At 59.1% G+C, this 114,511-nt stretch carries 114 protein-coding genes (2 of these 114 only partly in view); 34 read left to right on the top strand and 80 right to left on the bottom strand.

The window, feature by feature from the left end:
- Both EI982_RS00840 and EI982_RS00835 read left to right on the top strand, forming a co-directional pair.
- A protein-coding gene (locus EI982_RS00840) for a Piwi domain-containing protein (RefSeq protein WP_157687702.1) crosses the window boundary here: on the top strand, positions 1-65 show its final stretch. 1,246 nt of this gene lie to the left of the window's left edge; the window shows 65 of its 1,311 coding nt (coding positions 1,247-1,311); its start codon lies off the left edge, out of view; it ends in the stop codon at positions 63-65.
- Positions 53-1,369 (top strand): hypothetical protein, encoded by a 1,317-nt coding sequence (locus EI982_RS00835; protein WP_157687701.1) that lies wholly within the window; start codon positions 53-55, stop codon positions 1,367-1,369. The genes EI982_RS00840 and EI982_RS00835 overlap by 13 nt, the downstream gene beginning before the upstream one ends.
- A 238-nt stretch (positions 1,370-1,607) precedes the next feature.
- Here the strand turns inward: EI982_RS00835 and EI982_RS00825 are convergent, their stop codons facing one another.
- From EI982_RS00825 to EI982_RS00795, 8 genes are all read right to left on the bottom strand, one after another.
- Positions 1,608-2,609 (bottom strand): DUF6610 family protein, encoded by a 1,002-nt coding sequence (locus EI982_RS00825; protein WP_157687700.1) that lies wholly within the window; start codon positions 2,607-2,609, stop codon positions 1,608-1,610.
- Between the two features lie 107 nt (positions 2,610-2,716).
- Positions 2,717-2,941, bottom strand: coding sequence for a DUF8129 domain-containing protein (locus EI982_RS00820; RefSeq protein WP_157687699.1), 225 nt, complete (start codon positions 2,939-2,941; stop codon positions 2,717-2,719).
- A gap of 65 nt (positions 2,942-3,006) precedes the next feature.
- Positions 3,007-4,167: a hypothetical protein gene (locus tag EI982_RS00815; protein ID WP_233255197.1), complete on the bottom strand. Its 1,161-nt coding sequence runs from the start codon at positions 4,165-4,167 to the stop codon at positions 3,007-3,009.
- Positions 4,168-4,333: 166 nt separating this feature from the next.
- Complete coding sequence (locus tag EI982_RS00810; protein ID WP_157687698.1) at positions 4,334-4,888, bottom strand: hypothetical protein; 555 nt, start codon at positions 4,886-4,888, stop codon at positions 4,334-4,336.
- A complete protein-coding gene (locus EI982_RS00805; RefSeq protein ID WP_157687697.1) occupies positions 4,876-5,541 on the bottom strand; it encodes a hypothetical protein in 666 nt (221 codons plus the stop codon). Before EI982_RS00805 ends, EI982_RS00810 begins: the two co-directional genes overlap by 13 nt.
- A complete protein-coding gene (locus EI982_RS18880) occupies positions 5,538-5,669 on the bottom strand; it encodes a hypothetical protein (protein ID WP_269846456.1) in 132 nt (43 codons plus the stop codon). Before EI982_RS18880 ends, EI982_RS00805 begins: the two co-directional genes overlap by 4 nt.
- Positions 5,669-6,355: a DUF6166 domain-containing protein gene (locus tag EI982_RS00800; RefSeq protein ID WP_157687696.1), complete on the bottom strand. Its 687-nt coding sequence runs from the start codon at positions 6,353-6,355 to the stop codon at positions 5,669-5,671. Before EI982_RS00800 ends, EI982_RS18880 begins: the two co-directional genes overlap by 1 nt.
- Before the next feature lie 78 nt (positions 6,356-6,433).
- Positions 6,434-6,988 carry a DUF6166 domain-containing protein gene (locus EI982_RS00795; RefSeq protein WP_157687695.1) on the bottom strand — a complete coding sequence of 185 codons (555 nt, stop codon included), beginning with the start codon at positions 6,986-6,988 and terminating at the stop codon, positions 6,434-6,436.
- Positions 6,989-7,179: 191 nt separating this feature from the next.
- Here EI982_RS00795 and EI982_RS00790 point away from each other — a divergent pair, with 191 nt between their 5' ends.
- Positions 7,180-7,437: a hypothetical protein gene (locus tag EI982_RS00790; RefSeq protein ID WP_157687694.1), complete on the top strand. Its 258-nt coding sequence runs from the start codon at positions 7,180-7,182 to the stop codon at positions 7,435-7,437.
- A 130-nt stretch (positions 7,438-7,567) separates the two neighbouring features.
- Positions 7,568-8,932, top strand: a complete 1,365-nt coding sequence (locus EI982_RS00785; protein WP_157687693.1) for a restriction endonuclease — start codon at positions 7,568-7,570, stop codon at positions 8,930-8,932.
- 13 nt (positions 8,933-8,945) lie between these two features.
- Here EI982_RS00785 and EI982_RS00780 read toward each other — a convergent pair whose 3' ends face one another.
- Entirely contained in the window at positions 8,946-9,518 is a 573-nt protein-coding gene (locus tag EI982_RS00780) for a hypothetical protein (protein WP_157687692.1), read from the bottom strand.
- Between the two features lie 126 nt (positions 9,519-9,644).
- Here EI982_RS00780 and EI982_RS00775 point away from each other — a divergent pair, with 126 nt between their 5' ends.
- The gene (locus EI982_RS00775) at positions 9,645-10,412 is read left to right on the top strand and encodes a hypothetical protein (protein ID WP_157687691.1); all 768 of its coding nucleotides are present in this window, start codon (positions 9,645-9,647) and stop codon (positions 10,410-10,412) included.
- A 23-nt stretch (positions 10,413-10,435) separates the two neighbouring features.
- On the opposite strand, the gene EI982_RS00770 is transcribed toward EI982_RS00775, so the two are convergent.
- From EI982_RS00770 to EI982_RS18595, 12 genes are all read right to left on the bottom strand, one after another.
- Positions 10,436-10,849 (bottom strand): DUF7567 family protein, encoded by a 414-nt coding sequence (locus tag EI982_RS00770; RefSeq protein WP_157687690.1) that lies wholly within the window; start codon positions 10,847-10,849, stop codon positions 10,436-10,438.
- Positions 10,839-11,204, bottom strand: a complete 366-nt coding sequence (locus tag EI982_RS00765) for a DUF7568 family protein (RefSeq protein ID WP_157687689.1) — start codon at positions 11,202-11,204, stop codon at positions 10,839-10,841. Before EI982_RS00765 ends, EI982_RS00770 begins: the two co-directional genes overlap by 11 nt.
- A gap of 6 nt (positions 11,205-11,210) precedes the next feature.
- On the bottom strand, positions 11,211-11,711 hold the full coding sequence (locus EI982_RS00760) for a DUF7995 family protein (protein ID WP_157687688.1): 501 nt from the start codon (positions 11,709-11,711) through the stop codon (positions 11,211-11,213).
- Positions 11,712-11,819: 108 nt separating this feature from the next.
- Positions 11,820-12,242 (bottom strand): DUF8025 family protein, encoded by a 423-nt coding sequence (locus tag EI982_RS00755; RefSeq protein ID WP_157687687.1) that lies wholly within the window; start codon positions 12,240-12,242, stop codon positions 11,820-11,822.
- Positions 12,243-12,317: 75 nt separating this feature from the next.
- Positions 12,318-12,980: a DUF6735 family protein gene (locus EI982_RS00750; protein WP_157687686.1), complete on the bottom strand. Its 663-nt coding sequence runs from the start codon at positions 12,978-12,980 to the stop codon at positions 12,318-12,320.
- Positions 12,981-13,048: 68 nt separating this feature from the next.
- Complete coding sequence (locus EI982_RS00745) at positions 13,049-13,429, bottom strand: hypothetical protein (protein ID WP_157687685.1); 381 nt, start codon at positions 13,427-13,429, stop codon at positions 13,049-13,051.
- 116 nt (positions 13,430-13,545) lie between these two features.
- Positions 13,546-14,427, bottom strand: coding sequence for a biosurfactant protein 1 (locus tag EI982_RS00740; RefSeq protein ID WP_157687684.1), 882 nt, complete (start codon positions 14,425-14,427; stop codon positions 13,546-13,548).
- A 90-nt stretch (positions 14,428-14,517) separates the two neighbouring features.
- Positions 14,518-15,444 carry a transcription initiation factor IIB gene (locus tag EI982_RS00735; protein WP_157687683.1) on the bottom strand — a complete coding sequence of 309 codons (927 nt, stop codon included), beginning with the start codon at positions 15,442-15,444 and terminating at the stop codon, positions 14,518-14,520.
- A 164-nt stretch (positions 15,445-15,608) separates the two neighbouring features.
- Complete coding sequence (locus EI982_RS00730; RefSeq protein ID WP_157687682.1) at positions 15,609-17,732, bottom strand: AAA family ATPase; 2,124 nt, start codon at positions 17,730-17,732, stop codon at positions 15,609-15,611.
- A complete protein-coding gene (locus EI982_RS00725) occupies positions 17,725-18,639 on the bottom strand; it encodes a hypothetical protein (RefSeq protein ID WP_157687681.1) in 915 nt (304 codons plus the stop codon). Before EI982_RS00725 ends, EI982_RS00730 begins: the two co-directional genes overlap by 8 nt.
- On the bottom strand, positions 18,636-19,199 hold the full coding sequence (locus EI982_RS00720) for a hypothetical protein (RefSeq protein WP_157687680.1): 564 nt from the start codon (positions 19,197-19,199) through the stop codon (positions 18,636-18,638). The genes EI982_RS00725 and EI982_RS00720 overlap by 4 nt, the downstream gene beginning before the upstream one ends.
- 2 nt (positions 19,200-19,201) lie before the next feature.
- Positions 19,202-19,996, bottom strand: coding sequence for a hypothetical protein (locus EI982_RS18595; RefSeq protein WP_233255196.1), 795 nt, complete (start codon positions 19,994-19,996; stop codon positions 19,202-19,204).
- Between the two features lie 479 nt (positions 19,997-20,475).
- On the opposite strand from EI982_RS18595, the gene EI982_RS00715 reads away from it, so the two are divergent.
- Entirely contained in the window at positions 20,476-21,720 is a 1,245-nt protein-coding gene (locus EI982_RS00715; RefSeq protein ID WP_157687679.1) for a DUF7964 domain-containing protein, read from the top strand.
- A gap of 530 nt (positions 21,721-22,250) precedes the next feature.
- On the opposite strand, the gene EI982_RS00710 is transcribed toward EI982_RS00715, so the two are convergent.
- From EI982_RS00710 to EI982_RS00645, 13 genes are all read right to left on the bottom strand, one after another.
- Positions 22,251-23,111: a DNA-binding protein gene (locus EI982_RS00710; RefSeq protein ID WP_157687678.1), complete on the bottom strand. Its 861-nt coding sequence runs from the start codon at positions 23,109-23,111 to the stop codon at positions 22,251-22,253.
- A 620-nt stretch (positions 23,112-23,731) separates the two neighbouring features.
- Positions 23,732-23,992, bottom strand: coding sequence for a HalOD1 output domain-containing protein (locus EI982_RS00700; RefSeq protein ID WP_157687677.1), 261 nt, complete (start codon positions 23,990-23,992; stop codon positions 23,732-23,734).
- A 97-nt stretch (positions 23,993-24,089) separates the two neighbouring features.
- Positions 24,090-24,425: a DUF7558 family protein gene (locus EI982_RS00695; protein WP_157687676.1), complete on the bottom strand. Its 336-nt coding sequence runs from the start codon at positions 24,423-24,425 to the stop codon at positions 24,090-24,092.
- Complete coding sequence (locus EI982_RS00690; protein ID WP_157687675.1) at positions 24,422-24,712, bottom strand: DUF8069 family protein; 291 nt, start codon at positions 24,710-24,712, stop codon at positions 24,422-24,424. Before EI982_RS00690 ends, EI982_RS00695 begins: the two co-directional genes overlap by 4 nt.
- Positions 24,713-25,539: 827 nt before the next feature.
- Positions 25,540-27,489 carry a hypothetical protein gene (locus tag EI982_RS00685; RefSeq protein WP_157687674.1) on the bottom strand — a complete coding sequence of 650 codons (1,950 nt, stop codon included), beginning with the start codon at positions 27,487-27,489 and terminating at the stop codon, positions 25,540-25,542.
- Between the two features lie 93 nt (positions 27,490-27,582).
- Positions 27,583-29,595: a hypothetical protein gene (locus EI982_RS00680; RefSeq protein WP_157687673.1), complete on the bottom strand. Its 2,013-nt coding sequence runs from the start codon at positions 29,593-29,595 to the stop codon at positions 27,583-27,585.
- A gap of 39 nt (positions 29,596-29,634) precedes the next feature.
- Positions 29,635-33,996: a type IV secretory system conjugative DNA transfer family protein gene (locus EI982_RS00675; protein WP_157687672.1), complete on the bottom strand. Its 4,362-nt coding sequence runs from the start codon at positions 33,994-33,996 to the stop codon at positions 29,635-29,637.
- Positions 33,989-36,076 (bottom strand): VirB4 family type IV secretion system protein, encoded by a 2,088-nt coding sequence (locus EI982_RS00670; protein WP_157687671.1) that lies wholly within the window; start codon positions 36,074-36,076, stop codon positions 33,989-33,991. The genes EI982_RS00675 and EI982_RS00670 overlap by 8 nt, the downstream gene beginning before the upstream one ends.
- Positions 36,073-37,086 (bottom strand): TraC-like domain-containing protein, encoded by a 1,014-nt coding sequence (locus EI982_RS00665; RefSeq protein ID WP_157687670.1) that lies wholly within the window; start codon positions 37,084-37,086, stop codon positions 36,073-36,075. Before EI982_RS00665 ends, EI982_RS00670 begins: the two co-directional genes overlap by 4 nt.
- 3 nt (positions 37,087-37,089) lie before the next feature.
- Positions 37,090-38,421: a TrbL/VirB6 family protein gene (locus EI982_RS00660; RefSeq protein WP_233255213.1), complete on the bottom strand. Its 1,332-nt coding sequence runs from the start codon at positions 38,419-38,421 to the stop codon at positions 37,090-37,092.
- Between the two features lie 25 nt (positions 38,422-38,446).
- Complete coding sequence (locus tag EI982_RS00655; RefSeq protein WP_233255212.1) at positions 38,447-39,355, bottom strand: hypothetical protein; 909 nt, start codon at positions 39,353-39,355, stop codon at positions 38,447-38,449.
- On the bottom strand, positions 39,340-40,995 hold the full coding sequence (locus EI982_RS00650; protein ID WP_157687668.1) for a DUF8186 domain-containing protein: 1,656 nt from the start codon (positions 40,993-40,995) through the stop codon (positions 39,340-39,342). Before EI982_RS00650 ends, EI982_RS00655 begins: the two co-directional genes overlap by 16 nt.
- Before the next feature lie 25 nt (positions 40,996-41,020).
- Positions 41,021-41,443, bottom strand: coding sequence for a hypothetical protein (locus tag EI982_RS00645; protein ID WP_157687667.1), 423 nt, complete (start codon positions 41,441-41,443; stop codon positions 41,021-41,023).
- A 139-nt stretch (positions 41,444-41,582) separates the two neighbouring features.
- On the opposite strand from EI982_RS00645, the gene EI982_RS00640 reads away from it, so the two are divergent.
- Positions 41,583-41,789 (top strand): hypothetical protein, encoded by a 207-nt coding sequence (locus EI982_RS00640; protein WP_092663511.1) that lies wholly within the window; start codon positions 41,583-41,585, stop codon positions 41,787-41,789.
- A gap of 17 nt (positions 41,790-41,806) precedes the next feature.
- Here the strand turns inward: EI982_RS00640 and EI982_RS00635 are convergent, their stop codons facing one another.
- The 4 genes from EI982_RS00635 to EI982_RS00620 all read right to left on the bottom strand — a co-directional run bounded on the left by EI982_RS00635 (position 41,807) and on the right by EI982_RS00620 (position 44,219).
- Positions 41,807-42,031, bottom strand: a complete 225-nt coding sequence (locus EI982_RS00635; protein WP_233255211.1) for a hypothetical protein — start codon at positions 42,029-42,031, stop codon at positions 41,807-41,809.
- Positions 42,032-42,740: 709 nt separating this feature from the next.
- Positions 42,741-42,923, bottom strand: coding sequence for an exodeoxyribonuclease VII small subunit (gene xseB, locus EI982_RS00630; protein ID WP_089649913.1), 183 nt, complete (start codon positions 42,921-42,923; stop codon positions 42,741-42,743).
- Between the two features lies 1 nt (position 42,924).
- On the bottom strand, positions 42,925-43,977 hold the full coding sequence (gene xseA / locus EI982_RS00625; RefSeq protein WP_157687666.1) for an exodeoxyribonuclease VII large subunit: 1,053 nt from the start codon (positions 43,975-43,977) through the stop codon (positions 42,925-42,927).
- A 74-nt stretch (positions 43,978-44,051) separates the two neighbouring features.
- Complete coding sequence (locus tag EI982_RS00620; protein ID WP_157687665.1) at positions 44,052-44,219, bottom strand: DUF1931 domain-containing protein; 168 nt, start codon at positions 44,217-44,219, stop codon at positions 44,052-44,054.
- Positions 44,220-44,353: 134 nt separating this feature from the next.
- Between EI982_RS00620 and EI982_RS00615 the strand changes: the two genes are divergently transcribed.
- Positions 44,354-44,647 (top strand): PadR family transcriptional regulator, encoded by a 294-nt coding sequence (locus EI982_RS00615; RefSeq protein WP_157687664.1) that lies wholly within the window; start codon positions 44,354-44,356, stop codon positions 44,645-44,647.
- Between the two features lie 68 nt (positions 44,648-44,715).
- On the opposite strand, the gene EI982_RS00610 is transcribed toward EI982_RS00615, so the two are convergent.
- Entirely contained in the window at positions 44,716-46,998 is a 2,283-nt protein-coding gene (locus EI982_RS00610; protein WP_157687663.1) for a copper-translocating P-type ATPase, read from the bottom strand.
- A 148-nt stretch (positions 46,999-47,146) separates the two neighbouring features.
- Positions 47,147-47,344, bottom strand: coding sequence for a heavy-metal-associated domain-containing protein (locus EI982_RS00605; protein ID WP_157687662.1), 198 nt, complete (start codon positions 47,342-47,344; stop codon positions 47,147-47,149).
- A gap of 131 nt (positions 47,345-47,475) precedes the next feature.
- Here EI982_RS00605 and EI982_RS00600 point away from each other — a divergent pair, with 131 nt between their 5' ends.
- A complete protein-coding gene (locus EI982_RS00600) occupies positions 47,476-48,075 on the top strand; it encodes an AsnC family transcriptional regulator (protein ID WP_157687661.1) in 600 nt (199 codons plus the stop codon).
- Positions 48,076-48,132: 57 nt separating this feature from the next.
- On the opposite strand, the gene EI982_RS00595 is transcribed toward EI982_RS00600, so the two are convergent.
- The 3 genes from EI982_RS00595 to EI982_RS00585 are packed head-to-tail and all read right to left on the bottom strand — an operon-like array spanning position 48,133 to position 50,548.
- Positions 48,133-48,867, bottom strand: a complete 735-nt coding sequence (locus EI982_RS00595; RefSeq protein ID WP_157687660.1) for a hypothetical protein — start codon at positions 48,865-48,867, stop codon at positions 48,133-48,135.
- Positions 48,867-49,613: a hypothetical protein gene (locus EI982_RS00590; protein WP_157687659.1), complete on the bottom strand. Its 747-nt coding sequence runs from the start codon at positions 49,611-49,613 to the stop codon at positions 48,867-48,869. Before EI982_RS00590 ends, EI982_RS00595 begins: the two co-directional genes overlap by 1 nt.
- Positions 49,610-50,548 (bottom strand): ABC transporter ATP-binding protein, encoded by a 939-nt coding sequence (locus EI982_RS00585; RefSeq protein ID WP_233255210.1) that lies wholly within the window; start codon positions 50,546-50,548, stop codon positions 49,610-49,612. Before EI982_RS00585 ends, EI982_RS00590 begins: the two co-directional genes overlap by 4 nt.
- Positions 50,549-50,803: 255 nt before the next feature.
- On the opposite strand from EI982_RS00585, the gene EI982_RS00580 reads away from it, so the two are divergent.
- Positions 50,804-52,138, top strand: coding sequence for a permease (locus tag EI982_RS00580; protein ID WP_157687658.1), 1,335 nt, complete (start codon positions 50,804-50,806; stop codon positions 52,136-52,138).
- A 30-nt stretch (positions 52,139-52,168) separates the two neighbouring features.
- Here EI982_RS00580 and EI982_RS00575 read toward each other — a convergent pair whose 3' ends face one another.
- The 8 genes from EI982_RS00575 to EI982_RS00540 all read right to left on the bottom strand — a co-directional run bounded on the left by EI982_RS00575 (position 52,169) and on the right by EI982_RS00540 (position 55,950).
- Entirely contained in the window at positions 52,169-52,564 is a 396-nt protein-coding gene (locus EI982_RS00575) for a hypothetical protein (RefSeq protein ID WP_157687657.1), read from the bottom strand.
- 139 nt (positions 52,565-52,703) lie between these two features.
- Positions 52,704-53,057: an SHOCT domain-containing protein gene (locus EI982_RS00570; RefSeq protein WP_092565384.1), complete on the bottom strand. Its 354-nt coding sequence runs from the start codon at positions 53,055-53,057 to the stop codon at positions 52,704-52,706.
- Positions 53,058-53,063: 6 nt separating this feature from the next.
- Positions 53,064-53,480, bottom strand: a complete 417-nt coding sequence (locus EI982_RS00565) for a DUF302 domain-containing protein (RefSeq protein WP_157687656.1) — start codon at positions 53,478-53,480, stop codon at positions 53,064-53,066.
- Positions 53,481-53,575: 95 nt separating this feature from the next.
- Positions 53,576-53,932 (bottom strand): SHOCT domain-containing protein, encoded by a 357-nt coding sequence (locus EI982_RS00560; protein ID WP_157687655.1) that lies wholly within the window; start codon positions 53,930-53,932, stop codon positions 53,576-53,578.
- Between the two features lie 58 nt (positions 53,933-53,990).
- Positions 53,991-54,287, bottom strand: a complete 297-nt coding sequence (locus EI982_RS00555; RefSeq protein WP_157687654.1) for a hypothetical protein — start codon at positions 54,285-54,287, stop codon at positions 53,991-53,993.
- A 195-nt stretch (positions 54,288-54,482) separates the two neighbouring features.
- The gene (locus tag EI982_RS00550; protein ID WP_157687653.1) at positions 54,483-54,773 is read right to left on the bottom strand and encodes a hypothetical protein; all 291 of its coding nucleotides are present in this window, start codon (positions 54,771-54,773) and stop codon (positions 54,483-54,485) included.
- 7 nt (positions 54,774-54,780) lie between these two features.
- Entirely contained in the window at positions 54,781-55,302 is a 522-nt protein-coding gene (locus EI982_RS00545) for a DoxX family membrane protein (RefSeq protein ID WP_157687652.1), read from the bottom strand.
- A 78-nt stretch (positions 55,303-55,380) separates the two neighbouring features.
- Positions 55,381-55,950 carry a plastocyanin/azurin family copper-binding protein gene (locus tag EI982_RS00540; RefSeq protein ID WP_332908343.1) on the bottom strand — a complete coding sequence of 190 codons (570 nt, stop codon included), beginning with the start codon at positions 55,948-55,950 and terminating at the stop codon, positions 55,381-55,383.
- Positions 55,951-56,276: 326 nt separating this feature from the next.
- Between EI982_RS00540 and EI982_RS00535 the strand changes: the two genes are divergently transcribed.
- The 3 genes from EI982_RS00535 to EI982_RS00525 are packed head-to-tail and all read left to right on the top strand — an operon-like array spanning position 56,277 to position 57,206.
- Entirely contained in the window at positions 56,277-56,627 is a 351-nt protein-coding gene (locus EI982_RS00535) for an ArsR/SmtB family transcription factor (protein WP_157687650.1), read from the top strand.
- Between the two features lie 7 nt (positions 56,628-56,634).
- The gene (locus tag EI982_RS00530; protein WP_157687649.1) at positions 56,635-56,934 is read left to right on the top strand and encodes a DUF7521 family protein; all 300 of its coding nucleotides are present in this window, start codon (positions 56,635-56,637) and stop codon (positions 56,932-56,934) included.
- A complete protein-coding gene (locus tag EI982_RS00525) occupies positions 56,931-57,206 on the top strand; it encodes a DUF7521 family protein (protein ID WP_157687648.1) in 276 nt (91 codons plus the stop codon). Before EI982_RS00530 ends, EI982_RS00525 begins: the two co-directional genes overlap by 4 nt.
- 50 nt (positions 57,207-57,256) lie before the next feature.
- On the opposite strand, the gene EI982_RS00520 is transcribed toward EI982_RS00525, so the two are convergent.
- Positions 57,257-57,850, bottom strand: coding sequence for a helix-turn-helix transcriptional regulator (locus tag EI982_RS00520; protein ID WP_157687749.1), 594 nt, complete (start codon positions 57,848-57,850; stop codon positions 57,257-57,259).
- 131 nt (positions 57,851-57,981) lie between these two features.
- Complete coding sequence (locus EI982_RS00515; RefSeq protein WP_157687647.1) at positions 57,982-59,376, bottom strand: permease; 1,395 nt, start codon at positions 59,374-59,376, stop codon at positions 57,982-57,984.
- Between the two features lie 182 nt (positions 59,377-59,558).
- On the opposite strand from EI982_RS00515, the gene EI982_RS00510 reads away from it, so the two are divergent.
- Positions 59,559-59,930 carry an SHOCT domain-containing protein gene (locus tag EI982_RS00510; protein WP_157687646.1) on the top strand — a complete coding sequence of 124 codons (372 nt, stop codon included), beginning with the start codon at positions 59,559-59,561 and terminating at the stop codon, positions 59,928-59,930.
- 26 nt (positions 59,931-59,956) lie between these two features.
- The gene (locus EI982_RS00505) at positions 59,957-60,613 is read left to right on the top strand and encodes a hypothetical protein (protein ID WP_157687645.1); all 657 of its coding nucleotides are present in this window, start codon (positions 59,957-59,959) and stop codon (positions 60,611-60,613) included.
- Between the two features lie 20 nt (positions 60,614-60,633).
- Here the strand turns inward: EI982_RS00505 and EI982_RS00500 are convergent, their stop codons facing one another.
- Positions 60,634-61,158: an ArsR/SmtB family transcription factor gene (locus tag EI982_RS00500; protein WP_157687644.1), complete on the bottom strand. Its 525-nt coding sequence runs from the start codon at positions 61,156-61,158 to the stop codon at positions 60,634-60,636.
- A 182-nt stretch (positions 61,159-61,340) separates the two neighbouring features.
- Between EI982_RS00500 and EI982_RS00495 the strand changes: the two genes are divergently transcribed.
- The 3 genes from EI982_RS00495 to EI982_RS00485 are packed head-to-tail and all read left to right on the top strand — an operon-like array spanning position 61,341 to position 64,162.
- On the top strand, positions 61,341-61,556 hold the full coding sequence (locus tag EI982_RS00495; RefSeq protein WP_157687643.1) for a heavy-metal-associated domain-containing protein: 216 nt from the start codon (positions 61,341-61,343) through the stop codon (positions 61,554-61,556).
- Positions 61,557-61,560: 4 nt separating this feature from the next.
- Positions 61,561-63,480, top strand: coding sequence for a heavy metal translocating P-type ATPase (locus tag EI982_RS00490; RefSeq protein ID WP_157687642.1), 1,920 nt, complete (start codon positions 61,561-61,563; stop codon positions 63,478-63,480).
- Between the two features lie 28 nt (positions 63,481-63,508).
- Positions 63,509-64,162: an FmdE family protein gene (locus EI982_RS00485; protein WP_157687641.1), complete on the top strand. Its 654-nt coding sequence runs from the start codon at positions 63,509-63,511 to the stop codon at positions 64,160-64,162.
- A gap of 33 nt (positions 64,163-64,195) precedes the next feature.
- On the opposite strand, the gene EI982_RS00480 is transcribed toward EI982_RS00485, so the two are convergent.
- The 6 genes from EI982_RS00480 to EI982_RS00455 form a co-directional block, all read right to left on the bottom strand.
- Positions 64,196-65,443 carry a site-specific integrase gene (locus tag EI982_RS00480; RefSeq protein ID WP_157687640.1) on the bottom strand — a complete coding sequence of 416 codons (1,248 nt, stop codon included), beginning with the start codon at positions 65,441-65,443 and terminating at the stop codon, positions 64,196-64,198.
- On the bottom strand, positions 65,440-65,796 hold the full coding sequence (locus EI982_RS00475) for a type II toxin-antitoxin system PemK/MazF family toxin (protein ID WP_233255209.1): 357 nt from the start codon (positions 65,794-65,796) through the stop codon (positions 65,440-65,442). The genes EI982_RS00480 and EI982_RS00475 overlap by 4 nt, the downstream gene beginning before the upstream one ends.
- Positions 65,797-65,802: 6 nt before the next feature.
- Entirely contained in the window at positions 65,803-66,198 is a 396-nt protein-coding gene (locus tag EI982_RS18590; protein ID WP_233255208.1) for a helix-turn-helix domain-containing protein, read from the bottom strand.
- A gap of 484 nt (positions 66,199-66,682) precedes the next feature.
- The gene (locus EI982_RS00465; protein ID WP_123124701.1) at positions 66,683-68,359 is read right to left on the bottom strand and encodes a transposase; all 1,677 of its coding nucleotides are present in this window, start codon (positions 68,357-68,359) and stop codon (positions 66,683-66,685) included.
- Between the two features lie 170 nt (positions 68,360-68,529).
- Complete coding sequence (locus tag EI982_RS00460) at positions 68,530-69,591, bottom strand: enolase-like domain-containing protein (RefSeq protein ID WP_089767361.1); 1,062 nt, start codon at positions 69,589-69,591, stop codon at positions 68,530-68,532.
- Positions 69,592-69,704: 113 nt separating this feature from the next.
- Complete coding sequence (locus tag EI982_RS00455) at positions 69,705-70,997, bottom strand: hypothetical protein (protein ID WP_089767360.1); 1,293 nt, start codon at positions 70,995-70,997, stop codon at positions 69,705-69,707.
- Positions 70,998-71,465: 468 nt separating this feature from the next.
- On the opposite strand from EI982_RS00455, the gene EI982_RS00450 reads away from it, so the two are divergent.
- Positions 71,466-71,852 carry a DUF7475 family protein gene (locus tag EI982_RS00450; protein WP_089767471.1) on the top strand — a complete coding sequence of 129 codons (387 nt, stop codon included), beginning with the start codon at positions 71,466-71,468 and terminating at the stop codon, positions 71,850-71,852.
- Positions 71,853-71,928: 76 nt separating this feature from the next.
- On the opposite strand, the gene EI982_RS00445 is transcribed toward EI982_RS00450, so the two are convergent.
- Together EI982_RS00445 and EI982_RS00440 are read right to left on the bottom strand one after the other, a co-directional pair.
- Positions 71,929-72,384, bottom strand: a complete 456-nt coding sequence (locus EI982_RS00445) for a ferritin-like domain-containing protein (protein WP_058984753.1) — start codon at positions 72,382-72,384, stop codon at positions 71,929-71,931.
- Positions 72,385-72,727: 343 nt separating this feature from the next.
- Positions 72,728-76,039 carry an efflux RND transporter permease subunit gene (locus EI982_RS00440; RefSeq protein WP_217635363.1) on the bottom strand — a complete coding sequence of 1,104 codons (3,312 nt, stop codon included), beginning with the start codon at positions 76,037-76,039 and terminating at the stop codon, positions 72,728-72,730.
- Positions 76,040-76,284: 245 nt separating this feature from the next.
- Between EI982_RS00440 and EI982_RS00435 the strand changes: the two genes are divergently transcribed.
- Positions 76,285-76,956, top strand: a complete 672-nt coding sequence (locus EI982_RS00435) for a helix-turn-helix domain-containing protein (protein WP_199710322.1) — start codon at positions 76,285-76,287, stop codon at positions 76,954-76,956.
- 52 nt (positions 76,957-77,008) lie between these two features.
- Here the strand turns inward: EI982_RS00435 and EI982_RS00430 are convergent, their stop codons facing one another.
- Genes EI982_RS00430 through EI982_RS00420 form a run of 3 tightly spaced genes read right to left on the bottom strand, consistent with a single transcriptional unit; the run spans position 77,009 to position 79,836 of the window.
- Entirely contained in the window at positions 77,009-77,662 is a 654-nt protein-coding gene (locus EI982_RS00430) for a hypothetical protein (protein WP_123124703.1), read from the bottom strand.
- Positions 77,663-77,689: 27 nt separating this feature from the next.
- Positions 77,690-79,609 (bottom strand): heavy metal translocating P-type ATPase, encoded by a 1,920-nt coding sequence (locus EI982_RS00425; RefSeq protein WP_123124704.1) that lies wholly within the window; start codon positions 79,607-79,609, stop codon positions 77,690-77,692.
- Between the two features lie 11 nt (positions 79,610-79,620).
- A complete protein-coding gene (locus EI982_RS00420; protein ID WP_123124705.1) occupies positions 79,621-79,836 on the bottom strand; it encodes a heavy-metal-associated domain-containing protein in 216 nt (71 codons plus the stop codon).
- 185 nt (positions 79,837-80,021) lie between these two features.
- Between EI982_RS00420 and EI982_RS00415 the strand changes: the two genes are divergently transcribed.
- Entirely contained in the window at positions 80,022-80,543 is a 522-nt protein-coding gene (locus tag EI982_RS00415) for an ArsR/SmtB family transcription factor (protein WP_123124706.1), read from the top strand.
- 59 nt (positions 80,544-80,602) lie between these two features.
- Here the strand turns inward: EI982_RS00415 and EI982_RS18585 are convergent, their stop codons facing one another.
- From EI982_RS18585 to EI982_RS00400, 3 genes are all read right to left on the bottom strand, one after another.
- Positions 80,603-80,752, bottom strand: coding sequence for a DUF2270 domain-containing protein (locus EI982_RS18585; protein ID WP_233255214.1), 150 nt, complete (start codon positions 80,750-80,752; stop codon positions 80,603-80,605).
- 556 nt (positions 80,753-81,308) lie between these two features.
- Positions 81,309-81,716, bottom strand: a complete 408-nt coding sequence (locus EI982_RS00405) for a DUF8160 family protein (RefSeq protein ID WP_157687639.1) — start codon at positions 81,714-81,716, stop codon at positions 81,309-81,311.
- The gene (locus EI982_RS00400; RefSeq protein ID WP_095637937.1) at positions 81,713-82,531 is read right to left on the bottom strand and encodes a ParA family protein; all 819 of its coding nucleotides are present in this window, start codon (positions 82,529-82,531) and stop codon (positions 81,713-81,715) included. The genes EI982_RS00405 and EI982_RS00400 overlap by 4 nt, the downstream gene beginning before the upstream one ends.
- 422 nt (positions 82,532-82,953) lie before the next feature.
- Between EI982_RS00400 and EI982_RS00395 the strand changes: the two genes are divergently transcribed.
- The gene (locus tag EI982_RS00395) at positions 82,954-83,628 is read left to right on the top strand and encodes a helix-turn-helix domain-containing protein (RefSeq protein ID WP_157687638.1); all 675 of its coding nucleotides are present in this window, start codon (positions 82,954-82,956) and stop codon (positions 83,626-83,628) included.
- On the top strand, positions 83,625-84,320 hold the full coding sequence (locus EI982_RS00390; protein ID WP_157687637.1) for a nucleotidyltransferase domain-containing protein: 696 nt from the start codon (positions 83,625-83,627) through the stop codon (positions 84,318-84,320). Before EI982_RS00395 ends, EI982_RS00390 begins: the two co-directional genes overlap by 4 nt.
- A gap of 83 nt (positions 84,321-84,403) precedes the next feature.
- Here EI982_RS00390 and EI982_RS00385 read toward each other — a convergent pair whose 3' ends face one another.
- The 5 genes from EI982_RS00385 to EI982_RS00365 form a co-directional block, all read right to left on the bottom strand.
- A complete protein-coding gene (locus EI982_RS00385) occupies positions 84,404-84,676 on the bottom strand; it encodes a hypothetical protein (protein WP_157687636.1) in 273 nt (90 codons plus the stop codon).
- A gap of 157 nt (positions 84,677-84,833) precedes the next feature.
- Positions 84,834-85,268 carry a TRAM domain-containing protein gene (locus tag EI982_RS00380; RefSeq protein WP_157687635.1) on the bottom strand — a complete coding sequence of 145 codons (435 nt, stop codon included), beginning with the start codon at positions 85,266-85,268 and terminating at the stop codon, positions 84,834-84,836.
- A gap of 58 nt (positions 85,269-85,326) precedes the next feature.
- Positions 85,327-85,893 carry a hypothetical protein gene (locus EI982_RS00375; RefSeq protein WP_233255207.1) on the bottom strand — a complete coding sequence of 189 codons (567 nt, stop codon included), beginning with the start codon at positions 85,891-85,893 and terminating at the stop codon, positions 85,327-85,329.
- 91 nt (positions 85,894-85,984) lie between these two features.
- On the bottom strand, positions 85,985-86,617 hold the full coding sequence (locus EI982_RS00370; protein ID WP_233255206.1) for a hypothetical protein: 633 nt from the start codon (positions 86,615-86,617) through the stop codon (positions 85,985-85,987).
- Positions 86,618-86,778: 161 nt separating this feature from the next.
- Complete coding sequence (locus tag EI982_RS00365) at positions 86,779-87,627, bottom strand: hypothetical protein (RefSeq protein ID WP_157687632.1); 849 nt, start codon at positions 87,625-87,627, stop codon at positions 86,779-86,781.
- A 112-nt stretch (positions 87,628-87,739) separates the two neighbouring features.
- Between EI982_RS00365 and EI982_RS00360 the strand changes: the two genes are divergently transcribed.
- Positions 87,740-89,164 carry a hypothetical protein gene (locus tag EI982_RS00360; protein WP_157687631.1) on the top strand — a complete coding sequence of 475 codons (1,425 nt, stop codon included), beginning with the start codon at positions 87,740-87,742 and terminating at the stop codon, positions 89,162-89,164.
- A complete protein-coding gene (locus tag EI982_RS00355) occupies positions 89,161-90,579 on the top strand; it encodes an argonaute/piwi family protein (RefSeq protein WP_233255205.1) in 1,419 nt (472 codons plus the stop codon). Before EI982_RS00360 ends, EI982_RS00355 begins: the two co-directional genes overlap by 4 nt.
- A gap of 17 nt (positions 90,580-90,596) precedes the next feature.
- Here EI982_RS00355 and EI982_RS00350 read toward each other — a convergent pair whose 3' ends face one another.
- The 6 genes from EI982_RS00350 to EI982_RS00325 form a co-directional block, all read right to left on the bottom strand.
- Positions 90,597-91,160 (bottom strand): hypothetical protein, encoded by a 564-nt coding sequence (locus tag EI982_RS00350; protein ID WP_157687630.1) that lies wholly within the window; start codon positions 91,158-91,160, stop codon positions 90,597-90,599.
- Between the two features lie 260 nt (positions 91,161-91,420).
- Positions 91,421-95,371: a helicase-related protein gene (locus EI982_RS00345; RefSeq protein ID WP_157687629.1), complete on the bottom strand. Its 3,951-nt coding sequence runs from the start codon at positions 95,369-95,371 to the stop codon at positions 91,421-91,423.
- A 17-nt stretch (positions 95,372-95,388) separates the two neighbouring features.
- Positions 95,389-98,283, bottom strand: coding sequence for a DUF1156 domain-containing protein (locus tag EI982_RS00340; protein WP_157687628.1), 2,895 nt, complete (start codon positions 98,281-98,283; stop codon positions 95,389-95,391).
- A gap of 7 nt (positions 98,284-98,290) precedes the next feature.
- Positions 98,291-98,932 carry a DUF7680 family protein gene (locus tag EI982_RS00335; RefSeq protein ID WP_004594464.1) on the bottom strand — a complete coding sequence of 214 codons (642 nt, stop codon included), beginning with the start codon at positions 98,930-98,932 and terminating at the stop codon, positions 98,291-98,293.
- Positions 98,932-102,231: an ATP-binding protein gene (locus EI982_RS00330; RefSeq protein WP_199243581.1), complete on the bottom strand. Its 3,300-nt coding sequence runs from the start codon at positions 102,229-102,231 to the stop codon at positions 98,932-98,934. The genes EI982_RS00335 and EI982_RS00330 overlap by 1 nt, the downstream gene beginning before the upstream one ends.
- Positions 102,224-102,451, bottom strand: coding sequence for a hypothetical protein (locus tag EI982_RS00325; protein WP_004594467.1), 228 nt, complete (start codon positions 102,449-102,451; stop codon positions 102,224-102,226). Before EI982_RS00325 ends, EI982_RS00330 begins: the two co-directional genes overlap by 8 nt.
- Positions 102,452-102,660: 209 nt before the next feature.
- Between EI982_RS00325 and EI982_RS00320 the strand changes: the two genes are divergently transcribed.
- The 4 genes from EI982_RS00320 (at position 102,661) to EI982_RS00305 (ending at position 105,749) form a co-directional block, all read left to right on the top strand.
- Entirely contained in the window at positions 102,661-103,569 is a 909-nt protein-coding gene (locus EI982_RS00320; RefSeq protein ID WP_233255204.1) for a hypothetical protein, read from the top strand.
- 132 nt (positions 103,570-103,701) lie between these two features.
- Positions 103,702-104,157 carry a hypothetical protein gene (locus tag EI982_RS00315; RefSeq protein WP_233255203.1) on the top strand — a complete coding sequence of 152 codons (456 nt, stop codon included), beginning with the start codon at positions 103,702-103,704 and terminating at the stop codon, positions 104,155-104,157.
- A gap of 45 nt (positions 104,158-104,202) precedes the next feature.
- Positions 104,203-104,562 carry a hypothetical protein gene (locus EI982_RS00310; RefSeq protein ID WP_157687626.1) on the top strand — a complete coding sequence of 120 codons (360 nt, stop codon included), beginning with the start codon at positions 104,203-104,205 and terminating at the stop codon, positions 104,560-104,562.
- Between the two features lie 158 nt (positions 104,563-104,720).
- Positions 104,721-105,749: a Cdc6/Cdc18 family protein gene (locus tag EI982_RS00305; RefSeq protein ID WP_157687625.1), complete on the top strand. Its 1,029-nt coding sequence runs from the start codon at positions 104,721-104,723 to the stop codon at positions 105,747-105,749.
- 18 nt (positions 105,750-105,767) lie between these two features.
- On the opposite strand, the gene EI982_RS00300 is transcribed toward EI982_RS00305, so the two are convergent.
- Positions 105,768-106,454 (bottom strand): SOS response-associated peptidase, encoded by a 687-nt coding sequence (locus EI982_RS00300; RefSeq protein WP_157687624.1) that lies wholly within the window; start codon positions 106,452-106,454, stop codon positions 105,768-105,770.
- A 301-nt stretch (positions 106,455-106,755) separates the two neighbouring features.
- Between EI982_RS00300 and EI982_RS00295 the strand changes: the two genes are divergently transcribed.
- The 5 genes from EI982_RS00295 to EI982_RS00275 form a co-directional block, all read left to right on the top strand.
- Complete coding sequence (locus EI982_RS00295) at positions 106,756-108,669, top strand: DUF262 domain-containing protein (protein WP_095637925.1); 1,914 nt, start codon at positions 106,756-106,758, stop codon at positions 108,667-108,669.
- Positions 108,670-109,053: 384 nt separating this feature from the next.
- A complete protein-coding gene (locus EI982_RS00290; RefSeq protein ID WP_157687745.1) occupies positions 109,054-109,893 on the top strand; it encodes a hypothetical protein in 840 nt (279 codons plus the stop codon).
- 2 nt (positions 109,894-109,895) lie between these two features.
- Positions 109,896-110,201, top strand: coding sequence for a DUF8156 family protein (locus tag EI982_RS00285; RefSeq protein WP_014053335.1), 306 nt, complete (start codon positions 109,896-109,898; stop codon positions 110,199-110,201).
- Between the two features lie 2 nt (positions 110,202-110,203).
- A complete protein-coding gene (locus tag EI982_RS00280; protein WP_199243579.1) occupies positions 110,204-112,354 on the top strand; it encodes a type B DNA-directed DNA polymerase in 2,151 nt (716 codons plus the stop codon).
- Positions 112,355-113,235: 881 nt separating this feature from the next.
- On the top strand, positions 113,236-114,511 hold the 5' portion of the coding sequence (locus EI982_RS00275) for a Cdc6/Cdc18 family protein (RefSeq protein ID WP_233255202.1). It continues 224 nt past the right edge of the window; 1,276 of the gene's 1,500 nt are visible here — the first part of the coding sequence; it begins with the start codon at positions 113,236-113,238; the stop codon falls past the right edge of the window.

Raw genomic sequence — 114,511 nt, 5'->3', positions numbered from 1 at the left:
TGATAAGTGTTGACATAGATCGGTTGGTGCACCCACGGCTCCGGGATATCCCATGGTTCCTGTAACCACAGCGGGCGAAACCACGCCAGATGATCAGTCACAGCCGGATTTCAAGCTCGTTATCCACCGGACAGTTCACCAGCTGCTCGAACGCGAGGAGGAGCGCCCCGGCTGGTACGGCGACCCGTTGAGCACGGCTTGGGTCGGCCTGTCGTTGCAGGTGCACGATGGCCGGCAGGACGACGTGGCAGATATCGCGGCGGAACTCGAGGACTGGTACGAGGATGTCAGCGTGGATCACGAGTTCGAGGTCGCCGCACTCGCGTTGATGGGCAAGTTCTTCAAGGAGTACGACCGCGGCCGTCCGATTTACGAGGACATCGAGGACCAGTTCTTCGCGAAGTTGGATGAGGAACGCGACCGGCGAGAGGCGTCTGACGGGCCGGACGCGCCGCAGTTCCAGTTTTTCGAGTCCTATGTCTACTTGTACTGCGCGTTGGTCGGGATCACGGCGTACGACCGGTTGGACGAGTACCGCGAGTTTCTGGATAGCGAGGTTGCAGGGCAGCGGCAGTCCACGTGGACCGAGTATGACCGGATGGCGTTCGTGGAGACGGTCGCGCTCGAGGTCGCCGAGTACGCTCCGGACACGTGCCGCTCCGTGTTGAGCAAGATGCGGAAGGTGGATGTGGAGGAGTTGAACGAGTACGAGTTCATCCCGTTGGTCTGGTTCTTCCAGGAACAGCAGGATGCGATGCGGGCGGCGTTGTCGGACGAGTCGTTCGCGCAGGAGATGGTGGACGAGATCCGGCAGAACCTGTGGCAACGGTTGTACGAGGAACTCCCGTTCGAGCTGTACCTGTCGGACGATATCGAGTACGAGTTCACGCCGGATGTCCGGCAATTGGCATTACTGGATCGGTTGCTTGGCCGGCTGGAGAACCAGATCGTCGTGTTCTCCGAGGAGCAGCTGGCTGAGCACGATGCCGAGGTGGCGGAGGAGAAGGATGAGGATATTCGTGTAAACCGGCATCGGAAGCTGGCCGGGTACGTGACGGTTTCGTTCTTGCTGGGGTTCATTGCGATTGATTACGTGATTACGAACCCGCCACCAGCATCGACCGTTGGCTCCCCGCTTTTAGTCCAAGGGATTGCGGTGTTGCTGATGATGCATCTGGAGTGGCGACTGGAGGATATCAGCCGGAATCTCCCGGTGCTTGAAGAGAACCGGTTAGTGCAGGATATCGTCGATACGGTTGAGGATCGGAACTGGCCGGCGTGGATCCTCCGGTTAGCGTTCGGGTTGCTCGGGTGGGTGATCGTCGGCTACAACTGGGCGGCCATTCAGTCCTTCTTCACGGCGTTCTAACGTCAATTCGTGGCCCCATACCCGTGGTAGTCGTGGTCGGGGACGGCGCAGCCGGGGAAATTGAAGTAAATCCGGAACTTGCCCTAGTTCTGCGAGACGTCCGTTTGCGGCGTCGTGTGGATGCGAGAGTGGGTCTGTGCGGAAGGCGACTCGTCGATTACCCCGTGTAGTCGCTTACCCGCTAAATGGGTTCTGCACTCCGACTTTTGACTTCACACTGAGTGGTGGGTTGTGTCTCTCACGCCGGCGGCAAGTAGACACTCTGCTCGCCGGCGATCTCCTCGAGGTTGTTCCGGTGACGGTGGCTGAAGTAGCACTCGTAGCTGCAGTAGCCACAGATTGCGCCGGTATCGTATTCGGCGACATAGGGACCGCGGCGGGTTTGCCAGACGTTCGTTCCGCACTCGGTACAGGCCGCTTGCTCGAGGTCGGCAGGCCGCGGCCCTTCGTACTCGACCCCCAACCCGTTGTCTTGGGATGTCGATTCAGGCCAGACCCCGTGGGTCTCCCAGAACTCGCGGATACGGGCGAGGCTGTGGCGCACGGTCTTTCGGACGGTGACGTGATCGGCGTCGCGACCGCTGTCGTCCCAGCCGTCGGCCGTCCAGAACTCGCCGAACTGTGCGCCACGATGTAGCCCGTTCCAGTCGACGCCGACGATGTCGGCCGGTGGGTCGTCCGTGAGTGTCGGCCGGGTCAGCTGTCGAATGACGTCGAGCTGCTTGGGCGGACTCCCACCGAGAATATGGACGCGTTGCCCTCTCCAATCAGCCGGGTCGGTGAACTCGTGGGCGAGGCGGTCGGCGTACCCGCGTGAATAGCCGAGGACGATATCATCTGGAATTGCGTCGATCACTGCCTGGGATTTCGGGACGATGATGAGCTCGACATCGGGAAAGCTGCCCTGAATCTCGCGAGCGGCAGCAACGTGGTCGGCGGCGTCGGCGGGTTCGTAGACGTCGCCGATCACTCCGACCTGAGGCTCGTACTCGAAGAAGCGATCGACGAATCGTTCCAGATCGGGGTTCCGGAAATCGTTGTCCAACATTCCGACCGAGAGGGTGAGGTCCTGATACTGGTCTGCCTGATACCCGCAGTCTTCCCGGAAACCAGGGAGATACCCGAGTCTGCAAGCGTCAAGCGCGAACGGGAGCCGATGGAGGAAGGCCACGAACTCTACCTGACGGGCAGCGGCAATTCGGCTGGCCGTGGGACTACTGTGGCTCTTGAGAATGGACATGAATGCGAGCCCGCGGGCTCGGCACCCCGCACCCTTCTAGGGGTGACTGACAAACCTCAGATTAACCAACACTCTCGGGAACCGGTGAGTACTGTTGGTTAACCGAGTTACTCCTCCTCTGTCTCCCGGAGTTCAGTTGCCTTGCGCTCGAGTTGCTTCAGGATCGGCGTTCGGTTCTGGTGTGCGTTCTCGTACGCGACGCATTCCCGGAGCGTTTCCATATCGGGGATCGTCGCGATCCCGGCCTCGATCAGACGATGATTCGGCGCTTCGAGGCGTTTCTCAGGCGGGAACCCGTCATCGCCTTCGTCGGAATCCGTAGACCGAGCCATCTCTGTTGGCCTCCATCCTTCGAGGGCGAGAGAAACAGACCGCCGACTACAGCTTCGTCGCGACGTCAGCTCATCGCGTCTTGGAACCGCTCACGGAGCGCGTCCTCACGCTCCTCGAACTGGTCGACCTTCTCCTGTAGATCGTCGCTGACGCGCTCGATGCTCGCGAGTGCCCGCTCGCCGGCGAGCGACGCCTGCGACCCGTCGTCGCCGTCCGACTCCAGTTGCTCCTCGTAGGCTCGCTCGACGCGCTCGATGGTACCCTCCGGGTTGAACAGGATGTCGTTGGCCGTGCGAACGTAGCCGTCCAGCGACGCACCCTCCTTGCCCTGGAAGAAGTGGGTCAGCGCGTACGTCGCGCCGGAATGTAGCGTCCACATATCGATCTCGACGGGAGAGGCCGCGTTGGCCTCCGCATCGCTCGCGGCGCGCTCGGCCAGGTAGTCCGGGAAGCCCAGCAGGCTATAGAACTCCGTGACCGTGAACGGGAGCTCCGAGAAGTCGAGGTCGATGTCCTGGGCGTCACGGATGAACTCGAAGAGGTTGTCGGCGACGAGTTCGACCTGTGCGAGGATCTCCTCCCACCAGGTCCGGAAGTTCCGCACGTCGCCGACGTGCTTGATGACCTCCTTGTCGGTGAGCGAGCGCATTGTATTCGAACAGTACCCGTCCTGGGCGAATCCCTCCACGTAGACGGCGTGCTCGCCGAAGAAGTCGTAGCCCGACGTGACGCCCATCGTGATCGGATCCGACCGGCCGGGGAGGCGCACCTCGAGGCCGTCGAACATGATGTCCATATGGACCTCGCCGCCGCCCCGGTAGCGACGAATCTCGCCGAACATCACGTCACCCAGCGGCGTTCCGTCGATAGTCTCCTCCCGAAGGACCTCCTCCAGAGGGCCGTAGACGTCGACCGGGTTGATGATCGAGTACGAGTCGGTCGGAATATGGAACAAGGAATCCGTCTCGGCGTCCTCCTCACGGGCCTGCTCTCGAGCGCGACTCGGTTCGACGAGCGCGTTGAACCGCTCCGTTTCGACCCATTCGTCGGTGTACGGATTCTTGTAGGCCACGGTCGACTCGACGGCCTGCGGGAGGTCGCGGATCGCCTCAGCGAAGCTCACGGTGTCTTTGCCGCCGTGACGCTGACGATACCACTCGGGTAGTTCGGTGTCGGTACGTCCATCGACGCGAGCGAAGATGGTTCTCGACTCTGGGTCTTTCATCGTAGTCACCTCGACGCAGGAACGCTCATCGACGGCTGCATGCATCGTCTCGCGCCCTGCGCCCCTCTGCCGGGCGCAACAACAACACCACGTTAACCAACACTGACCTAGGAAGGGGCTGTTTGTTGGTTAATCGACCCACCGTCGGGAAACTGTCGCACTATCGTTACTCGGTGCTGGAGCGGCGTAGCCGAACCTGCTCCGGGTTCGGAACCCAGGGATGATCCTCCCAGCAGTGAAGGGCGTGAGCACGGGGCGACTCGAACTCGGCTCCGCAGGATCCACACTCGTAGACATCGTCGGGCCAGGGCTCACTGAGGTACATCGCCGTCACCGTCGTTCCAACCGGCTCGGGAGCTCCGCTTCGCTGAACGTACCGGTAGCCGCGAACGGTCCGCTGACGGATCGCTGTCCGGGCGATCTCGGCGGGTTTGCCGTCGGGGAGATACACCCAGCGAACGAAGTCGTCGACCGACTCCTTGGCCGAGGGCTGTAGGATGAACCACCGCTCGTGGGCATCCCGGAATAGGTAGCGTTCAGTTCCCCTGTTTTGGAGGTACACCGGGTCACCTTGACCAGGGATGAGTCGCAGCCCGAGCGCCGGTGATATCGGGTTCAACAGTCGCTCGACCACTGATGGATCGCGCTCCGGCTGGTTGTCCGAAGCCACCTCCTCTGCTGCGAACTCATCAAGACGAGCATTCGTAGTCACGGGGTCCACCGTCCGAGTGAGGTCTGTTCCCGCTCGGACTCGGCAGGAACTTCACAGAGAAACCGCCACTTCGGCCGCTCTCGGATCTGCTTGTCGGGTCGGTTACCTGCCTGTCCGGTCTCCGTTTTTCCGGCGCAGTGCCAGCCCTTGTCTCTGAGCGCTTTGATCATCGAGCCGTCGAAGTCAGCTCGCACGAACGTCAGCAGAAGGCGAACGCCTCGCCGCCGGCCGTGCCGGCGCACGAACCGTTCCATCGACCGGGCGAGCGCGGCAGAGGCGAGGTTCGGGAAGTCGACGCCGATGCAGATCCGTGCTGCCTCAACGATCTCATCACCCTCGTATCGCGTCCCGTCGTACTCCAGCGAGCGAATCAGTGGATAGCGCCACGTAATCGCACCCAGTAGCTGGTCCTGGTAACAGAGTCCGTGATGGACGAGGTTCGTCCGCGGGACACTGTCCATATAGGAGTGATGGGCTTCGTAGATCGCGCCGGCGACGTGCCGCGGGATCGATTCGACATGGACGCGCTCCGCGAACCGCAAGCCGAGCGGCGCCGTGACTGGCTGGCCGTCGCGGTGTATGGGACACGAGCACCCCTCGGGAGTGCGCGTGTACTGGAATCCGGTACTCGCCCGCTGGCCGGGAGAACGTGTCTGCGTCACGGGTCGCTACCGTCAGTCTGCTCTTGCCGGTCGTTGTACCGTTCCAGTTCGCGACCGATTTTCTCGAGCGCCTCGACCCCGCGTTCGATGAGCTGGTGGGTGGCTCGCGACAATCGAAGCGTCTCCATCAGCACTCCCCCTCCGGTGGCTCGATGAGGTCGTTGCTCTCGTTGACGAGAGCACGGATGGCCTGCTTGACATCGGCATCGTCCGAAACCGTCCGGCTTGCCAGGGGTGCCGGGTAGGCGCGGTCTCCCTGACTGCAGAGGACGGCCAGCCAGCCGTCGGTTCCCTCCCCGAGTACGATGTAGTGGTCGCGATCAGCACGCTGGAAGACTCGCCGGTCGGGGCGAGTGACCGTTCGCCAGTTCTCGGGGAGTGGCGGTGACGGCCCCCCGCCGTCGGGAAGGGCGACGACGTCGTCGGTGATCGTCGCCATCGCCGCGTCGATCTCTTCGCCGGTGAGGTGCCAGCACGCCGCCGGACCGTCACACTCGAGCTGGCTGATCACGCGATTCCGGAACGCGATGTAGTGTTCTCGGGCGACCTGGGCGTCATTGTAGTAGTCGAGGAGGAGCCCACAGGCGAGCTGTGCGGGCCCGCTTCCAGCGTATCCCCACTCGAAGCCGGTCGGACTGTGGTTGACCAGATCGAGACTTCGATCCGGAGTGAGACGCTGGTGTTCGGAGAGATTCAGAACGACGGCGTGGCCGTCGACGCGAAAGCCGACGTATTCGACGGGATCGTCGCGACGGTGAGCGAGCGCTTCTGTCTGGATTCCGCTTGACGTGGGACGTCGTGCGTTCCCGTTCATCGGTACGTCGCGGGAGTGGTAACCCCCGCACCCCTCTCGGGGGTTCTACAAACAGATCCGGAAACGCCCTCGCCGTCCCTACTGGCTAGCTGCGGGGAACTCGAACCCGCCGGTGTCGGTCTCTGACGCCTCCGAGTCGGTAGTTTCTGATTGGACTGCCTGGCGGGCCTCTTCCAGTTCCTCGCGGCGGTTGTCGACGCTCTGGTGGATGCTGATGTCGTGTTGCTCGCAGAGCGCCCGCTCGACCGCGAAGGTCATTTCGTCGAAATCGACCGCAGTGATGTCGACGTCTCCCGGTGAGGGCGTCTCATCAGCGACGTTGATGTCCCGCGACCAGGTATCGGCCGAAATGTCGCTGGTCGGGAGTCGCCACTCGTCGCCCTCGAGCTCTTCACGCAGGTACTCAGCGAACTCTTTGTAGTGGTCGAGCGCGATGTTCTTCGTCGCTGAATCGGCCAGCAGCGCGATGGCGAGCTGATCGATGCGGGCCTCGTCGGCCTCCGGTCCCCAGTCGAATCCACCAGGGGCGCGGCGCAGAACGTGGAGGTGCTTGTCCAGCACGTCGCCATCGGGCGTGTACACCAGCTGTCCACCCATACAGCGTTCGCCGCGGTATGCTCGGCTGCCGGTCATCGAAACTCACCCTCCCGGTGGCCCATGCCTCGTGGTCGCGTCGGGGGCTGGCTGGGCCGGGAATCCGACGGTCGACGGGCAGTATCTGGACTGCGTCCGCTTCGCCGAGTGCTCGCACTCGCGGTCCCGGCTGGTCGGGGCCCGACGTACATCGGCTTTCGCGCTTGACTTCGCTCCGTGACGACCTCTCGATGGAGCAGCGTACAGAGTTTCATGACGCTCTCGGCGAGGTCGAACGCCGCTGCTCGCGACTGGAGATCGTGCTGGCTGAAGAGGATCGTCCCATCGGCCCGGTCGACGCGGACCAGCCAGTCCGAGGGGTGCTGGACGTGGCAGAGGACGGATTTCGAGAACTCGTAAGCGAACACGAAATGGTCGTCGTCTGTTCGGCGATACAACCACCAGTGGTCAGGGGCGACCTCGCTGTTGTGCTCAGAACTCATCGGTGACTCGGGACGGCTGTGACGTCCCGCACCCCTCGCGGGACGTGGAACAACATCTGCGGCCGCCGCACCCGCTTTCGCCGCCGAGGTCGGCAACGTATTTGGTTCTAGCAAGATACAGTCCAATTACCTTCGGATGGCTGTACTGGACGACCTCTCGGGGTTCGAGTTTGAGGACCTGATGGAGGACGTGTTCCGGAACCTCGGCTACGAGAACGTCCGGCAGGCCGAACGCACGGCCGACGAGGGGCGGGACGTCCTTATGGAGGAGGTCGTCGACGGGACGCGACGGGCGATCATCGTCGAGTGCAAGCACACGGGTACGGTCGGTCGGCCGGTCGTCCAGAAGCTCCACTCGGCGATCGCGACGTTCGACTTCGACGGCCCAAAGCGCGGGATGGTTGTCACGACCGGTCGGTTCACGAATCCTGCCCAAGAGTATGCCCAGCGGCTCCAGCAGAATGACGACCCGCATCCCATCGAGTTGCTCGACGGCGAGGACCTCCGAGAGATTGCCGACGAGATCGGCCTCGATCTTTACAACGGCCGCATCGAGATTCTTTGCGACGAGACCCTACGGCCGTACGACCCGGCGGCAGATGTCGACGCGCCGGTCCAGGAAGCGTTCCGCGACATCGAGAACATCGAGGCCGCGGATCTGCCGGTGCCGCACTCGCAAGTGACGTTCCGACCGGTGGTTGCGATTACCGCCGACACGAACGCGGTCTTCGAGACATCCGTCGGCGTGATCCACCGGATCAACGACCGCACACAGTTCGTCGTCCATGCCGAGCGTGGTCGCCCGCAGGTCGCCGACGAAGCGGTCGCGACGCTGGTCACCGAGAACCTCCACGCGACGGTCGACCTCGACGCCAAGCAGTTCGGGGAAGTCTTTGACGACGTCGAGGAGCGCCGCTTCGGCCAGACCCAGACGGAGTACAAGGAGTGGGCCGTCGAGCGGCTCCAGGACTACCACACGACGACGGTGACCTACACCGGCGACAATAACGTCACGTACAACAAGACCTGCGAGCCGAACCGCTCGGACATCGCTGTCCAGTCGATCGAGCCGGTGTACCTCCCCGAGGTGCGCCAGACGATCGACCTCGGAGAGTACACCTATCCCTACGAGTATCACGCGGCAGGGCCGTCCAGAGTGACCGAAGAGGACGGCATCCATCGGTGCGTCCACTGCGAGACGAGCGGCGTCGACGAGACGTACACGTACTGTCCGAACTGTGGGGCGATTGCCTGCGACAGCCACAGCAAGACCGAACGGCTCGAGGATGAGCCGGTCTGTACGGGCTGTGCGGTGACCGAACGGTTCGCGCTGAAGACGAAGTACTTCTACGACGAGGAGAACCTCGAGGCGTTTCGCGAGGAGTACGCCGAGATGCCGATTCACGAGAAGGCGATGGAGAACAAGTGGCTGGCCGGCGGCAGCGCGATCACGACGCTGCTGCTCCTCGTCGGTCTCCTCCTCATCGGCGGTATCCTCTGAGCGCCCTCGGTACTCAGGCCGGTTCAGCCACCAGCTCTTCGAGCGCGTGTTCCAGCAGACCGTTGAACTGCCAGTTGGCCCGCTCGAAGGCCTCCTCGGTCGGGCCGTCCCACCGCGGGAAGGCTGAGTGACCACTCACCTTGACCGTCCACTCGGCCGGCTCGTCGAACGGGCTCCGAGCCGGGAGTTCGACGACGTAGAGGTACTCCTCGTCGCCGTGGATGCCGTCAGCCGGGTTCTCGACGCCGTGGCCCAGCAGGAACAGCGGCTGATCCAGATGCTCCATGTTAGCCGGCTCGAGGAGATCTGAGGGTTTGTCGGCGTGGATGCTTCGGTCACGCCCTTCGTCGACGTACAGGGCCATCGTCGAGAGCGTGTCGACGAACATGAACTGCGCTGCGGCGTACGCCGGCCCGCGCTCTGTTCGCGTCTCATCGAGCAGCTGTTTCAGCTGAACGAGATCTCGAAGAACGCTGTCGGGATAGCCGTCGGAATGACGGTAGATCTGTGCGACTCGATCGGGTTCGGACTGTTCATCTGGGGACTCACTCCGTTGTACGAATCGGAGCTGGCTTCGTGTCGACATCGATCACCGCCGACGCGTGTGCGCCGGCACCCCTCGCCGGCGCAAAAACAACAGTATGTAATATCCGCTGAGAAGTGACAAACTCACTCTTATACCGAGACACGACATACCACGAATACATCCGGTATGTGGAGTCAATATGATTTTGAGGCCATCGAAGCCCTTCACGAAGAAGTCGCTGAAGACTACTCCGACCCGAACCATCCGCACGGCGAGCACGCTCGAGTACTTCTTACGGCCACGCAGAACCTCCACGATACTGACACCGCCCTACGGCACGTGTACGGAGATATCATCGGCGACGAACACAAAATGCAGCTGTTCTATCTCCGCAGAGGCCTCAGATCCCTCTTCTCAGTATATCAGGCAGCGAAGCACCATCACTATAGCACGGCTTACTCACGGATCCGTCTACTTCTCGAATTGTACCTTGTTGTGAGAGAGATGAACCGGGACCAGGAGAAGACAAAACAGAAGTTCCAGAATGCGCGGTCCGAAATCCGGGAGAATGAGTACGGCCCGTTTGATCCTCTCCCGTTCGCAGATTATGTGGACGGCCTTCGCAAGCATCTTCTTGGTACGCTCACCGGTGAGTATGAGTCGCTGGATGCCTTGGTCGGCCGGCTCAGCGATTTCGGCGCGCACCCCACTTCGATTAAGACCCCACAGAGAGAGTTGGAGTACGTTGATATCCTTGAGGAGAACGTGCTGGGTTTCGCGCTTATGTTCACATTTGGTCTCGCGGCGCAATACGTACGAACGTTCGATGACACGGTGATCGAGCGCTCTCTGCGGGAGGATATGGATGCCGTATTCGTGGCTGTGCTGTGGCAAGTCGGATCTTTGCCAGAGTTTTTCGCGGAGGATTTGGAGTTCGGGTCGCAGATCGGGTAACACTCCACAATAAGTCGACACCACTACGCGAGATGCGATACCTCATCTGGCTCCCCAACGTCGTCGAATTCACCACGTTCGACCGGCTGCCAGTCGTCGTCGGGTGTTGGACTCCACCAGTCAACCTCGTAGGCGCCCGGTGCGCCGAGGATCTTCACTCGTGCCGACCCATCGGGCAGGTCGCGACGCAGTTTCTCATCGACGTGGAGATTCCAGGTCGGATCGGTATCGAAGCAGGCGAGGATTGCTTCCTCGTGCCCACGCGTCTCTTGCGACTCCTGGAATTGGACCCGTGTATTGCAGTCCTGGCAGAACACCCCTTCAAACGGGATGTGACTGAACACCTCGTGCCCACAGACTGGACACCAGAGGAACTCGAACACCGCCGGACTATACCGCTCGATCGTTTCGAGACTCGCCAGTGACTCACCGTTCATTGCCGTACACGATTTTTGAGGGTGCCTCGTACCCGCAGTCCGGGCAGTCGAACCAGCGCTGTACCTTTGCGCCGTCGGCCGTCTTCTCTCCGACGCGGACGTCGTCGCTCGGGCACTCCGGACATTCGAGGTCGGGTGCTGGTCGCTCCCGGAGTTCGTCCCGGAATGCGGTCGCGTCCTTCGTCTCGTATCCCCGCGCCCAGATCGGGTAGCCGTCGACGAGGATCGCCCCACGCCACTTGTATCGGTAGGAGTCCGGGGCCCGATGCAGGACGGCGCGTGCCCCAGTTTCGGTGTTCCGATACGCGAGGGTTGGTGTGCGGCTCTCTCGTGACCAGTTGGTGATTCGTGGCATCGTCGGTCAGAAATGAACGTCTGCGGGGACGATCCAGAGCGTCTGGCTGTCCTCGTCTTCCTCGAGGACTCGGTCGAGCTGACCCCGATGTCGAATCCCCTGGGCGTGCTGGTCGTACATTGGGATCGAGGGCCCTTCGTACGCGCCGACCTGGTGGAACGCGTGGCGGGCGAGGTCCTCGTCGCGCATGATCGCCTCGTCGCTGAGCTCGTCGAGCGCCTCCTTCACGCGGTCGAGATTCCGCTGGAACTCCTCTTTCGTGGCCTTCCAAGCCCGGTCGAGCAGTTCACCGCCCTCCTCGGAGTTGATGGGGGCTGCCGTCGGTAGGTCTCCCCAGCGGGCCTTCCCGGCGACCGTCGTATCCTCTTTGTCGAAGGTGCAGTAGTAGTCGAACACGGCGCAGCCGTGGGGATTCGCCCCGACGAGATGGTCGAAGACTGCTTTCCCTTCGACCAGGGCGTCGTGCCGTGTCGGTGCCTCGACTAACGCGTAGATGACCATATGCATCTTTGTTCACCTCGGAGCGCCGACTCACCGGGCACTGCTCGGCTTTGTCTGCTCGGTGCGCCGGCACCCATCGCCGGCGCTCGAAAAACCTGGTTCGGGAGATCGTGTTCAGGAATCGTCTGTCCGCTCGACGGTGATCGTCAGGTCGCCCGACTTGTAGTCGGCCTCGAAGTCGACGCTGAACGCATCGGAATCGTAGGCGGCGTGGTAGGCACGGTGCAGTTCGAGTGACCCGGTCGCCTTGAAGTGGAAGAACGCAGCCGAAGTGTAGGGCTTGCTCTGGGTTTCGACCTGCGTCTCGACAGAGGCCGGGAGCGCGATTTGCGGTGTCTCCGTATCGATGCTCGCAGCGAACGCCTTCGCTTCCTCGACGGTCGCCTGCGAATGTGCGGGCGTCTCGCCGGTCAGCACGTTCACCGGCGTCTCGGTATCGTCGGTGAACAGGACATCGTGGAAGGTGCGCGTTCCGAGGACTGCATCGGGACCTAACTTGCAATCGTGGAATGGATCATCGTCTGGTTTCTCGGGCATCATACCACGAGCCTACGGTGGGGCTCGTCCCTTTCTGCCCCTGGAAAACCACGATCTGTGTCGACGCAGACCAGCCTACGAGCGGTTGAGTGTCGCGTCCGGAGACGGTGATTCGCCACCCGGGATACGCAGCTCTTGGCGCTCCCCGACCCACTCGCCGAGCTTCTGCTTGAGGTACTGGCGAGCGGTCGACTGGGTGAACACACCCTTGTCGACCATATCACCGACGACGTCCTTCAGCGCCCGAAACTGTCCCTTCAGGTGCCCGTCGCCGACCGGCTCGTCGTCGTACCATCGGACGGTCGCGAGCGCGCCGTTCCCGACCGTCTCACCGTGTTCGACTGTCTCCGAGTCATACTGCAGGCCGAACCACAGCGTCCGGTAGGCGGTCACCTCGAAGGTCGGCGATACCACGTAGAACGCCTCGTGATGGAGGTAGTCGAGATGGTCGGTGATGATCTCCTCGAGCGTGAGCCCGGTGGCGCGGGGCTTCGGCTCGACGACTGTCGACGGTCGGTCTTCGCCGGCGAGGTATCCGTCGACGGCATCTGCTTCGAGGCCATCGGCCAGTTCCGCCAGCAACTGTTTTGCCCACTTGGAGTGGGTATCGTCGCCACCGAACGGCGACTCAGCCGTAATGCGGTGCTTCAGTTTCAGGTTCGCAGCGCCCCAGTGGCTGTAGTGGAGCGTGTACTGTCCGTCTGTCCGTTCGTACGCAACGAGTGCGCGGTGACCCATCGGAAATCACTCCACGGGACGAGGCTCGTCGTGTGTCGCCCCGCACCCCTCTCGGGGGGTGAACGACGCTACCCGTCGATCGGCTCCAGTCCGCTGAGATCCGCGTGGAGGACCGAATCGTCGCGAACGACGTACCGCTTTGCCAGCACCGGGAAGCGACACTTGGTAAACCCGGCCGTCTGGATGTCGAGCTCCTCGCCGGCTTCGAGATGGGTAGCGAGTTCTCCTAAGAACTCGTGGGTAACGATTCCGCCGTCGTAGTCAGGGAGCCCGTTCTCTCGCGCCTCGTAGACTTCGAAGTCATCATAGCCCCAGATCGTGAGTTCGCCGTCGTCAGTAATTTCCCAGTTGAGGGTCCCGAAACAGTAGCTCTCACAGAGCTCGCGTACAGCCTGTGGATCCGACACGATTGCACCGGTCGATGTCGTCGCAGCTTGGAGCGTAGCCATTGGTTCAGCCGGGGTGAATCCCCGCACCCCTCCACGGGGGGAGATAGACCACTCTCCAGCGTTAACCAACACAGTACCCGATTGAGCTGAGACTGTTGGTTAACCGACGAACGAACCTACTGCGGTTCCGGTCCGTGACGGCACGCCCCGCATTCCCGACACTCCCAGATTGGTTGCCCCGACCAGGTGTCGTCAGGTAGCGATTCGTAGGTGGTGAACCGATGCCCTGTTTCGGAATCGCAGTGGTGACACTCGAGCCGGACTCGTGTCGGGATGTTAGATGGCTGCCCGTCCTGATCGCTATCCCCGCTTGATTCCTGGAGTGCGATTCCCGGGACCAGCCACATCGGGTCATCAGCTGTCTCCAGCATCGTATCGAGATGCGATTCAGTCCGGAGGGCTTCTCCTCGTTGGTCGTAGAGGCACGCCTTGGCATCCTGCGCTCCTGCGAACGTCGAATGCTCCTGACCGTTCATCCGGTCTCGGATAGCCGTGAGCAGTTGCTCCCCGGTTTCTGAGGCGACCTTCGAAGCATCCGGTAGCGACGGCCACTGATCGACCAGCTGCGACGCAGGCCCCTCAGTGAGGTCGTAAATGAGCTGATGCTCGGTGATGCCCTCGGTCTCGCTGTTGACGAGCAGATTCCCGGCGGCTGCCCCCTTCGCGACAGCGCCGTAGAACGTCGACGACTCGACGAGCGCGAACACGATTCCTACGAGTGTTGCTTCTTGGCCAGTCTCCGTTGTCGAGGTGTCGGAGTCGCCGAGGTGGTTGGTGAGACAGAATCGGCATTTCGTCTGTGACGCCGGTATCGGGGCCCCACAAGATCGGCACTCTGCCTCGTCCTCGGTGGGATGCTCAGGGTATCCTGTCTCGACCGACGCACGCCGCTGTCGACGAGGGGCGGCGGTCGAGTGGCCGTCCAGCTGATGATCGGGCCTTCGGGACGCTTCACCGAGCGGACGTAGTTCCTCAAAATCGTAGTCGCGGCCGGTCATAGAGGGATCTACAGAGAGCATTTCCCGTTTTCCGGTTTAAATGATAGGCCGACAAAAAGCGAGCAAGCTCCTAATTGGTCGGCCTCTAAATTAGACGACTTGTTCTTCGAGCGTGTCTCGGTGGTTCCTGACGGTCGCCGTCGACGTGTTGGCCACCTCGGCGATCTCAGTCTGGGTTAGCCACCGACCCGCCTCCTGTCCGGCCTTGTAGAGACAGGCCGCAGCGAAGCCGGCGGGATGGACGCCGGTCGTCACGCCGGCGTCCTCGGCCGCTTCGGCAAGTGCTCGCGCCCGACGTCGGATTCGCCCCGGACAGTCGAGGTCGGATGCGAGCCGCGGAATGTACATCGTCGGCGTCGCGGGTTTGGCCGGCAGTCCCAGTTCCTCGTTGAGTGTCTTGTAGGCGTTTGTGACTCGCGATTCCTCCACCGTCGCAACCGCCACGATGTCGTCGAGAAGCTGCGACCGGCCGTTACATCGGCAGGCCCCATACACGCTGGCTGCAGCGATCGCCTCGATGGATCTGCCACGGAGTAGATCTTGATTCTGGGCGCTCCGGAAGAGCTGGCACGCCTGGTCACGGACCGACTCGGAGAGCTCGAGTGCACTCGCGAGACGTCGCACCTCACCGAGTCCGTGCGCGAGGTTCTGTTCGGCCTTCGACCGCCACCGGCCACGGGTCTGTTCACGTCGCATCCGGGCCAGCCGCCGGCGCTTCTGTGCGGAGAGTTCGTTCCCGTTCGCATCTGTTCCCCGCCCGATCTCGGTCGAGAGGCCTCGGTCGTGGCGGGCTGCGGTCAGTGGGGCGCCTGTTCGCTCGCGCTCCTCTGCATCGTACGCCCGCCACTCCGGCCCGTGATCGAGGCGTTGCTCTTCGATGACGAGGCCACAGTCCTCGCAGACGGTTTCTTTGACGTTCGTGGTGACGTGCCCGTTGCACTCGGGGCACTGGTTCCCGCTCGACTCCGTTTGGACGTCCTCATCGAATCCAGTCTCGTAGATGCCTCTGATTGCCATTGTTCTCACCGTGGTCAGGAACTCGCCAATACGGCGAACCCCTCACCCATCAGGGGGGTAAATAGACGCTATCGAGTGCGGACTTCGGTTCCGCTGGATAATGCTCAGTCTATAGTGCTCAGGTTACTGTAGTTCCCCTCTGCACCCGTTCAGTGGAAAAGGTGTCAACCTTCATATTGCGTGAGATCAGCTTGTCCGCTTTCAGGATAGCGCTGCATATCGTAGGCGTCGTGGAATGTACCGGCGTCAAAGCCTTCTGTGTCTGCTGATAACACGATAATCTGGTAGTTAGGGAGGAGTTCAGGTAGGTGGGTCAAGAAGCGCGTGATATCTTCTTCATTGTCACCATCGATCTCGTTGGTGAATGGTGAATCGATGACAAACATCCGCAACGGGAGACTGTTTATTGAGCTACTGAGCTGGCGGAGCAGTGCTGTATGGAACAGGAAAGCGTGGATATTGGTTTCTGCTGTGCTGGGTTCGGGGCGTCTGGAACGTAACTCACCTTCAGGGGTTTGTAGTGTGAAATGATAGGAGTCTCCTTCTTCAAAGGACGGTGTATGGGCATCGGCGAAGGTTCCTGCCTCAAAGACATCTAGCAGCTGGCTAATCTCGTTTTCAAGTTGGCGCTTCAATTCTTGTCGCCGTTTCTCCCGTTGTTGTTCGACGATAGGGCGGAACCGTTGGAAGATTTCGCGTTCCGTCTGCTTTGCCTTCGCGATCGGTATGAGTCGGCGTTGAGCCTTGATTTCATACTCGACACGATCTAACTCGTCTTGCAACTGTTCAATCTCGGATTCCTTCTCGAAGATTTCTTTTCGTAGTTGGTCAATTCGCTCGCGAACCGTTGACTTTTCCTCGGTCAGCTGTCTCGCCTCACTGTCCTCCAGACGTTGGCGGACGCTCTCCATTTCTTCCTCAATATCCTCAATACGACGTTGGAGATGCTCACGTTCGCCCTCCAGTTCCCGGCGTTGCTCTCGATACTCTTGGATATCCTCCTCTGGCGATACATTACCGTCCGTCAGGGAATCAGGTACATGATGGTCAAGTTCAACACGCATCCGATCATCTGGCATCTCTTTGCCACACAACGGACAGTCCCCATCATTCACGAGCCGCGACCGCTGCTCGCTATCAACCTCGTGCGTACAAATTGGGCAGGAATCCGGCACCGTCATGAGATCCCGCAGATCATCAGCAATTCCCGACAAGTCTTGATGCAACTCCGTGCTATCATGCCGCTCGATCAACCGTTTAATCTGACCCAGCTCGTCGACGGTCTCCTCAAGCTGGACTTTCAAATCCGCACGTCGTCCCCGCAATTCATCCAACCGGTTCTGCAGTTCCTGCACTTTATCCTCACCGCTCAAAATATCGTTAATCGATTCCAAGCGATCCTGTAACTGCGTCAGTTGGTCAATCTTTCGCTCACGTTCACTTCGCCGTTCTTCAATCTCCTCTCCCAGCGTTTCCTTTTGCTGCTGAAACCGTGTCAGATTCCCCTGTGCATTCGCTTCCTCCTCCGCCAGTTCCAAATCACTGATCTTCGCATCGATCGCCTCCACAACGCTACTGACATTAATACCGAAAATCAAGTCAATAAGCTGTGAATTCTTTCCAAAGAACCGCTTGAAATCTTCTCCCATAAGGAAGAACAACGACAAAACATTGAACGGCGTATGCCCACGCTGCTTCAACTCTAACAACCCAAAGTACTCAAGCAACGCATCAGGCGACAACTGCTCATCACCAATCCGTTGCTCCGGATCCTCCATCCGCTCGATTACCGAATCTGACTCCTCAATAAACCCTTCCCGGAGAAACGGCTTATCAAACTCCGTCCGCCGCTCCCCCGGACCACTCTGCACAAGATTCCGCTCCACCGTAAACGGCGCATCATCAAACCGCCAGAACCCGGTCGTACTCAACCGTTCAGCACGGTCATGAACCAGCTTCCGCATGCCAAACGCATCTTCATCGCCCCGTGGAATACCCGCGATATTGAACTGGATCGCACGAACTAAACTGGTCTTCCCCTTCGAATTCGGACCGTAGAGATAGGTCGCTCGTTCAGGAAAGTCAACCAACTCCGTCCGGCTGATCGCTTTGAAATTCCGTACCGAGAACGACGCAAGCCGGACATCCTCCGTACTGAACTCAATCTCATCAAAATGCTCAAGAAAGAACTCCCGAAGCGCATCAATATCCTCCGCCGCAAAATCATCAGCCTGCGCCGCCAGCTGCTCCTCAATCTGTTCCCACACGGCAGGAACCTCATCAGCCATAGACTTGTCCCTCCTGCTGGGATTCATCCCCTTCCTCCTGCTCGGTGAAGTTCATCGGCCGGCCAGGCAAGATGACCCGGCCCCCAAACGTTGCTTCGATCCGATCCAACGACGTGAGGTACGAATGAAGCGACTCGGTAGTGGACGTAGCGAACTCCTGCAACACGTCATCTTGGTGATTTTCCCACGTTTTCAGCAGCACGCTCTCAAATTGCTCCAGCTTGTCGCCATACCGTGTGAAGAAGAACTCTCCCGTATCAGCAATAGTAATCCCAAACGGCACGCGGTACTCCTGATGGGAGTCAAGCACTTGCTCACCAAGCAGCCCCCAACTCACAAGCCGATCCTTGTCCCGTCGCAGACTCTGCGAAAGAGGAACACCCTCCTGCTTCCGGAACGAGTACCGATATCCCGTACGTTGTAAATTCCCCAACCCAAGGTTGTCCTCTACCTGGACCAAGTCATCCTCTTGCGACAGGCGGTGGTTCACCAGATACACAAGATAATGCAGCTTTTCTAACGGTTTCAGTGACGCCTCGCCGGTCTGCTGCCGATACGTACGAAGCAGTTTCAACAGCATCACAAAATCCACAATCTCATCAAGATCATAATCGACAAGATGTTGAGGAGCGACAATATTATCAAAATCGACGGTGCCACTGCTAACTTGGCCCAACTTTTCCTGTGGAATATCAGCCTCGGCTAACTGCTCAACCAACTCCGGTGAGCTGATAACTTCTTTGTTGAGGAACATATAGTATTCTGATGGAAAATCGTAGTCAGACCGGTGATTGTCAACTGCTTCGCGGTGGATATCACTCGCCGTTGCCAAATACTCATCCAGCGCAGCACCCTCTAACCCCGCCCACTTCGCTACCTTCTCTAAAACAATCCAGTCGTTAGTCATTGGTCGGGATCAATGTTCTCAAGCTTTGTGAGCACCTTTTGACTCCAGTCTCTCAAGTCTTCTTTTCCATTCTCCGGATTCGCATTGTTGTTCAAATACCCCCACACATGGCGGCGGAACTCCGACTCGGCCGTCTTGATATAGGCTTGTGGAATGATCCCCTCCAGTTCTGCTTTCACATCCTCACGACTCCCCTCACAATCGACCCAGATGACAACATGCCCCGCCCGAGGAACCAAGCGTGCATTATTGGCAATTGTCCCCGCACATTCCCGCTCTAAGAGACACGGATAGTGAATCAGCCAGAGACTGTTGACCAGCAATTCCATCTGCGACCGATACTCCGTCCCTGCACGCTGAGCCAAGTCGAGCCCGTTCGGTTCAGGCGTCGCATCAACCGTCGCCGGATGATCATCAACACGCATTTTCTCATCACGAAGGATCTCAACCGGATCAGACCCGAAACACTTCGCATCAGGCTCACAGATAATTACAACATTTTCATCGTGAAAGAAGATGTCATCGTCATCAGAATAGGCATGAAAGTTACTTACAGACATATCTAGTCACCTGTCGACGCGATGATGTCCAGAGCATGTAAATCATTCTCTATCTCTCGGAATCGAGAGACTTGCTGCTCAGTTCGCTCCGTCGTAGGTGATTTACTGGTTGCAGGTATCATGCGAAGCCGCGACGTCAAACTGTTCGAGGCAGCACAGGTGCTGCACCATGTCCGAAGGACATCAGGTGTCGATGATTGCTCCAACAACGGTTCCTTTTCATACCCTTCCGCAAGATCTTGCAGTCCCGCAATCAACTGTTCCGTCGCCTCAAAATGAGGATCATCACTGCGAAGCTGCTGAAGCGACGTACGTATCTGCTCTGCCGACTTTGTCTCGGCAACTGGTTCCTTGTCACCCCGGATAACACGTGTTTTCCAGCCATTCAGAAACAGTGCGTATCCTGATGCAAGCACAACTCCAATCCCAAGATCTGGGAGCGGTGGCAGAAACGGCTGGTTGTACGGGACACTGAACAACAGATATGTGAGGTACGTGATCCCGATCCCTGTCAGCTCTACAGCAGCCGTTGAAAGACCAAGCCAGCCCGGCTGATGGAGGGGTGGATAATACAAGACCTCCCCGGCGGACCGGGTGAATCGATAATTGACGATGCAGAGCACCACACTAACGATCACACCAATCACGAAGACCGCACCCGGCGAGACTGCCCGAGGGAGCGGAACACCAACGAGTGATCCCACAACCAGCGTCACAACAAGTGGAAACGTCACAACAACCCATCGCGGCAACAGTTTCGTGCCCCGTTTCCACGTAAGCGCATAGCGAGGACGCATATGAATCGACCTAACCCTCCTCTACTACCATTCGAACAGCAGTATCTCTCCACGGGGGCCAACACAGCACACAGGCGGCACCACTGATTGGTTGGGCAAGCTGTTTGAGCGGATAGATAGAGCGTCACACCGGATTCGGTTAAAAAGTAGGGTCCCTTCAAACGAATTGGCTCCGTTGTCACGCCTTGAACTGCATGACGCATCCACGGTACGAGGGCGAAAGCGTCCACACAGCGATACGCAATAGCGAACCAGTCCACCTAGACCTGCTATCGCCCGGTCTGGAATCCATCTCTCTGTCTGTACCGCGTACTCGGGGCGGCCCGAGGGCACCAGTCGTGACCAGCAAAGATAACAGCGATGCACCCCTGAAGCAGACACCAAGGGCGGAAGCGTCAGATGCAGTACCGTTCGAATAGTGGTCTGGAGCCGGTGGTCGGAGTAGCGAGGCGTGGAACGCCTGCACGCGGTGAGACAGGATGAGCGAGGCATGCCGCTTGTGCAGGAACGACCGGGACCTGCAGCAGAGCCACATCATTCCCCGTTTCGTCATCAAATGGCTGAAGCAAAGCGGGGCGACACCCTTTCTCCGCGGTGCCGAAGATCCCGACACCCGGATCCAGGACAAGAAGGAACAGCTGCTGTGCAGCGAATGCGAGCAACGACTGGGCGACTGGGAGCAACGGTTTGCTTCCCACATCTTCTACCCAGTGATCCGCCAGCAAACGACCGAATTCGAATACGATACCTGGCTGCAGCAGTTCGCCATGTCGCTCGCGTGGCGAGTCCTCGTCAGCAGCTTCACCGATTTCGATGCGTGGAGCAGTGAGGAGCAGGCAGCCTTGGAAGCAGCCGAACAGGACTGGCGTGCCATCCTCAACGGCGACCAACCACTCACCACAGCCACCCGCTCCCACCACATCATTCTCATGGGCGAAACCGAATCCGTCCACGGCGATGTCCCCGAAGACTGGGAATTCTACGCCGCACGCGGCATCGACGCCACCGTGGTTACCGTCAACGACGGCATCCACATCTACACCAAATTCCCGCAAATGTACTTCCTCTCCTGTGTCGACCCACCCACGGTCGACGGGCTTGACAGGACCCACATCGCCCGGAGCGGGACGATCCAGACACCGCAGATGGTGCACTCACCCTGGAGCAACATCCCGTTCCGCCGAGCGGAAGCCATCACGGAAAACAAGGCATCACCCAGGGAACGGGAGAAAATCAAGGAACACATCCAGGAACACCCCAACCGTCTTACCGACTCCAAAACCATCGAAACGTTCCGACGCAAATTCGACCGCAGCGGCCGGGGGAGGCACGACCCGACCCCCCATCTGGACGACGACGAATGTCCCGTTTGCACGACTAACCACCGCGTCGTCGACGCCCTGCCACCCCGTCCCCTCACACGGACCGCGGTCGACAGCCTGACAGACGCTGCAGATATCGTGTTCGCCAAAGGCCTTTTCATCAGCCTTGACGACACCGATGACGACACCCCCGACGAAACCGGTACCATCGTGCTGGCAACGCCGGACGCCACCCGGGTGATCACCTTGCTTGACCCTGGCTGGGTCGTCGACCGCGAAATCGACCACATCGACACCGTCGACCCCACCGATTTCGGACAGGCAATCTGGGACCTCGTCCGCGACGAACACGCCACACTAATGGATAACCACGCACCTGGCCGCGACTACACTATCGACTAACCTCGGCTACACCCCCCGCGAACCCCCGATCAATCTTATCAACGGTCCCCTCACGTCACCGGCTAACCGTTGTCGGGATCAATGACTATCCGGCCGTCTTCGGACACCTTCACTATGACCTCAGTCTCCTTGTCCTCAACATCCATCTTATCCAGTTCGTCCCTGTGGATGAGCACGCCCAACGAATTCACCGTCGTGACCAAAGGACACCGCGTCAGTTTTCAATCTCACACTTGTTTCAAGACGATGTTACATTGATCTCCTCACTTAGCAAGCGTTTGGCCGGGGCACCAAATACCAAAGCCCAACCAACCAGGGACTGGAAAGCCGGCGTCAATATTAGAGTTGCCTTGAAATGCCAATAGCTCCCCGAAAATGGCGCTGGACAGTTTTCCACAATAAATGACAGATATGTCCCAAGGTCGTGGCTGCGCGCGTAGCGACCGGAGGGAGCGAGCACGGAGCGGTGGGTGGGGCGGCGGGGCCTGGGCCGGTCCGGCACTCACTAAAAAAAGAAGGGGCGTCGGCCCCTATTCTTCCCACCAGCGGTCGTCGCGATCTGGGAAGATAATCATACTGTCGTAGGTCACGGCCAGGGAACAGCGCCCCTGATGCCAGTTCTTCTTGAGCGCGCGCATCCGGACCTTCTCACCTTCGCGGACGATCCGGGGCTCGGACTTCACCCAGGACGTCCACTTGATTTTCCCGGTGTCATCCGCGATTAGCCCGACTTGCTCGATCTTCGGGCTACTGGGTTCCCAGAGGGTCTCGATGGTTCCCTCGATGCTCACCTCGTCGGTCGGCACGTCCGGGACGTCCTCGATCGGGCAGATGGCGCCGGGAGCCGCCTTCAGTTCGTCCATCGTCGCGAACACCGCCTCGGTGACGTCCTGCCCCCGTGCGACCCGCCTCGCGAGCACCCGGGAAACGGCCGCTCGACTGTGGTCGGTCCGAAGCCGCTGTGCGATCCGGTCTGCTTCCTGGTTCACCGTCGCCAGCTCCATCCGGGAGAGGCGCTCGCGCGGATCCGTCCGGTCCGGGGTGCGTTTCTCCCGCTTGCGCTGCCGCCGTTCGGTGACGACCTCGCGAGTTCGCTTCGCCCGCCCGTCTTGGGTGCCGAGTTCCGCCTGGGCGCTGATGTGGTCCAGTTCGGCCTCGCGGGCGCGAATCTTCTCCTCTTGGGCGAGGGGCAGGTGTGAGAAGTCCTGGACGATGCCGTCGGGGTGGTTGGAATCCACCTTCGCCTGCTTTTCCTGCTGGACCGTCGCTCGGAACTCCGGCCGGTCGTCGACGACCTCGAAGCCGTTCTCGTCGACGCCGGCGTCTTCGGTTCGTTCGAATGCCTGTTCATCGACCGTAACGACCTTGCGACTCGAGTTGTTACTAGACATTGGTACTCACCGTACCACTGAAGGCGCTCACGCGCCGCCACCGCGATGCCCCTAACATCGCGGTTTTCCGACGACGTCGACGTCCAACAGCACCGACTGCGCGCTCTCGCTCGCGCCTTCGCGAGCGCCCTACCGGGCGCGAGCGAGAGCGCGCCCGAGTGCGGCGACTCCAACCAGCACCGCGCGCCGACCCGCCCGGAGCGAGCGGCCAGCGCATTCCCCGTTTCGCCCGCGACGCAACCACGTCCGTCGCGGGTCGGAGAGTCCCGGAAGCCTCCGGAAGTCCGGGACCGAAACGGGAGAAGCGCTGGCGCGAGGGCACATTCACTTTAGCCCGGCAGCCCGCCCGCTACTGCAGGCAGGCAGCCCGGAATGGTCGGTCGCGAGCGACGCGGAGGGCGGCAGCGGCGAGCGGGGCGGGCCGTGGCGTACACACTGTCCAGCCGGCCGCGACACTCGACGATCCAGCTACCGTCCTGGCGGACTCAGAAAGGGCGAGGCCGCCTCGGTCGTCCCCCGACCCCGCAAGCACCGCAGGGACGAGGAGCGCAGCGGTGGTCGCGGGATGCCGAGCGGCCGAGGGCTTTCAGGGGTCGTCTCTGTCGACGATACCGAGCGCCTTACTGGTTCGGTGAGCCGACTGGCTCGTCGAGAGGGATGTCGACGCCGTCCTTCGTGACGACGACCTCAACCCCCTCGACGGTGAATCGAACCTCGACATCGCCGGAGGATGATGCGAGGAGTCGTTCGAGTGCCTCGACGTCGACGACATCGTGGAGTTGGTACGAATCGCTCGGCAGGCCGTGGACTTCCAGGGTTTCGACGATTTCGATAAGGAGATTCGAGGACTGGTCCGTATCACTCGGAGGTGAGGAATCCATCCTAATCTCAACCGGTCAAAGGACGAACAGCAGTTAAAAGCGGGGGTTTGACGGTTGGTGAGGTCACTTCAGAAGAACGACTGGATCCTCTTTAGCACTACTCCGCCGACTCGACGCGGTGGTCGGCTAAGTCTCGCGTCCAGTACGTCGCCGCCCCATCGGGACAGCAATCCGCACAGAACTGGAGCGGCCCCTCGAGATGGCCGAGGTCCACGCGGAATCGAGTAAGCGCCGCGAGCGCGTCGACGACGAGCCCGCAGCCGTCACAGGCGTAGTGGTCGCGCTGCTCGGGGTCCGGAGTGACTTGCGTCGCACAGTCGACACAGATCGGGTGACTCACCCGTTCGTCCTTCCCCCAGGTGTACGCCGTACCGGTGTCCGTGCCGGGCGGCGCCGCACAGAACGCACACCCGACGACCGTCTGTTGGGTCACGACTCCGTCTCGCCGGCGTTCCCGGCTGCCGTCCAGCCCTCGTGGAAGACGGCGAGCTGCCACAGCGATTCGAATGCTGCCCCGCTGGGTTCGTGTACGAGGACTCGCTCGTCGACGACGGGGGTGACCGTCCCGGCATCGAGCAGATCTCGGACAAGGTCCCGTGCCGCTTCGTCGTCGAGATCCGCTGTCGACGGTCGGCGCGCATCTCGATCCTGCGCGAGAAGTTCCCGCTCGAAGCGTTCGTGATCGTCTGCCGTATCGTCGTGGATATCTGGCCCAGACATACGTATCAGGGGACAGGTGACGACCTGCCCCGCACCCATTCTGGGGCGCGACAAACAGCTCTCTCGAGCCCCGCTCGTCCGTTCTGCTACGACGACTGCTCGACCCTCCACGCCCCACGCCATCGTCCGGGTGGCAGATCTCCCCCGTGGCCTGCGGCCTGGCACCTCGGCCCTGTTGGCCGCGAACGCAACTTTGGCCGGCCACCCCCACCATATATCGGTTGATTTTCCTGCTGTCTAGTGGGTGGCTCCACCCTCAAATCGAAAGACAGCGATACCTGACACCAGATTTCGTGGGCTGTCCGGGAATTCCCTCGTTCGTGAGTCTGGTGTCTAGTGCTGGCGTCCTGCGATTTTGTGGACTCAGCTCGGATCGCATCATCCTTGATGTCTAGAATAGGTTGGTGCTGGTGTCAGGCTGTCCATTCAGGCGATTAAAGAGAAATGGTTCTGTTGAAGTTTGCAGCAAGTGCTGGAAATGGCGTTCTGAGTATAGAGTTTGAGTTCAGCAGGGCAGCTCTACAGCGGTCGCGAGAAAGCGATATACCTTATTCGCGGCGAATCGGGCGTCGTCCGAACCACTCCACGAGAGAGTTAATACCCTGTCACCTCCTGCTATTTAGCTCTTGAATCGGCGGTCCCGATATTGGGGATAAACGAGTGCAAGTTGACGCGAGTTTTCCAATCGATTGAGACAGCCAATCCCAAGTATGGTCCGCGATGAGGTGAAGGTGACAGCCTTTTCGACCCCATATGCCGCTATCTGGATGGCATTCTTTCATTCCATTATATATCCACCACACTTCCCCGTAAGTAATGAACTAATTTTAAACATCTTGCAGATGAGGAGGAACATCTTCGAAAAAAGTGAAATAGAATTTATCGATATAGTACCATGTGAACTTCGGGCCATACTCTCTTTTTGCTTCCAATATCGTATTTGCCTCATCCAAATCTCGGACAACGGACATCTCGGTGACGGCTTCAAGCCCAGAATCCAAGAATAACTCGTACAGTTCTTCAGGAGATTCTTCTAACAAACAAAGTCCAACTCCCTCCACATGCCCTTGCTCCTGTCTCTCATAACGCGGATCTGATCCAGGGACTAAGGAAAAGTGACCGCCTCCAGTCTCGTTGTCTACTTCTAAGATAATACCATTCATCTTAAATCTAAGCTCCTGAGACTCGATTGGCATGTAGTTCCCTTCTTCATCGACGTCATTGGGGTCTAATATACCGACCGACGGTATTGTTGCTACATTATCCTCGGTGAGTTGGTCAATGACATCAAGCAATTCCTGAGCGACGTCACGCGTCAACTCATATTCTTCTCGATAAAACTCTACCACGTGACCAATGCCTGACGGCCACAGATACGGGAGCCAAATTTCTGAATCAGCGGCCCGACCTACGTTTCGCATATACTCCAAGTCTTCAGGAAAGGCGGGTTCAGGAAGCTCAGGTAAATCAAACGGGGTATTCAAATGTTGAGTTGCGGACTCTCCTCTGTATTCCATGACAACGTCTTCAATCGGTTCTATATCGGACAAGGAATCCAATTCCAAGAACTGCCACAGTGGAAGCTGGTACAAGCTAAAAGAGAAGTTCTGAGTGAAATTCATCCCAAGCAGATGATCCTCATCACTCTCCATCTCCACGTCGAACAAAATCGGATATTCGTATGATGGTTTCCGATCGCCTTCTGTTTCAACAACCATATCGTTCCCTCGTTTCCGCATAGCCATGGCTACTTTATTCCGGGCAGGCAGCTCGTACTGCTCCAGATCATCCGGGAAAGCATTTTCAGGTAACCAAATCGTGGTATCCGCGTTCTGAATACTCTTCACCGAAAACTGACTGCCTCCATCTGATGAAGCCGCAACACCGTACAGACTCGGATCTAAAGAGACCTCCTCACCGGTTCGAACGGATTCATTGACCTTCTGCTTGATATCGTACATATGAGTGTAGAGGTTTCTAGTCAATTTCACAATGGACACTGATTGGTCCCGGAGCATACTGACCGGAGCGGTAAACGTGTAGAGTTCCCCACCCCGTCTATCACCGGTCGTCTTGCAGAGGAAAGATACAAATTCCATATCCAGTTCGATCTCCCCCTCTCCATCCGGTCCTTCTATCGCGAATTCAGAATCCGGCATCGGGTAAACACGGTTCCCATGTTTTACTGCGTTATAGGGCTCTTCGAACCGGAGAAAGAATTCAGCGATATCTTGAAGCTGGCCCTTAATGTGGTCAAGGGAAACTGAGATCGCCTCTTCCAAGTTGTCTACTGTTAAATCAGATGGGTTGTCAACGATGTCCTCAATAGACACCTCATCGATGTTCTCCTCAATCTTGTCGTATCCGAATTGACTTTTCAACCAGTCATCGGTAATAGTGTCCGCTTGGTACTCGTTGATAACGTCATCAAGTTCGCCATCACGGATGGATTCAAATATTCCCTTGACCTGTTGTGGCATTGTGCCCGTGATGGCTTGTATGAAGTCTACGTCAGTATCAAGCCGGCTGTAGAGATAGATCCCGAATTCCTCGATGTACTGCATGACCTCCCGGAACACGGCTACGTTCGCATAAATATCGGCCTCAATTTTCTCTTCGTCATCGAACTGATCCATCCCAGCGTCGAGACTTCCAAGGGATTTTTCGATAAACGTGTAACCTAATCGCGGGGAGTGTCTTGCTTCGAAGTGTTCACTGGGAGACCGTTTATCATCATCGTCACCAAAGAACTCTGTCCCCTCGAAATTGTCACTCATTGAGGGTACAGAATTGGCTAGGCTCCTTCTATTTTAGGGGGGAAGAGAACTAATCCAGTCCGGAGATGGAAGAACTGAGGAATGAGATGTCTATTAATCGAACGAAACGAACCGTCTCGCCCTGTCAAGTGGGGTCTGGTCCTCGTCCTGGTCCCCTTGATTCGGCTCTTGCTCGAACTCACGTTCTTCGAGAGCGGTTTCCAGCCGATCGCGTTCGGAGCGTACGGTAGCGAGTTCTGATCGGAGCTGGTTGACCTCCGTTTCAAGTTCCTTGATTCGCTCCGATTTCTCCTCTAGTTCGGACTCGAGACGCTCGACCTTCGCTGTCAACAGCCGGTTCTTTTCGCGGAGGTGTGCCCGGTCCAAGTCACCAGGTCGCTCGTCGCTCGGGAGAGCATCAGGGATCGACTCCGACTCGTCGTCAGCTGTGTCCTCCTCGGGCGTGACTTGCTCTCGCCCGTGGTTCAGGCCCGCGTCTTCGATGGCTTCCAGCGTCTCGTTGTAGGTTTCGTAGCCGGGGAACCCCTCATAGGTTCCATCCTCACCCTCCCGATCGACGAACGCGTCCTCGGGACAGACTTCGAGCGCGACAGCTGCTTTCCGAACGGCCCAGAAGGGCATCTGGTCGTAGGTTCCGCCGTCGACGCGGTCTGACCCGGCCTCCGGGACCCACACTGGAATGTCGTAGCCGGCGTTCCGCAGTTCGTCGACGGCCGCCCAGTAGTCCTCCCCGTCGAGGTCCGCATCGGCGTCGGAGATAATCCCCGTCGCGAGCGCCATCAGCTTCGCTGGCCCGCCGCCGGCGTTCACCTTTGAATCGCCGAAGGTGTTGGCCTGCTCGTCGACGAAACAGGACTGCCCGCTTTCACTGTGCCGCCAACTCGGGTCGAACTGCGGCCGCGGCTGGTTTGGATCCGTATCATAGGCATCGCTCGCGTAGTGGCGGGCGATCTCGGTGATATCGATGTTCTCCACGGCTTCGTAGACATCTTCTTTGAACGGCGTAATTGGCCGCCCTTCGAGGGTGCCGTCGAGTTCTGCCAGCCGCTCCTCACGTCGCTGGAGCGCCGCCTCACGCTGGCGCTGTCGCTCCCGTTCGCGCTCGCGCTCCGCTTCGACCCAGGCCTCCAGCGTTGCCCGCCACCCACCGTGGTCCTCGTAGAGGTCCGGCCAGAGTGTCGCGACCAGCGAGTCGACGCAGTCCGTGTGCTCGACCCGTGTGAGGTCGTCGGCCCAGTTGACCGCCTGCTCGATGAGGGCGTTGTCGACGGTCTCGAACGGACGGAGCTCGTAGCGGACGTCGTCGGTCGCGATGGGCGTGACGACGGCATCGTGGTCGGCGTGAACCGACAGCGGCGGCTTGTACTGCCGGTTCTTGTTGTTCACCCAGTCGGGCTGGATGACGTCGCCGGCGCCGGCGACGCGCTCGTTCACACGGGTTTCTGCCTTCTGGAGCCACGCGTTCGAGCGGTCGAGGAACTCGTCGAATACCCGTTCGAGCACATCCGGATCGTCGCTGAAGTGATCTGCAATCGGGAGCGTGGCCTCCGGGGCCCCGAAGACGTACGCGCCCCCGACGGAGTCCAGCGCATACACCGCGTCCCGCGTGCTGTAGAGCGTCGTATACTCCTCGATGTAGGCCTCAAGCGTTCGCTCGACGAGAGCACGCGTCTCGGCATCGAGGTCACCACGCTGCGGCTTGATGTCGTCGGCGAGGTCGATGTCGCCCCAGGCGGGAACCGCCCGGAGGTCGGCATATCCAGGGGTCGGGGGCTCATCCTGCCAGACGGTCGTCCCCTCAGACTCATCGTACCGACAGGGTTCCCACCGCTGGAAGGCGGACGGTGTCTTGTAGGTGGTGACGGCGTAGAGTGTTCGTTCGAGGCGGTCGTGGATCTCGTCGTAGTCACGATCGAGACGGGCAACCCGCCCGCGCTGGGGGTATCCGGCCTTGATGGCCTCGACGTTGTCGTGGTCGCGTTTGATGTACCACCCGACAAAGTCGTTCAGCCCGATAGTCGGGTAGTCCTTGACGGTCGCCAGCGCCTCATAGACGGGTTTGGCGCGACGGTAGTGCTCGCGGATGGCTGCTTCGGAGAGCGTCATTTCGTGTGCTCCTGCACCTCCTGAGCGGGAGCGAAGCAACTACGCACTGGCATCGCTCGATTCCTCCTGGTCGCCGGCGTCGGTCAACTCGATTCCGACGTAACAGCGCTGCGTCTGGCCGTCCAACCACTTCTTGTCGCGCTCGAACTGAGCGTGGTCGCGAAGCGTCCGTGTGAACCGATTTTTCGGCTTCACCTCGTACTCCGCGGCCGCCGCATACTGCTCGTACGCATCGTACACCTCAGCGACCGCGACGACCCCGTCGTCGGATTCGGTGAGACGGTCCCTGACGAATGCCTGAATGCCGTACGGGTCCGCCTCGTCGTCTTCTTGCGCGTCGGAATCGGTCGAGTCATCCGGGGATTCTCCTGCCGGATGGAGCGTCCCGTCCTGGATTGCGTCTACGAGGGCCGAAATCCCGGTGAATGTCTCTGTGTCTGGCGTGTGGATGTCGAGCGTCTGGTCGTCCCCGACAGTCGCAATCGCATACGAGCGCTCCGTATAGTCCGGAACGGGCAGGTCGGTACTGGGCACGAACGGGCGCTTGACGGGCACCCAGTCCGATTCGAACGCCTCACGTGACTCGTAGGACTCGGGCAGTTCCCCCGGCCTGAAGACGGTGTAAGTCTCGCTCTCGGCATCGTAGCTGTACGTCGCCGGGAACTGGTCTTTCGACACGGCGTCGAAGGAGTCGATCCGGGCGTGTTGGTCCCCGGCACTATCCTCCAAGACGAACGCACCGTCCCGCTCGAACCAGCGGGTGTGGCGACTACCACCGGTGGCCGGTCGGACGGCCGTCACCCCATCCGCGGCTCGCGCACCGCCGTTGAATGTGACGTTGTGGTTCATCGTATACAGCCGCGTCTCACCGGAGGAGAGCTGATTTCGTGGCTCATCGAGGATCTTCGCGAGCCGGTCGGCAATCTCGTCAGCTGGTTGATCGTCGTGGTCTGCGACGACGAACAGCGGGATTCGGTCCTGTTCCTGGGCTTTTCGGAGGTTCGAGAGGACCTTCGCCGGCCGGACGTGGGTGGTGGTTTCGACTTCGACCTGGAGCTCCCAGTCGAGGTCCGAATGCGTCGCGATGGCGTCAGGGCGGGACTCACCGTTCTGATCGAGGACCTCCACGGAGAACTCCGCCGCTGCGAGCGCCCGCTCGACTGTCTCGAGCACTGCATCGTGGTGCTCGCTCCCGCCGGTCGGTGATGTCGACGTATCGGGTGTGGCTGCCTGCTCACCCCCGTCTGTGAGCCGACACTGCACCGACGATGCCCCGTCCGGGAGATCGACCTGAATGAGCGAGGACGCCTCCCGCACTTCTGGTAGTGTCTCGTAGCCCTGCGCCTCGATAGTGCCTTCCTCGATGCGCGAGAGTAGTTCCTCGTCGACGTCCTCGACAGACACCCAGCCGTTCGTCTCGCGGACATCGTTCGACAGCTGGACGGCGCGGATCGCACGGGCCATCGTGACCTCCAACGGCAGGTCGTCGGCGTTCTCCAGAGCGACGTCAGTCGCCGCGTCACGACTCTCCACGGTCGTCCCGCCGGCAACCCCGTACTCCTCGCGGGTATGCTCGTGGACGGCCTCCAGGGCATCTTGGAACCGCTCTTCCTGCGCCCCGGTCAGAGGCTGCTCGCTATCGGGATGCCCGGGCGGAATCGGGAGGGGTTCGATACTGAACGGATCGGGGCCGGTTTCGCCGAACTCAGGACTCGGGAGCTGGGCGATCCACTCGCCACGCGGGAGTGAACTGATCCGATTCTTGAACTCGACGGGATCCATCGCCTCGTGTGAGAGTGCCTCGGCGATGTCGGCGTCGACGGCGATCTTCCCGACGAGCGGACTGCCGATGTTGTTCAGGACGTTCAGGTAGACCTCGCGGTTACCAGCCTCCTTCATCTGCTCGGGGAACTGCGTTACGAGTTCGATGGACAGCCGGAACTCCCGCCCCTTTTCGAGCAGCGTCGTCAGCGTGTCCGAGACGACGACCGACGACGCTTCGTCGATGAGCAGGTTCGCCACGTAGTCGTCCGGCTTGCGGGCCAACTCGTCGCCGTCGCGACGCTTGACAGCGTCGTAGAGTTGCGTCAGGATGACGCCGGTCATCACGCGAGCGGCCTCGTCGCGGAGGTCGCCCAGATCGAAGATGACCACCTTGTCCTCGTCGAGGAGGTCGCGGAAGTCGAACTGTGACTCGGTATTGTTGAAGATTCGTCGAAGGTGAGCGTCCTGCGTGATGTAGTCCATCCGGTTGCTGATGCCGCTCACGACGTTCGAGAACGTCGCCGGGTTCGAGCGCAGGTGTCGCTCCAGTTTCTCGGCCACCTGCGGGTCGCTCGCCCGTGGCGCGTCTTCCGGCGTCGGATCCGGGGGGCCGGCGGCGTGGAACTGCGTGACTGCGTGTTCGAGCTGGTCGTGCGTGAAGTAGTCAACATCCTGCCGGAAGTGCCCGTTTTCGAGGCCGTACTCCTCGTCGTACATCGCCTTGATGAGGTACTTGATGAGCGTCGGCGAGGCGATGGCGTCCTCGTAGCGCTCCGGCCCCATCACGAGCTTGATGAGTTCCTCGTAGTGGTCGGCCTTGTCCTGGATCGCGTCGACGCGACGGACCCCATCCTCCAGCGCCGGCGTGATGTCGAAGAACGCGAAGCCCGGCAGGATGTCGGGCACCGAGAAGTGGAGGACGTTCTCCTCGAGGTCGTCGGTGCCGAACCGCTTCGCGTGAGCCCGCATATAGTTCTCGGGGAGGTTCCCACCCTTGGAGTCGATCAAGAACACGGGGCCCGTGGTCTGCTCGTACAGGGAGAGCGCGTCGTTGATCAGCGCGACTGATTTGCCGGCGCCGCTCTTCGCGAACCGGCCGACGTGGAACGGAAGGAGATGCGGGGGAATCCGCATCGGCTCCGGGGTAGGCGTGCCGTCCTCCCCGAGACCGCGGCCGATCGCCATCCCGGCGTCTGTGAACGCATCCATGTGGTCCTGCGCGGGGAGCGGTAGGGGCGTCCGGCTCTCGGGTTCGGCGTCGGATCCCCGCCCGCCCTCGGTCGTGAGCTCGGTCGCCGGCGGGACGACCACGAAGTTCGCGAGTTCCGCTGGCCCTAGAACGAGATCGGGGCGGGTCTTCCGCCAGTCGCTCTTGGTCGTGAGGCTGGCGTTGAAAACGCGGTCGGGGTGTTTCTTCGCTCGACGTCCCTTTCGAAGCCCGCGGCGGACGCGCTTCGGTCGGAGCCGATAGTGGGCCCCGTTCAGGTGGTCGAACACGGACCCGATATCGTCGAGACGGTGGTCGACGCGCTCGCGCTGTCGGTCGGTGGCCACGAGCGAGAGCGCCCGCATATTCACCGTGAACGTGTGCTGTGGCTCTTTCTCATCGATGGCCTCGACGCGCTCCCGACCGCCGATGTCAAGGTATCGGCGCTGGCGGCCAGTATTCGAGGGGCTCTGTGGTTCGTTCTCGGTGTTTCCGAGGAGTTCTCCGAGGAACCAGTCGACGATCCGGTCCTCGCCCTCGCGGAGTTTCCGCTGGCGTTCCCGCGCCTCGTGCGTCCAGTCCGGCTTCCGCTGGAAGAGCACCTGAAACGCGATCGGGTGTTCGGCGCGGGTCAGCTGGTCGATGAGTGATGCGAGCGGCGCCCGTGCGTTGTCATCGTCCTCGCCTTCAGTCTCGGTGAACTGCGGCAGCGTCGTCATCCAGTCTTCGCGTCGGGCCGCCTTCCCACACCAGGTGATTCCCAGCGGTGTCGTCTCCTTGACGCTCGGAGGCATGTGATCCGGTTGCTGCCGGAACTCGGAATCGGACGGTGGGCTCGTCCTCAGATTGTCACTCGACTCGGTCCCGAACAATAACTCAGCGTCGTCGTCTGCCGATGTAGTGCTCTCAGAAACCACGCTCCCACCGTCGCCGACTGGCTCTTGGCTTGTAGCATCGAAGAGCGGCGCGGGGTCCGCATCGGAGTGCGGGTCATCGAAGGCCTCCTCAGACGTCTCAGTATTCATCTCGGGACGGTCATCGCCCCCGGCACCGCTGTCGTGAGCTGGCTCTGCTGTCGACGGGAGCAACTTCGCCTCCAGGTCCAGGGTAACCCGCTCGAACGTCACAGTCGGTGGATACAGCGTCCGGAGGCGCTCCTCGAAGGCATCCATCCGCCGGTCGGCACCGTAGTAGAACTCGACCGGCTCGTCTGCGCCCTCGCTCACTGCGAGGAATTCGAACACCGGCGGTGGATCACCAAAGGGCCCGATACCCTTGAGAAGTCCATCGTTGCCGGCATCAAGGCCGTGGAGGCCGGCGAGCTGTCGAACCACAGTCTCCGGTGCGAGATCACTCCGGGACGGCGTGATTCGGATGTACTCGTCACCGCTGTTCGCAGTCGCGGAGTCCGACGGGTGCTGTTCAGTCATCCTCCTGTGAGGCAGTGCTGGTTGGGTCACCGCCGTCGGCCCGAGCGCCGGCGGGGCGACTGTCCGGGCTCGTCACGCTTGCGCTCGACTCGGGCTCGAGTTCGGCAACGTCCGCAGCGCCGCCGTCGATGACGTGCGCCTCGTAGTCGCTGGCTCGAATCCGAAGCGGGAACCAGCCTTCCTGGTCGATGCCAACGAGCGCCTCCGAGTAGCCGTCCTCGTCCTCCCCCGCCTTCGCGGAGGTGACCCAGTTCACCTGCCGCTCGCTGAGGTCGAACCACTTGGCAATCTTCTCTTTCTCCTCGTTGACACGGTGGAGGACGGTCAGCGAACAGAGGTTCGCGATGGTGCGAGCCTCCGGCGTCAGCGCGAATTCACCCCCCGTTTGCGTGATGAATTCGAGGCTCAGATCGAAGTGGCGGCTGTGCCGGACAGCCGTCTCCAAGAAGTCCAACGAGACGGCGTCGTTCATCAGGTAGTGCGCCTCGTCGATGCAGAAGACGACGCGCTTGTCGGTCTGCTTGACCCGCTCGTACACGCTGTTGAACAGCACCTGCATCATCAGGCTGGTCTCCGCCCGGCCACGGGTGCCCTCCTCCTGGTGGAGATCGAGGTAGATGACCTTCGAATCGAGGTCGAACTCGGAGGGGCGAGCAAGGTTCTCGAGTTCACCACCCTCGCGGAACGACGGCCGGAGGTCCTTGAGGAGCGACTGGGCATCCGACTGGACGGCTTCCTGCTCGCCCTCAGTGACGTACCCGTACTCCTCGGGGTCTTCAACCATCTCCTCGAGGACCGTAATGACGTCGTGGATGGTGGGCGAGTCCCGGGTATGCGTCTCCGGGTCGCGGGTGATCCCGCGCTTCTCGTAGGCTTCCTGGACAGCCCGCCGGAGCGTCTGGTTGCGCTCGCCGAGCGGGTGGTCCGCGACGTGCTCGAAGAACGTCGCGAAGAAGGTCATCACCCAGTTGATCTGCTCGCCCCACGGGTCGATGTCGTCGACCTCCTGTAGGACGTGGTCGGGTGTCGGCTTGATCTCCAGTGGGTTCAGCCCTCGCCGGCCACCGACCGTAATGCGCTCGCCATCGAGCGCCTCGTTGACGCCGGCGAACCCCCGCATCGGGTCGAGCATAATGACGACCGTATCCTCATCGAACATTGCCCGCCGGACGAGCCGGAGCTTCGTCGCGAAGGATTTGCCCGCGCCGAGCCGGCCGATAACCATCATACAGTAGCCGGTTTGCCGCTTGAAGCGGTCGAGGATGAGCGGGCTCGAATTCAGCGCGTACGTTCCGTACTCGATGCCGGGCTCCGCAAACGCACCGGAAACGAAGGGGAACATCGCGCCGACCGCCCCGCCGAGCATCGGCGTTTTGCTGTCCAGCGTCTCGTTGAACTGATCGAGAGCGATGGGGCTCGCCGACGTGAAGGTCTTCAGCTGTGACCACCGTGGCGTCACCGGCGTCAGATTCGCGGGGGCCTGTCGGGCCGTCGTCGACACCGACTCGGCGTCGATGTTCTCGCGGTCATCGCCCCGGACCGTGAGATACATCGAGACGTCGAACGCCTGCATAGTCGTGTTCCGGAGGACGTCGTACATCTCTTGGTGGTCCTCGAGGTCTTTCTCGACGCCCCGCGCACTCGCACGGTGTTTCTCGGTCAGGTACTCGTAGTCGGCTTCGAGGTCCTCGATCTTGTTCTCCAGCGAATCCAGCGTCTCTCGCGTGTCACGGGGATCGATGTGGATGCTGACATCCGTCTGCTGGGTCTCGGCGGCCGCGTACAGCTTTTCGAGGAAGCCGTCCATTGGCGCATCGGGGTACTCGCCGACCCACAGGCTCTGTGCCCACTGGGTGTCGGTCCTGAGAGCGCTGGGTGTTCGCTCGATACTCGACGGCGAGACGACGGTCTGATGGATCTCGGGGATGCCGTCGACCGCCTCACCGTCGGCTTCGTAGTCAACGGTGAGCTGTGGCTCGCCATCATCCGCCCCATCTCCATCGGGAGTCTCGTCTGCGGTCGCCTCGTCGTCAGTTTCTGAACTATCCGAGCCGGTGAAGGGCAGCAGGTTTCCAATCATGGTTTGTTGATGACGGGGGACGTGCGGAGCACCTGTTCGGGATCGCCGTACTCGATTTCCGTACCGCTCCAGTATTCCGCGATAAGGCGGGTGAGTTCGGCCGCATCGACGGGGCGCGTGTCACACCCCTCGATGCCCCGCAAACCGCGCTCGACCCGCCGGCGCCGCTCGTCCAGTTCCTCAAGCATCGCGGCTCGCTCTTCCTCTTCAGGCGGCGCCGTGACAATCTGGACAAGGATGCCCAGCACGGGGATCCCAGCGAGCTTTTCGAGGAGGCTGGCCCGTTCGTACCGGACCTCCTCGGGCCGCACCGGGATCAGGACATAGTGGTCGCGAATGGTCATCTGGCGCTGGGCCAGCTCCCGGTCGTACCAGTCGACGTAGTGCTCGATGAGCGCCTGGAGTTTCTCGTTGGATTTGACATCGGGGTCGCTCAACCGGTCCTCGTAGCGGCCGACGTACTCGTCGGCGGGGAACGCCTGCGTCGACGAGTAAATCTGGATCGGGAACTCGACGGTCGTGTTGACGAAGTCCTGGAAGGCCTCTGCCTTCTGGGCCCATTCCTCGTCAGTCGCGAGCGCCATCGTCGGCGGCGACACCTGTACCGCCCCGACGAGGGCCCGGTCCGTCCGCTCGATGGCGTCGTGTCGCGGGTAGACGCGCTCAACGTGGGTGTACTCCTTCGCCTCCTCGTGGGCGATCTCCGTCTCGCTGCGGTGGAAGTTCACGAACAGGCCGAGCCAGTCGAGACTGTTGGTGTAGCCGGGCGTGAGGTAGACGAACAGCCCACCGAAGGCGATCGCAATCGCCGCGAGGGGGATTGTGAGGGCAGACACCGGGATGCCGCGGACCGTGAGCGACGGTGGAATAACGACCTGCGTCACTAGGACGACCAGGACACCGGGAAGGCCCGCAACGGCGAGGTCCGTTAGGGAGTACTTCCCGAGGAACTGGGTGTCGGTACCGAGCGACTTCGGAATTCGTTTCGCGGGGTCAGTTGCGGAGCTCATGGGTTACTGGATGTATCGGGGCGGGTCGTCTCTCGACTCGCGATTCCGGTTCCGCGGCTGCGGGTCGCGGAGAGCCTCGTCCCGCTCGAACTCTCCGCTCCCGTCGTTGCCACCACCATCCCCGCCAGAGCCGGTACTGGCGGTCGAGCCACCACCGCTGCCACCGGACCCGCCTTGCCCGCCGTCTCCGCCGCCGCCGTCCGAAATCGCCTCGCGAAGACGGGAGCCGGTCGTGTTGAGGCGCTGGCCGGTCGCGTGCGCTCTGGAGTCACCGGAGTTCAGCACGTACTGCCCACCGCTCTTGACCGCCGGCTCGTCGCGCACTCCACGGACGAAGTTTTTCCCGCCCTGCTTCGCCGACTGGAGCCGTTCCCGGCCTCTGGACAGTCGCCCCCGAGCCTTCTGCGCCGAGACGTGCCGGGCGGCCCGATCGGCGATGAAGAACAGAGCCCCCGCCTGCCAGAAGAGGATGAACGGCGACGCCACAGCAACCAGCGGGATGATGAGCGCAGTCAGCCACGCTCCGAACTCGCCGGCAGAGAGACCGAAACTCGTGCCGAGGATATCACCGAGGCGGAACAGTAGTGCGACCGGGACAGTCATGAACAGGAACGGCACGTAGAACCCGGCCAGTTTCTTCATGAACTTCGACACCAGCGAAAACGGCCCCACACCGGGGATCCAGAAGACGATGAGCAGCGGCATCAGGAAGACGAACAGGTAGAGTGCGAGCTGCCGCGCCAGGTAGATGAGGCCGATCAGCACGAACAGGATGAAATTCGTCGAAAGGGCAACGATCGTACCGAGGACACCCATTCCGGTGAACGAAAGCGTCTGGAACAGGGAGATCTCCGACACGGAGGGGACGAGAAAGCCCGCCAGAGCGTCCATAAATCGCATCGACAGTGCGGCGATCCACCACCAAGACAGAATACCGAGGAGACCAGCGAAAGCGCGCTTTTTCAGCTTCGATCGATGGTACCCGTTGAACAGATGGCTGGTGGACTCGAGGAAGATGACAAGCCCGATTGAGAGTCCGTAGAGTGAGAGCGTAAGCGGGAGGATCATCTGCCAGTAGTATTCGTAAATTCCTGGCCAAGCACCGTTGGTCGGTTGACTAAACACAGCATCCGGATGAGGAGTTCCGACGACAACTCGCAGAACGGCATCTCCGTGGCTTTGTATAACGGACTCGATAGGGCTGAAAAGGATCTCAAGCAATTCTTGGATGGCATCAATGATTATATCGCCGAGGGCACCGCCGTCGCCGCTATCGTCACTTTGTGCTAACGCTGGGGAAGTCCCAGTAAGCAGTAAACCTGCGAGGACGAACACGCCTCGGAAAACTCGTCTCGAGAGACTACGCATCCTGCTCACCTCCCTCCACTAATTCGATCTGGACCTCTCTACAGGGGTGTTGAATCGCCCCCTGATCGTCGACGTGATACCCGCCAGAGAGCTGTGCCCGGATAGGTTGCTCAATATCGCCGTGCGGGGTCTGAACGACGACTGTGAGCTCTGCAGTATCTCCCTCACAGGAGACGTCGTCGATATCATCGATAACCAGAACCCCACGCCGTTTCAGAAAGGTCCGTTGCGTCTCCGGACTCAGGAACTCCTTGTCCGAATCTTCGGGTTGCTCGAACGTTGTATCTGCAACACCGTCGATGACCTGTGGAGCGTTTCGGTATGGCGCGTTCTGGAAACCGATATTGTACACCCACGTCGGGCCAGTTCCGACATTCTCGACGGTCACAAACAGCCGGCCGCTACTGTACCCGTCCTCCTCATCGAACTCAGGCTCTACATCAACGACCTGAATCTCTGGTTGTAGCTCAACAGTCATCGACTCGGAGGACTCGCCACTAACTGCGACCAGATCGTATTCGCCGGCCGAGTACGTGTCCCCGGTTTTGAACACGATCTGCATCTCAACCTGCGTCGCCCCTTCCGCGACGGTGGTCTGTTCAAACGTGCTTCCGTCCGGGGCAATCAGATTGAGCCGGTCGACATCGTGATCTTCAGCCAGCGTCACGACGAGGTTGGGGCCCGTGTAATCGACCCCCTCGAAGGCGGAATCAGCGGGTGGGGACGACGTTCCCGTCGGCGATTCCGTTTCACTACCGAGGTTGTTCGTCCCCGAACACCCGGCGACGCCGGCGAGGAGAGCAGTACCTGACCAAGCTAAGAGACGGCGTCGGCTAATGGACCGCTCAACCTCTCGACCGTTGGGTACAGGATTGTCTCTGGTCATCATAGGGACCTCCATGGGGGCCAAATCCGCCATCCAGTGATCCGGTCGACGAAGAACACCGCAAGCAGGAACAGCGAGACGGGCACGCCAATCCGGAACAGCGTCGACACTATCTGGAGCACTGAGCCTTGCAGCAGCACGGTGTCCGAGTCGCCGGTATAGCCCGGGGGATTGAGCCACCAGTGACCCGGTTCGTATCGGGCCGACACACCGCCTGGGGGCCGTTCGATCGTCGTCGTGACGGTTCCGTTGTCGGTCGTGTTGACCCGCTGCCCGTTGACGACGACGTAGCCGTCCCGTTCGGCGGTATTGATTGGTGCGCCGGTATTCGCGTTCTGGAGAATAACCCGGACGGTGACGGTGTCTTCAGTCTGGTTCACCACCTCCAAGGTGAGGTTGCTCTCGTAGATCTGAATTCGAGCGAACTCATCGGCGGGCCGTTCTGCCTCGACACCTCTGACGAGGCCCCATGCACGGACGGTCTCGGGCTGTTCGTCAGCCGTGGCCCGCGTCGCGATGCCGTAGCTGGCCGTGTACGGCTCCGTGAGGACATCCAAATGAACGTTCGACGGGAGCGTCGGCGGCGACGTCGACGTGCCGTACACGTCCAGTATCGTCACGTTCCGGCGGGGCGATGGCGTCGGCCCCGTCTCGATGGGGTAAGCGTTCACTTGGAGTGGATGGAGCGGCGAGTGAGCAGTCCGCTGTCCATCGTCCGAGCTGTAGACCAGCGTATCCCAGTCCTTGTCTCGGGCCGAGTAGAACCGCCAGACACCTCGGACGTCACCGTTTGGCAACTGGTAGCCGAGCCACGGCTGGTTCTTGTAGACGACGAGGCCGAGGTCGCCGTTCGGATACTCGGCGATGAAGCCGGCGACCGCGAGGTCGTACTTCGTGACCTCGATGGAATCGGTCACCGTGACGTTCTCGGTTGGGTATGATACGGAACTCTCCCAGTTGGTGCAGTCGCCCTCGTCGTTGTGGGCGGTACAGGTCTCAACCTCCTTCCGAAGCCGAACCGAGATGTTCGCCTGGAGCGTGAGCTGGTGCTCCTCACCGGCGTACCCATCCAAGGAGTACGACAGCGCCGGCGTGTGAGAGCCACCAGCCGTCGTCTCCTCGTCGCCGTCGACGAGCAGTTTCGTCTCCTCGATTTGGTGGCTCTCGAGACTCCAGTAGACGCGCCTGTCGCCGGAGGTGTCGTCTGGCGGCACTGCCACCCGGTAGTCGACGGTTCCGCGGAGCGTTCCATCTGGGGCGACGTAGAGCGGCTGTCGCGACGGCGACAGGCGTGCTCGTGTGGACGGCTGAACGGCGAACACCTCGGTATAGGCTTCCTTGATGAACTGGCCGCTAGAGAGGTCGGCATCGGGCGGATGGATCGACACGGAGCTGTTCGTCGCCGGGAACTCCTGGTGGTCACCCCGGTTCCATTGCTCGACCGCCCGCGGGGGCGAATCAAACGGGACATCGGTCCCCTCGCCGAGCTGCTCGACTGCCGACCCGTTACTCAGATTCGTGCCGTCAGTTGCGCCGTCCTGATCCCCCGACCACAGTTTGTGAAAGGTCTCCTCCGGGACGCCGTGGTCGGTACTGTTCGGGGGATGGGCGACCGCTGGAACGGCGGCTGTCGATGCGACGAGGACGGCGGACATGACGAGTGCGAATCCTGGTGCGTGGTTAGAATCCACAACTCGTGCCACCGACCACGATGTTGTTCAGGATGAACTGGACGATCTCCGTCCCGAGCGGCGCGACGATCACGCCCCACAGCAGACCCTGATTCCGGACCGACTTCATCTCCTTCTTCCAGTCCGACCGGCGGGTGAACGGGATCGCCACCGTCGCGCCGAGCGCGAGGACACCGCCGATGAGCGGGCCGCCGAACTGGATGATGGTGAAGATGTTCTGGATGGTGTCGGCCATATTGGAATCACAGAAGGCGCTGCCGGGATCCGACTGCGCGGCCGCCGTTCCCACAAACAGGATCAGCGGAAGGAGCGCCAGCAGGATCGGGCCGATGGACCTGTGGATGATCCGAATGACGGACGTCGATTCCTCAGTACTGGCCGGCGTCTCGCCGGAGGGGACCTGAGCACACATCGTTTGTGGGGACGGATAGCACGAACAAAAGAAGTCAGAAAATTTGAATGAGTTTGGAGGTCTCCAAAGTTTTCCAAGTCCTCTAGAGAAGTTCTCATTCTACTGGGATATATGCGACCGCATAGCCTGGGTCGAACTAATGTCAGACGCCGATACAGCAACCAGCGCCGGCAGCTCCGGCTCGGATGTCAGCGACGATGTCGCACGGATCAATATGCGAATCCCGCAAGGCAAATACGAGTGGTTGCAGGAAGAACTCGATTCGTTCACGAGTGATACAGGCAGATTCCAGTACCTCATCCAGTTCTATTCCGACCACAAAGAAGACGACACCGACTGTTCCTGACCGCCGGCGGAAGCGGCTTAAACCATCAGCGGAGCAACGATGAGAAGCGGACAATCCTCGCCCTCGAAGTAGTACTGCTTCACCGTCGTCGCGTCGTCGAACTCGTCGGCATCCTCGGGAAGGGTGATAGTGCGGGCGCTGCCGTGTTCGTGGATCGAGTAGATGCCGAGTTCTGAGAGGTCCTCGCACTCGGCGGGATCCAGTTCTCTACTGACCGCCTCTAACCATGCTTCGACTGACACGGAGGGCCGCTCGTCCGAGTCAGTTTCAGAGAGGTTACTGCGGGGACTCGCTTGTGCCATGATACATTTGCACATACTTGCGCCATATGCACTAAATATTGACGGCCAACACATTTCTTTAATTCCGATTATATGAGTAATGTAGTGTGTGTCTGACGCAGACCAAGTATACGTCAAGAACAGCTACTGAGCGGCTTCAAGGCAGGCTCGGATATCAGCACCTGTCGGGATAGTCAGAATTGCGAGGGGAACGGCCACTAACGACCACCCAACCGGGTCCAGCTGAGGGAGTGGATACGTTGAGAGATAGCCGGCAATACCCAGGGCGACGAGTGGGGTATAGAATAGGGTCGGAGCCAACGACCCGACCCTGATCGCAAGCGTGGGAGCGGTCGGTTCGTAGACCGCGTCGACGTAGGGGCCTCGGCGATTGATGCCGAACGAGACCGAGTCCGCATAGAGACTGTGGACTGCGTAGTGAGCCGACTCGTGAAGCACCCAGGCGACGCCACAAGCTACCAGATAGCCACCGAAGACCAAGACCGACTCGTGTAGCATCGTAGCTCAGACCCGCACGTTTCGAATTGGACGAACCTCGTAGTTAAGCCTGCAGGCTGGCTCGGGACGAACACAATCTTAACCAACAGCACAGCAGGCTTCCGGTGGAGTGTTGGTTAAGGCTCTGACGATTTGTCGACGCCACCGGCGGTCACTCGATCTCGATAACCTCGCCGTCCCCGTCTTGGAGCTGTTCCCGGATTTCAGCCAGTAGTTCCTGACCCTCGTCGTAGAGTTCTCGGCCGTCCTCAAGCGACACCTCATCCGCATCGAGCTGGTCGATGATCTCCTCGACGCGGTCCATCCGCCGTTTGATGTCGGGGTCCTTCGCCATCTCAGATCACTCCTAACCAGAGGGCGGTAATGAGCAACAGCAGTAGGAGGAGGACAGCAATCGCGGCCTTGTAGTAGACCGGCGGAAGGCCCTCGGGAGCAGTCGCCTCCTCGACTGCCTCGGCCAGTTCCTGTTCGTGTTCGTGCTCCTGCTCGAAGGTCTCGTAGGCGGCCTCCAGCTGTTGCTCCAGCGGCTCGATCTCACTGGCGAGGAAGTCATTTCGGGACTTCGCGATGTACTCGCCGGCGGCGGTCGGCGTGATCGCGGCCATATCCGCAACCCGATCCGCGATCAGTCGGTCGTCAGTATGGCCGATTGCGGTCACGATCGGCGTGTTCGCGGTGAAGATCGCTTCCGCGACGCGCTCGGTGTTGAACGCCTGGAGGTTCGAATCGCTCCCGCCACCGCGGCCGACGATGATCGAATCGACGTCCTCTGACCTGTCCAGATGGTGAATCCCATTCGCGATGGACGTCGGTGCCTCCGACCCCTGGACGGTCGCATCCTTGACCAGGATATCGACGGTAGGGTCCTGCTCGTGGATCGCGCTCTGGATGTCGTAGCGAGCGTCGCCCCGGAGTGAGGTCACGACACCGACCCGCTCCGGGAACGCCGGCGGGCGCTGTTTCTGCTCGTCGTCGAACCAGCCACGCTCTTCGAGTTCGCTTCGCAACCGCTCGACGGCAGCTGCCTGGTCACCGTCGCCGACGACGATCACCTCCCACGGCTTGAGGTCTATTTTCCCACCCTCAGTCCAGTAATCGATATCGCCCTCGAGGATGACCTCAGTTCCGTCTTCGAGGTCGGCGCCCATATTCCGGTAGCGGTTCGCCCAGATCATACAGGGGAGCTCCGCGTCGCCGTCAGTGAGGGTGAAATAGAGCGCCGTACTGTTCTGGTGGAGGTCCGTGACCTCGCCGATGCACCGGACACCGTCGAGGGCAGGCGCGTCCTCGACGACCGACGCAATCCGGTCGTTCAGCTGTGATACACTAAGGACCTCTCCAGCCTCGGGTTCGACCGCCTGCCGTTCAGTATCCGGTGCCTCCGCCATACACGTCTGGTAACTTTTGAACAAGAACCTCAAAAAGCTACGTCCGAGTGACGGGTCTACTGTGATACCCCAGTCTACAGGTCGCGAGGCTGGACCGTCTTCCGGTCGTTGGCCTCAGCCCGCTCTGCGGCGTCGTTGAGCAGTTCGGCGACCTCCTCATCGAGGGCGTCGTAGAAATCTGCCGAGACGTTGTGATCCGAGAGTGCGTCCTTCACGGCGGCTTTGACGATTAGGTCAGACATTCCATCGCGGACTTCTCCTGTCCATCATATAAAGGTTCGAAGTTTTCACGCGAGATTCCGGCCCAGTCATGCCGAAATCGCCTCGGGGTACCAGAGAGAACATATGCTACCCCTCAAAAACAGGAAACAGACAGATGCACGATCTGACTGGGTTCCAGCGGGACATCTTGTACGTAACCGCCGGGCTTGAGGAACCACACGGGCTCGCAATCAAGGACGAACTCGACGCCTATTACGAGCAGGAGATCAACCACGGCCGCCTCTATCCGAATCTCGACGACCTCGTCGAGAAAGGACTGCTCGAGAAGGGTGAACTCGACAAGCGGACGAACGTCTATACGGTCACACAGCGCGGTCAGCGTGAAATAGAAGCACGACGTGAATGGGAAAACCAGTATCTGGAGAGCAAAGAATCGGTGCCTGCGTAGCGCCCATCGGTCTGTCGATTGCGACAGTTACCTCAGCGGAATCCCTCCTAAGGTAGCCAGAAAGAACCTCAGTCAGCGGGCTGTGCCTCCGTAGCTGGTGTCCCACTTGGAAGCTCAGGGATGGACAGGTCCACGCGGCGGAGGAGCTGTGCGTTGATCGCGACGATTACTGTACTCAACGACATCAGAAGTGCACCCACAGCGGGGGACAGCAGAATCCCAATCGGTGCCAACACGCCTGCTGCGAGCGGAATCGCGAAGACGTTGTAGCCGGCGGCCCAGACGATGTTTTCCTGCATCTTCCGGTAGCTCGCCTTACTGAGTTTCACCAGTCGGACGACGTCCATGGGGTTGTTCTGGACGAGGATGACGTCGGCCGACTGGACTGCGACGTCGGTGCCGCTCCCGATCGCGATGCCGACGTCGGCCCGCGTCAGCGCCGGCGCATCGTTCACGCCGTCGCCGACCATCCCCACCAGCTTCCCCTGGTCCTGGAGCTCCTGGACTTTCTCGTCTTTGTCTTCGGGGAGGACCTCCGCGAACACCGTGCCGATGCCCAGTTCGTCGGCGACGGCGTTGGCGACGTCCTGGGAGTCCCCCGTCAGCATCGCCACCTCGATACCCAGATCGTGGAGCGCGTCGACGACGCGGAAACTCTCCTCGCGGATCACGTCGGCCATCGCGAAGGCGGCAATTAGCTCTCCGTCACGAACGAGATACACCACTGTCTGGGCGTTCTGTCCGGCCTCGTCAGCGAAGCGCTGGAGATGGTCGGGGATCTCGCTATCGAGCTGGGTCAACAGGTTCGGCCCACCGACGTACACCTCGTTTCCGTCGACGTTCGCGCGAACCCCTCGTCCTTTGATCGCCTCGAAGGCTGTCGCGTCAGGAGTAGTTACATCTCGCTCGTCGGCGGCCTCACGGATTGCTCGGGCGATCATGTGTTCGGAGTCACTCTCGACGGCTGCCGCCAGCCCGAGCGCGTCGTCCTCGTCGACGCCGTCGACGGTCGCCATATCCACGACGCCGTGTTCGCCCTCGGTAAGCGTCCCTGTCTTGTCGAAGATGATGGCGTCCAGGTTCCGCGCGTCCTCCATCGCGATCCGGTCGCGGACGAGCATCCCGTTGCGCGCCGCAAGTGAGGTGTTGATCGCGACGACCAGCGGGATGGCGAGCCCGAGGGCGTGTGGGCAGGCGATGACGAGCACCGTCACCACTCGTTCGATGACCGTCGCGTCGAACGAGACTGCGACCGTCCACGCGATTGCGGTCACGACTGCCGCCCCGAGCGCAACGTAGAATAGCCAGCCGGCCGCGCGGTCGGCCAACACTTGCGTCTTGGACTTACTCTGTTGAGCTTCCTCGACCAGGCGCATGATGCCCGCGAGTGTGGTCTCCTCGCCCGTCGCACCGACGCGAACACGGAGACTCCCGTCGCCGTTGATGGTGCCGCCGATGACCTCGTCGCCGGGCTCCTTCGAGACGGGTTTGGACTCGCCGGTGATCATCGATTCGTTGACGTCGGAGTCACCCTCCTCAACGGTGCCGTCAGCAGGAACACTCGCGCCCGGCCGGACGAGCACGAGATCGCCTTCGGAGAGCTCACTGACGGGAACTTCTTCGGTCTCCCCGTCGTCGGTGATGCGCTCGGCGGTATCTGGCATCAGTTTCGCCAGTTCGTCGAGCGCGCTGGAGGCCCGCCGGACCGACCGCATCTCGATCCAGTGGCCCAGCAGCATAATGTCGATCAGCGTGACGAGTTCCCAGAAGAATGCCGACTGTGTGGGGAAAATCACGCTCGCGAGGCTGTAGACAAACGCGACGGTGATCGCCATCGAGATCAGCGTCATCATCCCCGGCGACCGGTCTTTCAGCTCCGGGAGTGCCATCTGGAGGAATGGAACGCCACCGTACGCGAAGACGATGACCGCGAAGAGAGGGTTGATCCACTCGCTGCCCGGGAATACAGGGACGGAGAAGCCGAGCCACTCCTGTAGCATTTCGCTATACAGGAGAACGGGAATCGACAGGAGCGTCGAAATGAAGAAACGCCGGCGGAACATCTGTTCGTGGCCTTCGTGCATCCCGCCATGGCCCTCGCCGTGTCCTTCGTGGGAACCGTGGCCATGCCCGTCGCCCTCGTGTCCGGCGTGTTCGTGCTGCTCGTGGGACGCCATCTCACCTGCCGCAGCAGGGTGAGCTTCCTCCTCTAGTAGCTCCTGTTCTATCCCTTCCTCGTCCGATTCCGCGACCGCTTCATCGTGGTCGCCGTGTTCGTGCTGGTGACTGGTGGTGTCCGGCTGGTCCTCTCCTCCCGGGGAATTCTCAGCTGTATCTTTGTGGTCGTCCATGAGTCATGTTCTCTTTTGAGGTGGTTCCGCCGGCTTCCTGAATCTTCGGCCCTGAAACCGTACAGCAGGGTCAAGGTGGGCAAACTCCGAAGAGAACGGTGGACCGTTCACCCAGGAGCGTGATGTGCTATCCCCAGAGATACACTACTTAGGCGTGGGCAGTGTAACCGGCGTCTTCGACAGCCTCAACGAGGACCGAGGCGTCGGCGTCACCATCCACCTTCGCCTGTTCAGCTTCCCGGTCTGCGGTCGCGTCGGTCACACCAGGTACCTCTTGAAGCGTTTCTTCTACTGTCTGTTCACAGTGGCCACAGGTCATCCCCTCAACGCTGATGGTCGTCGTCATACGTATGAATGTATGTCCTCCTCCCTTTAGCGGATTTCTCCTTCGATAGGCTGGTATGAGGTTCGGTTTGACTTTAGAATCAAAACAGAGATGGTCGTGATTCTTTAGTTACTCGCCAACGGCGTGCTACTATGCGCGACTTGGACGAAACTGACCTCGAGATTATTCAGCTACTGATGTTGGACGCTCGTCGACCGTACAGTGAGATCGCAGATGTTGTAGACCTCTCAGCGCCAGCTGTGTCGGACCGAGTCGAACGGCTACAAGAGATGGGAATTATTAATCGGTTCACGCTTGACGTCGATCGCTCACAGCTCCGCGGCGGAATTCCGGTCCTGATTACGCTCGATGTCGAATCAGCCAGCCATAGCGCTGCATCGATCAAAGACGATCTCATCGACGAAGGCGCCATCGAACACGTATTTACCACCGCCGAAGCGGACCTAGTCCTGTACGCCAGAGTTCCAGATACAGACATCGCAAGCTGGCTTGCGGATACCATCGACACCGGAGCAGTCGACGACTTTGAGGTAACGCTTCTCGCGGGCGCTAACTGGGCACCAGAATTGGGGGAAACGGAGTTCGCGCTCTCCTGCGCTCAGTGTGGAAATACAGTTGACAGTGAAGGAACAGCCACCCGCATCGATGGAGAGCTGTACCAGTTCTGTTGTCCATCGTGTGAGGCTCGGTTTGAGGAGAAGTACGAGCAACTCCGAGAAGAGGCTGACTGATTCGGGATTACGCGCCGCGCTTCATGACTTCTCCCTCGACTTTGGTCGTTGGAGAAGTCACTCGACGTCCGTCGCCTGATAGAAGACCAGCACGCCGATTACGAGGAGGGCGACGGTATATGCGACGGCACCGCCGAAATCCCACACGTCGATGCTCGACGTGAATGCCGCGTCGAAGAGCGCGTTCGTCGCGTAGTGGCTCGGCAGTAGTTTCGTCCACTCAGGCGCGTCGGTCGCGAGCGGATTCTGGAACAGGAGGACGTCGACCATCGGCGAAAACAGCATCACGTACACCCCGCCCAATCGACCCAACACGATGCCGACAACAACGCCGAGGATACCGTACGTGAGCCCGACCAGCAGCGTCGCGGCGACGAACGGAACGGTCGATTCGGGCGTAAACGCGAACACGGCGACGACAACCGACGCCATCGTGACGACGACGATCCCGAGTCCGAGCGTACCGACCCGTGAGACGACGAGGTCGGTCGCAGTATAGCCGGCCAGCCGGAGCCTGTCGTCGGCCGCTTGCGACGTCTGGACGAGGAACAGTCCGACGATACCCGAGAGGATGGCGACAGTAACGGGCGTCATGAACGCCGCCGCGAAGTCCGTCATGGGGACAGCGACCCTCGTTCCGTCAATCGTCGCGGGGACGTCGACATCCGGGACGAGCAGGACGAACGCGCCGATGATGTACGCCGGCAGGAACACAAGCAGCGCCAGGAGGACCGGCGTCCGGCGGAACTCTCGAACGCCCATCCGCACGGCGGTCGTGACACGGCGGTTCATCAGGCGTCACCTCCTGACTCGAGCTGGTACGTGTACGCGGCGACGCTCAAGAGGGCAAATAGCGAAAGGTGGCCGAGAGCCGGGACGAGGTGTCCGGTCGCTAGCGCGCCCTCGACGACGGCCTCCGTCACGATGGCGTGCGGGTGCGCGAGCGGTGCGAACTGCGTGATGCTATCCTCGATGCCGAACAGGCCGCTCGCGAACACATTGTCCACGTCGGCCAGGATGACGAGCAACAGCGAGCCCTCGAGTTCCCTCGGGAGCACGCTGCCGACGACGATGCCGAGCAGGCCGTATATGGCACCGGCTATCGCGAGCCCACCGAACGCGGCGAGCGGTGCTCTAATCGGGTCGTCAACGAGGACAATCAGAGAGAGCGTGGCGACCACACTGACGACGGCGCTCGCGACGGCGACGGTCGCGAACCGTGCGGTGACGAGTTCGACGCCGCGAAAGCCACAGATGGCGAGTCTTCGGTCGGCGTGCCGGGCGCTAATCATCTGGAAGAGGCCGAGGACGCCCGCGAGCGCGCCGGTGGCGAACACGGCGCCGGTGATTCGTCCAACTGTCGCGACCGACCCGCTCACCGCGAAGACCCCTACGTCGGGAAACTGCCCCATGCCGATCCCGTAAATCTGGATCGACAGCGCCGGCAGGACGACCAGCAACACGACGGTGAACGGCTCCCGGACGAACGAACGCGTGCTCGCTTGGATGCCCGCCAGGGTCCGGTGAACGGTGCTCATTCGCTTTCCTCCTGGCCGGCGGTCGCTCGCTGACCGCTCCCGGCGCCAGCCTCGTCGATAAATGAGGCGGTCCGCTCGCAGGCGACGTCGTCGTCTGTCGGCTCCGAGCTGAGGCCATCGTCATCGCCGATCTCCTGTCTGTGGAGGTGGCCTTCGTGGAGCTCGTAGACGACGTCGAACCGGTCGCGCTCGTTGATGATGTGGGAGATGATGGCGACACCGACCCCGCGGGCCCGAAGCTCTTCAGTTAAGTCCCAGAAGGCCAAGAATGTCTCCCAATCGAACCCGGTGTACGGTTCGTCCAGCAGAAGGAGGTCGGGCTCGTGCATCAACGCGACCGAGAGGTTGACTTTCTGCCGGTTCCCCCCGCTGAGGTGGCGGATCTGCCTGTCACGGAAGCGCTCGAAGTCCAGCACGTCGGTCAGCCACGCTCTGGCGTCGACGATCTCGTCGTCGCCCATCCCGTAGGCAGTTCCGAACAACTCGAAGGTCTCGTCGACGGTCAGCCGGTCGTACAGCCGCGGCTCTTGCGGACACCAGCCGATAGAGCCCGCCCGTTCAACCTCGCCGGCGTCATGGTCAAGGACACCGGCGAGGATGCCCATGAGCGTCGACTTCCCGCTCCCGTTCTCGCCCATTATCCCGACAACCTGTCCACGCTCGACGTGGAGGGTCGCGCCGTCGAGTACTTCGACGGACCGGGTAAACGGGAGGATAGAGTCGTAGGTCTTATCGACACTGTTCGCACTAACGACGGTGTCACCGGAACTGTTCGCAGTACCTCCGGCATCGTCACCCTTGGAAGCTCCGTTCATCACATTCGTATGTACGCATACATGTTCTAATGCGATTTCTCTTAGAAAACCCCAGTATCTGGCCGCCGAAAAATTATATTCAAAACGAATATCGGTTTGTAGATTTCGTATTCGGAGCATACCACAGCCGTGATTCTTGACGGGGAGACCCGGTAATTCACCAATCAGATCACCGTCTCGCTGAGGAAGAAGAGTTTGTAACCGCTCACTCCAGCCAGCTACAACTCCGTAATACCTCACTGAAGGCCCCGGTTTCAGATTCCAAATTTCCCCCGAATATCACCACTGGAATCGAAAGACCAACACACGAAACAGTCCGCGATAGAAGCCACAAGCGCATTAGGAAGAGGATCCGTATCTAAGAGCACCAAGATAATGGACAGATCAGATTACGCGATCCTCACGGCCATCGCCGTAATCACTGTCACCATCGGCGTCGTGACGACCAACCAACCCATTGGGACGTTCTTCGCGGAGAGCGCGCGGCAGGCCGCGACAACGACCGCCGCGATGGCGTGGATCACCTGGTGGGCGCTCGTCCTCGGGTTCGCTATCGCCGGCGGCGTTGAGGCGTGGGTATCGACCCAGCAGATCTCGGAGCTGCTCGAAGGCCACGGTCCGCGATCGCTCGGCGTCGCTACGTTCTTCGGGTTCGTCTCCTCGTCGTGTTCGTACTCGGCAATCGCTACGGCAAAGAACCTCTACAAGAAGGGAGCGTCCGCGGCGGCGGCGCTAGCAGCGTTCCAGTTCGCCTCAACGAATCTCGTCATCGAGATCGGGATCGTCATCTGGCTGCTGCTCGGCTGGGAGTTCCTGCTCGCCGACATCATCGGTGGGCTGTTCCTCATCGGCCTGATGTCGGTCGGCTTCGCCTACATCGTTCCCGACAAGATTCTCGACGAAGCACGCGAGAATGTCACCGACGACGAGGGGATCACCGTACAGGACCCCGTCTGTGGGATGGACGTCGATCCCGAGGAGACGGACTACTCCATCGAACACGATGGCCAGACGTACTACTTCTGTTCACAGTCCTGCAAGGACTCCTTCGACCCGGAAGCGGCGAACACCTCTATCCCGGAGAAGGCGACCTCATGGTCGGGGTGGAAGTCGCTCGCGGACAAACAGTGGAAAGAATGGGCGATGTTGTGGGATGAAATCGCTATCGGGTTCATCTTCGCCGGCCTCATTGCCGGGTTCATCCCCGAATCAGTCTGGACGAGCGTCTTTTCCGGAGCCACGTTCGGCTTGCCGGTGTACGTCCTCTGGACGGCTGCACTGGGGGCGATTATTGGTGTCGTCACCTTCGTCTGTTCGGTCGGGAATGTCCCGTTCGGCACCGTTCTCTGGACACGGGGGCTGCCATTCGGATCGGTGCTCTCGTACATCTTCGCTGACCTCATCGTCCCCCCGATCATGAAAGCCTACGACGAGTACTACGGAACGACGTTCGCGGCGGTGCTGTCTCTGATGATCTTCGTCGCTGCAGTTATCGTCGGGTTCGTGATTCACTTCCTCTTCCTGAGCGTTGGCCTCATCCCCTCGCGGGCTGCCGCCGAGGTTGCCGAGGTATCCATCGAACTCAACTACAAGCTCGTGTTGAACATCCTCGCGACGGTGTTCTTCCTGTTCCTCTACTGGCTCCACAAACAGGACTCGGTGAGTGGCGGGGAACCCAGTAGTGAAGACCACGCGACGATGATGAACTGACGCTTGGCCAGCTGTCGATAGCGGGTAGGCTCAGGTATCGTTGTGGCGCTCTCTGTACGTCTTCGCTGCGAAAAAGACGTATAGTGCGCCGATAGCTCGAACGGCCGATTTGAATCGCTCGTTCCATTCGATCGACTCCGGACGCTCGTACAGGAACGCGGTGGCAAATCTCCGATACAGATCGGGAAACAGGAGGACGATCGCGCCGAACAGGCCGGTAAGATTCATTAGCCACGTGTATGCCCGCCCGTTAAAGAGGGAAATCGCAGCTATCAGAACGCCCTCCGACCGGACTGCTGGACGTACCCACCCTCTCACCGTTCCCTCGCTTGGATTCGCAATCGCGAGTTTCTCGAAGAGCTCGACGATTTCGTCCGGGAACAGCGCTGAGAGAGCGCCAAGGACACCCACGAGTGTTCGAATCATACGATATGGTAGGACCGGTACGGACATAATTCCCGCTGCGGTCCTATCTGGCGAGAACGAGGGAAGTCCGAACAGTACCAGCTTCGAGCCGGGAACGAGATGCAAAAAGGAGTAACTGCGTGTGTACCTTAGCGGACGGTCACTCTGATTGTTCGAGTTTGTTTCGGCGGGATTCGAACTCTTCGTCCGTGAGATCGCCACGGGCGTACGCCAGACGTAATTCTTCCATCGCGGGATTGTCAGAGGTTTGTGTTTTGCTTACCCGTCTGAAGAGGAGATAGCCCCCGCCAAGAAGCGCAACGAGGAAGACGAGTGGAACAAGCATTCCGATAACGGGCCACCAGCCGCCGGTACTACCGTACTGGCCCATCATTCCCCCGTATCCCATCATCCCGCCGAAGCCCATCCCCATCATGAGCAACGGAAGGAGGATGAACGCTCCGAGGATCAGTAGCAGTATCGTCGTTGTGTCCAGTTGATTCGATGAAGCCATCGACGATCAGGCCTCCGACGCGGGGTCGAACTCGTCTCTAACAGCTGCCAGTACACGATCAAATCGCTCGGTGACCTCAGTTGCGATGGGATCAAGCGCGTCGTTATCAGCAATCCCGACCAACTGCTCCGGATCGACCGCACTCACCACGATGTCGCCGTCATCAGTCTCATAGACGATGACGTTACAGGGCAAGAGCGCACCAAGCTCGATTTCCTCGGTTAACCCTTCGTATGCTAGCGGAGGGTTACACGCACCGAGGATGCGATACTGACGGAACTCTTCGCCAAGCTTCTCCTTGAGTGTCGCCTGAATGTCGATATCACAGAGGACACCGAATCCCTCGTCCGTGAGTGCAGCGTTCGTTGCATCAACGACGTCGTCGAATTCGCCAGCGACTGTGGTCTGTATTGTGTATTCCATGGAATATCATACCCCGTCCGCGGGGTTAACCGTTGGGTGCCCAACAGCAATTGTTGGGGAGGGCAGTGTTTCGGCTGGAACAGCAGCCGTTCCGATCATCCGGTACGTTCGAGCTGTTTTCGCCGCCGTTCGAATTCATCGTCGTCGATCTCGCCACGGGCGTACCGCTTGCGTAGAACCGACAACGACTGCTCATCGTTCCCACCGGATCCTCGGTTGAGGAGCGCATAGACGAGGTAGAGCGGAACGGCGATGAGGAGTCCCATCCAGAGGAGTCCCCAGAGCCCCATCGCTCCGCCGAAGAGGCCCCAGCCGCTTCCGCCCATCATCCCGCCGCCATAGCTCCCGCCGCCGTGGGCGGAAGCCGTTCCAGTCGCCGCGACCAGCAGCGGGATGGCGAGGATCGCGAGGCGGCGAGCAGTGCGTCCGAGATGAGTGGTAAGTTGCGTCATTATCCTGAGTTGGTGAACCGTGGTTGTCGTTTGAAGCAATCGAAACGGTCAGAGGCCGTCAGCAGTGGCCCTGCCCGTACATCCCGCCGTTGTAGTCGTTGTCAGCCATGTCTTGGCCCATCTCGTCGACGGTCACACCCATGTGCGTCTCCATCCACTCGACGCTACCAGGGCCCATGTGCTCGGTCATCTGCGCCTCCATCCAAGCAGCCCAGTCATCAGCGGTAGCGTTGTCCGTGGGCGCGTCGTCAGCTGTCGTGTCGGTACCGTGTGCGCTGACCACGGGGGAGGCGACCACGAGTCCGACGAGAGCGAGCGCCACGAGCAGCCAGCCGCCGAGTTTGAAGTTGGTCATTGTCTTTCTCCTCGGTTACTCGTAGGACCGCTCGGGAGTTATGACGATGGGCGTGAACTCACGCAGTAGAACGTTCGAGAACGTGTATAGAGAGTTTTAATCGTTTCTCAGAAACACAACCGTTCACGAAGGCCGAATTCGACGGGGCCGAGTGGAGTTGCCCAACGGGGCCGCTGTAGCCGTGCGCCTATCCCCTCACGGACGAGTTCCCAGCGATACGAAGATCGCACGACTCAGGCGGGAGAGGCCCCACGCGAGGAGGACGAGGAAGCCGAACGCGATGACGTAGGCTCGGAGGCGAGGGGTGAAGGACGTGTGGACGACAACGACGCCGAGCCCGGGGACGCGTTCGGTGAAATGAGCGCTTCCGAGGAGCGTCTCGAAAACGCCCATCACCACCAGCCCGAGGAGGACGAGACCGAGACCGGTGGCGAGCGCTGCGTCGTCAAGCCAGCCGTAGTCAGAGTGTGGTGGTGTCGTGTCCATCATCCCCTCAGCCGAGCAGGTACCGTAGCCAGGGCCAGTTTCCAACAAGATCGGTCGTCTCCAGGTACGCGTCAACGCCCCAGACACGCCCGGCACCGAAGACGATGATCGTCACGAACAGGACGAGCCCCATCAACTCGCCGTTGACGAGCCCGCGGCGCCAGTGTTCGGACCCGAAGTAGAAGAAGAAGAGCATGAACGCGCCGAAGAACGCGGCCGTTCGCGTCAGGACACCGAGAATCAGCCCGAGACCGATCAACACCTCTCCAGCTGGGACGACGAGTTCGATAGCCGCTTCCGTCGCGCCGCCTGCGAATGCGTTGAGAACGGGCGAAACCACCGTGCCCGTCTTCTCCAGAAACCAGCCAGCCCGGAACCGACCCGGAGCGACGTACTTGTTCAACCCCTCGTGGAGGAACCACCAGCCTACGAGCAACCGGAGAAAGACGAGCCAGTAGCCCGTCAGCGTCCCCGAGAGCTCGAGCGTGTACTCTCGACCGAGAATCGTCGTCTGAAGCTGTTGTATCACGGGTTAGAGGGTTGCTGGGGAAGCGCACCCCGAGTTGGTGGGTGGTCTCGCTCCGAGCCTCCGCGAGTTCCGTCGTTCCTACGCTTCGGTGTGCGTCTCTTCTTCGTGCCCGTGGCCGTCGTCGGTATGGGTCTCCTCTTCGGTGTGCGTCTCTTCTTCGTGCCCGTGGCCGTCCTCAGTATGGGCCTCTTCCTCCTCGTGCCCCTCACCCATAATCTCCCGAACCATGGTGTTGAGTTCCTCGAGTTTCCCATGCACTTCTTCGGGTTTGTTCTCCGGCATCGTCTGGAGTGCCCGCTGGTCTTCGAGGTGCGGCTCCCCGACGATGACGGTGGCCATCATCCCGAACTGCTCGTGGGGCGTACAGAGGTAGTGGTAGACGCCCTCGGTCTCGAAGGTGTGTTCGAACGTCTCACCTTCCTCTGACATCGTTCCGCTGTCCCAGGCGTCCGTCCCCTCGGGAACGAGTCGCGGTTGGTCGTTGCCAGGGTGGTACGCGGTCGCGGTGTGCGTGCCGCTCTCGAGTCGCCACGTGACCGTTCCGCCGGGCTCGACCCAGGTGACGTGAGGGTCGAAGTGATACTCGGTCGACCCCCCGGTTCGCGCCGTGTTCACCACCACCTCGCGGGACGCCTTGGGTTCGCTCACCGTGTCGTGACCGTGGGCCTCTTGTCCGTGGCCAGGTTGATCGTCTCCTCCGGGTTCTCCTTCCCCAGTGGGGGTTCCCCCCGCTGCTTGTTCCCCCGACCCGCTCGGAGCGCCAGTACAGCCGGCTAGCCCAGCAACAGCTAAACCGGCGGTTCCTTCGAGCAGTCGCCGTCGAGTGAGTCGTTGATGGCTCATAGCACCGGTCACCTTACAGTTCGAGATAGGAGGACTGGGGACATAGGGGAGGTTCCTGTTTTGCACGCGACGCAAAACTGTTCCTCATTTAAGCACCTCCGAGTAAGTACTTGGTATTGCGAGGAACAGCTGTGTCCACTGACGACCGCTCCGACGAGCTTTTAGAACTACTTGGTCAGGAGCGCGTCCGACAAATTCTGGCGGCGACGAGCCGCGACCCCAGGTCGGCAAAAGAACTCAGCGAGGAGTGTGACGTCGCCCTTTCGACCATCTATCGCCGGGTCGAGGACATGGTCGCCAACGACCTGCTCGCCGAGCGGACACGGATCGAATCAGATGGGAGTCATCACAGCGTCTACGAGGCGAACATCGACCACCTCGACGTCGATATCGAGAACGGAACCATCGACGTCAGCGTCCACGTTCGTGAGGACGCCGCCCAGCGGTTCTCGCGCATCTGGAGCGACATCCGGGAGAGTTGAACAAACCATGCACATCGAACTCGTCATCGCGAAGCTCATCACGGTCGGCCTGGGACTGCTGATAACGTACCAGGCGTACAAGGGGTATCGAACGTACGGCAGTGAACCGATGCTCTACGTCGCCATCGGTTTTCTGTTCATCAGTATCGGATCCGTCATCGAGGGCGTTCTCTTCGATGTCATCGGCCTATCGATCTTTATCGCGGGGACGATCCAGACAGCCATTGTCGCAGTCGGGATGCTCGTCATTCTCTACTCGCTGTACGGTCGAATCCCACAGCAAGCGAAGGGTGAGGAAGACCCATGACCACTCACTGGGACCTCGCGCTGGTCGGCATTCGGATCGTCCTGCTCCTAATGGGGCTCGCGACGACTGCGATCAGCTTCCGCGCCTACCGCAGAGACAGAACCCGATACCTCCGTGACGCGACGATCGGGTTCGGCTTCATCACGCTCGGTGTGCTCATCGAGGGGTTTCTCTACCAGTTCACTGAACTGACGCTCACGCAAGTCCATATCGCTGAATCCGTGGCGCTCGTCATCGGTCTCGGTGTGCTTCTCCGCTCGTTTCTCGATTAGCCGGCAGTCGATTTCGACCGTCCACCGGGCCCGGACTGCCATCCAAGTGGTTAGTGCGCTTGATTCTGTTGCAGGTCATCGCTCGGATAGATCCGGTACGTTCGCCCTTGGCGCTCGCGGTACAACAGCCCACGTTTCTCGAGGGCGCTAACCGTCTGGCTCACCTTGCTCTTCGAAAAGTCCGAGCGATCCCGGAGTTCGATCTGTGTGATACCGGGCGACGAGAGGACCGGTTCGAGAATTCGGCGTTCATCATCCGGCAAGAGGTCCAATACGCGAGCCTGTGGCTGGGACTCCGGATTGATTTTTCCCTCTGATTGAACGGGCCAATCCTGCGATTCGATACTCTCAGAATCGGTTTGATTCGCCATGCCAGTCTGTGAGCGATCGGCTACCTCTGTGGTAGTGAACTCGTCCCGAACCACGAGATAGCCCCCACCAACGACAGCCGAAACAAGAAGCGTTCCGAGAACGTACAAGAGTGGGTTCGTTCCGTGAACCGCACCCATCGACGTACCCATCATCGAGCCCATCTGCTCGAAGGCCTGCTGTTGCTGGTACGCTTGCCAGGTGAGCACACCACCGACTATGAGGACGGCAGCGACCAAGGCACCGGCTACGGTATCGGCTCGCCGTCGATTCATTTTCTCCACCTCGATCCTCCGGGACACTTGCTCATATGTGAGAGTTCGTGAGACATTGCTGTACCAGTTTTGATTGGCCAACGCAATCACGGGGGTGGCGGCCCCACAAATTCGATATCACCAATCGATGTTCAATGGTGGTCATGATCCTGAGACGCTCCCGCCTCTGGGTGTTGATGGGCGAATTCATCTGGGTCCTTTTCGAACGTCTCCTTACAGGTCTGCGAACAGAAGTAGTACGTCTCACCGTCGTGGGTCGCCGATGGCTCGCTGTCGTCAGTTCGCATCCCACAGACGGGATCACGGTACTGGCCAGGCGCACCGAGGCCGCGACGATACACGTACAGGAGAAAGCCGGAAAGCGCGAACGCAATGAGGTTGAGGTAGAACGTGTAGTTGAGCTCGAAGTACGTCTGCTCGGTCGCCGTCTCGCCGCCCGCCAGATCAGGGACGATGTTGAGGGCGTCGAACAGCAGCTCCATGAGGAAGCCGGTGAACGCCATCGTGGCGAAGAAGACGCCGAGAATGTACAGCATCACCTTCCAGCCGTAGTATTTCCGGTAGACGTTCAGCACGGGAATCGTGATGAGATCGGCATAGACGAACGCGATGACGCCAGCGAAACTGATGCCACCGCCCCAAAGCGCGACCGCGAACGGGACGTTGCCCATGCTGCCGACGAAGCTCAGGACGGCGATGGCGACGCCCATAATCGCGTTCTCGGCAGTCACAAGTAGCCCGTCGCCCTGGATGAACAGGGTGTTCCACACCCACTGGGGGACGAACACGATGACGAACCCCGAAATGAGGAAGCCGGCGATGACGTCCTTCCAGATCATCGACCACTCCTTGCGGTACTGGTTCCCGACTTTGTACCAGCCACCCCACGACAGCAACTCGTCACGCCACCCACCGCGACTCGACATCTCCTGGCGGTAAGTCTCCATACACCCCTCCGAGCAGAACTTGAGCGTCTCACCGCCGTCAGTCGTAATCGTGTACTCGTCTTTGCCTTCCATCCCGCAGGTTGGATCCTCGGTGACGCCCGCCTCGTGATCGCGCTCGTTGAGCGTCTCTCGCACCTCATCGAAGAGGTTCTCCGGGAGCGTGAGGTGAACGATGACGGCCATCACGGCGATGAGAATGAGTCCGCCGAGTAACTCTGCGACTAGGAACTCCCAGCCGAGCAGAATCAGGATCATCAACCCGAGTTCGACGATGAGGTTCGTCGACGCGAACATGAACGCGAGGAAGTTCACCGCGTGCGCCCCCTTCTTGAACAACCCCTTCCCGATGGCGACGGCGCCGAAACTACAGCCACTACTGGCCGCGCCGAACGCAGTCGCCTTGGTGAGCCCGCTCAGATCGCCATCGCCGAGGACCTGCGCCATCCGCTCCTTGGAGACGTAGACTTGGACGAGGCTCGTGATCGTGAGGCCCATGATGATTGCCCATGCCGCCGTCCAGAGGAAGCCCACTCCGATACGTAGAGCTTCGGAGATGCCATCAATCATCGTCGCTACCATAGGTATCAGTTCGAAGGGATCATCTATTGCAGTTTTCCTTCAGATAGTTCGGGTCAGAGCCGTGGTGAGTAGGTATTGAAAAGAATTGTGGCGGGTGGAACACGTAGGTCAAAGGCACAACCGCATTGAATAGTTAGTGCGTAGTATAATCTGAGAACCCCAACTCAGGGAGGGATCACAATATGCCGACAAATTCAGACGATACGCGACTTGTTACGCTCCTCCTCGTTATCATCGGTGCCGTCTTCATCGTCCCGTTGTTCTTCATGGGCTTCGGGATGATGGGGTTTGGTCCGATGATGGGCGGGATGTGGGGCGGTCACATGTGGGGCGACGGGACGATGCCTGGCTGGATGTTCATCGTCGGCATCGTGATGCAGCTGCTGTTCCTCGCTGCCCTCGTCGGTGGTGGGTACCTCATCTATCGCGCAGTTACGGGAGCTGCGAGTGATTCGGACCAGGCACTCGAAGAGCTTCGGCTTGCCTACGCTCGCGGGGAGCTGACTGAGGAGGAATACGAACAGCGACGCGAAGCACTCGAACGAGATACCTGATTACGACGAGACATCAAAGCTGAAGGATGACCGGCTACCCCGACCACCGTCAACAGTCTCCCCGTCCGCAACTTCCAGCGTGGCTTGACCGATACACGACGGTGGGGTTATACGGGCTCCTCATCGGGACTGGACTCTGTCTGGTCGCGTTCCTCACGAATCCCGTTCCCGATCCCTCGTTCCCGTGGGCGACGCTGCCCGAGTCTCTACGATTACCGATTGCACAGCCCCGGATCGAACACTGGCCGGTGACCTACACTATCGGTATCTGGCTGTGGATTATCGGCTTTCCCGCGCTGTTCCTCGCTGGCTATAGACGATTCGGAGACTGGATGCCGTTCGGAACACCGATGTGGCTTGCTGGACTTCCGGCGCTCGCGATGCTCAGCTGGACGACATACTGCCGGTTTTTCTGGCCGAAGCTTCATCCGCCGACCTGGAACGCTCCCTCCTACACGGTGGTCTGCTGGCTGTACTGCTCCTCGTACAACGTGCTCTGGAGTAATCTTGCCTATCTGATTGCGTTCGTCGGCGTCGCCGCGACAGTTTTAGCTGTGCGACGCCGGCATGTAGCCGGATACGTCATACTCGGGTTCGGAGTCTTCGCACTTCCCCTCGGATTGCCAGCTGTGTATGAGGGATATCGCCGGATAACTAAAACACACGGTGAAGTGAGGCCTTGACAGCGGTACAGGGCGCAAGCTCAAGAATCTCGGTGCGCACGAACGAACGCCCGGCGGAGGACAGTCAGGAGCACGTAGGTTTCGTACTTCTGGGTCTGACAGTGCTCACACGGCTGCATATCTGCGACGATCTCCGCTATCGCGTCGTCGTGGTCTTCTGTGAGAGTATCGAGTGAGTCCCTGATCTGGGGTTGAACGGCCTCGATCATCTCCTCAACAGCGTCATCAGCTGACTCTGGCAGCGAGTACGAGAGGACGATCGTATTCGCGTGGTAGTACTTCGTCGTCCCACCGCGCCCTTCCTCGAAGCGGACGACGTCGACGAGACCAGCATCCCGTAACTCGTTGATGTGATGACGAACCGTGTTCTCCGTGCGGTCGACGCCGCGGTCCTCTAAACGGTCGTGAACCTCAGTTGCGGTCAGCGCCTCCTCAGAGAGGATATCGAGGATCATCGCCCGCATCGGTTCGTCGATGGCGTCCGAAACCCGCGTGTCTCGCACCGCGATGTCCTCAAGCCGGTGGTCGGTGCTGGAACTACTCATACGAGAACTGAGTATGAGCAGGCGGGAAAAGCTAGCGGGACGCTGCTTAGAACTCAGGTCGCTGGGTCCGCGATACCGAAAGCCCTAGACAACCCGTTTGACTGTTCCAATCACCCATCTCCGTATTCAGACATATCATCTAAAAAATACTTATTGGGGTACGGGCACTACCTCAAACTGTAATGAGCAACACAACCCAGTTCCGCGTCCTCGACTTCGACTGCCCGACCTGTGCGAGCACCGTCGAACGCGCCCTATCGAACGTCGACGGTGTCCAGCACGTCGAAGTCCACTACACGACCGGCCGCGTCGAAATCGAGTACGACGACAGCGTCGCTAACCCCGACGCCTTCGCACAGACCATCGAAAACCAGGGGTACACGCCCCAGCCCGCCTAACACAATGAACAAACAATCGATCACGCAGTACTACCGGAAACACCGGAAGGCCATCGTCACGGCGACGACCGGGCTGCTGTACGGCGGTGGCTGGAGTCTGGGCTACCTCACGAGTTTCGAGATGGCAAGCGCCGCCATCCTCGTCCTCGCGACGATCGTGGGTGGCTACGACATCGCCAAGACCGCCTACCACGAGGTCACGAACCGGACACTCGGCATCAAGACGCTGGTGACGCTGGCCGCTATCGGGGCCATCGTCATCGGAGAGTACTGGGAGGCTGCCGCCGTCGTCTTCCTGTTCAGCCTCGGGAGCTACCTCGAGGGCCGGACCATGCGGAAGACCCGGACGGCCCTCCAGGAGCTCCTGGAGATGACGCCCGACACGGCGACCGTCCGTCGCGACGGGGAGCTCCAAGAGGTTCCCGCCCGGGAGGTCGAAGAGGGCGAGGTCGTCGTCGTGAAGCCGGGTGGGAAGATTCCGGTCGATGGCGAGGTCGTCGACGGCGAAAGCGCCGTCAACCAGGCGCCGGTCACCGGCGAGAGCGCGCCCGTCCACAAGGCCCACGGCGACGAAGTCTACGCCGGGACGGTCAACCAGGAGGGCGCGCTAGAAATCCGGACGACGGGTGCGGGCTCGGACACGACGCTCGAACGTATCATCCGTCGTGTCGAGGAGGCCCAAGAGGCCCAGTCGCCCACGGAGAGTCTCATCGACCGGTTCGCGAAGTACTACACGCCGTCCGTCATCGTGCTGGCCATCGGCGCATATGCAGTCACGCAGAACGCGATCCTGTCGTTGACGCTGTTGGTCATCGGCTGTCCGGGCGCGCTGGTGATCGGGCCGCCAGTCAGCATCGTCTCGGCCATCGGCAACGCCGCCCGATCGGGCGTGCTGATGAAGGGCGGCGAACACCTCGAACGCGCCGGCAAGATCGACCTCGTCGCCTTCGACAAGACCGGCACCCTCACGAAGGGCGAAACCACCGTGGCCGACATCGAGGGGTTCGGTATCGCCGATGACGAGGTCCTCACGCTCGCGGCGACCGCCGAGAAGAAGAGCGAACACCACCTCGCCGACGCCATCGTCAACGCAGCCCGCGAGCGCCCGATTGCTGCGACGGACGGTGGGACGGCGGTTGCCCAGGCGGACGAGACGGACGCCAGCCTCCGGTCGATTCCCGATCCGGACGATTTCGACGTGGTCGCTGGTAAGGGCGTTATCGCCCATACCGATGGCACCGAAGTTGTTGTCGGCAACCGCGCACTGCTGGAGGACCGCGACATCAACGTCCCTAGTCGAATCGCCGACTACGTCCGCGAGCGCGAGGAGCGTGGCGAAACGGTCGTCCACGTCATCCGCGATGGGGACATCATCGGCGCAATCGCACTGCGGGACGAGCTCCGGGAGGCAGCTCCTAACGTCGTCGCGGCGCTTCAGGACGTCGGCATCGAGACGGTGATGCTCACCGGCGACAACGAGCGGACGGCCGCCGCCGTTGCCGAGGAGGTCGGCATCGACGAGTACCGCGCCGAACTCCTCCCCGAGGACAAGCAGACCGTCATCGAGGCCTACCAAGCCGACGGACACGTCGTCGCGATGGTCGGCGACGGCATCAACGACGCGCCGTCGCTGGCGACCGCCGACGTCGGCATCGCGATGGGTGCCGCCGGGACGGACACCGCCATCGAAACGGCGGACATGGCGCTGATGGCCGACGACCTCGAACGCATCCCCTACGCGGTCAAACTCAGCAAGGCGACGCGCTGGAACGTCCTCGAGAACGTCGGGCTCGCAGTGCTGACCGTGACCGTCCTGCTCGCGGGCGTGCTCACCAGCTACGTCACCCTCGCCGCGGGAATGTTGGTCCACGAGGCCAGCGTCCTCGCGGTCATCCTCAACGGGATGCGACTGCTTCGCCACTGACCACTAGATACGATCATCACCACCACTCATGACATCGAACTCGACTGCGACCGCCGAGACCCAGACTAGAACCAATTGGAAGATAGACTACGACGTCGATCCGATCGAAATTCGCGACCCTGTCGCGGAGGCCCTCGGCGTCCTCAAACCGGGCGACCCGTTCGTCATCACCTATAGAGACGCGGTGAAAGAGGCGGGACACTCCTGTCCGACTGCCTCGGGCGCCTACCGGATCGTCCAGTTGGGGCTCGACGCCCTGTATCCCGACGACTATCCAGTCCGGAGCGAAATCGAGATGCAGGCGGCCGGCCCGCAGGACGATGCTGCGTACGGCGTGATGAGCCGCATCATCTCGTACGTCACTGGCGCGACCGAAGACGACGGATTCAGCGGGCTCGCCGGCGGCTACGGTGGCCGCCGCGACCTCCTCGTCTTCGACGCGTTCGACCCGGACACGGCGGAGCCGACGTTCCGGTTCCGGCGAACCGACACGGACGAGACCGTCGAAGTGACCTACCACGTCAGCGACGTTCCTGACGGTGGACCCGCAATCGGGAACCTCCAGGAGATTCTAGAGGGGTCCGCAAGCGAGAAGCAACGGGAGGCCTTCGCAGAGGCCTGGCATCGTCGCGTACAAGTCGTCCTTGAGGACGACTCGTTGTTCACCGTCAAAGCGGTGTGAACACGACGGTCTATCCCTCACACTCGAAATAAGTTACTGCGGTACACTATCGATTTCTTCGAGAGCTTCAGTAGCCACATCACCCAACTCACCAGCCTCGATATGCGAGTACCGCTCCCGGACCATCTCCTCCGAGTTGTCGAGGTAACGGGCAGCCACAGTATATCCAAATGCCCGGACGAGAACCTCGCCCATCCCCCGGCGACCGCCGTGTGGTGCGAGATAGTCGTGCTTCGGATGGTCGATGTCAATCTCCGCGGCCGTCGAGAGTCGTTGGAGAATCGAGCGGGCACCATCCGTCGTAATCGACGGCGGGCGGATGTCCTCGTCCAGCGTCAGCAGGAGGTCGCGAGCGTACTCCCCACGTCGCTCGTCAATTGCCTCCGATGGCTCTCCCCGGTCGGCTAACTCCTCCTGTACGAGCTCTGCGAGCGTCCGCTGATCGAGTGTCGGAAATACAGGCCACCGTTCCGTCGGCGGGTCCATCAGTTTCCGGTAGCTCCGCAACGGGGAGATGACGGGATCGGGGAGGGACGCAGCGTCCCACTGCTGTTTCTTCCGATAGACGTCCATGCTTCCATCCTCGAGGTCGATGTCCTCCCATCGCACGCCACGACGACGCGGGTCGTCGGAATCACGAAGGAGTTCTCCCACGCGGACAGCTGTGTACGCGAGGACGACCACAAGCGCCCGGTCGCGGGCCGCCTTCAGCGCCGCGTACCGGGCTCGTTGCTTGTCGAGTGGGTCCACGTCATCAGGAAGGGTGGTGTATGCCTCGATGGCCTCACGCGCCTGTGCGTCGACATACCGGGTGAGCGCGTGGCGCTGCTCGGGCGTCCAGGCCTGCTGATCGCCCGGCTTCCGCCCGTCGTCGTCGGGGAGCGGTGCGGTCGCGCTCGCCCGCTGGGCGTAGTGTGCTTCGAGATACCCCTCGTTGACGCACCAGCCACACCACGCCGAGATGTAGGCGTAGTAGGTCTGGACCGTGTTCTGCTTGAGTCCCCGGTCACCAGAGAGGTGCCGAGCGTACTCGCGGAAGACTCGCTCGTCGAGGTCCTCAAAGGTCGGATCGCGGTCGGCCTCGGGAGTGATCCCGGTCCAATCGTCGTCGCCGCGCTCGCCGGCGGCCCACTCGGCGAACCGATCGAGTTCGCGGGCGGCGTTCCGACGGTAGTTCCCGCCCTCCCCGCCGCGACCCTTACCCTTGTCTTGGAGATAGCGGTCGAAGGAACTCCGCAACGGCCCTGCTGCGGGTTCCTGTCCGGTGGTGTCGTCAATCATGCGGAATCAGAACCCTCCGAATTGTCCAAGTAGGAGATCGTGGCCGTCGTTACCTGGTCAGTGAACTCCCCGGTAACCGAGCCCTGCCGGCCGACGACGTGGAGGTCGTCTTTCAGTGTGGCGAGCGTCCAGGGGAGGACGTAGCTCTGCTGGCCCGGTTCCCCGCGGACCCACGCTTCGCTCGGCACGGCGAAGCTGCCGGCGTGGTGGGACTGTGTCGTGAACGCGACGGCGATCGACTCCTCGTCGGGATAGGGCATCCGCTCGCCGGAGATGACCAGCCACGGGCGAGGGTTCCCGGCGTCCGTGTTGAACGGGTCGGGTGCCCAGACAACGGTTCCACGCTCAGCCATCAGGAATCACGACCCCTCGTCCGACTTGGTCTCCGACTCGATGGGATCGACGGCAGTCTCCATCCAGGCCTCGACGTCGTCGTCGGAGAACCCACCGTCGATGTCGTCGGCCGTAGCGGCGCCGTGAAGCCCTGCCGACGCGACCGCGTGCTCGGCGTCGGCGATCGTCCAGAACCGATCGCGGTGGTCGACGAGGCCGTGTTCCTCAAGGCGCTTCAGCGTGGGGCCGACGCTCCCCTCGGGCACGTCGACGGCGTCGACGATCTCCCGCTGGCGAAACGCCTGGTCTGCGTGCTCAAGGAGGAAGCGATATACCGCACCCTGTGTGGTGTCCGGCGCGAGGTCGGGGAGCGAGGGCCCGTCCTCGTCGATCGAGCGGAACTCGTCTTTCGAGATGGGCATCTTAAGTATTGGTTTGTATTAGAAGCTATTAGGTCTTATCGACAAGGCGCTCGACACGGACTGGAGGATGGCGGTGTTCGCCGGCTTTTCCCCGGGTTCGAGGCCTTCATCGTGCGGTTCCACGTTTCGTGCTTCACCGACGGCGGCGGGGTACTTCAAAGTGGTCGTGATTACCACTCTAATCACAACCAAATGTGTATCAGCCCGAAGTGCCGATTACCGGGTTTACAAGCCCTAATAAGCCAAATCACCCATCAATAAATCATATATCGCTATACCAAAACTGAGCCGGCGGGAAGTTGAGACTACAGCGGGATTAGCGGGGCTGTGATGCGTGGTTTCGGCCGAATCGATGACCAGAAACTGATTCAGATCGCTTTCTGGCCGGACGTTATAGTTGGATAGTCAACTCATCCGGGATGTTTCCGAGACCGCGGGTAGTGTAGCCACTCAGACATCGCGCTACCACGGTTAGATATCTTCGCTATCCGATGCCGGTTTCCTTCTTCAACAGCGTAAGCGTGTTGTCGGCCGTTACGATCGGCGAATGTTCATACTCACCGGTCAACTCGACCTGTACCAGCAAATCAACAGCGCGCCAGATCGAGTACAGCAGACACGCAAACGCGAAGTAAAAGAAGCGAAGCCCAAAATCCTTCGACGTCGTCGCCGCCATGAACCGTTTGATCGACCTGTACCCACTCTCGATCTCCCAGCGATAGCCGTACTCCGTGAGGTGACCACTCCCGCAATTCGTCATGAACACCGAATATTGTCGATGGTCGTCGTGCTCTGAGTCTTCTTTTCGACGATAGATTAGCGTCGTCTCGTGCCACTCATTCTTCCCGAGATGTAGTTTGCGGTCAGTCTCGTACCGATCCTGGTCCCGCTGGAGCAATCGCTTCGCCTGGGCTTTCTCGCTGGTCTGCATCCGCTTGGGCACGACATACGACAAGCCACGCTGGCTGAGCATCTCTAGGACGTGCTGACTGTCGAACTCCCGATCCATCAGCACGTTATCGACGTGTACCATCTCCTCAGCAGAATCCAAGAGGTCCTTGACGATTTCTAGGCGGGACTCTCCCTTCTGAACTGGCCGCACGTCCAGTACAATCGGAACTGCATTACCAACTAACTGGATGGTAGCCCACTGGTAGGCGTACTCGTCGGTCTTCTCTTTCGTGCCGATGATCTCGTCTTCATAGCCCGTTCTATCACCGGTGAACGGGTCAGCTTCGGTGATGTCAATAGCGACGATGCCAGCTCGAAAGAATTGCTCCGTCTCCGCGACTTCGCTTAGGAGCCTGTTGACGGCCTGTCGGTACATCTTGCGGATCCCTGATACTGAAAGATCACGAATATGCTCTCGGTGGGCGTGGCCCAACGGCGTCCGATCCCGAGTCGATTCGTAGACGAAACTGCGAGCCCCTTCATTAGCAGCCAATCTCTCGCGAAGCCCCAGGTACGTCTGTAAGTCCCAGTAGGCGTTCTCGTGGATTTCACAGCCGTCCCCACGATCCAGCGAAAGCGCCGGGAAGACGATACGGCTGACATGCTCCGTGATCGTTTCCGCTTCGTTGAGGACAGCTTGATCCTCTAGCTCTAATTCGTCCTCTTCCGCATCGTGAGACGGAAGACGCCGCTCTGGTTCGCGTGGAACAGCGACATCCGCGTTCTGAGCTTTGACAAGGATAGTGCGCGCGGCTGTCTCGACTGTACTGCGAAACTCGTCAGGAAACCGTTTGTGCCAACTACGCCACAGCGTCGATTGGTCCGGCACTGTCTCCAGATCCAGTTGGTCGCAGAGTGCTGGACGGCACTCGAGATACTCGATCAGTGCGGTTTCGTGGGCCCATCCGTGGAGCTCTTTCAGCAAGAATACACGAAAGAGCGTGTCCATCTCGTAGTGAGTCGACCCCCCGTAGCGGTCGTGCGTACCGAATTCGAAATACGCCAGCGGAAGTGCACAAACGAAGTTCTCGATCGACTCATGGCGGTCGTGTCTGAACCAGGTCTGCGAGACGATTCTGATATCTGATTCCAGCCCGTCGAGCGAGCTTCGCTCGTACAGCGGCGTCGAATCGTATACAGGCCACTGAGTGTATGATTGCCGGGCAATTCTCCGAAAGACTGCTCGCCGAGAATCACGAGTCTGAGACACTACGAAACACTGGACAGGACTCGCTCAAGAACTCATCTGACTGGTCAGTACAGAGAACTTACGTACCGTTCGGTTTGCTGGATTACTCGATACAAGAACGCCGTGAAAGATATAGAGTGAGGTAAATGCGCTCTACCGGTACGCGGCTGAACTCTTCGACACGTTGCCCGCTACTCAAATTCGAGTTGCTTCCACTCCATCCCGGTCGGGGCCTCGGGTGGTTCGAGGGGACTTGAGATCAGGTCCGCTCTAATCGTTGGCTTGTTGTACGCCCGCGGCGCGACATCATTTGGTCCATCAGGGTAGAACAGTGATGCGAGCAATTGGATATGCCCGCGTCCGACACAGAGCTCGCACTGCCCGCCGCCGTACATACTGATATCCTGCTCTGCACAGTACTCGATAGTCTCGAGAAGCGACCGGACGGTTCCGAATCGCGAGGGGACGATACGACACCAGCTCGGCTCGAACGGCGCGTCACGGATGTCGGCTGTGCTGCGGACAGACGCACCCAACGAGAGACGATCCGAATTCGCCGCGAGCAGGTCGTGTACATCGTCGGAGACGACAGGATCTGCTACGATGGCATCGGGGAGCGTCTCGAAAACCCGGCGATAGAACTCGGGATTCGGTGCTTGACTGTCGCCGTCTCCGCCGGACTGGCCGTTCAAATCGAGTACGCGGACTGCGTCGGTCTCCGCGAGTCTCGCGAAGGTGTCCGCGGTCCATTCATCCGTCGGCTCAAGCGCGAACTCGCATGTGGGGTTGACTGCGAGTATCCCTTCGACTCGAGTCGTATCCCCATCCGGGACTGGAGTACTGACAACGAATCGAACCGGTGAGCGCTCCCGACCGAAGCGTGACGCCAGTGTCGTGTCGTTTTGTTTGAGGGCCAGGTCGAGTGCGGCACTTTCGAGTGCCCAGCGTCGATACGCCCGCGAGGCCTCGCGCTTGGGTGACTTCGTCGGAAAGAGGTCGACGGCTTCGAGCGATTGTGAGAACTCATCGAACGTATATTCGCCTGCAAAATCGAACGGTAGTGTATCTGGCAACGCTTCGTGGTCGACAGCCTCGTGAGTGATGTCTTCGCCAGCGCCGAATTCATCTTCCGCCAGCAGGACGAACGTTGAAGTGACGCGAGTCGTTTCGCCCACCATCTCTCGACGACGACTGGTCCGGTCCGAACCCGATATTGTCAACGGGAGGTCCGCAATGCAATCGTACAGCGTCATGTTTCAGTCCAGTGGGTACACACAGGGGTCGGATCAGCTCCCATGCTATCATGGTTGGATACCCTCCCGGATGAACGTGACGAGTGGCCGTGGTAGGCCTGCTGTTCCATGTATCAGACCCTCGTATCGGTAGTCGTCTCGGATTCAGTCCGGAGAGCCCAACGCAAGCGGAACGCCTGTGCCAGTTCATAGAGCCACAGGATGACAAGAGCGGTGTATCCGGGACCGAAGAAATACGCCGACCACGACTGATCCTGGTAGAAGAAGCCGACGCCAACCACCAAGATTGCGATGTTCCACACCCAGACCATCCACGTCGAGATCACCGACGGGATGACTCCATCTGGGAGGGGATCAGACGCATCAACGGAGGTACTGCCCCCCAACCCCCCTTCGCTCAGGGCAGGGAGATTCCGAAAGTAGAGCAGCAAGCCGGCGAGTGCGATCGGGAGCGCCCATCCTACGAAGAAGAAGTGGAGTGCGCCGTCTTCGATATACGCCGGATTCACCCACTCGACGCCGAAGAGTACGAACGGTGCGAATCCCGCCGGCCCGAGCATCCAGAACTGGGCTACCAGAACTGACAACGCGATACCCGATCGGGAGTCTGTCGATCGATACGTCTGGACGAGGTTGTACAGGTACAGTGCAAATCCCGTCGCGAAGAGGACCAACCCGGTCGCCGTGACTGTCCGCCCCATCCCGACCCAGGGGCCGGTAATCAGCGGAAAGATGCCGGCGACGAAGAACCACGCCGAGTAGTCCCGTAACCTCTCACTGTAGAGATCGGTACCAAGCAGGCGGGGAAAGAGGTCGTAGAGCGTGCCGATGGCCGCGAGCCCGAGAAAGCCCCACGCGTTAGCGTGGACGTGCGCTTCGCGCAAGCCGAGCCAGCCGCCGGGAACCTGCCAGACGTGGGCAAACAGGCCGTACGCGTACGTGATCCCCCACAGGAACACGAAGACTGACACCAGATACAGTCCAGTCGTCGCGTTCCACGCCAGATCGCTTTGCATAACCATCCGCAACATCACTATCAGCAACCCGGCGACGAGGAGCCAGATCGCGATGAGTCCGCCATCGAACGCCCACGTGTGACCCCATCCACGCCCGTACCACAGCAGGAGAAATCCACCGTTCAATCCGACGAAGTTCAGCCAGTCGTAGTACTTCGAGGGCAGTGGACGCTCGAGTTTTCGAGCCGTAAGCTGGGGGAGCATTCCGAATAGGAGCTGCGTGAAGCCGCCGATCGTCACGAAGTGAATGTGACTCCACGAAACCCAGCCGACCCGCGGGACGAGATTGAACTGCTCGAGGCCGTGATAGACAGCTAATACGAGACCGGCGAGTAGGAACAGCGCACCTGCGAGGTGAAAGGGAGTGAACCGAATCGGGTGGCGTGCCATAGTTACATATACGGAGGCAGGCCCGAAAGGGATTCCTACGGATATCATAGAGTATATCGAATATATTCGTACTTAGTTGGCGTCTCGTGGTCGGATACGCTGAGACAATTCAGAGACTACACTTTTTCAGCGATATCCTTCCCTCAATTCACCTAATAACTATGTCGATGGCCAGTTGTTGTCTTCGGGGTACTGCTTCTGTGGTTGCCCGTACGTCAGGGTCGCGCTCGTTGGATTTCGCTCTTGGCACTCGTCGGACTTCTCATGCACCAGTATCCTCTCGGAGATCTATCTCAATCTACCACCAGTACTGGTTCTGATCGGGGCGGCTTCTATTGTAGTGGCGACGGCGCTGTTCGCACTGGAACTCGTACGGATGGACATCGACCCGCCGATGTCCCTGTAATTTGAGGATGTGGCGAAAATGTTCGAGGTAGAGTATAATTGCTCGCAGTATGTTTAATGCCCATGGGACAAACAGTTAGCAGCTACACCGAGACAGACTCACTTACCACAACCCACTGGCTTGCGATATTGCTCGTCCTGATAACGGGAGTTATCCACGTGTACGCCGGATTTGTCGAAGGACGGATTCCCGTTTCGCTCGCAGGAGTCGGGTTCCTCGGTGCCGCCGTATTGTTCCTCTTAGACTATCGGCGATCTCTTCTCTATATAGTTGGGATCGTCTATACGGCAGTTCAGTTCCCACTCTGGTACGTAGCGAATGCCGGCGAATTCACGACGCTCGGGTATGTGGATAAAATACTCCAAGGGGCGCTCATCGTCGTGCTCACGTACCTCTACTGGAGAGCACGAAAGACTAACAAAATGGATCGTGAAGCAACTGCCGCTTGAGTACTCGGACCGGTTACATTCCCGCCCATTTCGTGTTGGACGATATTGTGCGCGTTACGCTCCCTGACGAGGGAGATCAGTCGTCTTGATACTCCTTTTCGAAGCCCCGGAATTCGGTTCGGTGGGCTTCCTCATCGGCGAGAATTGTCACGGCGAGATCTTCGGTGACCGGATCGTCAGCGTCCTCAGCAGCATCGATGATCGACCGATATGTCTCGATAGCGTCCTCTTCAGCGTCGAGGACACCTCGGATTACCGAAAGCACGTCGGTCGAATCCTCGGGGGGTTGCAGCGAGTCCTGCCGAGCGGTAAACTCTGCCGAGCTGGGCGGTCGGGCATCCAGTTGCTTGAGACGGTTGCCAAGTTGCTGGGCGTGGGTCAGTTCCTCTTGGATGTCTTGCTGGAGGCTCTGCTTGATCTCTTCGGCACGAACTCCGTCCAGAACGATCGCGTTCGTCTGGTAGTTCATCACTGTCTCCATCTCGTCCCCGTAGGCCTTCTGAAGCAGGTCGATGACGCGGTCTGAAGTCATACAAGTTACACTACCATCCAAGCGCCGATATATCCACCGCCGCACCTGTTCGCTCCAACCGTGCTTGAAGAGTACGTAACCACAGATCGCATCCTCTTCGACCAGGTTTCCCCTTTCAGTAGTTGAGTACAGTATGTCGCAGACGGTATTCGAGAGGGAGATTAACGAGTGTCGGGACGCATACCTGCAACCTCAGCTATGTGTTGCTGATTGGGTTGCGGATGAAGAAGGACCACCGCACAGGTAAACGACATTCGGAAGAACAACACGAAAAATCCCTGCCGGCCAAGAGCGTAATCCGCGAGCGACTGGAAACCGTTGACGTCGAGTGATACTACCGGACTCAGTCCCCTTTGAGCCAAGCACGGCGAAGACGTGCGACTTCTTTGGGAGTGATATCGTCACGCTCGATAGCGACCTCGATGTCCGCGGCAGTGACTGCACCACGCTCAAGCACGCGTTGGAAGATATCCTCAACGACAGTGGCCGTCTCGTCTCCACCGACCGACCATCGGCAGTCACTGCTTTCGACGGTCCCCTCAAACGTGACTACATCGCCATCCGCTGCTTCCGCGGGGAGTTCGACCGTGTACTCGAGGCTCGCGTCGACCACCGAATCAGCGATGTTCCAGTACACTGTGATGGTTCCGTCATCCCGGTCTACGGCAACTGGTTCGGGAGAGAGGTCGATATTGCCGATCTCGCCATCGACTGATTCCCTGAGTATCATCCGATCGCGAACGTTCCGGAGCGAGACAGTCACTGGAACCACCTGGTCGGGGGAGAGGTAGGAGCGGTGAACCGTTCGCGTCACGTCAGCCTTGCCTTCAGCTGTGCTATCGGGTGATTCTGTCGCCGTACCGGTGGTGGATTCCCTCAGTCCGGAATCTCGATTCACCACCCGTGCCCAGACGACGAGCAAGCTCGGGAGGACGAACACGCTGGCGAGGAACGCGAACACGATCGTCAGCGCGGTGATGAGGCCGAACGACTGCAGGAACGGGAGGATCGCGACGAGCAGCACAGCGAACCCGCTGGCGGTCGTCGCCGCACTCGAGAGTAACGCACCGCCGGTCCCGGTGACGGTCTCGTGGAGCGCCGCGGCAACCGTCTCAGCCCCGGCTAGCTCCTGGTTGAATCGCTCGCTAATGTGGAGGCTGTAGTCGACGCCGAGCCCGATCGTGAGCCCGGTGATCATGCCGGTGACGATGTTGAACGGGATGTCCAGCAGCGCCATCGTCCCGAGCACCCACGTCAGGGTGAACGCAACGGGGACGATCGTGACGACGCCGAGTGATGCGCTCCCCTCGGTGAGCCGGTAAGCGACCGCGAGGACGACGACGACCGAGAGCAGCGCGACGACGAGACTCAGGAGCGCCGTCTCCGCGAGTTGGTCGGCCGTGATCTGGTTAACGATCACGTCGCCGGTCGCGATGACGGAAACGCCCTCCCCGTCGGCGTCGTCGGCAACCCACCCCATCTGGTCGTGGACGACGTCGTCGTCGACGCCACTGTCGACGGTCACGACCATCCGGACAGCCCGATACTCGCCGTCCTCCCTGTGGACGACGTCGGCCGCTTCCTCGGGTGCCACCCGATACAGTTCGTCGTAGACGGCAGTCACGTTCTCGTCAGGGACGCCGTCGCCGTCGGTGTCGGCTGCCGCTAGCGTCCGGTTGAACGACGCGTTGTCCGCCGCGACGCGGTCCATCACCGTGATCGGGTCGGTCACCGCGGGCTCTCCGTCGGCGTACGTCTCCGTCGCCGACATGTCGCTCGCGTTCGTGCGTGCGGCGTCGAGCCGGTCGAGTGTCACGGGATCAGTCACGTCGCCCCTGACGAGTATCGTGGCTGTGGTGTCCTGTCTGACGAAGTCACGGTCGAGCGTGTCGATCGCCCTCTCTGCCGTGTACGTCCCGGGCGCGATCGGATCGGGGAGGTCTTTCAACCAGTCGTCGGGATCTTCCGCGAGGAAATCCGACTGCTCGAAGCTCGCGTCGATACCTGTCGCCCCGTACGCACCCGTCGCGCTGACGAGGAGCGCGACGGCGATGACGACGTAGGGGGCCTTCGTCGCGAGCGTCGCCCCCGTACCTAGGACGCGACTGACCGGCCCGCCACCCGTTCCGACAGCTGGTTTCAGGCGGTCGATCCCACGGCGTTCGAGGAGCTCGTCGAGTTCGACTTTCAGCGCCGGAACGAGCAGGCCGAAGACGAGCAGCGTGGCCACGATGCCGATAGCGCTGACGACGCCGAGTTCGCGGAACACCCCGAGCGGGCTCGTAAGGTTCGAGAGGAAGCCGATGACTGTCGTCGTGGTGACGTAGACGAGTGCGACACCGACGCTCCCGAGTGCGACAGCCATCGCGCGACTGGGCGACGTCTCGCTCGACTCGCGAGCCTCCCGATAACGCATCACGACGTGGAGGCCGTAGTCGATAGAGAGGCCGATCAACAGGACGAGGACGACGATGAACGGCTGGCTGAACGCGATGTCGAACCACCCCATCGCACCGAACGTCCACACGAGCACGAGCGCGATCCCCAGGAGACCGAGCAGGATGTCCAGCAGGTCCCGGTAGACGACCACGAGAACGAGCAAGACGAACGCGATCGCCAGTGGACCGACCAGGAGGACGCTGTCGATCATCGAGTCCGTGATCTCCGTCGAGACGACACCGTCACCGTAGACCAGGACGGCCATCGAGTCGTCGTCCGGCGCCAGGTCCGTCATCGTGGCCTGTGCGTCCTCGATCTCCTCGGGTGCGTCACCGGGTGCGAACGATCCGCCTGCGGACTCGTGGGTCACGACGAGCAGAGTCGCGTTCGTCTCCGTCGATCCCGGCTCGTAGTAGTCGGGCATGAAGGCAAGCGCGCGTGCCGACCGGTCCGATTCACTGGAAAGTACGTCCGCGACGAGAGCCTCGACTTCGGAGTCGTTTAGCGACCGGAGTTCCTCGATCTGCGTCTCGAGAGTTGGGTCGAGGCTCTCCAGCTCGTTTCTGTCCTCGGCGAGCGTTGCGTACTCGTCCGCGAGAATCTGTTTCGTGACGTTCCCCGTACTCTCACCGGTCTCGTCTTGCGCGCGTCGCTCCTCGACAGCGTCCGCGAACAGCCGGTAGTCCGCCTCGGTGAGGGTCACCGACGTGTTGGCGTCGACGGCCTCGAACGCGGGGCGAACACTCGCGTTCGGGTTGTTCGCGAGCGAATCGATGGCCTCCGCAAGGCTCGCCTCTGTCCTGGTTAATTCACGTTCGCGGGTCTGGAGCTCGGCGGCCCGGTCTTCCCGGATCGAGGTGGTCGCGACGAGGTTCGCGACGCTTCGCGTGGAGTCGTTCTCGACGAGGGTCTCGTTGACTGTTTCGTTGGTCTCGAGCGCCCGTTCGTATTCGAGAATAGAAACGAGGGTGTCCTTATCGAGGACGTTGTCGTCCCGGACGATGACCTGTGCTGAGGTCGTATCCGTCGACCCGCTCGAGAAGTTCGCGTCGACGTAATCGAGCGCATCGGCTTCGTCGGCGTCGGTCTGGAACTGGTCGAGGGACGTCGATCGGTCGACCATCGGCACTCCGGCGGCGACCACCGCGGACGCGACGACCATGACCGCAATAACGAGCCGAGCATTGTCCGTGATCCACTCGCTCACGTCGACCATTACTGAACATACACCCCCAGTTTCGACGGCGTGGACGAGGTACGATCCACCGTAACCGCCCCGTTGAGCGTGACGCAGGCCAGCGATCTGGCGACAGAAATCTGGACATCGGGAAATTTCGCTCCCGGGCTGCTAGCCACGCGTTCGCGGAGTTCCGACATTACATGTCCGTACACGCCTCGGCTGGTTAGTGATCAGCGCGAGAAATTGAGGCGCACCCTAACATATTCGTATAACTCGGTATAATGAGCGAAATAGTAGGTACGCTACAGACGATGCCACACGCGAAACTTTCCATAGATATCCCCGACCATACCTGGATCGGAGATCTCTCGGCTGCTCATCCGGAGGTGGTGTTTCAAGTCGTCACGAGTATTCCTGGCGAAGGGACCGGTATCGGGCTTGTCAGGCTCAAGACCGCTGACCCACTTCCACTCATTACCGACATTCAATCCCGTGACGACATCGAGGACCTCGAGCTACTCTGGAAGCACGAAGACGAGGCGCTCCTCCAGATAAAGACGGTGAACCCACTTCCACTTCTCCCGGTCCTGCGAGCCGGTGTTCCACTCAGAATGCCCTTCGATATTCAGAACGGTGTCGCTACGTGGGAGGTGACGACATCGACGAGGCGGCTCTCGAGTCTCGGCGATCACCTCGAGGATTTAGGCATCGGCTTCACGATCGAATCTGTTCGCGAAATCGACGCGAGCCAAGCAGACCAGTTGCTCACGGACCGACAGCAAGAGGTGCTTCTGGCTGCTGTCGAAGCAGGCTACTACCGGACACCACGGGAATCGACATTAGGCGAGGTGGCTGCGGCACTCGACATCGCGAACGCGACGTGTAGCGACGTGTTGCACCGAGCGGAGGGCCACATCATCCACTGGTTCGTCGAGGAGCATATGGAAGTGTGATAGCCCGACGGCGAAATCCTGGCCGACTGTCGTACCGTGGTTGACGCCGTGTCTAGACGGGTTCTACAGTGAACAGCGAGTCGTCCGCCAGGACGACTTGGACGCGGCGATGCCATGCGTCAGCGAAGGCCTCCCGTTGCTGGTCACTGGCTGACCCATCGAGGATCCCCTGGAGATTCCCGATTGCCGGTCCCCCGTCAGGGACGTCTCCGACGTGGTACGTTACGGCGACGGTATCGTCCGTATCGGTTCGTCGGAAACGGAACGTCGGGTCCGGCGTCTCCGAGTCGAACGCGTCGAAACGCAGGAGATCACGGCGCCCACCGTAGCCGCCGGCGAGTCCACCGAAGCCGTCGTCTTCGGTCGCACCGGTCACAAACGAGATGATGCGACTCATCACGCCGTACGCGGCATCGTCTCGCGGACCGGCCGCCTGCACCTCGATCTCGCTCCGGACCGGATGCTCGTCGGCGTACAGCGCGTCGAGGCCGAGCTGGACGATCCGGTAAGCGCCCGAGGCTGTCGGGCAGGAGTGTCCCGCCTCTTTCACCGCGTCTCTGTAGGTGATGACGAACGGATCGCCCGGTTCAAGGACGCCGAGAGCTTCCGCGACAGGGTCGCGAATCTCGATCGGGGCAACGTCGTAGTTGACCTGCCAGTTCGTGCTATGCTCGGTTCCGTCGGTCGCAGTCGAATCTGTTGTCATGCGTGTAATGGAGTTCGTGTCCAGTAGTCAGTAGCGAAGCAGTCGCATCCCGTTTAGGATGACTGCGAGGACGCTAGCTTCGTGGACCAGCATCCCAGCGGCGAGGGTGACGTAGCTGGTCAGCACGCCTGCGAGGAGGACGATTACGGTCAGCACCGCGAGCCCGACGTTCTCGAGGACGTTCCAGCGCGTCGCTTTGCTCAGTTTGACCGCGTAGGGGATGCGTTCGAGGTCGTCGGCCATCAGCGCCATGTCGGCGGTCTCGATGGCGGTGTCCGTCCCGGCGGCACCCATCGCGATGCCGACGTCGGCAGTTGCTAACGATGGTGCGTCGTTGATACCGTCGCCGACCATTGCGACGACGTGGCCGTCGGTCTGAAGCTCCTCGATAGTGGACTGCTTATCCTCGGGGAGCAGCTCGGCGCGGTAGTCGTCGATGCCGACCTCCTCGGCGACGGCGGCGGCCGTCCGCTCGTTGTCGCCGGTCAGCATCACCGTCTCGATGCCGGCGTCCTGAAGCGCCGCAACGACGCCAGGAGCGGCCTCCCGGAGTTCGTCCCGCAGCGCGATTGCGCCGATGATGTCCCCATCTCGGATGACGTGGACGACCGTTTCGCCGCGCTCCTCACGCTCGCGGACGTAGTCGGCGATCCGACTGGGGACGTCGATGTCGCGGTCGTCCAGCAGTGCGCGGTTGCCGACGACAACTTCGTGGCCATCGGTATGGGCGATAACGCCCTTACCAGCGACCACGTCGAAATCGTCCGGATCGGAAATCGACTGGAGGCTGGCGTCCGTATTGTCCGCCTGGGCGACCGTCGCCCCACCGTCCGTCGCAGCAGTCGGGCGCTCGCGGGCCGTGTCGACGATGGCGTCGGCGAGGTGGTGTTCGCTCTTCTTCTCGGCGGTCGCCGCGAGCGAGAGGACCTCGTCATCAACAACGCCGAACCCCTCGACGTCGGCGACGGTGCTCTCGCCCTTCGTGAGCGTCCCCGTTTTGTCGAAGGCGACGAGGTCGATCTTGCCAGCGCGTTCGAGGTGTTCGCCGCCCTTCATCAGGACGCCCGAACGGGCGGCGTTGCCGATGGCCGAGACGATGCTGACCGGCGGCCCGATGACTAGCGCGCCCGGACAGCCGATGACCAACAGGGTCAGCGACAGGATCGCGTTCTGCGTGATTGCATACGCGCCAATTGCTAACGCGATGACGGCTGGGGTGTAGTACTTCGCGAACCGGTCGATGAGACTCTCCGTGGGCGACTGGGCCTCTTGGGCCTCCTCGACGCGACGGATGATACGTTCGAGCGTCGTGTCCGAGCCCGCACCCGTCGTCCGGATTTCTAGTGCGCCCTCCTGGTTGACCGTCCCGGCGTAGACCTCGTCGCCGTCAGCCTTGTGGACGGGCGCACTCTCGCCGGTGACCGGCGCCTGGTTGACTGCACTCTCGCCGTCGACGACGTCACCGTCGACCGGAATCTTTCCGCCCGGCTTTACGACGACGACTTCGCCCTCTTCGACCTCACGGGCGGGAATCTCCTGGAGTTCCCCGTCGCGCCGGACGGTCGCCGTGTCGGGCGTCATCTCCAGCAGCTCTTGGAGTGCCGTCCGAGTCTTCCGCATGGTCCGCCCCTCGAGGTAGCTGCCGAGGCTGAACAGGAAGATGACGGCTGCGGCCTCCCAGTACTCTCCGATGACGATGGCACCGATGGCGGCCAGCGTCACCAGCGTCTTGATGCCGAGTGTCCGGTTGGTGACCTCGTGGTAGGCGGTTTTAGCGATGTCGTAGCCGCCGACGATCGCCACGAGGATCAAGATCGCAGCGCTCGCCGTGTCGAAGGCCGAAACGTAGCCGAGCGTCCAGCCGCCGGCGTACAGCAGGCCACTCACCGCGACGATGATGGCCTGCCGGTGTTTGCGATAGTACTGTTTGACTGATTGGGTATCCATGGCTTTTCTCCTCAGGTGGGCTGGGGCGTGTAGCCCTGGTTCTCGATCGTCTGTTCGAACGTGGCGGGATCGGCGACGTTGTCGTCGTACTCAATCTCGACCCGGCCAGTCGCGTAGTGAACTTCAACATTTTCGACGCCGTCCTGATTCGCGAGGGCGCGTTCGACGGTGCTTGCACAGCTCGGACAATCGAAGTCCATCACGCGGAGTTGCGTTGTTTCGCTCATCACAGTTCTACGTAGTGCCCATACCCTCTAAAGTATTTTTTAGATGATATGTTTGAATATGGATACGGAGTGTTTGAACGGACAAACGAGTCATCTAGAGCTATGACAGGCCTCCGAGGTGGGCATCAGGTGGAGTCCGTGCGATGGTCGCCACTACTTAGCCTGTACACGCTCTCGGTCCATATATGAGCACATCTGATGCCGAGCACGAACTCGAGGATATCGCCGTTCGAGATACGGGGGTCTCCGATGCGATCGATGAACCGATGCGAGCGATGATTCTCGATATTCTTGCTGACGAGACGCTGACGGCGAGCGACGTACACGAGCGCCTCGCCGACCGCGGAATCGACCGAACAGAAAACACCGTGCGCCACCACATCAACGAGCTCCGGGACGCGGGCCTCGTCGATGTCGTCCGGTTCGAGGAGGGGCGCGGTGGGACGACGAAATACTACGGGGCGAACACGATCGTCCTCTCGTACTCACTACCAGATTCGGCCGACTCCGCCGTTGAGGAGATGATCGACGCTATCCAGCCCCAGATTACGGATGCCCTCACCACGCTCACGGACGAGTACGACGACGAAATCGAGGACATTGTCACGGATATGCAGCCCTGCGAGCATTGCCGAACCCAGAAGTACGAAACGCACGTTCTTCTGACTGTCTTGCGACGTGCATTCGTTCGTGGTCACCGAGAATGACACTCAAAAACTAACGACGGCTATCACGGGAATCACGGTATAGAGGACGGCAACACCAATCACGAGCACGCCGGGAATCTGGCCGATAGCAGACTCTCTAGCCGGGGGTGCTCAACGAACGCCGTAACGCGAATGACCCACGCTGCGAGGATCACGGCAAACAGCGGAAGGTAAATCCAACGGAGCCGGTGGGCAATCGCTTCCTCCATTGTAATTTTGAACGTCGATCGGTAGTAATAGTCACTCCGGATCAGCGACATCTTGTGAGGGGTCCAGTCCCGGAACAAAGACGTACTCACGTGATTCGTGTCTGCACGGGCACTCGTAGGAGGGAACCATATGCATTGAGACAACCACCCTCAACCACTCTTGCCAGTGGAAGTTGAGACTACGGCGGGTTTAGCGGGGCTGTAATGCGTGGTTTCGGGCGAATTTGTAAGTGGAGGACGCTTAGAATCCCCTCTCAAAGATTTTCTCGTGTCGTACTGCCAACTGGATCGAGGAATTTCCAAGATTCCCGACAGCGTTGCCACTCAGGAATCCGCATTGCCCCGGACAGAGCACCGCTCTATCCGATTCCGGTCTCCTTCTTCAGCAGCGTAAGCGTATTGTCGGCCGTCACAATAGGTGAGTGTTCGTACTCACCCGTCAACTCGACTTGGACGAGCAAATCGACCAACTCTGCACGACTGAGCAGTGAGGGCTTGAGGCATATGCATTGAGATGGCCAGTCTCAACTCCTCCTGTTCCTCGTTCTGCGCGAGGTCATTCGTCTCCGAGTTCCGAAAGCCGAGCCTGAATTTCCTCAGCATCCGCATCAGAGAGCGCCTCAACACCGAACTGGACGAGTAGCGGGTAGAAGTGGCGGTTCTTCTTGAACTCGTCCTGCCCCGCCTTGCGGAGCTTCAGCTGGGACTCGAGGTAGGTGTCCTCCATCTCGTCGAGGACATCGTCGGGAATGTAGATCGTCCGCCCATTCCACTCGTCCTTGATGTTCGTCTTCGTTTTGCTCGTTCCGTTCGTTTCACTCGTTGAAGTCGATTCGGTCGTTTCGGTCGATGAACTGGTTTCCACCGTTTCACTCACCTCACTCGTTTCGCTGGATTCGACCTCCTCGTCCTCCTCTTCGTAGTTGCCCTCGATGCCGGAAGCATCGCCCCAGCCGTCGGTCATGCTTCCACCTCCTCAGGTGCGGTCTTCTCAAACGTTTCGTCGAACAGGTCGGCAATCTCGTTGAACAGGTCGCGTGCATCCTCGACGCGCTGGTTCTCCTTGCCGAAGCCGAAGACGGACACCCCCTCGCCAATCGACTGAGAGAGGTCGGTCCGCTTCGGGATCTCGAACACCGGGAGGGAGTACGCCGACTTGATCTCCTCGATGGTGTCGCGGTGCTCGGCGTTCTGCTCGACACGGTTACAGACGATGGCGAGCCGATTGATGTCTCCGTACGCCTGTTCGAGGGAACTCAGCTGCTTCGCGAAAATCTGGAGGCTGTTGGCGTTGAGCTTCTCGGGAATGACGGGGATGACGACGTTGCCGGTCGCGACCAGGGCGTTGTCGGTGAGGACGTTCAGGGATGGCGGCGTGTCGACAATGATGTAGTCGTAGTCCTTGTCGAGCTCGTCGAGAGTCATCTCCAACCGCTCGCGACTCTTCGGGGCCTCAAGCAGCGTCTGGATGTTCTTGTTGTTCGCGAGTTTCTCGCTGGCGGGAAGGATGTCGAATTCCTCGTGTTCGACGATGATGTCGTTCACCGACTCCATCTGGTCGAAGTCGAGGACGTCGAACAGCGTCGTACGGTCGGTATCGTAGTACAGATCGTTGTAGCCAAGCGAACAGGTGAGCCCTCCGTGATAGTCGATGTCGACCAGGAGGACGTCGTGGCCTCGGGCAGCGAGTGCGCCGCCAGTATGAATGACGTCGGTTGTCTTCCCCGCGCCTCCCTTCTGATTCGCCACGGTGATTCGTGCGGTGTTGGTGTCGGTCATTTCTTTCGTTTACCTCGTTGTGTTCGTTCCGTTCGTTTTGGTCGTTCTGTTCGTTTGGTTCGGTGAGGGTGTTTCACTCGGTGAGAGGAATACTACGATGTTAAAACCAATTGTTCGTTTCGCTCGTTGAGGCAAACACTATCGTTGCCATCAATGCATTCGTTCTATTCGTTACGTTCGTTTCACTCGTTCTATTCATCGAGTAGAAGCCGGCCAGCTCATCCTCAACCAGTTCGTTCCTCAGAATGCGTTCAATCCATTCATTTTTCTCGTTCTGTTCGTTTTGCTCGTTGAATTCGTTATAGTCGTTCCGCGTGTTTTCAGCGGGGATCTGGACTACCTTCGAAACAAGTGGGGAGATCGTGCTTTACGGCCAGTCAAGTAAGACTTTTAACTGTTACCGGATTATTGGTAACCACCAGATGTATGAGGTGCTCGACGACACGGCGGCACAGACTATCCTCGCCATCGAGAGTGGTGACTCCATCCGCCGTGTCGCCCAACACCTCCACACGCCCTACGAGACAGTGAGACAGGCCGTCAATCGGCTGGAAGACGCAGGCTACGTTTCCTATGACGACGGCCTCACTGTAGTCGACGAGCGCGTACACGACGCAGCGCTCGAGCTCGTCGCTGCCAGCGCCGGCGTCAGTCCACCCTCCATCGAGGAAACGTACGTCATCCCCCAGTTCAGTGACTGGCCGTTCGCGTTCACGCGGATCGACGCCGTCTACGTGTGGACTCAGGGCGGCTACCAGGTCGGTCGCGAGCCCGACGACTATCCACTGTTCCTTGCTGTTCGTGAGCAGGACGTCGACGCCTGGGAGACATTTTTCGAGTGGTTCGACCTCCCGACCGCATTCGAACGACAGCCCCGAGACGAGTTGGACGGACCGCTGCAGATCGTCCTCGAGCCACGCGCGTCACTCGATATCGAGCACGTCGAAGGGTACCCGGTGATCCCGAGAGCAGAGACAATCGAGTATATGCGTGAGAACTACGCCCAGTTCCAGTCGGGGCTGGCGATGCTCGACCGGATGTACGAGGACCTCGACCTCGGCATCACGTATCGGGAGACCGAACGGGCACAGCCATGAGCTTCACCAACCGAAGTGACGCGCTCATCGAACTGCTCGAGGAGCTCACCCAACAGGGTCACGAGTACGTTCTTGTTGGCGGCTACGCTGTCTCAGCGTTCAATGCTCGCTTCTCCACGGACCTCGATATCGTCGTCGCGCCGGACTCCAAGGCTGACTTCGTCGAGTTCCTCCAACAGCAGGGATTCGAGGAAACGGACAGTCACGCCAAGAAATGGTTCTACGACACCGAAGTAATCGAGTACGAGAAGCGGCTCACGCCGCAGCAGCCGATCGGCTTCGATCTCCTGATAAACGGACTCGGGTGTCGCCAGACGGAGGCACAGTGGTCGTTCGACCACCTGTACGACCACAGCCACCAACAGGAGGTGAGCGGAGGTACAGTGACGACCACAGCCAGAGTCATCGATGGGGCAGTCCTCGTCGCGGCAAAGCTCCATAGCGGCCGTGAAACAGACCTCCGGGACGTCCTGGCAGTAGCAGAAGAAATCGATCTCGACGCTGTCACGCCTCACCTTCGGCGAGGGGACGACGATGCGCTACGGGAGCAGCTTGAGCGTGGACTGGAGATCATAGAGAGCGATGAACTCAAGCACGGGTATCGGAGTGACTTCGGGGCCTCAGCAGTCTCAGAAGAAACGATCACCGCTCTCCAAGAGTATCTGTCTGCACAGATTAACCACCTGAGCTGAAGCGGTCGGGACCCCCTTGATCGGAAGTGAAGATAGGGTCCTTCAGCGGTGCTTGCAGTCAGTCAAAAAATTGGAGGGCGGTGTCAGTCGACCGTCGCTAACACACGGACATCCGTAGCTGAGTGTCGTTCCCGTTCAGTACGAACACGGTGCTCGCGGAGGAACTCATCAATACGGTCGGCAAGGGCCTCCGCATCCTCCCTATCGACGTGAACGATCAGCGTCGGACGCTCCTTGTCGCTGTTCTCAATCACGAGCGAGACATCCTTGAATTCGTCCGGCTGTCTATACCCCTCGAACTCATCGGCGACCTGGTCGGCCAGGTCGTCGAGTACCTCAATCGGTTCCTTTGTCATAGATTGAATTTCGGCCTTGGAAGGTTGTGCCATCGCGAACGCGTGAAGACAACGTGACGTGACTTTCAGAACCACCTCCATCAGACAAACTCGAACGGAGCCTTCTCACACCGATGGTTTACCGAGAAGAAGACCGATCCACAGAAGGGACAACAGGTTAGAGTGCTCGCGGATCGCTATCGACAATGCTCGCAAACGCGACGTTCTCCTGAACTTGTTCGATTTCGACTGTTGGCTCGTCGCCGGGCTGAGCGCCGGGAACGATCACGACGTACCCCCGTTCGACTTTCGCAATACCGTCTCCTTGATCACCGACGGTTTCGATTGTCACGTCGCGCACTTCTCCCTCATCAACAGGAGGACCAGATGAATCATGGCTCGTGCTCCCCTGAGAGGCGGGATGCCGTGGGGCCTGTGGAGATGTTGATTCAGCTTCGGAGGATGAATCAAGAAGAGCGATGCGGTAGGTTTCATCAACTGTCAGCGCACCATGCTTGATCTCACTCGGAGGAATCTCGATGACGAATGTGCCATCCTCCTCCTTAATTTTCGCAGTGAACAGCGAACACAGGGAGTCTGAGATTTCTACCATAGCTGGGTTTTGATACTGGATACAATTAATCGGTCTCTTTGAGAAGGAGCGAACTGGATCAGCTGTCCTCAGCTGGTTCTTCCCAAGGAATGTCTCGCTTGTGGACTACAGCGAGCTTTGAGTCGTCATCATCTTCCATTGTACTAAGACCACGCTGGACGAGAGTGTGAACCTGTCCAGCAGATTCCGGGAACGAAAATTGGTCATCCTCCGCGTCAGCACGGAGTTCCAGATAATGGAGGTACAACCTGAACGTCGTATCTGCTCCGATAGGCCACCAAATCGTCCCTATCTGCTCATCTACCTGATTATCCCAATGCTCTATGAGTTCACGAATATCGTCGACGAGCTCCTCCCCGGAGGTGCGAAGGCGGAGGGAGTATTCCCGATCCCGCTCCATATCTTCGATTATATCCTGAAGGAAAGGCTCAGCCTCCAAGGCGGTAGGTGAGGTCTGATCCGCTTCTAGAAGGTGTTCTAACGCCCGAATTTCTTCACGCCGAGCGGCTACAGCATATGCGACATTGTACTTGTCCTCGGGGAAGATTTCGTGCTGACTTGGTTGCTGTGCCTGAGGATCAGTATCCCCGGTGGATGAGCTAAATAAGGTCTCAAAGAGTCCCATACGCTTCGTCCGGAGGGCACTCATAAGTACTTCCTGTCAGAGTGGACCTCAGCTCCAGCGACAGTGTACCTTCTAACCAGTCGTTGCGTAATCAGAAGATTTCGTGTGAATCCTGACCGACTTGGGAACGAGTATGGAACTCATCCAAAATATAGAGGATTGAAACATCAAATAATGACGTCAGTTGTTGCTGATATCGGACGATGTCTTTCTTATCTCCGGTCACAACACGCTGAAGCACATCGCGTTCTGCAAGCCCTATTGCGTCAAGAAGCCACTGAGAGTCTACTGGAGGGATCCGGGACTCTCGAATTCCGATGTGCTCCTTGACTAGACTGCGAGCGCGCTCCTGATCGTCATAAGTTGACGACATGACGTGGACAGCATCCATTAGTGCGTCTTTCCGCTCCTTTGCGTCGTGGAGAATACGATCTCGAAGATCTTCGACACACCGTTTCGCATTCCGTGGGGTGATTTCGCGCGAGGAGAAGTAGTTCTGGAAGTGCCGAACAAAGTGTGGCTTGGCCTGACTTCGAACCTCAATATTATCGAAGAAAATCTCTAAGATCCTCTCAAAGGAAAGCCCATCGTAGCGCTGCAAATCGATTTCTCGGTTGTACATTGGGATATTATCCTCGACATTCTCTTGAAAGTCTTCAAGAACGGTCCCGAACACGCCATCGGTATCGTCAGGGTCAACCTGTAGCTGATCGGGGTCGGACACAACTCGAGGCGCTCCTTGTGGACGGCTGCAATACTCGTAGATCACAAACTCACTCGTGAAGAGCGTGTTATGACCGTCTAGGATACGCTCTGCTTCTACGGCCCACCGGTCGTGAGAAAACGTGAGTCCAATGAGGACGTTAGTGTCTACGAAGTATCGAGTCATTGGCCCGGATGGAGATCTTCGTGCGCAATTCCCCGGCGTTCAAGAATCGGAGCAACAAGTTCGTCAGCTGCACTCCGTTCAGATTCGAGTTCGGTCGCTAATCCTGAAAATTTCGCATCAAGGTCTTCCTCTTCGAATTCGTCAAGTTTCTGGATCGCAGAACTCCGAGCCTCCTCAAACGAGGTTATACCGAGGTTCCCACGGACCTCTTCCGGAGACATTCCCTGGGCATGCCGTTGAGCAAGCTCGAGTGCAAAGATACGCCAGAACGTTACATTCACCGTCATCAATCTAGAGGGGTCAGGAGAATGCGAATGGAGTTCTCGAGTGACCGCGTTATACCACTTGATTAGTGGTCGATCATACTCCGGAAATCGGTCGTTTGGAAATGATTCAAAAGTGTCGTGGACGGAGCGGAGTACCGATTCTCTGCTTGGGTCAACCTCAAAGAAATCGTGATACTCCGTATGTAACGTTCGTATCTTCTTATCTAACTCCCGAAAATCCCGCTGAACCTGATACGGTGCATCATCATACATTCGGTCTGTGAGCCATTCTAATCCATGTTCGTAATATTCAGCGAGAGCCTCTGAGACAACAGAACGTAGGCGATCTTCAAGTCCGGGCTCGTTAATACTGGCTGAGGGGACAGTCGAAGGCGTTGCTGGAGAGACAGTACCAAAGAGATACCAATAATACGGAATCTCGATGTCCAAATCTTGCTCTGTAGATTTGACGTCAATACGATAGAGGAGCTTGTGAAGCGACTTTTTCGGCAGCGCATCCGCGGCCCCTCGTTCATGATTGAGGAGGCGCAGAGTCGTTCCCAAGTCCCCGCGGTTCATTATCCCCAATATATACCGCTCGGATTATAGAAGTACCGTCGGATCCCAGTAGACTATCCAACGACTGAGGGAAAAGTAATTCACACGAGACTTCCTTGTAACGAGGTACAACGTGCCCATCTACAATCTATATAAAGAGCGGGAAGGGACGGCGCGACGCGGGGAGGACTATAAGGAAGTCGTCATCGAGTACATGGAAGGGCTGAATTACATGGTTGAGCGGGATTCAGCCTTCCACTCTACGCTTGACGATATTCAGTTTGTAAACAAAGCTACGGGCGATAAAGTGGTAGCCGAGGCAAAAGCGTATTCCACAGGCCTCAGCCCGAACGATTTTAGAGACGAATTGGCCCGGTATTTCCTCGAATATATCAAACAACCCCAACCCCACCGGTTTGACTTCTATATTTTTACGGAGACACTTTCTAATGACCAGCTCTGGAAAGGCCTGTTCGATCGTGATGTCACCGATAATCAGAAACTGGTCGACTTCTATGAAAAACTCAAAGACAGCGTTAACGATGAGGTCGTAGATCGGCTAGATGATACTGATGTAGATGAGTTCCGGGATTTTGCTATCGATACCCATGTTTTCGTCGGTACATACGATGATCTCCGTCAACAAGCTCATCAACTCGAGAAAACAGAACGGTTCCAGTACGAACCATATCTTCACTCGTACGAACCAGTTTCAGAGGAAACAGAATATGCGACGAATCTGTTTCAGGTAACCCGCTACCCTGAGACACTGTACATCATAGATACGACGGAGGAAGCCGAATCTGCTCGCGTCTATAATTACAACAACGAAGCGTTCCCCATCAAGCTTCACGAGCGGAAATTATATTCGCTCGTTCATCCGGACCATCTTCCGGGGTCTACTCGTCATTACATACATGAGGACCGTTTCGAAACACGAGAGTTCGAGGAGTTCCTCCGAACGCGGGCTCAAGAAGAGGAGCGTGAAAACATCGTAAGATCGCTTCTCAGGGGAATTTTCACTCTCGTTGCGAGAGATAACGATTGTCTCATCGACCGTGAGAAGGGAACAACTGTATACCCGGAACTAAACCGCAGACAGCACGGTTCCAAGCGAAAACTAGGTCGATCGTGGGTTGCAAAGGAGTTAGACTCCTACCCCGATGTCATCCATCGTGGTGTCAAAGTACGAGTGCGGCGCTATGCGGAAGAGTACTACTACGTTCTGCTACCCACACAAGTCTTCACTTCTGACGGTCGTCGGCCTGTAACAGGCGAGCGTAAATCGCGGCTCCAAAACGACTTCTCGCCAAATCGTTTCCACGCCCAGAATAGTAAGTACGACCGCCAGCTGCGTGTCTGGGAAGAGTTGCTGATGTCGGATCAGACCCAGCTTGATCGATTTATGGGTGGAAAGATACCCGTCGTAAAGGAACTCGAAGTGACCAGAGTTGACTCGTTGTCCCTCAATGTCCGCCCGCCCAAAGACGGAGACGAACGTGATGAGCTCATCGAGTTAGCGTCTGATCTCGAAAACACAGGTGGAATTGAACAATGACGCCTGAAGATTCCCCGTTCACGCTTCGTCACCTCGAGGAGCCAGAGATTCAGTTTGAAGGAGGTACTGAAACCTCTCCCAAACGTGGCCTTATCAGATATGGTCCACGGCTCTATGAAGAAGGACACCACACAATCAAACTCGGGATTATCGGCGATCGAGATTCGATCCGCCGGTTGACCGAACTACTTCACGATATGGAGGTCGGGATCCATCCAGGAACGAGTGATAATCCGTGGCAGGTTCCGTATCCCGGCCTTGGTAAGAGTTCCCCGCTCAATCTCTCCATCAATGCAAAGAAGGGTTGGAGACGCCAAATTCGCCGACGAGACATCCAATCTGTTACGAGTAAATCGACCCCCAGAGATCGGATGGAGCGATTCCTGAAGCTAGTGCGGAAAGACATAGAGATAATCGAACGGGATTCGGTTCAGCCGAACGCAATCATCGTCTGTATTCCGCAAGAAGTGATGGACGCGTGTACTCCTGAGAACCAGGACCATGCGCGAATCCAGTCGGAAGGTTCTGACCTGCGAAATCGAATCAAGCTGATCGGGATGGAGGCTCGAATCCCCACACAGCTGATTAAGCCATCCACACTTGCAATCCGTACTGACCGACAGCGAGCATCTCGGGCCTGGAATCTCACAGTTGGACTTCTATACAAGTCACAACGAGGGCATCCCTGGAAAACTCGGCAGATCGAAGATGGGCACTGCTACGCAGGACTCTCGTTCTACAGAGAGCGAGACGAAGGAGATGATGTAATTCGAGCTGCTCTTGCTCACGTCTTTCACGGACGGGACCATATTATCCTCCAGAGCGATCCACTCCCGGATATCACCGAGGACGAGAATGGATCTCCCCACCTCTCATATGAGGCGGCTAGGCAGGTAGGTGAGCAGATTCTGGAATATTACGAAGCTCAGAAAGGGACACGTCCCAGCCGGTTCGTCCTACATAAGCCATCTGTCTTCTGGGAAGAAGAACGTGAAGGGTTGCTTGATGCCACAGACGGTGTTCGCGATTTAGATCTAGTCTGGGTTCGTAGGCGGCCAAAGGTCAGGTTGTTCCCGCCTACGGATTATCCCGCCATGCGGGGAACCCTCCTGAGCGTCCCTGATGACGACGTCCACTATCTCTACACATCCGGATATGTCCCGGAAGAGACGACCTATCAGGGGAGTGGAGTACCATCACCGATTGAGATCCGACCTGACGAGATCTGTGAGACACCCTCGTTAGAGATCTGTAAGGAGATTCTCTTTTTCACAAAACTCGACTGGAATACATCGGACTACGCAATTCGGATGCCCGCAACCGTGAGTGTTGCAAAGCGTGTCGGTACAATCCTCTCCGAGGTAGATACGGAGTCCATTTCAGAGGTTCGGCCACAGTATTTCTACTATATGTGAATCGGTGAGTGAGAGGCTTATTCGTCTGAATCAGAGATTGGATCTAGCTGATAACCAGCAGACCGCAGAAATTCGCAGATATGCTCAACCTCCTGCTTCTCCTCAGGGGAACTCGTCCCGAGTAGTTCTTCAATTACCTGCTCTCCATCTTCACAGAGAGTAATTGATTCATTGAAGGGGGTGTTTTCCAGTGGATCTCGTCGCTCATCAATCACGATCGGCTGCCACCCGCCCTGGTACTGGTATCGGTAGAGGGTGATCGTGCGGACGGTGTCTTCGTCGACGAAGAAGCTCGTTTGTTCGCGTTTGCTGGCGACCGCGATCTTCCCGCTGTCGAGATCCGCAGCAAAGTCCTCGAAATTGTGGAACTCAGCGGGAACCGGCCCATCGACGACGTGAGTGATAACTCCCGGCCAAGTAAACCCATAGACACGCTCGAAGAAGCTGACACTATTGTCGTCGGGAGAATCAAACACGAGGAGAAGATCGCCCAGCTGGAGTTCTGTACCGTCTACGCTGATATGCGATGAATATGGATAAGCGTCGCCGTCGTCGAGGACTTCAATATCCGGCTTCGACATATTGTCCGAGTCTATTCGGAGCCACAAAGAGATAGCTAATGGAACACGCCAGATTTTCCCGAGCATTCAAAAAGTGCATCTCTCCCACCATCCGGACCCCTCACGCCGGTTGAACGACGTCGTATCCTTCTCAACCAAGCAAGTCAACAGCTAACTGTTCCAGTCTCGCACCGTCCCCGATAGCGCGGAGATTTGCTTCAAGAGCAGTATTTGGCATCTATTGGTTCATCTGGGAAGTCCATGCTTACAAAACTACCCAGCTACTGTGGCTGCTTTGTTGACTTCTCTCGGTTATCGAGGAATTGATCACACCACGTCGGAAGGGAATCCATCGGTCCATTTTCAGCCACAGTCCCATCGCCTGCAATCCGGGTAAACACGCCGTCCCGCCCCCACCCACACACGACTGGCTCTTGGTCTTGGTCGGGTCGAGTCACGATTCGCTGTTGGAGTCGCGACGTATCCTCACTCACATCCTGCAGTACTGTGAGGAGCTGTCCTAGAAGTGGATGACCTGGTGCAAGATGCTGAACCGATGGGAACTCGTCAGCACACACAGCCGAGAACGTCACCGCCACTTCATCAGTACCAGTCGCAATAGCCTGTGCAATCGTCTGTTCCCCATCCCCGGCTGGGACCTCAATCGGTGCGTCACCTACTGAGAGGCGGTATGTACTGTCCGCAAAGTCGAAGTCCCCGTCATCGTACTCGAAGTCAATCTCGTGAACCGGGGTGAATTCGACACCGGCCTCGGCAAGAGCGTCGTTATCGACCAACACTGACTGGAGGCTTGGTGTCTCGAACGGAGGGTGATACTCGTATGCCTCCTCCCCGACATCGACGAGATCCGGGTGACTGTAGGACTGCCACGCATCAAGTTTTGCTTCGTCGACGACGTCCTGAGCGACGAGGTCGTCGACGTCCTCAAGTGACTCTCCGACATCGACGCGGTCGCCCCGATTGCGTTCCTCGAGTTCTTCAGAGAACTCGCGGTCAGCTGATTCGACCGCAGTCTGGTCGTCAGCGCTGTCGGCGTTCAAGGTTGCATCCCGGATCTGTTGGCTGACGCCGGAGAGTATGGGTTGCATCTCACCGACGACGTTTTCGAAGAGGCCAATTCGGTCGTCGAGGCGATCATAGATGTCCGTCTCAACCGTGTCCTCGTAGCTGTAGTTGAGAATACGAATCTCGTCGAATCGTTGGCCGATACGGTCAATCCGACCGATACGCTGTTCAACCCTCATCGGGTTCCACGGCAGGTCGTAGTTGATGAGGGCCCCACACTCCTGGAGGTTTAGCCCCTCACTCGCGGAGTCGGTACAGACGAGGATATCGACCTGCCCATCATCACGAGAGAATTCACGCTTCACGCGCTCTTTCCCGACGTGCTCCCACGTTTCAGAATCGGGGTCGTACAGCTCGCCACCACGACCGGAATACGTCGCGATTGTCGCTCCAAGAAGGTCCGCGAGACTGTCCCGGATGAAGTCCATTGTGTCCGCGTACTGCGTGAAGACAATCACCCGGTTGTGACCAGCCCGGTCCAGCTCGTCGAGGTCGTTGTACAGCTGCTGAATCTTCGGGTCTGTATCAACCAAGTCTAAGTCGTTGACGAACGCTTCCAGGGCCTCGATTTCTTCCTCGATAAGCTGTTTCCCCTCTTCAGTCACGCTCGGGATGAGTTCAGAGAGGTCCAGGTCGTCGCTACTAGCGTCGAGTTCATCCAGAACGTCCCCGTCGTCGAGGTCCGCGTTTTGTAGCGTTTCGAGGACGACCTGCTCCGCATCACCATAGTCCCGATCACGAGCGCGTTCCCGTCCGGCAAGCACGGTTCGTTGAGCCCGAAGTGTCTCAAGCCGGTGTTTCAGGCTCTGACTGATCGCATAGACACTCGACGTGAGTCGCTGTCGGTACGTGGTCATCACGAACCCGATGGCGCGTGTTTGGGCTTCGTCAGTCTGTTGGGCTCGCTTGTAGAACTCACGTGTGTACTCGTCGATCTGGTCGTAGACCGCCCGTGTCTCCTCGGTGAGTTCGATTTTCCGTTGTTCGGGATTCCGGTTCGGAACGGTCGTATCGAGGAGTCCGACCGCCTCGTACTTCCGGAGTGTATCCCGTGTATTCCGATGGATGAGCGCGTCGACGGGTGTGGACTCCGCGAGAACATCGCGGATGACTCGCCAACCACCCGGGGAAAGTTCGTCAAGTGCGTCCTGTCGGTCGCTGCGGGACGCCATCAACCACTCGTCGGCGTCTTCAGGATAGAGGAGTCGTTTGAGTTTCGTATCCTCGCTCGCCTCGAAGCGGTCGATGTCATAATCTGCCATCGCGTCGTCGACATGGTCGAGATAGCCGTCGTAGGCGTCTCCATAGGCTCGTGCGAGCCGGCACGCGGTCAGCACACGCTCTTTGGCAATGGCACGGTCCTGTCTGTCCTCATTGATCTCGAGTTCGTCTGCAAGGTGCTGGAAGACTTTTGAGGAGAATGGTCGGTCCGTCGGGAGCCGGTCTTGGTGTTCCAGTCCATCGAGCGTGGCTTGCGTGTCCCAGGAAGCCTCCGCTTCGTCGGACTCTGAACTCGGGTTGTCGAGAACCTCGTTGAGGGCCTGCGACAGCCCGTCTCGGGTTTCGAAGAACTCCATGAAGGTATCCCGGTTATCCCAACCACCCGGAAGATCCAGCAACTGCATCAAATCGTAGAGTTCGCCAGAGTGCAATTGCATCGGGGTAGCCGTCAAGAGGTAGTAGGCGTGCGTATAATCGCGAAGCTGTTCGAGAAGTGCGTAGAAATTACTGCCACGCCGGGCGTTGTGCGCCTCGTCGACGATGACGGCGTCCCACACGCCCATCCGGTCTTCCGTATCGTGGTCGCGTCCGCGACAGCTTGCCGGGATGACGTTCCGAGACCGGTCGGATACCCGGTCTAAGGGAGCGACCTGATCCCACCGGTCGTCGAGACGAGCCGTGTGCCAGGACATAATGATGACAGTCGGCCCATCCAGCGGCGACGATGCATCGGCATCAGTCGACTGCTGTTCGTAGAGGAACCGCCAGATGGGGCTGTCCGCCCATTCGCGCTCCCCAGTGAGGTCGAGGTCCGTTGCCGATGGTGGATAGTGGTCGCGACCGCGGACGTCCCGGAATACGTGATCGCCCGCTGTATCCCGATCGAATCGGACGGCGTTGATGTTGAACTTCTCCCAGAGCTCTTCCTGCCACTGCCGCTGCAGACTCGCCGGAACCAGCAACAACCCGGTTTCCAGCTCGCCGGTGAGTCCGAGCCGGGAGAGTGTAAGACCGGCCTCGATCGTCTTCCCGAGTCCCACCTCGTCACACAGCAAGAAGCTCTGTGGATACGTATTGACGAGTGTGTCCGAGACGACTCGTTGATGAGGCCACGGCGTGATCGTGCTCGCTTCCTCGGCCAGTGCGAGCCCACCGGGCGAGAGCGGTCCATCCTGAATGATGTTCGCTTTGTCGCGCTCCGTCGGCGGAGCTGTACCGTTCGCGATCTGAATCGCTTCCTGAAGATCGCTCTCGGTGTCTGGGGCTTTCCAGTCGATGATGTCCTCTTCGATCGCCTCGGGGAGATCATACACTTCGACGAAGGGGTGTTCATCACTCCACAGTCGCTCGAAGGTCTCCTCGTCGCCGGCGACGTAATCCGCCTGTTCAGGAACCCAGGACCGATGAACTTTGAACCGCTCGTAGTTGCGAGCCCAGCCACCGACCGTCTCGTTGACGCTGCCCTCGAACGAAATCGTGTTTCCATCGCTATCGTGGAAGAGTCCAACTTTCGGATGGAAAATCTCCCAGTCGTGAGAGGGAGAGCGTGGATAGGCGACCTTGATATGGATCCGGCCCTCGCGGAGGAGACGCGCGAGAATACGGAGATTCGCATCCAGGCGTTCGTCATCGAGGTCCTCGAGGTTGTCCTCGAGACGGTCGGTGAGCGTTTCTAGAACCGGACGGTCTGACTCGTAGAGTTCGGTGCCAACGATGAGACGCATTTCACCATCGTTCTCGACGAGGGCGTGAACGCCGTTGGCAGCAGCCGCGAGTGCCGTACTGGAGAAGTAGCCCGCGATCCGGTCGTATTGCTGACTGCGTTCTAGTGCAGGCTCGTAGAAGTCCTTGACGAGATGGGCGCGTCCCTGCTCGGGCTTGCTCTCGTAGATCGACTGCCACTCGCGGTCACGTAGATTAGTCATACTGGAGGAGTTTCGAGTTAGGCGTGGTCACCGAGTTCGGTCTGTTCGGACCTATCTTTTGAGACATCAGCGAAATCGGTCGGGGTGAACTCGAGGCCGAGGGCGTCGTGGGTCCGGCCTATGGCGAGGTCGCGAGCGGCCTCCCATTCCGAACTCCGCTGGGGAAGGACTTGCAGGAGCGCTTTCAGCGTCGCTTTGAATCCAGCGTCTGTGTCGAAGTTGCGTTCTTTGAGCCAATCGATCGCGACGTCCTCGCCCTGTTTCTCGTAGACGTGCATAGCGGCGTGAACCGCATCGAGGGCGATCGTGTAGGACAGTGCTTCAGGATCGACGGGCGTCCGGTTAGATCTCTCTTCGGGGGGCAGTGTGATATCTTGGACGCGATCCTCATGGGTCTTCAATTGAATGTCGCCTCGTTTCTTGCCCCAGATTTTCGTGGACCGTTTGATATCGTCGATGTCGACCCCAATACCGAGTCCCAACTGACGTCCATCGTCGTAATGGAATGTATCTGATTCATGAACCAGCCAAGAGAGAATATACCACTCTGTGATATCATCTAAATTGTCCAGCCGCTCACCCTCGAGGTACTCTTCCACAAGGACCCGCGTAACAGCTTCACGTGCTTCTTCCAGTGCTCGTCGCGGGGGTACTTCCTGATCTTGGTCGTCTACGACGGGATATGCATCAGCGTAGACTTTGAGAGTTGGGCCGAAGGCTGAGATAATTACGTCTGTCTTGGTTAGCGAGAGACCGGCATTGAGGAGGTTCCGTGCCGCTTCTTTCGCGACTTCGCGGGTGTCAGCACGAACATCGCTCCAGAGCGTGGGGATGGCTTCATCATTTTTCTCATCTGCATCAACAGGCTTTCGACCTGTAAGGAGAAGTGTACTATCCGCGGAACCCCCTCCACGAGTATCTGTCCTCTGAGGCATCTCGCTAGTAATTGGGTGAGTAGAGGTAACAGTAAAGCCAGATCTAATAAGCGACTTCGTAAGCGTATCCCAGGCACTGGATTCCTTGTGGGTGAACATCACGGTCATTACTCCCCCGGGTTCAATTACCCGGTAGAGTTCCTGGAATATTTCAGCCATCTTATCCTCATAGTCTTCGGCGGCAAAGTCAGACTTCGATTTAGATCCGGATGCAACTTCATTATATTCAGCGACGTTAGCAACTGCTTCGTCTGTTTTGTTAGTTAGTCCTGAGGAGAACATATCAGGGAAGAGATCGCCAACGTACTCTTTCAACCATACGTAACACATGTCAGACAGCTCTGAGTAGATAATGCTGTCATAGTATGGAGGGTCAATAACAACAGCCTGTATACTATCGTCATCGAGTGAGAGATCGGCAGCATCTCCCGTTAGAACTTCCGAGCGAGATGGATCAACTCCGTCCAGATAGGATACGATCTCTTCATAGGAATTGGCAACTCGATCGAGGATCGTCCGATAGCGCTGGTTTCCTGTAGAGAGGTTATTTTCAACAAATGCCCACTGCAGGGTGAAATGCTTTCCACCTAGTGCATCACCAGGATATCCTTTGCTGGTATCCAAAGGTGAAAACCGAGTATTTCGATCTACTGCCTTACTGGCTGCTAATGAGAGAATGGTTAGAAGAGCCTCAGCCTTTCGTTCATCGTATCGAGAGCGTATTTCCTCTTTGCACTCTTGGAATGCCTGAAGGTACTCGTAATGGGTTATCAGCTGGATTGGCGTGAACGCCTCCCGCCATTCCTTAACACCATAGGGACCTGCTCGATCCTCATCACCAATATAGCGGTTTTCGGTAATCAGGCTATTTAGAGCGAAATCAGATTCAACCCTCTCGACTGCCTTCTGATGCGCCTGTCGATCTTTCTCATTGGGAGCCCGCCAACCACCATTTCCCCCGTCCTCAACATATTTTACCCCGTATATCTCAACATCGTATTCGCCTTCATGGAATTTTTCCTGAATTGAATCAGCCTCCAAAACGACTCCACATCGCAGGCACTCTGCACCACTCCTAGTTTTTGGGCCATTTTGAGGATTGAATTCGGATTTTGAGACATCGTCGGGAAGGGAGACACATTCGTATTCAACACTATCAGAACCGTCTGAAAGGACAGGTCTCGCGGCAATCCCTTTTGAGGAGGAGGACTTTTTCAGCCACCACTTCTTGACTAAGGGAATATTGCAGGCACACTCAGGACAGGCCACTGTATAGGTACATGCATAATGAGAGGGGCGTTGACGATCATTTGCACTAGGGAAATAAGTTGATAGGTTGTCAGATGCAATAGAGTCAATCTCATCACCCCACTGTTTGAGTTCAGTATTTAATGAGCCGACTTCGGGAGCATACTCATTCATCGCCTTAAGCATAAGTGAGGGGATAGGATTCAGTTCGTTAGCAATAGTGGGCAAATCATATCGAAGAGACTCAAATGGGATTACGCCACCGCCCGCTGTAGGGTCCATCACAGTAGGTAAATCTCCATCCCAGAAATCTCTGAGAAGATCATGGATTTCTGCTCGCTGACTTTCCGTAGGAGAACGAGTGAATGGACGTGGATATCCATAGTGATCTTGAAGAGTTCCCTCTCTCGAGTCTTCACTACTCTTTTTATCAGCCACATACGACGCAATGTCGACGTTACCACTCTCGTCTGACGGGCCAATCTGAATCCACCGAAGGAGTTCGTTGGCCTCAACCCCCTCGGGAAGTATCGAAGCGAGAACGGCTAGTCTCGAAGCTGGCGTAGGTCGCCGGGCAAACCAAGGGTGGAGATACCGGTGAGGAGGCATATGCTGAGGGTTCGCCTCTTTCAGATTCTCGATGCCAACCGCCTTCAGGGGAAGGTTCCCCTCAATTGCGACACGCTTCAGCTCCGAATCGCTATCTTGGTTTTCGGGATTTCGGCTCATAGTTAGATCACTCAATATGGTCCGTCAGCAACACTCGAAGGGCCTTTTCGCCGTTCGGACTCGACGGAGACCGACACTTTGCGTACCAGTAGTAACACTCCTCATCGCTCATCCGTGCAACGCCTCGAGCCAGCGACCGCATCCGATCGATACGCTGGATCGGTTTCACGCCACGGAAGGCAACAGCAAGCCGGACGCCTGCCGTCTCGGGTAGAAACACGAATCCAGCCCCACCAGTAAGAACTTCTGAGGAATCTCCTGGCGTGCCCTCGATCGCTTCCCTGACGACGTCCTGGAGCGCACGGACGCGGGTCGGGTCAAGCCGTGCGACCTTTGCGCCGGCCCACTCATCCCACGTCCAACCATCGAGCTTGGAAAGGAGGTCGTCGCCAGCGATGTCCGAGACGAGATCCTCGACTGGTGTGATACTCAGCGAACGACCATCCCGCTCCAAGCGATCACGGCGGGCTTCAGCCTGTTCGCGAGGGAGTAGTTCATGGAGCGTCCACTCGCCGCCACCGTCTGTCTCTCGTCGGACGAGCGTGAACGTCGGGCGGCCACCAAACATACTCGTCCCGTAGCGAACCAGCCGATCCTCCTCTGTCCCCTCGGCGGGTGAGGTCTCAAATTCCGAACCGCGACTCGCCATCAGACCGTCACCTCCGAGCTCGCCTGAATCGGGCCACGCCCTTCGACCCGGACGTCGATGTTGCCCGCATCAAGGTCGTTATCGAGGGCAGCGAGGAGGTCGTCACCCTCGTCAGTAATCGGTTCGGGCTCGTCAAACTGGAAACGGAACTGGATGGTCTCTCGATCATCACCGAACGAGCCGGGCTGGTCGATCACGTCCCGGAATCGGCTCGGTGATCCTGTGAATTCTGCGCTGTACGTTCCGTCGTCAGTCCGGGTTTCGTACTGCATTCGAACCGTCACCGAGTCTTCACGGGCTTTGAATCCAGGTCGCTGACTGATGAACTTGGCCGCCTGGAAAGGTTCGTCCCCACCGACCTGGATGGTCACCTCTTCAAGCAGCGGCGTCCGGTCAGTCCCGGCCTTCGATTCCGCGTCACGACGAACTTCCGAGAATGCTCGTGAAGCGGACATCATCTTCTTGCTCGCCTCCCAGGATTCCTCGGGTTGGCACTCCTGGCATCGACCTCGTTCGTCCAGCAGCTGCTCGCTAGCGACCTCTTTGCCGCAGGAACGACAGGTCGTATCGGACTGGTGTTCCTCACAGTAGTAGGGTTCGCTGCCTTCTGGGTTTTCAACCTCCGCCCCACACTCAGCACAAGTGGCAACCGTCTGTTCTGGCCGGTCGATTTCGTCGAGGTGGTCGTCAACGAGCGCGTCGATCTCTCGGTAAACGACGAAGGCGCTCCCGATCTGGACATCGCTGTCCCGAATCGAGGTCTCGACATCGGGGGATTCCGCGAACGGTTCCGGGTGTGGCCACGTTTCAGGCTCCGTTGTCCCGACCCAGTACGCTGTCCCAGACTCGCCATCCCAGTATGCGTACCCGTGGTCACTAACGAGGGAGGAGACAGTCTCTCGAATCGGTTTTGTGCTGAAGAGGTAGTCCAGCCCCGGCTTCTTCGCGTATTGGTTGACCAGCGCTTCGGTGGACATAGCGTCCTGGGTCTGCTGCCAGAGTTTCTGTTGGACGTGAGCGGACCCACGAGCGCCGGCGTCGCGTTTCACGATCTTATCCTCGAGCGTTGTCTGGACAGCGTCGACCAGTGTCGTCCCGCCGTTGGATTCGGTCGCACCGATGGTGACGTGGGTAAGCCCGTCCCGGTCAGGGTAGTAGAGGTGCCGGTAGACGTTCCGAACGAGCTCTCCGAGCATCAGCTGTGCCTCGTCGCTCCGTTCTCGAAGCTCCTCGATTTGTTCCGAGGAGAGGTCGGCTTTCTGTTCAGGGCTATCAAGCAGGGCCTCGATAGCCTCGAGACGCCGAGCCTCGTCGATTGCAGCATCCATCCGATCAGCGTCAGGGGCGAGGAACAGAGCGTAGTTCTTGTAGATTCGCGTCTCAGTCTCTCCCTCGTGTTTTGCGGCTTGCTGCTCGTAGAGCTGAGTCACCCGGTTCGGCGGCGTATCGCCGCCGTCTTCGACAGCAGCGGTGTCCGGATGCATCACCGCGAGCTTCGGCGTATCCGGGGTATCCGGTAAGTCCGCCGGCGATTCAGGGAACTCCACCGGCTGGAAGCCACCATCGCCGGTTTCCTTCGAGGTGAGACGGTTCTGGAAACGCGAATGAGCGCTCGCTTCGGGGGTAGACTCGATCCGCTGGTCGATGATCCGGATCAGGTTTGGTTCTTGCTTGAATCGGAGGCGCTCTTCCTCGTAGAGGAAGTAACACGCGACATCCATATCGTCGCCCCGGAGTGCCGATAGGGCGGCATCGTAGTCGTCGAAGTTCAGATCGGGATGACCGATGGCGAGGTTCAAATCGGCGTGGGTTAGGCCAGCGGCCTGTTCACCATATGCGAGGCTGTGCCAGAGAACTGTCGTTGTCAGATGGGTTCCGAGGGGCGGGAGACCGTTTTCGGTCCATTTCCGATCCTCAAGCTGGGCGTGCGCGGTACCATCGTCGTCGTAGATGTCGGCGGTCACTGCGGGACCCAGATCGACGAAGTCGAATAGGCGCTCACGAAGGATAGTCTGAATCCCACCACCAGGATCGTCATCAGCGACTGTGAGGTCGTAGATCCGAATCCAGTGGCGGTCGTAACTGTCGGGCTGGTGATTCCAGAGGTAGTAGACGGCTCGAGCAAGCAAGCGGAGGGCATCACGCGTGCGCTGGAATCGAGGGATCGTATCGATCTTGTCCGTGAGAGCGTCGATTAAGGAGGGATGGAAGGGGTACTCGCGAGCGAGGACATCCACGTAGCCAGCGTCGGTGGCTTCCTGTGGATACTGCCGGTCTTCCTGATCATAGAATTGGAAGTATGAGTCAGCGGCTTCGCTCGCGGCGTTTTCTGGAACTTCCGAGAAGAGACGGTGTTGAAGGACTTGTCCGATCTCGTTTTCGTCGGTCGGTGTGACCGTCTTGTGCTGCCGCCGGCCGATCTCGTTGACCTCCTCAATGTGATCACGGACGCCATCACGAACCCGGTCAGCCTGTTCACCAAACGCTGTATCCGCGATAGAGTAAACGACCGTGACGTGCTCCGACTCGGCAGCCGCTTCGAGGAGCGCCATCACGAACGAAAGCGTCTGATCGGCGAGCGTCTTGTCACCGACAGGCGTGCCCGCGGCTTTGTTCATGTAGTCGGCGATTTCGTCGATCAGAATGAGAGCCGGCTGGTCGTGCTGAGCGAAGAGTTTCGAGAGCGTCCCCTCACCGGGGGCGTCCCGGTCTTGGTCGTAGTCCTTGAGGTACTCGTAGCCATCGAGCCCATAGAGCTGGTACGCGAGTTCACCCCACATCGTCCGGGTATTCGGAGCATCCGGATCGTCGTCGGCATGGCGGGCATCCTTGCTATCAGCCTTCGTTCCGATGAAGACCCCCGTCGCAATATCGAGGCCCTCTGCCACCGCATCTTGATAGTCGGCCGCAAGCTCCTCGTCGCCGTCCAGCAGGTAGTGTGAGAGGTCGTCAATATCTACGGGGTTCTCAGCAAGATGGTAAGAGGCGATGAGGTCGTGCGTTTTCCCACCACCGAACCGTGTGTCGAGACAGAGAATGCTCGAAGTATACGAGCCGGGGTCGTACTTTGTGGTCGCCAAGAAACGCCCCGTGAGATTGGAGAGCAGCGTGCGGAGACCCTCCGTGGGATAGGTCATATCGTAGAACGAGTCGGGGTCTCGATAGACTGGTGCTGCCTTCTCAGGGTTGTGGACGACAGTCGAGAGTTTCGCAGCGAACTGTTCCTCCTGGAGCGAGCCGTCTAAGACGTCGTCTCGTGGCTGACAGCTTTCGAAGAGAGAAGGGTACTCACTACTCATCGATTTCCTCCGTGGGTGAGGAATCAGCTTCTGGTTTGGATACGATTACGAATTCACACTCCGTGCTGTTCTCGATGATCGCCTTGGCGATCCCCTTCGACTCCGCGACATCGACCTTGATAGCGTCCCCAACCTCCGCATCGAATTGGTCGAGTTCGGGTCCGGACAGATTCACCCGGCCCGATTGGCCGGTGTTCTGTCCAATTGTCTTCTGAGTCATCTGGATAGTCACATCACCTAGCGGGAATGTTATAACCTTTACTTAGTCTAAGTTCCCGATTTGTAGTATGGTAGTTCTTCTATAGCCCCTTCCCCCACTACCCCCTGAATACTAAGTGACTGGGGGTAATCGGTCTACTCACAATGCAAATTAATCGCGGTCCTCGCGACCACCGATATGGGACGTACTGGAATCGTATCACGGAGTGTATGCCAAGGCACGTCCCGGTAGCAGACCTGGGAGGTTTCTCCATACCCCGTAACGAGGGGGGAGTACCCTCTAGAGAGGAGTTCCCCTATCCAGTAGTCCCGGTCACCGACCAATACCAGTTACATCTGTTTCCGGCACCTGACCATATCCGGCCGATGCTGGTTCGGATCACCGATGGCGAAGTGCTCACCGATGGTCACGAACCGTACGGATTCTGGTTGACCGTCGATGGGATTGCCGAAGCTCGAGAGACACTCATCGCACAGGCAGAGAACTATACGAACCAGACGGCACCTCGAGAGCTCGGAACCGCCCTCCAAGACGCACTCGTCACGGATGAACTGCTACACGACATCTTCTCAGAGCAACTCACTGAGAAGCTCCGTCCACCGACCGTTCGTTGGCTTCGTGACCGTACCAAGTCTGTAAGCGCAGACACTGTCGAATACACCGGTGGAGCGTACGTCAAAACGGAGTGGACCATCGAGTTAGAGCCTGAATCAAACAGAGAAGAGCGATCCCCACGGACACTCGAGTTCCACACCGATGACCTCATTCAGCAGGATTCGCAACGGTTCACGGTTGATTACCGGCAGCTCTTCCGCCAGCAAATTCGATGCTCGAACACCTGGTGGACGGATCTCAGCAGATACTGGATCTCCTCGGCAACGGTCGAAGATATTGTAGACGACGATTATCCCACAGAAGACGAATCTGCATTCTCGCTCCGCCAATCGGGGAAGGCGAAGTACCACCTCGTACAGAATGAAACTGGGACGACCGTCTGTGGTCATGAAGCCCGTTCAGGCGACACCCGGGAATTCTCCCCAGATACGCTCCCGATGCCAGCGGCACTCTGCAATCATTGTTCTAGAGAAGTCAAACGACACCTGATTCCCAGAGAATAGTGTCGATTCGGGCTGATCGCTGATCGTGAGAGCTGAACACGATAGAATCAGGCGATTCGCAACACCTGTTTAAACCAGACAGAAGCGGTACAGCACCAGAATATTATGACGTTCCAGTCGTGGTATCTTCGTATGAGTATCCCCGATCTCGCCCCGATACGAGAGTCTCTTGATGCCAGAATCGAGGAGTTGGAAGACGAACAAAAACGACAGGAAGAGCGGCACGAAGGAGATGGAAGCAACCCCGCGGTCTGGGACAAGGTGGAACCGAAAATTCGGCGAGATGTCGTGGAGGACTGCCAAGAAGATCTTGATGGCGTGGACGAACAAGACGAGGTTCTCCGAATATTGGCTGAATGGCGCCGTAACGAAAATCGAGAGTGGGAATTCAACAGGAACAGTTCCAAGGTAGAGAACGAACGGAACAACATCAAGACGGCTGAAATTCGGATCTGGAAGGAGGAGCTCATAGAACTAATTCCCGAGTCCGAATTCAAGACCTGCGGCCTCTGTGAGTCTCTTCAAATGCCAAAAAGCGACCGGCGCAGGAGTCGAGGGTATGTATGGGAATGTCCTGACTGCTTCTAGTCTGGACCCACGAACATCTATTATACTGACGACAAGAGGGGGAGTATGGGCGCATCTGATTGGGCTGGCAGGATGTGTATGCGACTAGAAGAGGAATTTGACATAAGCGAGGACCGGGCCCTCCGTATCACGACACTCGTTCGACTACTCCGAGGGGAAGGATATGAGGGAGTCTTTGGCGAGTACGGAAGCGAACGACACCAGAAACTCCAAGAGCAGCTGATCGACGAACTCGATAAGTCACTCCTCGAGCAGTCCGGCAATACGATCGAAGAACGGTGGAATAACTTGATGGATGAGTTGGACTGTCAAAGTCGCGCTGACAACGGAGTATACCTCAGCCCTTGGAGTGAACACGAAGCCGACGACTGGCAAAATCCCGGTGTGACGAGTTCCCGCCCGTGACCTGATTCCGGAAATCCCGGAAACCTTGAGTTTCCACGAACAGGAATCGCGTTACTGCGGGAGGATTTAGTTAGGTCAAAGGGGCTAAATGGGGTGTTTCCGGAAGCAACCCGGTCACGTTTTTAGTACTAGCCAGAAAACCAGTCTATCAAGCAACGATGATCCGCGATGCTCGCGTTCTCCGCGCCGGGTTTGTCCCTCGGGAAGTTGAGCATCGCGACGCCGAAGTCAACCACCTCTCCAGCGTTCTTGAGCCCATCACGAACGGAGAACCCGCCGACACGGCTATCGTCACTGGACCCAGCGGCGCCGGCAAGACGTGCATCTCGCAATTCGTCACCGAACGCCTACGTGAGGAGGTGCTCGACGTCGAGGCCACCTACGTCAACTGCTGGCGTAACTACACCCGGTTCCGCACGCTCTACCAGATCCTCGACGACCTCGGCGCCACCATCGACATCCACCGGCAGTCGACGCCGCATGACGAACTCGTCGACCGCCTCCAGCAGCACGACGGCCCGCGGACCGTCGTCATTCTCGACGAGGTCGACCAACTGGAGGACCCCAGCGTCATTTACGACCTCCACAGCCTCCCGCAGTTCGCGATCATCTGCATCGCGAACAAGGAAGAGGAGCTGTTCAGCCGCGTCGACGACCGCCTCGTGAGCCGGCTGCGCTCCAGCGAACACGTCCGTATGGACAAGTACCACGACGAGCAGCTGTACGACATTCTGAGTGCGCGGGCGAAGTGGGGCCTCGATGAGGACGTCATCACCGACGACCAGCTCTACCGGATCGCCGACGCAGCCGCCGGCGACGCCCGCCTCGCAATCGGCATCCTCCGAACGGCAGCCGGCAAGGCCGATCGCGAGAACCACGAGCGCATCACCGACGATATTCTCCTGGACGCCGCCGAGGATGCTCGGGCCCAGATCAAGCAGAAGAGCCTCGACTCACTCACCCCCCATCAGCGCGTCGTCTACGACATCGTTCGCGAGCACGGCCCGGTCGGACCGACCGAGATCCACGAACGCTACTCCGAGGAGGTCGATGATCCACGGACGAAGCGGACTATCCGCACGTACCTCTCGAAGATGGAGCAATACAACCTCCTCAAGGCGGAGGGGACGAGTCGGGATCGAGAGTACTCGCTCGTCGATTCGGCGGCGGCGTCGCCGATGCAGTGACCGTAACCCCGCCACCGATCAGGAACTGAACTCGCCGAGGCCCGATTGCTCGTGGTCTAGCGGCTCGATGACCTGGGGATCGTCGTTGCCTGGGTTGTTGACCCGCGTCGAAATCTCGTAGGCGTCCAGATCGTCCTTCGGATACGGCTGGCACAGTTCCTTGCGAGTGTCCGGGTCTGCGGCGAGCCAGTCGGACTCAGCGTCCTTTGGGAGGACGACCGGCATCCGGTCGTGGATTGAGTTCATCAGGTCGTTCGGCTCCGTCGTGAGAATCGTGACGCACGAGATCGTCTCGTCCTCGCCCTCCCAGACGTCCCAGAGCCCGGCCATCGCAAACGCGGGGTCGTCCTCCCGGTGAATCCGGTAGGGCTGTTTCGACCCGCCGTTCGGTGATTTCCACTCGTAGAATCCAGACGAGGGGACGAGGCAGGGACGTGATTCCCACGCCCGCTCGAAGACGCGTTTCTCGTCGGCAGTCTCGGAGCGAGCGTTGATGATACCCTCCTCGGGCTCATCCGCCCAGAACGGAATCAGTCCCCAGTGGTAGGCGTCGATCTCGTCTGGAGCCTCGTTCGTGACGATAGGGAGGTCGTCGCCAGGCGCGATGTTGTATCGGGGTGTATAGCCTCCGTCCGCGACGACCTCGGCATCGAAGCGGGCCTCGAGGTCTGCTTGGTCGATGAAGAGCGAGTTCCGGCCACACATACCGATGAGTTCGGAGGGTAGCATCTTCAACGTGGTCGCACAGGAACTTCGTGGAACCAACGTACTTAACCAACATACGCCCCGTCATCCATAGAGTGTTGGTTAACGGAGGCAGTACTAGACAAGTCTGATTCTGGAAACTTCACGGAACCGGACGCACGATCCCAAAATTCGGCGACTAACTCACCCACACCGTAACTCAGCCTCTCAGCCAGGCCTTCGAGTTGATCCGGGGGAGAATACACCCGGAATTCGATGGGCGACGACAGAGTATAAATACTCATCTTCCGTTCTGGTGACCATGTCCAGACAGGTCTCGGATTATTTGTCTGAAATAAACGACCATATCTTTCTTCCCGGCCTCCAGCGGGAGTTTGTCTGGAATCCCAGGCAGATTGAGGAACTGTTCGATTCATTGATTCGAGACTATCCAATCGGAGCCATAACTGAATGGAGAGTTCGAGCGGCCAATATCAGCGACTACAACTCGTATAATTTCCTACGGATGTATGTTGCCGATGACTATCGGCCACCGGATCCAGTTTTGGCGGAATACGACCTCTACAATCAGGAAGTTGAAGACAAAGAACCGGAGATTCTGATTATAGACGGCCAGCAGCGCTTGAACTCGCTCTATATCGGTGTCGAGGGTGGAATAACAGTATATAATGGCGGACGGGGGAAGCCCAGTGATGAGCTCCAGTACTGGGAAGGCCAGCGGCTGTGTGTTGACCTATTCGGTCACCCAGAGTACGATCGCGACGATACAGCAGGCGACTACGGATTTGAGTTCAAATCGACAGGAAAGTTTGGAGGAACGGACGAGACCGGCTATACCATGACCGGCGACACGCGGCACCTGTGGATGCCGGTCGGGGAGTTATGGAACGGAGGCAACGACGGGGGCTCCGGGAACTCCACGGTACTTGAGGGAAGAACACTTAGCGAAGTCGTCGATGAATACGTGGACACCGCCGAATTGAGGGCGGACAACGAAACCCGCTACCAGCTGCGCAGTATTTCGATGGCCGTCGCGAGAGACATTACGAGCAACGTTCTACAGGACGATCTCGAAACGGACAGTACGAACAAGGATAGATCCGAAATTCCCGAGATATTCACTAGGCTGAACATGGAGGGCTCTGATCCGAAGCCCTACCAGCTCCTCCTCTCAAAGCTCATGAGTTATTGGCCGTACGCCGAAGAGGAGGACGAGCGAATCAATCCTAGGGAGGTCATCCAAGATTGGATTGACGAATTTAAACAGAAATTCCCTGAGTATGAGCAAGAAATCGATCGGAAGCTGTTTCTCCGGTATACAGCATACTTAGTCGGAACAGACCTCCTCCGCAGTAATCTTAGCAGTATCGACGAAGAAAGAATGGACGAGATGCGCGAGCGGTGGCTGTATAATGAGCCCGTCGTCGCCGGACGGCGCTTCGAGTGGTTTCGGACATCGCTCGAGAAGGCGTTCCAGACAGTAATCGAGAGCGGGATTCGGAGCTCGGTTATGAACACGATGCCCATCTTCGCGCTACTTGGCGTGTTCTATTACCAGAATCCGGATGCTGAGGTCTCCGACGCGAATCGCGAGAGTGTTTTCCAGTTCGTCGCAAGAGCCCTCTTGCTGAACAAGTACTACCAAGTTCTGACCTACGGCAAGTGCCGCAACTGGATGCGATACCTTCGCGAGTGGGAACCAGAACCCGACGAACCCATCGTTTTCCCAGGCGAGGAGCTATTTGAATCGGAGAACATCAGCCCATCTGCTGAAGATATCCGTCGAGTCGTAGCCAACGCTCGTTACGAGAGCAGCCCAGGAGAGCCTGTATTTACCGACACAGATGTCACGGCAGTACTCGGCCTCATTGAGGAATCATATACACAATCGACGTCCACCAGTATTGGCGACTACTCGGTTGACCACATCTACCCGAAAAGCAGGGCAGAATCCGTATCTGAATCTATTGGCGAGACTGTTGATCTTAATCGAATCGGGAATCTACAGCTGTTGCCACACGAGATGAACGAAGAGATCAAAAGCGACCAGTGGCCCCACGACTGGTTGGACGACCTCGGCAACGCCGAGGCTGAGCGTATCCAACGTGTCAATCAGTATCCCGATATCGAGCCGACCCCGGAGAACGCACAGGCGTTTATTCGGGCTCGCGAAGAGCAGATTACCGACTACTTGATAGACAAATACGTGAAGTAAAGAGAGAACTGCAAGTCGCAGTTTCCTTAGAGTTCTACAGAAATCAAACTGAGATACCGGCCTACTGAGCTCCTTACGTATTAACCAACAGATAGAGGGCGCATGCATCCAATTGTTGGTTAACGGAGGAGGCGCCTCATATCGGAATTGTTCTCGGAAGTGTTCATCCTAACACGAAAACACGCAAACAACGACGGCACTCGTTGTATTCTGATCGATTCCCTGAAATGCGGAAGCGACACGCCGCGGCTTATCGGGAATGTGGCCCTTTAGTCGAGTATGGGAGAACACTCAACGTCGAACCGATTAACGGTGGACCAGCCGACACGGGGAGCCGACCGCAATCGGTCCCTCGCTGACCAGGCCGATCCGGCTACGGACGGGATGTTGTTGCCGTCACTCGGCGACGGCATCACGCTGCTCGACGTCGAGGGAGGCCGCGGCGTCCCAATCCTGCAGTCGCTCGTACTCGACCATCTCCTCCTGCACGACGGGCCCGCCTTCTGGGTCGACGCAAATGGTCACGCGACGACGACGACACTCGCTCAGATCGCGCCCAGTCAACGGTTGCTCAACCGAATCCACGTGGCACGCGGATTTACCGCCTACCAGCACTACGGCGCCGTCTGTAATCTCCCGACGGCAGTGAACAAGTCGATCCAGATGTCCACCACTGACGCCGGGACGGCCGGTCGAGGGGAACCGAGTCGTGACGAGGACACGTCGCCCCACACACCTGCCCTCATCGTCGCGCCGGCCGTCGACGTCCAGTACCGCGCCGACGATACCCTCGGCGAGACCCACGCGAGAACCCTTCAGGCTCGAACTCTCGCCCGGTTGGCGACCTACGCCGATGGGTACGACATCCCGGTGCTCGTTACGCGAAACGAGCGAAACGAATTCACCGAGCCAGTCGCGACGGTCGCCGACCATCACCTCGAGTGTGAGCAAACCCGGATGGGGCCACGGGTCGTCGGCGAAGACTTCGAGACGCTCGTCTATCCCGTCGACGACGGCGCGTACTACCAGACGACGTTCGCGTACTGGCGGCAGCTGCTCGCGGCACGCGCCACGCAGGTCGGCGTGGAACCGACGACGCCGGCGCCGTCGACGCCGACCCCGGAGGGCGTCGGAACGGCCGTCACCGCTGACGGTGAGACCGTGTCGGCCACCGCCGACCCCTTGCTCGACGCGTGGACGGCGAGTGGTACAGGAGGCCGATAGCGATGGGGCGTACGAACCCAACCTACCGGGATGCGCTCCGGGCCATCGAAGAGCGCTGGGCGGAGTTCCGCCGGGCACTGCGGCGTCGCGACCAGCCGCGCTTCGACCGGCTGTTCGAGTACGCCCGCGAGCACGCCGACGCGAGCGGGCTGTTGAACCACCAAAATCCGCTGCTGCCGGCGCTGCTCAGCATCGATCTCGAACAGGAGGCCCGCCTCGACGACCACGAAGAACGTCTCGAGGAGCTCGAAGCCGCGGTCGCAGCACGCGATGACCAGGAGAGTGCCCCACCGGACGCGAACCCGTGACGATGCCGTTCAGTATCGACTTCCTGGACGACAGCCGTGTCCTGGAGTGGGAGGCAACTGCCGACGGCGCCGTCGCGACCGAGCGCGATGACTACACCCCACGCTTCTACGTCGCCGCTCGCGACCCAGCGTCCGACATCGACCTCACGACGCTCCAATCGGTGTACGACCAGCACCCGGATGTCGTCGCGACCGAACTAGTGGCGCGACGCCCCGGCTTTCGACGAGACGAGGAGGCCGTTCTCGCAGTCGACGTTGCCCACATCGATCGCGTCACTCCACTCGCCCGGCAGGCGCGCCAGCTGTCGGCCTATCCAGTCGGGGATCTCGCCTGTTTCAACGTGGACTTTTCGCGAGAGTTCCGGTACTGTCTGGAGACCGGCGCCGATCCGACGCCGGCGAGCGAGCTGTCGACGCTCCGGCTCAGCGTTCCGGTGACCGAAACGAGCAACGACATCTATGGGGAGCTGTCCGTCGCCGGCGACACTGTCACCGGCTCGCCGACGGATATCCTGACCGCCGTCCAAGGGGCACTCGACGCACACGATCCGGACGTCCTGGTCTGCTCGACGAGCGAGATCGTCCCGACCCTGTACGAGATGGCGACGGACGCCGGCGTCGACGACTTCTCGCTGAGCCGGTGGCCGGACATCGACTACCAACAGCTTGCGAGCCGGTCGACGTACTCGAGCTACGGTCGCGTCGGTCACTCTCCGGCGCGGTACAACGTCCCCGGGCGGGCGATCATCGACGAGTCGAACACGTTCTTCTACGGGGAAACGAACCTCGACGGCGTCCTCGACCTCGTGTCGCGCTCGAAAAAGCCCGTCCAGGAGCTCGCGTGGGCGTCAATCGGGAACGTGCTGACGGCGATCCAGATCTGCGAGGCCCACGACCGCGGTGTCCTCGTCCCGTGGAACTCCTGGCGCCACGAGTTCTTCAAGCCGATGGGGACGCTCCACGACGCCGACCGTGGCGGCTTCATCTTCGCGCCCGAGGTCGGGCTTCACGAGAACGTCCACGAACTCGACTTCTCCTCGTTGTACCCGAACATCATCTGTACGCGGAACGTCTCACCGGACATCATCCGGTGTGACTGCCACAGCGACCGCGACGACGTCCCCGGCCTCGGGTACTCGATCTGCGACGACCGGGGCTACCTTGTCGACGTGCTACAGCCGATCATCGACGCGCGCGACGAGATCAAGGCGGCCATTCGTCGCGAGAAGGAACGGAACAACCCCGACGAGGACCGGCTGGTGGAACTCGAGGGACGGTCGGGAGCGCTGAAGTGGATCCTCGTCGCCTGCTTCGGCTATCAGGGGTTCAGCAACGCGAAGTTCGGCCGCATCGAGTGTCACGAAGCGATTAACGCGTTCGCTCGCGAAATTCTGCTGACGGCGAAACAGCAGCTGGAAGCCGGCGGCTGGCGCGTCGTCCACGGCATCGTCGACTCCATCTGGGTGACGCCGGACCCCGACGTCGACGACGAGGACCGCCAGGACCTCGAGACGCTCGCAACGGAGATCACGGAACGCGTCGAGATTCGGCTCGAACACGAAGCCCACTACGACTGGGTGGCGTTCGTCCCGCAGCGCGAGAGCGACGCCGGCGCGCTGACGAAGTACTTCGGGAAGGTCGCCGGCGACAACGACTTCAAAATCAGGGGTATCGAAGCCCGACAGCGTTCGACCCCACCGTTCATCGAGGACGTCCAACGGGACTGTCTCGATCGGCTCGATGCCACGCGGTCACCGGATGCGGTGCTCGACTGTCTCCAGAACGGCATCAAGCGCCTCCACGCTAGAACGGTGCCGGTTGAGCAACTCGTCGAACGGAATCGCGTCTCCAAGCCACTCGAAGGATACACTCAGAATACGCAGAACGTGGCCGCGTTGAAGCGGGCTCGCGATCAGGACCTCGCCATCCACCCGGGCCAAGATATCGAGTACGTGGTCGTCGACGACGAGAAGAGCTCGCGAGAACGGGTCGCGTTGGCCCACGAGGAGTTCGAGTCGTACGATCCATCATACTATGAGACGCAGCTGGTCCGAGCTGTCGAGAGCGTATTGTCACCTCTTGGCTGGGATCGGAACGACATCCGACGAGAGCTCAACGGAACACGTGTAGTCGGTATCACGGACTGGACCTGACGAACCCCCTCCCCCCTTTTTCGAGCTGTAAACTCGTGGCGGCGGGGAGGGGTGAACAGCAAGAGAGGTTGCAAAACAGCCAATTGTGGCAGATATACGCGATAGAGAGGTTGAGTGTCTAATATTCTAACTTGTGGCTAGATATGCGAAAGTTTATGTTGTACGTCACCTTACCATAACCGCACTAGAGACAAAGAATACATATCGTCTAGCTCAGCTAGACGATTGACATCTCGGGAAGTAGATGACTTCCTCATCTCGTCCGTGGTTCTGATTCCGTGTAATCTCTCGTCTTGACGCCTCTATGCCAACTTCAGTTACTTCGACTCTCGCCACGCTACGTCTTGGATGGCCTGTTCCCATCGACTTACAACTCGAAAAAGGGGGGAGGGGGTGAACCATTCGAGATTACCAAAGCGGCTTCGCCAGCAATCATGTCCGAAACCCGGTATTCCTCTCACTCGTGAACGGATTCTACGAGCGTCGTTCTTTCGCAACTATTCTGGCGCTTACTACTCGAAAACGGGGAGTGTGAGAAAGACCGTATCACCCTGAGCAGCATTCACAAAATCCGGATTATGTGGATTTGCTCTGAGACTCACTTCTCCTTACAATTGAGCGTGGGAGCATCGAACCAGGTGTGTTACCGCCCCCCAACATCTTACAACTCGAAAACGGGGGGTCCGGGTCATCGAGGAAGATCGACGACAGCGAGCTTCGTCGAACCGTTACAACTCGACAACGGAGGGTGATAGATTCCGAAGACGGTATCTGACTCGTCCAGAATATACGGGGCTGTAGTCGTTAGATAGCCTGTTTTCGAACGGTTACAACTCCACAAGGGTCCATATTTTTATACCCAGAGTTCGAGGGGGTTCATAATGGGACGAGAGGGACGTAGAGCAGGATCGAATAATCCGGAAGGTGAGGAGGATCGTCAATCTTCTGCTGCTGATCCTGAAACTCCTGAATCGACGGATGAGGAGGTGGCGTCTCCTGGCACGTCACAAACGACCTTCGAAAACGGATCAGATCCCGCTGATTCGTCTCAAGAAGCAACTAACGGTGACGGTGGCGGCATCTCAATTCGTGATCGGCTCCAAACCGAGTCGTCCGGTGGGGTCTTCGCGAACAAAGACCTCGTCCGGTCAGATACCATCATCGACGAGGATCGTATCGTCGGTCGTGACGACCAGCTAGGCCGTGTCGTCGACAACCTAAAACCGGTCCTCCAGAATGAAGGGATCCCGGATATGCTTCTGAGTGGTCCTTCTGGAACTGGGAAGTCGCTCATCATTCATGCGGTCTGCAAACAGATCGTCGAACTGTGTGAATCCCAAGGCAAGACCTTCGGGGTCATTTCAATCAACTGCGAGGGGCCGAAGACTGCAGATCGGGCTGTCTATCGGTTAGTCAAAGCTGCTGCCGACGACCTCGGCGTTGATCCTGGTGTTCCCCAAACCGGCGTCTCAACGGATCAGAAGCTGGAGCGACTGTACGAACTTATGCGAGAGTATTACGACGGTGTCATCTTCATTCTCGATGAGATCGATATGCTTGAGGGGCCGTATCAGGAAGCAGAGTACAATTCTCTCATCTACCAGCTTTCACGGGCTCGCAAACTCGCCGACTTTGATGGTCCCATCTCGCTCACGACGATCACGAACTACGCCGACTTTATGAAGGACCTCAACAGCCGCGCACAGAGTTCTTACAACCCTGACGACATTTTCTTCGACGATTACGATGCGAACCAGCTCCGTAGTATTCTCCGCAACCGGCGGGACGCCTTCAAGCCAGACTCACTTGCAGATGACGTTGTTCCGCTTGTTGCTGCGTTCGGCTCCCAAACGCACGGGGATGCGCGGAAAGCGATTGACCTCCTCAGATGGGCTGGTGAATTAGCCGAGCGGCGTGGGGCTGACACGGTTATCGAGACTGATGTCCGTGATGCTCAGGAAAAATACACCGAAAACCGCAAGCTCCGGCATATCAGCGGCATTTCGACTCAAAAGAAACTCTCCATCTACGCTGTGGCGGCCACTGCCCACTACGCAAGAGAACATCCTGAGTGGATCCCTGCTGGACCTGCGTTCAAGACGTATCAATTCATTGCCGATACAATGGATGCGGACCAGTACAGTCGCGAGACGTTCG

Origin of the sequence: Haloplanus salinarum (genome assembly GCF_009762275.1) — an archaeon.
Classification (GTDB): Archaea; Halobacteriota; Halobacteria; order Halobacteriales; family Haloferacaceae; genus Haloplanus; species Haloplanus salinarum.
Note: the sequence above shows the minus strand (reverse complement) of the source record. Positions and strands in the feature narration are given on the sequence as shown.

Bases quoted from the DNA above. Each gene is read 5' to 3' on its own strand.
- EI982_RS00835 (WP_157687701.1), top strand. From the start codon at position 53: ATGGTTCCTGTAACCACAGCGGGCGAAACCACGCCAGATGATCAGTCA.
- EI982_RS00825 (WP_157687700.1), bottom strand. From the start codon at position 2,609: ATGTCCATTCTCAAGAGCCACAGTAGTCCCACGGCCAGCCGAATTGCC.
- EI982_RS00820 (WP_157687699.1), bottom strand. From the start codon at position 2,941: ATGGCTCGGTCTACGGATTCCGACGAAGGCGATGACGGGTTCCCGCCT.
- EI982_RS00815 (WP_233255197.1), bottom strand. From the start codon at position 4,167: ATGAAAGACCCAGAGTCGAGAACCATCTTCGCTCGCGTCGATGGACGT.
- EI982_RS18880 (WP_269846456.1), bottom strand. From the start codon at position 5,669: ATGGAGACGCTTCGATTGTCGCGAGCCACCCACCAGCTCATCGAACGC.
- EI982_RS00800 (WP_157687696.1), bottom strand. From the start codon at position 6,355: ATGAACGGGAACGCACGACGTCCCACGTCAAGCGGAATCCAGACAGAA.
- EI982_RS00795 (WP_157687695.1), bottom strand. From the start codon at position 6,988: ATGACCGGCAGCCGAGCATACCGCGGCGAACGCTGTATGGGTGGACAG.
- EI982_RS00790 (WP_157687694.1), top strand. From the start codon at position 7,180: ATGGAGCAGCGTACAGAGTTTCATGACGCTCTCGGCGAGGTCGAACGC.
- EI982_RS00785 (WP_157687693.1), top strand. From the start codon at position 7,568: ATGGCTGTACTGGACGACCTCTCGGGGTTCGAGTTTGAGGACCTGATG.
- EI982_RS00780 (WP_157687692.1), bottom strand. From the start codon at position 9,518: ATGTCGACACGAAGCCAGCTCCGATTCGTACAACGGAGTGAGTCCCCA.
- EI982_RS00775 (WP_157687691.1), top strand. From the start codon at position 9,645: ATGTGGAGTCAATATGATTTTGAGGCCATCGAAGCCCTTCACGAAGAA.
- EI982_RS00770 (WP_157687690.1), bottom strand. From the start codon at position 10,849: ATGAACGGTGAGTCACTGGCGAGTCTCGAAACGATCGAGCGGTATAGT.
- EI982_RS00765 (WP_157687689.1), bottom strand. From the start codon at position 11,204: ATGCCACGAATCACCAACTGGTCACGAGAGAGCCGCACACCAACCCTC.
- EI982_RS00760 (WP_157687688.1), bottom strand. From the start codon at position 11,711: ATGCATATGGTCATCTACGCGTTAGTCGAGGCACCGACACGGCACGAC.
- EI982_RS00755 (WP_157687687.1), bottom strand. From the start codon at position 12,242: ATGCCCGAGAAACCAGACGATGATCCATTCCACGATTGCAAGTTAGGT.
- EI982_RS00750 (WP_157687686.1), bottom strand. From the start codon at position 12,980: ATGGGTCACCGCGCACTCGTTGCGTACGAACGGACAGACGGACAGTAC.
- EI982_RS00745 (WP_157687685.1), bottom strand. From the start codon at position 13,429: ATGGCTACGCTCCAAGCTGCGACGACATCGACCGGTGCAATCGTGTCG.
- EI982_RS00740 (WP_157687684.1), bottom strand. From the start codon at position 14,427: ATGACCGGCCGCGACTACGATTTTGAGGAACTACGTCCGCTCGGTGAA.
- EI982_RS00735 (WP_157687683.1), bottom strand. From the start codon at position 15,444: ATGGCAATCAGAGGCATCTACGAGACTGGATTCGATGAGGACGTCCAA.
- EI982_RS00730 (WP_157687682.1), bottom strand. From the start codon at position 17,732: ATGGCTGATGAGGTTCCTGCCGTGTGGGAACAGATTGAGGAGCAGCTG.
- EI982_RS00725 (WP_157687681.1), bottom strand. From the start codon at position 18,639: ATGACTAACGACTGGATTGTTTTAGAGAAGGTAGCGAAGTGGGCGGGG.
- EI982_RS00720 (WP_157687680.1), bottom strand. From the start codon at position 19,199: ATGTCTGTAAGTAACTTTCATGCCTATTCTGATGACGATGACATCTTC.
- EI982_RS18595 (WP_233255196.1), bottom strand. From the start codon at position 19,996: ATGCGTCCTCGCTATGCGCTTACGTGGAAACGGGGCACGAAACTGTTG.
- EI982_RS00715 (WP_157687679.1), top strand. From the start codon at position 20,476: ATGAGCGAGGCATGCCGCTTGTGCAGGAACGACCGGGACCTGCAGCAG.
- EI982_RS00710 (WP_157687678.1), bottom strand. From the start codon at position 23,111: ATGTCTAGTAACAACTCGAGTCGCAAGGTCGTTACGGTCGATGAACAG.
- EI982_RS00700 (WP_157687677.1), bottom strand. From the start codon at position 23,992: ATGGATTCCTCACCTCCGAGTGATACGGACCAGTCCTCGAATCTCCTT.
- EI982_RS00690 (WP_157687675.1), bottom strand. From the start codon at position 24,712: ATGTCTGGGCCAGATATCCACGACGATACGGCAGACGATCACGAACGC.
- EI982_RS00685 (WP_157687674.1), bottom strand. From the start codon at position 27,489: ATGAGTGACAATTTCGAGGGGACAGAGTTCTTTGGTGACGATGATGAT.
- EI982_RS00680 (WP_157687673.1), bottom strand. From the start codon at position 29,595: ATGACGCTCTCCGAAGCAGCCATCCGCGAGCACTACCGTCGCGCCAAA.
- EI982_RS00675 (WP_157687672.1), bottom strand. From the start codon at position 33,996: ATGACTGAACAGCACCCGTCGGACTCCGCGACTGCGAACAGCGGTGAC.
- EI982_RS00670 (WP_157687671.1), bottom strand. From the start codon at position 36,076: ATGATTGGAAACCTGCTGCCCTTCACCGGCTCGGATAGTTCAGAAACT.
- EI982_RS00665 (WP_157687670.1), bottom strand. From the start codon at position 37,086: ATGAGCTCCGCAACTGACCCCGCGAAACGAATTCCGAAGTCGCTCGGT.
- EI982_RS00655 (WP_233255212.1), bottom strand. From the start codon at position 39,355: ATGGAGGTCCCTATGATGACCAGAGACAATCCTGTACCCAACGGTCGA.
- EI982_RS00650 (WP_157687668.1), bottom strand. From the start codon at position 40,995: ATGTCCGCCGTCCTCGTCGCATCGACAGCCGCCGTTCCAGCGGTCGCC.
- EI982_RS00645 (WP_157687667.1), bottom strand. From the start codon at position 41,443: ATGTGTGCTCAGGTCCCCTCCGGCGAGACGCCGGCCAGTACTGAGGAA.
- EI982_RS00640 (WP_092663511.1), top strand. From the start codon at position 41,583: ATGTCAGACGCCGATACAGCAACCAGCGCCGGCAGCTCCGGCTCGGAT.
- xseB (WP_089649913.1), bottom strand. From the start codon at position 42,923: ATGGCGAAGGACCCCGACATCAAACGGCGGATGGACCGCGTCGAGGAG.
- xseA (WP_157687666.1), bottom strand. From the start codon at position 43,977: ATGGCGGAGGCACCGGATACTGAACGGCAGGCGGTCGAACCCGAGGCT.
- EI982_RS00620 (WP_157687665.1), bottom strand. From the start codon at position 44,219: ATGTCTGACCTAATCGTCAAAGCCGCCGTGAAGGACGCACTCTCGGAT.
- EI982_RS00615 (WP_157687664.1), top strand. From the start codon at position 44,354: ATGCACGATCTGACTGGGTTCCAGCGGGACATCTTGTACGTAACCGCC.
- EI982_RS00610 (WP_157687663.1), bottom strand. From the start codon at position 46,998: ATGGACGACCACAAAGATACAGCTGAGAATTCCCCGGGAGGAGAGGAC.
- EI982_RS00605 (WP_157687662.1), bottom strand. From the start codon at position 47,344: ATGACGACGACCATCAGCGTTGAGGGGATGACCTGTGGCCACTGTGAA.
- EI982_RS00600 (WP_157687661.1), top strand. From the start codon at position 47,476: ATGCGCGACTTGGACGAAACTGACCTCGAGATTATTCAGCTACTGATG.
- EI982_RS00595 (WP_157687660.1), bottom strand. From the start codon at position 48,867: ATGAACCGCCGTGTCACGACCGCCGTGCGGATGGGCGTTCGAGAGTTC.
- EI982_RS00590 (WP_157687659.1), bottom strand. From the start codon at position 49,613: ATGAGCACCGTTCACCGGACCCTGGCGGGCATCCAAGCGAGCACGCGT.
- EI982_RS00585 (WP_233255210.1), bottom strand. From the start codon at position 50,548: ATGCTCCGAATACGAAATCTACAAACCGATATTCGTTTTGAATATAAT.
- EI982_RS00580 (WP_157687658.1), top strand. From the start codon at position 50,804: ATGGACAGATCAGATTACGCGATCCTCACGGCCATCGCCGTAATCACT.
- EI982_RS00575 (WP_157687657.1), bottom strand. From the start codon at position 52,564: ATGATTCGAACACTCGTGGGTGTCCTTGGCGCTCTCTCAGCGCTGTTC.
- EI982_RS00570 (WP_092565384.1), bottom strand. From the start codon at position 53,057: ATGGCTTCATCGAATCAACTGGACACAACGACGATACTGCTACTGATC.
- EI982_RS00565 (WP_157687656.1), bottom strand. From the start codon at position 53,480: ATGGAATACACAATACAGACCACAGTCGCTGGCGAATTCGACGACGTC.
- EI982_RS00560 (WP_157687655.1), bottom strand. From the start codon at position 53,932: ATGACGCAACTTACCACTCATCTCGGACGCACTGCTCGCCGCCTCGCG.
- EI982_RS00555 (WP_157687654.1), bottom strand. From the start codon at position 54,287: ATGACCAACTTCAAACTCGGCGGCTGGCTGCTCGTGGCGCTCGCTCTC.
- EI982_RS00550 (WP_157687653.1), bottom strand. From the start codon at position 54,773: ATGGACACGACACCACCACACTCTGACTACGGCTGGCTTGACGACGCA.
- EI982_RS00530 (WP_157687649.1), top strand. From the start codon at position 56,635: ATGCACATCGAACTCGTCATCGCGAAGCTCATCACGGTCGGCCTGGGA.
- EI982_RS00525 (WP_157687648.1), top strand. From the start codon at position 56,931: ATGACCACTCACTGGGACCTCGCGCTGGTCGGCATTCGGATCGTCCTG.
- EI982_RS00520 (WP_157687749.1), bottom strand. From the start codon at position 57,850: ATGAATCGACGGCGAGCCGATACCGTAGCCGGTGCCTTGGTCGCTGCC.
- EI982_RS00515 (WP_157687647.1), bottom strand. From the start codon at position 59,376: ATGGTAGCGACGATGATTGATGGCATCTCCGAAGCTCTACGTATCGGA.
- EI982_RS00510 (WP_157687646.1), top strand. From the start codon at position 59,559: ATGCCGACAAATTCAGACGATACGCGACTTGTTACGCTCCTCCTCGTT.
- EI982_RS00505 (WP_157687645.1), top strand. From the start codon at position 59,957: ATGACCGGCTACCCCGACCACCGTCAACAGTCTCCCCGTCCGCAACTT.
- EI982_RS00500 (WP_157687644.1), bottom strand. From the start codon at position 61,158: ATGAGTAGTTCCAGCACCGACCACCGGCTTGAGGACATCGCGGTGCGA.
- EI982_RS00495 (WP_157687643.1), top strand. From the start codon at position 61,341: ATGAGCAACACAACCCAGTTCCGCGTCCTCGACTTCGACTGCCCGACC.
- EI982_RS00490 (WP_157687642.1), top strand. From the start codon at position 61,561: ATGAACAAACAATCGATCACGCAGTACTACCGGAAACACCGGAAGGCC.
- EI982_RS00485 (WP_157687641.1), top strand. From the start codon at position 63,509: ATGACATCGAACTCGACTGCGACCGCCGAGACCCAGACTAGAACCAAT.
- EI982_RS00480 (WP_157687640.1), bottom strand. From the start codon at position 65,443: ATGATTGACGACACCACCGGACAGGAACCCGCAGCAGGGCCGTTGCGG.
- EI982_RS00475 (WP_233255209.1), bottom strand. From the start codon at position 65,796: ATGGCTGAGCGTGGAACCGTTGTCTGGGCACCCGACCCGTTCAACACG.
- EI982_RS18590 (WP_233255208.1), bottom strand. From the start codon at position 66,198: ATGCCCATCTCGAAAGACGAGTTCCGCTCGATCGACGAGGACGGGCCC.
- EI982_RS00460 (WP_089767361.1), bottom strand. From the start codon at position 69,591: ATGACGCTGTACGATTGCATTGCGGACCTCCCGTTGACAATATCGGGT.
- EI982_RS00455 (WP_089767360.1), bottom strand. From the start codon at position 70,997: ATGGCACGCCACCCGATTCGGTTCACTCCCTTTCACCTCGCAGGTGCG.
- EI982_RS00450 (WP_089767471.1), top strand. From the start codon at position 71,466: ATGGGACAAACAGTTAGCAGCTACACCGAGACAGACTCACTTACCACA.
- EI982_RS00445 (WP_058984753.1), bottom strand. From the start codon at position 72,384: ATGACTTCAGACCGCGTCATCGACCTGCTTCAGAAGGCCTACGGGGAC.
- EI982_RS00440 (WP_217635363.1), bottom strand. From the start codon at position 76,039: ATGGTCGACGTGAGCGAGTGGATCACGGACAATGCTCGGCTCGTTATT.
- EI982_RS00435 (WP_199710322.1), top strand. From the start codon at position 76,285: ATGAGCGAAATAGTAGGTACGCTACAGACGATGCCACACGCGAAACTT.
- EI982_RS00430 (WP_123124703.1), bottom strand. From the start codon at position 77,662: ATGACAACAGATTCGACTGCGACCGACGGAACCGAGCATAGCACGAAC.
- EI982_RS00425 (WP_123124704.1), bottom strand. From the start codon at position 79,609: ATGGATACCCAATCAGTCAAACAGTACTATCGCAAACACCGGCAGGCC.
- EI982_RS00420 (WP_123124705.1), bottom strand. From the start codon at position 79,836: ATGAGCGAAACAACGCAACTCCGCGTGATGGACTTCGATTGTCCGAGC.
- EI982_RS00415 (WP_123124706.1), top strand. From the start codon at position 80,022: ATGAGCACATCTGATGCCGAGCACGAACTCGAGGATATCGCCGTTCGA.
- EI982_RS18585 (WP_233255214.1), bottom strand. From the start codon at position 80,752: ATGGAGGAAGCGATTGCCCACCGGCTCCGTTGGATTTACCTTCCGCTG.
- EI982_RS00405 (WP_157687639.1), bottom strand. From the start codon at position 81,716: ATGACCGACGGCTGGGGCGATGCTTCCGGCATCGAGGGCAACTACGAA.
- EI982_RS00400 (WP_095637937.1), bottom strand. From the start codon at position 82,531: ATGACCGACACCAACACCGCACGAATCACCGTGGCGAATCAGAAGGGA.
- EI982_RS00395 (WP_157687638.1), top strand. From the start codon at position 82,954: ATGTATGAGGTGCTCGACGACACGGCGGCACAGACTATCCTCGCCATC.
- EI982_RS00390 (WP_157687637.1), top strand. From the start codon at position 83,625: ATGAGCTTCACCAACCGAAGTGACGCGCTCATCGAACTGCTCGAGGAG.
- EI982_RS00385 (WP_157687636.1), bottom strand. From the start codon at position 84,676: ATGACAAAGGAACCGATTGAGGTACTCGACGACCTGGCCGACCAGGTC.
- EI982_RS00380 (WP_157687635.1), bottom strand. From the start codon at position 85,268: ATGGTAGAAATCTCAGACTCCCTGTGTTCGCTGTTCACTGCGAAAATT.
- EI982_RS00375 (WP_233255207.1), bottom strand. From the start codon at position 85,893: ATGGGACTCTTTGAGACCTTATTTAGCTCATCCACCGGGGATACTGAT.
- EI982_RS00365 (WP_157687632.1), bottom strand. From the start codon at position 87,627: ATGAACCGCGGGGACTTGGGAACGACTCTGCGCCTCCTCAATCATGAA.
- EI982_RS00355 (WP_233255205.1), top strand. From the start codon at position 89,161: ATGACGCCTGAAGATTCCCCGTTCACGCTTCGTCACCTCGAGGAGCCA.
- EI982_RS00350 (WP_157687630.1), bottom strand. From the start codon at position 91,160: ATGTCGAAGCCGGATATTGAAGTCCTCGACGACGGCGACGCTTATCCA.
- EI982_RS00345 (WP_157687629.1), bottom strand. From the start codon at position 95,371: ATGACTAATCTACGTGACCGCGAGTGGCAGTCGATCTACGAGAGCAAG.
- EI982_RS00340 (WP_157687628.1), bottom strand. From the start codon at position 98,283: ATGAGCCGAAATCCCGAAAACCAAGATAGCGATTCGGAGCTGAAGCGT.
- EI982_RS00335 (WP_004594464.1), bottom strand. From the start codon at position 98,932: ATGGCGAGTCGCGGTTCGGAATTTGAGACCTCACCCGCCGAGGGGACA.
- EI982_RS00330 (WP_199243581.1), bottom strand. From the start codon at position 102,231: ATGAGTAGTGAGTACCCTTCTCTCTTCGAAAGCTGTCAGCCACGAGAC.
- EI982_RS00325 (WP_004594467.1), bottom strand. From the start codon at position 102,451: ATGACTCAGAAGACAATTGGACAGAACACCGGCCAATCGGGCCGGGTG.
- EI982_RS00320 (WP_233255204.1), top strand. From the start codon at position 102,661: ATGCCAAGGCACGTCCCGGTAGCAGACCTGGGAGGTTTCTCCATACCC.
- EI982_RS00315 (WP_233255203.1), top strand. From the start codon at position 103,702: ATGAGTATCCCCGATCTCGCCCCGATACGAGAGTCTCTTGATGCCAGA.
- EI982_RS00310 (WP_157687626.1), top strand. From the start codon at position 104,203: ATGGGCGCATCTGATTGGGCTGGCAGGATGTGTATGCGACTAGAAGAG.
- EI982_RS00305 (WP_157687625.1), top strand. From the start codon at position 104,721: ATGATCCGCGATGCTCGCGTTCTCCGCGCCGGGTTTGTCCCTCGGGAA.
- EI982_RS00300 (WP_157687624.1), bottom strand. From the start codon at position 106,454: ATGTGTGGCCGGAACTCGCTCTTCATCGACCAAGCAGACCTCGAGGCC.
- EI982_RS00295 (WP_095637925.1), top strand. From the start codon at position 106,756: ATGTCCAGACAGGTCTCGGATTATTTGTCTGAAATAAACGACCATATC.
- EI982_RS00290 (WP_157687745.1), top strand. From the start codon at position 109,054: ATGTTGTTGCCGTCACTCGGCGACGGCATCACGCTGCTCGACGTCGAG.
- EI982_RS00285 (WP_014053335.1), top strand. From the start codon at position 109,896: ATGGGGCGTACGAACCCAACCTACCGGGATGCGCTCCGGGCCATCGAA.
- EI982_RS00280 (WP_199243579.1), top strand. From the start codon at position 110,204: ATGCCGTTCAGTATCGACTTCCTGGACGACAGCCGTGTCCTGGAGTGG.